Source organism: Sphingomonas sp. SDUR79, from assembly GCF_056821745.1.
Window position 1 is genome coordinate 2,187,309 of the sequence record NZ_JBPDIN010000001.1, and the last position, 109,526, is coordinate 2,296,834.

118 protein-coding genes (2 of these 118 cut by a window edge) are annotated in these 109,526 nt (G+C 66.4%); 74 read left to right on the top strand and 44 right to left on the bottom strand.

The annotated features are described in order from the left end of the window. Positions 1 to 1,799: the 3' portion of an ATP-dependent Clp protease ATP-binding subunit ClpA gene (gene clpA / locus ACRYLO_RS10870; protein WP_482660168.1), read on the top strand. Its footprint begins 514 nt before the window's first position; the window shows 1,799 of its 2,313 coding nt (coding positions 515–2,313); the start codon falls outside the window, past its left edge; it ends in the stop codon at positions 1,797 to 1,799. Positions 1,800 to 2,174: 375 nt separating this feature from the next. Here the strand turns inward: clpA and ACRYLO_RS10875 are convergent, their stop codons facing one another. Together ACRYLO_RS10875 and ACRYLO_RS10880 are read right to left on the bottom strand one after the other, a co-directional pair. After that, entirely contained in the window at positions 2,175 to 2,537 is a 363-nt protein-coding gene (locus tag ACRYLO_RS10875) for a DUF7079 family protein (protein ID WP_482660169.1), read from the bottom strand. 66 nt (positions 2,538 to 2,603) lie between these two features. Then, a complete protein-coding gene (locus ACRYLO_RS10880; RefSeq protein ID WP_482660170.1) occupies positions 2,604 to 2,993 on the bottom strand; it encodes a UrcA family protein in 390 nt (129 codons plus the stop codon). A gap of 184 nt (positions 2,994 to 3,177) precedes the next feature. On the opposite strand from ACRYLO_RS10880, the gene ACRYLO_RS10885 reads away from it, so the two are divergent. From ACRYLO_RS10885 to ACRYLO_RS10900, 4 genes are all read left to right on the top strand, one after another. Then, positions 3,178 to 4,866 carry a GGDEF domain-containing protein gene (locus tag ACRYLO_RS10885; RefSeq protein WP_482660171.1) on the top strand — a complete coding sequence of 563 codons (1,689 nt, stop codon included), beginning with the start codon at positions 3,178 to 3,180 and terminating at the stop codon, positions 4,864 to 4,866. 62 nt (positions 4,867 to 4,928) lie between these two features. Beyond that, positions 4,929 to 5,138, top strand: a complete 210-nt coding sequence (locus tag ACRYLO_RS10890) for a hypothetical protein (protein WP_482660172.1) — start codon at positions 4,929 to 4,931, stop codon at positions 5,136 to 5,138. Positions 5,139 to 5,174: 36 nt separating this feature from the next. Then, positions 5,175 to 6,881, top strand: coding sequence for a long-chain-fatty-acid--CoA ligase (locus tag ACRYLO_RS10895; RefSeq protein WP_482660173.1), 1,707 nt, complete (start codon positions 5,175 to 5,177; stop codon positions 6,879 to 6,881). A 368-nt stretch (positions 6,882 to 7,249) separates the two neighbouring features. After that, positions 7,250 to 7,654: a hypothetical protein gene (locus ACRYLO_RS10900; RefSeq protein ID WP_482660174.1), complete on the top strand. Its 405-nt coding sequence runs from the start codon at positions 7,250 to 7,252 to the stop codon at positions 7,652 to 7,654. A gap of 24 nt (positions 7,655 to 7,678) precedes the next feature. On the opposite strand, the gene ACRYLO_RS10905 is transcribed toward ACRYLO_RS10900, so the two are convergent. After that, on the bottom strand, positions 7,679 to 9,040 hold the full coding sequence (locus tag ACRYLO_RS10905; RefSeq protein WP_482660175.1) for an NAD-dependent succinate-semialdehyde dehydrogenase: 1,362 nt from the start codon (positions 9,038 to 9,040) through the stop codon (positions 7,679 to 7,681). Between the two features lie 232 nt (positions 9,041 to 9,272). Here ACRYLO_RS10905 and ACRYLO_RS10910 point away from each other — a divergent pair, with 232 nt between their 5' ends. From ACRYLO_RS10910 to ACRYLO_RS10950, 9 genes are all read left to right on the top strand, one after another. Beyond that, on the top strand, positions 9,273 to 9,518 hold the full coding sequence (locus ACRYLO_RS10910) for an exodeoxyribonuclease VII small subunit (protein WP_482660176.1): 246 nt from the start codon (positions 9,273 to 9,275) through the stop codon (positions 9,516 to 9,518). Then, a complete protein-coding gene (locus tag ACRYLO_RS10915) occupies positions 9,515 to 10,426 on the top strand; it encodes a polyprenyl synthetase family protein (RefSeq protein WP_482660177.1) in 912 nt (303 codons plus the stop codon). Before ACRYLO_RS10910 ends, ACRYLO_RS10915 begins: the two co-directional genes overlap by 4 nt. Next, on the top strand, positions 10,423 to 10,779 hold the full coding sequence (locus tag ACRYLO_RS10920) for a hypothetical protein (RefSeq protein WP_482660178.1): 357 nt from the start codon (positions 10,423 to 10,425) through the stop codon (positions 10,777 to 10,779). Before ACRYLO_RS10915 ends, ACRYLO_RS10920 begins: the two co-directional genes overlap by 4 nt. Further along, positions 10,776 to 11,282 carry a pantetheine-phosphate adenylyltransferase gene (gene coaD, locus ACRYLO_RS10925; RefSeq protein WP_310037614.1) on the top strand — a complete coding sequence of 169 codons (507 nt, stop codon included), beginning with the start codon at positions 10,776 to 10,778 and terminating at the stop codon, positions 11,280 to 11,282. The genes ACRYLO_RS10920 and coaD overlap by 4 nt, the downstream gene beginning before the upstream one ends. Before the next feature lie 81 nt (positions 11,283 to 11,363). Beyond that, positions 11,364 to 12,008 carry a peptidylprolyl isomerase gene (locus ACRYLO_RS10930; protein WP_482661727.1) on the top strand — a complete coding sequence of 215 codons (645 nt, stop codon included), beginning with the start codon at positions 11,364 to 11,366 and terminating at the stop codon, positions 12,006 to 12,008. A gap of 151 nt (positions 12,009 to 12,159) precedes the next feature. Beyond that, on the top strand, positions 12,160 to 13,197 hold the full coding sequence (gene queA / locus ACRYLO_RS10935) for a tRNA preQ1(34) S-adenosylmethionine ribosyltransferase-isomerase QueA (protein ID WP_482660179.1): 1,038 nt from the start codon (positions 12,160 to 12,162) through the stop codon (positions 13,195 to 13,197). After that, entirely contained in the window at positions 13,194 to 13,721 is a 528-nt protein-coding gene (locus ACRYLO_RS10940; RefSeq protein ID WP_482660180.1) for an EF-hand domain-containing protein, read from the top strand. Before queA ends, ACRYLO_RS10940 begins: the two co-directional genes overlap by 4 nt. Before the next feature lie 45 nt (positions 13,722 to 13,766). Further along, positions 13,767 to 14,720 (top strand): cation diffusion facilitator family transporter, encoded by a 954-nt coding sequence (locus tag ACRYLO_RS10945; protein ID WP_482660181.1) that lies wholly within the window; start codon positions 13,767 to 13,769, stop codon positions 14,718 to 14,720. Continuing rightward, positions 14,713 to 15,381: an HAD hydrolase-like protein gene (locus ACRYLO_RS10950; protein ID WP_482660182.1), complete on the top strand. Its 669-nt coding sequence runs from the start codon at positions 14,713 to 14,715 to the stop codon at positions 15,379 to 15,381. Before ACRYLO_RS10945 ends, ACRYLO_RS10950 begins: the two co-directional genes overlap by 8 nt. On the opposite strand, the gene ACRYLO_RS10955 is transcribed toward ACRYLO_RS10950, so the two are convergent. Continuing rightward, positions 15,355 to 15,969 carry a cupin domain-containing protein gene (locus ACRYLO_RS10955; RefSeq protein ID WP_482660183.1) on the bottom strand — a complete coding sequence of 205 codons (615 nt, stop codon included), beginning with the start codon at positions 15,967 to 15,969 and terminating at the stop codon, positions 15,355 to 15,357. The genes ACRYLO_RS10950 and ACRYLO_RS10955 overlap by 27 nt on opposite strands. 28 nt (positions 15,970 to 15,997) lie before the next feature. On the opposite strand from ACRYLO_RS10955, the gene tgt reads away from it, so the two are divergent. The 5 genes from tgt (at position 15,998) to ACRYLO_RS10980 (ending at position 22,294) form a co-directional block, all read left to right on the top strand. Then, positions 15,998 to 17,119, top strand: a complete 1,122-nt coding sequence (gene tgt / locus ACRYLO_RS10960) for a tRNA guanosine(34) transglycosylase Tgt (protein ID WP_482660184.1) — start codon at positions 15,998 to 16,000, stop codon at positions 17,117 to 17,119. Positions 17,120 to 17,169: 50 nt separating this feature from the next. Further along, positions 17,170 to 17,370 carry a hypothetical protein gene (locus ACRYLO_RS10965; protein ID WP_482660185.1) on the top strand — a complete coding sequence of 67 codons (201 nt, stop codon included), beginning with the start codon at positions 17,170 to 17,172 and terminating at the stop codon, positions 17,368 to 17,370. Positions 17,371 to 17,506: 136 nt separating this feature from the next. Further along, on the top strand, positions 17,507 to 20,347 hold the full coding sequence (locus ACRYLO_RS10970; protein WP_482660186.1) for a M16 family metallopeptidase: 2,841 nt from the start codon (positions 17,507 to 17,509) through the stop codon (positions 20,345 to 20,347). Further along, positions 20,344 to 21,117 (top strand): hypothetical protein, encoded by a 774-nt coding sequence (locus ACRYLO_RS10975; RefSeq protein WP_482660187.1) that lies wholly within the window; start codon positions 20,344 to 20,346, stop codon positions 21,115 to 21,117. The genes ACRYLO_RS10970 and ACRYLO_RS10975 overlap by 4 nt, the downstream gene beginning before the upstream one ends. A gap of 118 nt (positions 21,118 to 21,235) precedes the next feature. Next, positions 21,236 to 22,294, top strand: coding sequence for a cell wall hydrolase (locus ACRYLO_RS10980; RefSeq protein WP_482660188.1), 1,059 nt, complete (start codon positions 21,236 to 21,238; stop codon positions 22,292 to 22,294). A gap of 196 nt (positions 22,295 to 22,490) precedes the next feature. On the opposite strand, the gene ACRYLO_RS10985 is transcribed toward ACRYLO_RS10980, so the two are convergent. Further along, positions 22,491 to 23,075, bottom strand: a complete 585-nt coding sequence (locus ACRYLO_RS10985; protein ID WP_482660189.1) for a hypothetical protein — start codon at positions 23,073 to 23,075, stop codon at positions 22,491 to 22,493. Between the two features lie 195 nt (positions 23,076 to 23,270). Between ACRYLO_RS10985 and ACRYLO_RS10990 the strand changes: the two genes are divergently transcribed. Then, a complete protein-coding gene (locus tag ACRYLO_RS10990; protein ID WP_482660190.1) occupies positions 23,271 to 23,498 on the top strand; it encodes a hypothetical protein in 228 nt (75 codons plus the stop codon). Between the two features lie 43 nt (positions 23,499 to 23,541). Here the strand turns inward: ACRYLO_RS10990 and ACRYLO_RS10995 are convergent, their stop codons facing one another. Both ACRYLO_RS10995 and ACRYLO_RS11000 read right to left on the bottom strand, forming a co-directional pair. Beyond that, positions 23,542 to 24,108 (bottom strand): glycine zipper 2TM domain-containing protein, encoded by a 567-nt coding sequence (locus ACRYLO_RS10995; RefSeq protein ID WP_482660191.1) that lies wholly within the window; start codon positions 24,106 to 24,108, stop codon positions 23,542 to 23,544. 98 nt (positions 24,109 to 24,206) lie between these two features. Then, positions 24,207 to 25,031 carry a class I mannose-6-phosphate isomerase gene (locus ACRYLO_RS11000; RefSeq protein ID WP_482660192.1) on the bottom strand — a complete coding sequence of 275 codons (825 nt, stop codon included), beginning with the start codon at positions 25,029 to 25,031 and terminating at the stop codon, positions 24,207 to 24,209. Between the two features lie 128 nt (positions 25,032 to 25,159). On the opposite strand from ACRYLO_RS11000, the gene ACRYLO_RS11005 reads away from it, so the two are divergent. The 3 genes from ACRYLO_RS11005 to ACRYLO_RS11015 all read left to right on the top strand — a co-directional run bounded on the left by ACRYLO_RS11005 (position 25,160) and on the right by ACRYLO_RS11015 (position 28,504). Next, on the top strand, positions 25,160 to 26,017 hold the full coding sequence (locus ACRYLO_RS11005) for an outer membrane protein assembly factor BamD (RefSeq protein ID WP_482660193.1): 858 nt from the start codon (positions 25,160 to 25,162) through the stop codon (positions 26,015 to 26,017). Between the two features lie 172 nt (positions 26,018 to 26,189). After that, positions 26,190 to 27,851, top strand: a complete 1,662-nt coding sequence (gene recN, locus ACRYLO_RS11010) for a DNA repair protein RecN (RefSeq protein ID WP_482660194.1) — start codon at positions 26,190 to 26,192, stop codon at positions 27,849 to 27,851. A gap of 146 nt (positions 27,852 to 27,997) precedes the next feature. Next, positions 27,998 to 28,504 (top strand): hypothetical protein, encoded by a 507-nt coding sequence (locus tag ACRYLO_RS11015; RefSeq protein WP_482660195.1) that lies wholly within the window; start codon positions 27,998 to 28,000, stop codon positions 28,502 to 28,504. A gap of 50 nt (positions 28,505 to 28,554) precedes the next feature. Here the strand turns inward: ACRYLO_RS11015 and ACRYLO_RS11020 are convergent, their stop codons facing one another. Continuing rightward, positions 28,555 to 29,295: a hypothetical protein gene (locus ACRYLO_RS11020; protein WP_482660196.1), complete on the bottom strand. Its 741-nt coding sequence runs from the start codon at positions 29,293 to 29,295 to the stop codon at positions 28,555 to 28,557. A gap of 225 nt (positions 29,296 to 29,520) precedes the next feature. Continuing rightward, entirely contained in the window at positions 29,521 to 31,365 is a 1,845-nt protein-coding gene (locus ACRYLO_RS11025; protein ID WP_482660197.1) for a DUF885 domain-containing protein, read from the bottom strand. Between the two features lie 138 nt (positions 31,366 to 31,503). On the opposite strand from ACRYLO_RS11025, the gene ACRYLO_RS11030 reads away from it, so the two are divergent. From ACRYLO_RS11030 to ACRYLO_RS11070, 9 genes are all read left to right on the top strand, one after another. Beyond that, complete coding sequence (locus tag ACRYLO_RS11030) at positions 31,504 to 31,797, top strand: winged helix-turn-helix domain-containing protein (RefSeq protein ID WP_482660198.1); 294 nt, start codon at positions 31,504 to 31,506, stop codon at positions 31,795 to 31,797. 80 nt (positions 31,798 to 31,877) lie between these two features. Then, positions 31,878 to 33,194 carry an APC family permease gene (locus ACRYLO_RS11035; RefSeq protein ID WP_482660199.1) on the top strand — a complete coding sequence of 439 codons (1,317 nt, stop codon included), beginning with the start codon at positions 31,878 to 31,880 and terminating at the stop codon, positions 33,192 to 33,194. Then, a complete protein-coding gene (locus tag ACRYLO_RS11040; RefSeq protein WP_482660200.1) occupies positions 33,191 to 33,742 on the top strand; it encodes a class I SAM-dependent methyltransferase in 552 nt (183 codons plus the stop codon). The genes ACRYLO_RS11035 and ACRYLO_RS11040 overlap by 4 nt, the downstream gene beginning before the upstream one ends. 204 nt (positions 33,743 to 33,946) lie before the next feature. Then, complete coding sequence (gene crcB / locus ACRYLO_RS11045; RefSeq protein ID WP_482660201.1) at positions 33,947 to 34,327, top strand: fluoride efflux transporter CrcB; 381 nt, start codon at positions 33,947 to 33,949, stop codon at positions 34,325 to 34,327. Further along, a complete protein-coding gene (locus tag ACRYLO_RS11050) occupies positions 34,324 to 35,511 on the top strand; it encodes an RluA family pseudouridine synthase (protein ID WP_482660202.1) in 1,188 nt (395 codons plus the stop codon). The genes crcB and ACRYLO_RS11050 overlap by 4 nt, the downstream gene beginning before the upstream one ends. 82 nt (positions 35,512 to 35,593) lie before the next feature. Next, positions 35,594 to 36,253 (top strand): HAD-IA family hydrolase, encoded by a 660-nt coding sequence (locus ACRYLO_RS11055; RefSeq protein WP_482660203.1) that lies wholly within the window; start codon positions 35,594 to 35,596, stop codon positions 36,251 to 36,253. Beyond that, entirely contained in the window at positions 36,250 to 36,465 is a 216-nt protein-coding gene (locus ACRYLO_RS11060; RefSeq protein WP_294018391.1) for a hypothetical protein, read from the top strand. Before ACRYLO_RS11055 ends, ACRYLO_RS11060 begins: the two co-directional genes overlap by 4 nt. Before the next feature lie 4 nt (positions 36,466 to 36,469). After that, a complete protein-coding gene (locus ACRYLO_RS11065) occupies positions 36,470 to 37,159 on the top strand; it encodes an ATP12 family chaperone protein (protein ID WP_482660204.1) in 690 nt (229 codons plus the stop codon). A gap of 156 nt (positions 37,160 to 37,315) precedes the next feature. Further along, a complete protein-coding gene (locus ACRYLO_RS11070; protein WP_482661728.1) occupies positions 37,316 to 38,665 on the top strand; it encodes a cation:proton antiporter in 1,350 nt (449 codons plus the stop codon). Between the two features lie 3 nt (positions 38,666 to 38,668). Here ACRYLO_RS11070 and ACRYLO_RS11075 read toward each other — a convergent pair whose 3' ends face one another. The 6 genes from ACRYLO_RS11075 to fumC form a co-directional block, all read right to left on the bottom strand. Further along, entirely contained in the window at positions 38,669 to 39,229 is a 561-nt protein-coding gene (locus ACRYLO_RS11075; RefSeq protein ID WP_482660205.1) for a hypothetical protein, read from the bottom strand. A 117-nt stretch (positions 39,230 to 39,346) separates the two neighbouring features. Further along, positions 39,347 to 40,021 (bottom strand): guanylate kinase, encoded by a 675-nt coding sequence (gene gmk / locus ACRYLO_RS11080; protein ID WP_482660206.1) that lies wholly within the window; start codon positions 40,019 to 40,021, stop codon positions 39,347 to 39,349. A 147-nt stretch (positions 40,022 to 40,168) separates the two neighbouring features. After that, a complete protein-coding gene (locus ACRYLO_RS11085) occupies positions 40,169 to 40,360 on the bottom strand; it encodes a hypothetical protein (RefSeq protein WP_482660207.1) in 192 nt (63 codons plus the stop codon). Next, positions 40,357 to 40,551: a hypothetical protein gene (locus ACRYLO_RS11090; protein WP_294018396.1), complete on the bottom strand. Its 195-nt coding sequence runs from the start codon at positions 40,549 to 40,551 to the stop codon at positions 40,357 to 40,359. Before ACRYLO_RS11090 ends, ACRYLO_RS11085 begins: the two co-directional genes overlap by 4 nt. Next, a complete protein-coding gene (locus ACRYLO_RS11095; protein ID WP_482660208.1) occupies positions 40,548 to 40,682 on the bottom strand; it encodes a hypothetical protein in 135 nt (44 codons plus the stop codon). The genes ACRYLO_RS11090 and ACRYLO_RS11095 overlap by 4 nt, the downstream gene beginning before the upstream one ends. Before the next feature lie 62 nt (positions 40,683 to 40,744). After that, on the bottom strand, positions 40,745 to 42,130 hold the full coding sequence (gene fumC, locus ACRYLO_RS11100) for a class II fumarate hydratase (RefSeq protein ID WP_482660209.1): 1,386 nt from the start codon (positions 42,128 to 42,130) through the stop codon (positions 40,745 to 40,747). A 124-nt stretch (positions 42,131 to 42,254) separates the two neighbouring features. Between fumC and ACRYLO_RS11105 the strand changes: the two genes are divergently transcribed. Next, a complete protein-coding gene (locus tag ACRYLO_RS11105; protein ID WP_482660210.1) occupies positions 42,255 to 43,241 on the top strand; it encodes a class I SAM-dependent methyltransferase in 987 nt (328 codons plus the stop codon). 159 nt (positions 43,242 to 43,400) lie between these two features. On the opposite strand, the gene ACRYLO_RS11110 is transcribed toward ACRYLO_RS11105, so the two are convergent. Next, positions 43,401 to 43,886, bottom strand: coding sequence for an SspB family protein (locus tag ACRYLO_RS11110; protein WP_422056677.1), 486 nt, complete (start codon positions 43,884 to 43,886; stop codon positions 43,401 to 43,403). A 102-nt stretch (positions 43,887 to 43,988) separates the two neighbouring features. On the opposite strand from ACRYLO_RS11110, the gene hisB reads away from it, so the two are divergent. From hisB to ACRYLO_RS11160, 10 genes are all read left to right on the top strand, one after another. Then, complete coding sequence (gene hisB / locus ACRYLO_RS11115; RefSeq protein WP_482660211.1) at positions 43,989 to 44,576, top strand: imidazoleglycerol-phosphate dehydratase HisB; 588 nt, start codon at positions 43,989 to 43,991, stop codon at positions 44,574 to 44,576. Next, positions 44,576 to 44,884 (top strand): YciI family protein, encoded by a 309-nt coding sequence (locus tag ACRYLO_RS11120; RefSeq protein WP_482660212.1) that lies wholly within the window; start codon positions 44,576 to 44,578, stop codon positions 44,882 to 44,884. The genes hisB and ACRYLO_RS11120 overlap by 1 nt, the downstream gene beginning before the upstream one ends. Further along, positions 44,881 to 45,480 carry an imidazole glycerol phosphate synthase subunit HisH gene (gene hisH / locus ACRYLO_RS11125; protein ID WP_482660213.1) on the top strand — a complete coding sequence of 200 codons (600 nt, stop codon included), beginning with the start codon at positions 44,881 to 44,883 and terminating at the stop codon, positions 45,478 to 45,480. The genes ACRYLO_RS11120 and hisH overlap by 4 nt, the downstream gene beginning before the upstream one ends. Further along, positions 45,468 to 46,232 carry a 1-(5-phosphoribosyl)-5-[(5-phosphoribosylamino)methylideneamino]imidazole-4-carboxamide isomerase gene (gene hisA, locus ACRYLO_RS11130; protein ID WP_482660214.1) on the top strand — a complete coding sequence of 255 codons (765 nt, stop codon included), beginning with the start codon at positions 45,468 to 45,470 and terminating at the stop codon, positions 46,230 to 46,232. Before hisH ends, hisA begins: the two co-directional genes overlap by 13 nt. Before the next feature lie 63 nt (positions 46,233 to 46,295). After that, the gene (hisF, locus tag ACRYLO_RS11135) at positions 46,296 to 47,063 is read left to right on the top strand and encodes an imidazole glycerol phosphate synthase subunit HisF (RefSeq protein ID WP_482660215.1); all 768 of its coding nucleotides are present in this window, start codon (positions 46,296 to 46,298) and stop codon (positions 47,061 to 47,063) included. A 124-nt stretch (positions 47,064 to 47,187) separates the two neighbouring features. Continuing rightward, entirely contained in the window at positions 47,188 to 47,421 is a 234-nt protein-coding gene (locus tag ACRYLO_RS11140; RefSeq protein WP_482660216.1) for a PEP-CTERM sorting domain-containing protein, read from the top strand. Between the two features lie 88 nt (positions 47,422 to 47,509). Then, positions 47,510 to 47,695: a hypothetical protein gene (locus ACRYLO_RS11145; protein ID WP_482660217.1), complete on the top strand. Its 186-nt coding sequence runs from the start codon at positions 47,510 to 47,512 to the stop codon at positions 47,693 to 47,695. Positions 47,696 to 47,726: 31 nt separating this feature from the next. Further along, positions 47,727 to 48,047: a phosphoribosyl-ATP diphosphatase gene (locus tag ACRYLO_RS11150; RefSeq protein ID WP_482660218.1), complete on the top strand. Its 321-nt coding sequence runs from the start codon at positions 47,727 to 47,729 to the stop codon at positions 48,045 to 48,047. A gap of 147 nt (positions 48,048 to 48,194) precedes the next feature. Further along, a complete protein-coding gene (locus ACRYLO_RS11155; RefSeq protein WP_482660219.1) occupies positions 48,195 to 48,617 on the top strand; it encodes a histidine triad nucleotide-binding protein in 423 nt (140 codons plus the stop codon). Between the two features lie 132 nt (positions 48,618 to 48,749). Further along, positions 48,750 to 50,327, top strand: a complete 1,578-nt coding sequence (locus ACRYLO_RS11160; protein WP_482660220.1) for an amino acid permease — start codon at positions 48,750 to 48,752, stop codon at positions 50,325 to 50,327. A gap of 199 nt (positions 50,328 to 50,526) precedes the next feature. Here the strand turns inward: ACRYLO_RS11160 and ACRYLO_RS11165 are convergent, their stop codons facing one another. Further along, entirely contained in the window at positions 50,527 to 51,522 is a 996-nt protein-coding gene (locus tag ACRYLO_RS11165) for an adenosine kinase (RefSeq protein WP_482660221.1), read from the bottom strand. A 97-nt stretch (positions 51,523 to 51,619) separates the two neighbouring features. Here ACRYLO_RS11165 and ACRYLO_RS11170 point away from each other — a divergent pair, with 97 nt between their 5' ends. Together ACRYLO_RS11170 and ACRYLO_RS11175 are read left to right on the top strand one after the other, a co-directional pair. Further along, on the top strand, positions 51,620 to 52,303 hold the full coding sequence (locus tag ACRYLO_RS11170) for an EI24 domain-containing protein (protein WP_482660222.1): 684 nt from the start codon (positions 51,620 to 51,622) through the stop codon (positions 52,301 to 52,303). Next, positions 52,300 to 52,677, top strand: coding sequence for a hypothetical protein (locus tag ACRYLO_RS11175; protein ID WP_482660223.1), 378 nt, complete (start codon positions 52,300 to 52,302; stop codon positions 52,675 to 52,677). Before ACRYLO_RS11170 ends, ACRYLO_RS11175 begins: the two co-directional genes overlap by 4 nt. Before the next feature lie 101 nt (positions 52,678 to 52,778). On the opposite strand, the gene queG is transcribed toward ACRYLO_RS11175, so the two are convergent. Beyond that, entirely contained in the window at positions 52,779 to 53,846 is a 1,068-nt protein-coding gene (queG, locus tag ACRYLO_RS11180) for a tRNA epoxyqueuosine(34) reductase QueG (protein ID WP_482660224.1), read from the bottom strand. A 41-nt stretch (positions 53,847 to 53,887) separates the two neighbouring features. Here queG and ACRYLO_RS11185 point away from each other — a divergent pair, with 41 nt between their 5' ends. Together ACRYLO_RS11185 and ACRYLO_RS11190 are read left to right on the top strand one after the other, a co-directional pair. Further along, positions 53,888 to 54,814 carry an ABC transporter ATP-binding protein gene (locus ACRYLO_RS11185; RefSeq protein ID WP_482660225.1) on the top strand — a complete coding sequence of 309 codons (927 nt, stop codon included), beginning with the start codon at positions 53,888 to 53,890 and terminating at the stop codon, positions 54,812 to 54,814. Next, positions 54,811 to 56,055 carry an ABC transporter permease gene (locus tag ACRYLO_RS11190; protein ID WP_482660226.1) on the top strand — a complete coding sequence of 415 codons (1,245 nt, stop codon included), beginning with the start codon at positions 54,811 to 54,813 and terminating at the stop codon, positions 56,053 to 56,055. Before ACRYLO_RS11185 ends, ACRYLO_RS11190 begins: the two co-directional genes overlap by 4 nt. Before the next feature lie 129 nt (positions 56,056 to 56,184). Here the strand turns inward: ACRYLO_RS11190 and ACRYLO_RS11195 are convergent, their stop codons facing one another. After that, positions 56,185 to 57,963 carry an ABC-F family ATP-binding cassette domain-containing protein gene (locus ACRYLO_RS11195; RefSeq protein WP_482660227.1) on the bottom strand — a complete coding sequence of 593 codons (1,779 nt, stop codon included), beginning with the start codon at positions 57,961 to 57,963 and terminating at the stop codon, positions 56,185 to 56,187. 123 nt (positions 57,964 to 58,086) lie between these two features. Here ACRYLO_RS11195 and ACRYLO_RS11200 point away from each other — a divergent pair, with 123 nt between their 5' ends. The 3 genes from ACRYLO_RS11200 to ACRYLO_RS11210 all read left to right on the top strand — a co-directional run bounded on the left by ACRYLO_RS11200 (position 58,087) and on the right by ACRYLO_RS11210 (position 60,551). Then, the gene (locus ACRYLO_RS11200; protein WP_482660228.1) at positions 58,087 to 58,398 is read left to right on the top strand and encodes a PepSY domain-containing protein; all 312 of its coding nucleotides are present in this window, start codon (positions 58,087 to 58,089) and stop codon (positions 58,396 to 58,398) included. 25 nt (positions 58,399 to 58,423) lie between these two features. Then, positions 58,424 to 59,098, top strand: a complete 675-nt coding sequence (locus ACRYLO_RS11205; RefSeq protein WP_294018422.1) for a response regulator transcription factor — start codon at positions 58,424 to 58,426, stop codon at positions 59,096 to 59,098. Positions 59,099 to 59,243: 145 nt separating this feature from the next. Further along, positions 59,244 to 60,551: a sensor histidine kinase gene (locus tag ACRYLO_RS11210; RefSeq protein WP_482661729.1), complete on the top strand. Its 1,308-nt coding sequence runs from the start codon at positions 59,244 to 59,246 to the stop codon at positions 60,549 to 60,551. Positions 60,552 to 60,723: 172 nt separating this feature from the next. On the opposite strand, the gene ACRYLO_RS11215 is transcribed toward ACRYLO_RS11210, so the two are convergent. Both ACRYLO_RS11215 and ACRYLO_RS11220 read right to left on the bottom strand, forming a co-directional pair. Next, positions 60,724 to 60,903: a hypothetical protein gene (locus ACRYLO_RS11215; RefSeq protein ID WP_482660229.1), complete on the bottom strand. Its 180-nt coding sequence runs from the start codon at positions 60,901 to 60,903 to the stop codon at positions 60,724 to 60,726. Positions 60,904 to 60,963: 60 nt separating this feature from the next. Further along, on the bottom strand, positions 60,964 to 61,959 hold the full coding sequence (locus tag ACRYLO_RS11220) for an LLM class flavin-dependent oxidoreductase (RefSeq protein WP_482660230.1): 996 nt from the start codon (positions 61,957 to 61,959) through the stop codon (positions 60,964 to 60,966). A 321-nt stretch (positions 61,960 to 62,280) separates the two neighbouring features. On the opposite strand from ACRYLO_RS11220, the gene ACRYLO_RS11225 reads away from it, so the two are divergent. Next, complete coding sequence (locus ACRYLO_RS11225) at positions 62,281 to 62,946, top strand: pyrimidine 5'-nucleotidase (protein WP_482660231.1); 666 nt, start codon at positions 62,281 to 62,283, stop codon at positions 62,944 to 62,946. Beyond that, positions 62,943 to 63,746, top strand: a complete 804-nt coding sequence (dapD, locus tag ACRYLO_RS11230; RefSeq protein ID WP_482660232.1) for a 2,3,4,5-tetrahydropyridine-2,6-dicarboxylate N-succinyltransferase — start codon at positions 62,943 to 62,945, stop codon at positions 63,744 to 63,746. Before ACRYLO_RS11225 ends, dapD begins: the two co-directional genes overlap by 4 nt. A gap of 4 nt (positions 63,747 to 63,750) precedes the next feature. Here the strand turns inward: dapD and ACRYLO_RS11235 are convergent, their stop codons facing one another. Further along, a complete protein-coding gene (locus ACRYLO_RS11235) occupies positions 63,751 to 64,569 on the bottom strand; it encodes a hypothetical protein (RefSeq protein WP_482660233.1) in 819 nt (272 codons plus the stop codon). Positions 64,570 to 64,777: 208 nt separating this feature from the next. Between ACRYLO_RS11235 and ACRYLO_RS11240 the strand changes: the two genes are divergently transcribed. Both ACRYLO_RS11240 and ACRYLO_RS11245 read left to right on the top strand, forming a co-directional pair. Next, positions 64,778 to 65,542: a tryptophan 2,3-dioxygenase gene (locus ACRYLO_RS11240; protein ID WP_482660234.1), complete on the top strand. Its 765-nt coding sequence runs from the start codon at positions 64,778 to 64,780 to the stop codon at positions 65,540 to 65,542. Next, entirely contained in the window at positions 65,539 to 66,693 is a 1,155-nt protein-coding gene (locus ACRYLO_RS11245; protein ID WP_482660235.1) for an aminotransferase class V-fold PLP-dependent enzyme, read from the top strand. The genes ACRYLO_RS11240 and ACRYLO_RS11245 overlap by 4 nt, the downstream gene beginning before the upstream one ends. On the opposite strand, the gene ACRYLO_RS11250 is transcribed toward ACRYLO_RS11245, so the two are convergent. Both ACRYLO_RS11250 and ACRYLO_RS11255 read right to left on the bottom strand, forming a co-directional pair. Further along, positions 66,658 to 67,098 (bottom strand): CoA-binding protein, encoded by a 441-nt coding sequence (locus ACRYLO_RS11250; protein WP_482660236.1) that lies wholly within the window; start codon positions 67,096 to 67,098, stop codon positions 66,658 to 66,660. The two genes, ACRYLO_RS11245 and ACRYLO_RS11250, sit on opposite strands and share 36 nt — an antisense overlap. Before the next feature lie 3 nt (positions 67,099 to 67,101). Next, on the bottom strand, positions 67,102 to 68,064 hold the full coding sequence (locus tag ACRYLO_RS11255; RefSeq protein WP_482660237.1) for an Mrp/NBP35 family ATP-binding protein: 963 nt from the start codon (positions 68,062 to 68,064) through the stop codon (positions 67,102 to 67,104). Positions 68,065 to 68,135: 71 nt separating this feature from the next. On the opposite strand from ACRYLO_RS11255, the gene hflK reads away from it, so the two are divergent. The 4 genes from hflK (at position 68,136) to ACRYLO_RS11275 (ending at position 73,563) form a co-directional block, all read left to right on the top strand. Next, a complete protein-coding gene (gene hflK / locus ACRYLO_RS11260) occupies positions 68,136 to 69,305 on the top strand; it encodes a protease modulator HflK (protein WP_482660238.1) in 1,170 nt (389 codons plus the stop codon). Beyond that, a complete protein-coding gene (hflC, locus tag ACRYLO_RS11265; RefSeq protein WP_482660239.1) occupies positions 69,302 to 70,159 on the top strand; it encodes a protease modulator HflC in 858 nt (285 codons plus the stop codon). The genes hflK and hflC overlap by 4 nt, the downstream gene beginning before the upstream one ends. A gap of 165 nt (positions 70,160 to 70,324) precedes the next feature. Then, complete coding sequence (locus tag ACRYLO_RS11270) at positions 70,325 to 71,839, top strand: Do family serine endopeptidase (protein ID WP_482661730.1); 1,515 nt, start codon at positions 70,325 to 70,327, stop codon at positions 71,837 to 71,839. 62 nt (positions 71,840 to 71,901) lie between these two features. Continuing rightward, positions 71,902 to 73,563, top strand: coding sequence for a helicase HerA-like domain-containing protein (locus ACRYLO_RS11275; protein WP_482660240.1), 1,662 nt, complete (start codon positions 71,902 to 71,904; stop codon positions 73,561 to 73,563). Between the two features lie 9 nt (positions 73,564 to 73,572). Here the strand turns inward: ACRYLO_RS11275 and ACRYLO_RS11280 are convergent, their stop codons facing one another. From ACRYLO_RS11280 to queF, 3 genes are all read right to left on the bottom strand, one after another. Next, positions 73,573 to 74,853 carry a glycoside hydrolase family 130 protein gene (locus tag ACRYLO_RS11280; RefSeq protein ID WP_482660241.1) on the bottom strand — a complete coding sequence of 427 codons (1,281 nt, stop codon included), beginning with the start codon at positions 74,851 to 74,853 and terminating at the stop codon, positions 73,573 to 73,575. A 41-nt stretch (positions 74,854 to 74,894) separates the two neighbouring features. Then, positions 74,895 to 77,171, bottom strand: a complete 2,277-nt coding sequence (locus ACRYLO_RS11285; RefSeq protein WP_482660242.1) for a glycosyltransferase family 4 protein — start codon at positions 77,169 to 77,171, stop codon at positions 74,895 to 74,897. A gap of 121 nt (positions 77,172 to 77,292) precedes the next feature. Beyond that, positions 77,293 to 77,739, bottom strand: coding sequence for a preQ(1) synthase (queF, locus tag ACRYLO_RS11290; RefSeq protein ID WP_482660243.1), 447 nt, complete (start codon positions 77,737 to 77,739; stop codon positions 77,293 to 77,295). A gap of 30 nt (positions 77,740 to 77,769) precedes the next feature. Here queF and ACRYLO_RS11295 point away from each other — a divergent pair, with 30 nt between their 5' ends. The 5 genes from ACRYLO_RS11295 to ACRYLO_RS11315 are packed head-to-tail and all read left to right on the top strand — an operon-like array spanning position 77,770 to position 83,848. Then, entirely contained in the window at positions 77,770 to 79,314 is a 1,545-nt protein-coding gene (locus tag ACRYLO_RS11295) for a cryptochrome/photolyase family protein (RefSeq protein ID WP_482660244.1), read from the top strand. Positions 79,315 to 79,323: 9 nt separating this feature from the next. Continuing rightward, positions 79,324 to 80,160 (top strand): 3-mercaptopyruvate sulfurtransferase, encoded by an 837-nt coding sequence (sseA, locus tag ACRYLO_RS11300; RefSeq protein ID WP_482660245.1) that lies wholly within the window; start codon positions 79,324 to 79,326, stop codon positions 80,158 to 80,160. Continuing rightward, complete coding sequence (metC, locus tag ACRYLO_RS11305; RefSeq protein WP_482660246.1) at positions 80,157 to 81,350, top strand: cystathionine beta-lyase; 1,194 nt, start codon at positions 80,157 to 80,159, stop codon at positions 81,348 to 81,350. The genes sseA and metC overlap by 4 nt, the downstream gene beginning before the upstream one ends. Continuing rightward, positions 81,347 to 82,702, top strand: a complete 1,356-nt coding sequence (locus ACRYLO_RS11310) for a mechanosensitive ion channel family protein (RefSeq protein WP_482660247.1) — start codon at positions 81,347 to 81,349, stop codon at positions 82,700 to 82,702. The genes metC and ACRYLO_RS11310 overlap by 4 nt, the downstream gene beginning before the upstream one ends. Positions 82,703 to 82,711: 9 nt before the next feature. After that, a complete protein-coding gene (locus ACRYLO_RS11315; RefSeq protein WP_482660248.1) occupies positions 82,712 to 83,848 on the top strand; it encodes a GNAT family N-acetyltransferase in 1,137 nt (378 codons plus the stop codon). On the opposite strand, the gene ACRYLO_RS11320 is transcribed toward ACRYLO_RS11315, so the two are convergent. Genes ACRYLO_RS11320 through ACRYLO_RS11330 form a run of 3 tightly spaced genes read right to left on the bottom strand, consistent with a single transcriptional unit; the run spans position 83,845 to position 88,770 of the window. Continuing rightward, on the bottom strand, positions 83,845 to 85,551 hold the full coding sequence (locus ACRYLO_RS11320; protein ID WP_482660249.1) for a hypothetical protein: 1,707 nt from the start codon (positions 85,549 to 85,551) through the stop codon (positions 83,845 to 83,847). The two genes, ACRYLO_RS11315 and ACRYLO_RS11320, sit on opposite strands and share 4 nt — an antisense overlap. 10 nt (positions 85,552 to 85,561) lie before the next feature. Continuing rightward, entirely contained in the window at positions 85,562 to 87,094 is a 1,533-nt protein-coding gene (locus ACRYLO_RS11325; protein WP_482660250.1) for a hypothetical protein, read from the bottom strand. Next, positions 87,091 to 88,770 (bottom strand): hypothetical protein, encoded by a 1,680-nt coding sequence (locus tag ACRYLO_RS11330; protein ID WP_482660251.1) that lies wholly within the window; start codon positions 88,768 to 88,770, stop codon positions 87,091 to 87,093. The genes ACRYLO_RS11325 and ACRYLO_RS11330 overlap by 4 nt, the downstream gene beginning before the upstream one ends. 77 nt (positions 88,771 to 88,847) lie before the next feature. Between ACRYLO_RS11330 and ACRYLO_RS11335 the strand changes: the two genes are divergently transcribed. Further along, entirely contained in the window at positions 88,848 to 89,696 is an 849-nt protein-coding gene (locus tag ACRYLO_RS11335) for a metallophosphoesterase (protein ID WP_482660252.1), read from the top strand. On the opposite strand, the gene ACRYLO_RS11340 is transcribed toward ACRYLO_RS11335, so the two are convergent. Together ACRYLO_RS11340 and ACRYLO_RS11345 are read right to left on the bottom strand one after the other, a co-directional pair. Continuing rightward, entirely contained in the window at positions 89,653 to 90,870 is a 1,218-nt protein-coding gene (locus tag ACRYLO_RS11340; protein WP_482660253.1) for an argininosuccinate synthase, read from the bottom strand. The genes ACRYLO_RS11335 and ACRYLO_RS11340 overlap by 44 nt on opposite strands. Positions 90,871 to 90,903: 33 nt before the next feature. Continuing rightward, positions 90,904 to 92,232, bottom strand: coding sequence for an MATE family efflux transporter (locus ACRYLO_RS11345; RefSeq protein ID WP_482660254.1), 1,329 nt, complete (start codon positions 92,230 to 92,232; stop codon positions 90,904 to 90,906). Positions 92,233 to 92,280: 48 nt separating this feature from the next. Between ACRYLO_RS11345 and ACRYLO_RS11350 the strand changes: the two genes are divergently transcribed. From ACRYLO_RS11350 to ACRYLO_RS11360, 3 genes are all read left to right on the top strand, one after another. Next, positions 92,281 to 92,703: a DUF1801 domain-containing protein gene (locus ACRYLO_RS11350; RefSeq protein WP_482660255.1), complete on the top strand. Its 423-nt coding sequence runs from the start codon at positions 92,281 to 92,283 to the stop codon at positions 92,701 to 92,703. 88 nt (positions 92,704 to 92,791) lie between these two features. Beyond that, positions 92,792 to 93,472, top strand: a complete 681-nt coding sequence (locus ACRYLO_RS11355; RefSeq protein ID WP_482660256.1) for a CDP-alcohol phosphatidyltransferase family protein — start codon at positions 92,792 to 92,794, stop codon at positions 93,470 to 93,472. Between the two features lie 45 nt (positions 93,473 to 93,517). Continuing rightward, complete coding sequence (locus tag ACRYLO_RS11360) at positions 93,518 to 93,895, top strand: EF-hand domain-containing protein (RefSeq protein ID WP_482660257.1); 378 nt, start codon at positions 93,518 to 93,520, stop codon at positions 93,893 to 93,895. An 89-nt stretch (positions 93,896 to 93,984) separates the two neighbouring features. On the opposite strand, the gene ACRYLO_RS11365 is transcribed toward ACRYLO_RS11360, so the two are convergent. The 4 genes from ACRYLO_RS11365 to ACRYLO_RS11380 form a co-directional block, all read right to left on the bottom strand. After that, positions 93,985 to 95,214, bottom strand: a complete 1,230-nt coding sequence (locus ACRYLO_RS11365; RefSeq protein ID WP_482660258.1) for a class I SAM-dependent methyltransferase — start codon at positions 95,212 to 95,214, stop codon at positions 93,985 to 93,987. 184 nt (positions 95,215 to 95,398) lie between these two features. Further along, entirely contained in the window at positions 95,399 to 96,148 is a 750-nt protein-coding gene (locus tag ACRYLO_RS11370) for a molybdopterin-binding protein (protein WP_482660259.1), read from the bottom strand. Next, the gene (locus ACRYLO_RS11375) at positions 96,145 to 96,879 is read right to left on the bottom strand and encodes a cytochrome b/b6 domain-containing protein (protein WP_482660260.1); all 735 of its coding nucleotides are present in this window, start codon (positions 96,877 to 96,879) and stop codon (positions 96,145 to 96,147) included. The genes ACRYLO_RS11370 and ACRYLO_RS11375 overlap by 4 nt, the downstream gene beginning before the upstream one ends. 31 nt (positions 96,880 to 96,910) lie before the next feature. Next, positions 96,911 to 97,660, bottom strand: coding sequence for a sulfite exporter TauE/SafE family protein (locus tag ACRYLO_RS11380; RefSeq protein ID WP_482660261.1), 750 nt, complete (start codon positions 97,658 to 97,660; stop codon positions 96,911 to 96,913). Between the two features lie 48 nt (positions 97,661 to 97,708). Here ACRYLO_RS11380 and ACRYLO_RS11385 point away from each other — a divergent pair, with 48 nt between their 5' ends. Next, positions 97,709 to 98,560, top strand: a complete 852-nt coding sequence (locus ACRYLO_RS11385; RefSeq protein WP_482660262.1) for a PhzF family phenazine biosynthesis protein — start codon at positions 97,709 to 97,711, stop codon at positions 98,558 to 98,560. Positions 98,561 to 98,617: 57 nt separating this feature from the next. Here the strand turns inward: ACRYLO_RS11385 and ACRYLO_RS11390 are convergent, their stop codons facing one another. Both ACRYLO_RS11390 and rlmN read right to left on the bottom strand, forming a co-directional pair. Beyond that, complete coding sequence (locus tag ACRYLO_RS11390) at positions 98,618 to 99,082, bottom strand: outer membrane protein (protein WP_482660263.1); 465 nt, start codon at positions 99,080 to 99,082, stop codon at positions 98,618 to 98,620. A gap of 153 nt (positions 99,083 to 99,235) precedes the next feature. Beyond that, positions 99,236 to 100,444, bottom strand: coding sequence for a dual-specificity RNA methyltransferase RlmN (gene rlmN / locus ACRYLO_RS11395; protein ID WP_482660264.1), 1,209 nt, complete (start codon positions 100,442 to 100,444; stop codon positions 99,236 to 99,238). Positions 100,445 to 100,604: 160 nt separating this feature from the next. Here rlmN and ACRYLO_RS11400 point away from each other — a divergent pair, with 160 nt between their 5' ends. After that, positions 100,605 to 101,000, top strand: a complete 396-nt coding sequence (locus ACRYLO_RS11400; RefSeq protein ID WP_482660265.1) for a DUF4168 domain-containing protein — start codon at positions 100,605 to 100,607, stop codon at positions 100,998 to 101,000. 22 nt (positions 101,001 to 101,022) lie between these two features. Here the strand turns inward: ACRYLO_RS11400 and ACRYLO_RS11405 are convergent, their stop codons facing one another. Both ACRYLO_RS11405 and ACRYLO_RS11410 read right to left on the bottom strand, forming a co-directional pair. Then, positions 101,023 to 101,466, bottom strand: coding sequence for a hypothetical protein (locus ACRYLO_RS11405; RefSeq protein ID WP_482661731.1), 444 nt, complete (start codon positions 101,464 to 101,466; stop codon positions 101,023 to 101,025). A gap of 17 nt (positions 101,467 to 101,483) precedes the next feature. After that, the gene (locus tag ACRYLO_RS11410) at positions 101,484 to 102,110 is read right to left on the bottom strand and encodes a histidine phosphatase family protein (protein WP_482660266.1); all 627 of its coding nucleotides are present in this window, start codon (positions 102,108 to 102,110) and stop codon (positions 101,484 to 101,486) included. Between the two features lie 133 nt (positions 102,111 to 102,243). Here ACRYLO_RS11410 and ACRYLO_RS11415 point away from each other — a divergent pair, with 133 nt between their 5' ends. Then, positions 102,244 to 102,900 (top strand): outer membrane protein, encoded by a 657-nt coding sequence (locus ACRYLO_RS11415; RefSeq protein WP_482660267.1) that lies wholly within the window; start codon positions 102,244 to 102,246, stop codon positions 102,898 to 102,900. A 147-nt stretch (positions 102,901 to 103,047) separates the two neighbouring features. Continuing rightward, positions 103,048 to 104,151: a DNA polymerase III subunit beta gene (dnaN, locus tag ACRYLO_RS11420; protein WP_482660268.1), complete on the top strand. Its 1,104-nt coding sequence runs from the start codon at positions 103,048 to 103,050 to the stop codon at positions 104,149 to 104,151. Between the two features lie 43 nt (positions 104,152 to 104,194). Here the strand turns inward: dnaN and ACRYLO_RS11425 are convergent, their stop codons facing one another. From ACRYLO_RS11425 to ACRYLO_RS11435, 3 genes are read right to left on the bottom strand one after another with little or no spacing between them, the layout of a single operon-like run. Continuing rightward, positions 104,195 to 104,686, bottom strand: a complete 492-nt coding sequence (locus tag ACRYLO_RS11425) for a hypothetical protein (protein WP_482660269.1) — start codon at positions 104,684 to 104,686, stop codon at positions 104,195 to 104,197. 36 nt (positions 104,687 to 104,722) lie between these two features. Then, complete coding sequence (locus ACRYLO_RS11430; protein WP_482660270.1) at positions 104,723 to 104,851, bottom strand: hypothetical protein; 129 nt, start codon at positions 104,849 to 104,851, stop codon at positions 104,723 to 104,725. Then, positions 104,844 to 105,056 (bottom strand): helix-turn-helix transcriptional regulator, encoded by a 213-nt coding sequence (locus ACRYLO_RS11435; protein WP_294015146.1) that lies wholly within the window; start codon positions 105,054 to 105,056, stop codon positions 104,844 to 104,846. Before ACRYLO_RS11435 ends, ACRYLO_RS11430 begins: the two co-directional genes overlap by 8 nt. Positions 105,057 to 105,191: 135 nt before the next feature. Here ACRYLO_RS11435 and ACRYLO_RS11440 point away from each other — a divergent pair, with 135 nt between their 5' ends. Beyond that, positions 105,192 to 105,941, top strand: a complete 750-nt coding sequence (locus tag ACRYLO_RS11440; protein ID WP_482660271.1) for a Coq4 family protein — start codon at positions 105,192 to 105,194, stop codon at positions 105,939 to 105,941. Here ACRYLO_RS11440 and ACRYLO_RS11445 read toward each other — a convergent pair. Beyond that, complete coding sequence (locus tag ACRYLO_RS11445) at positions 105,938 to 106,825, bottom strand: hypothetical protein (protein ID WP_482660272.1); 888 nt, start codon at positions 106,823 to 106,825, stop codon at positions 105,938 to 105,940. The genes ACRYLO_RS11440 and ACRYLO_RS11445 overlap by 4 nt on opposite strands. 68 nt (positions 106,826 to 106,893) lie before the next feature. On the opposite strand from ACRYLO_RS11445, the gene ACRYLO_RS11450 reads away from it, so the two are divergent. Next, a complete protein-coding gene (locus ACRYLO_RS11450; RefSeq protein WP_482661732.1) occupies positions 106,894 to 108,066 on the top strand; it encodes a DNA replication/repair protein RecF in 1,173 nt (390 codons plus the stop codon). A 47-nt stretch (positions 108,067 to 108,113) separates the two neighbouring features. Continuing rightward, positions 108,114 to 109,526, top strand: partial view of a DNA topoisomerase (ATP-hydrolyzing) subunit B gene (gyrB, locus tag ACRYLO_RS11455; protein WP_482660273.1) — the 5' portion only. Its footprint extends 1,122 nt past the window's final position; the window shows 1,413 of its 2,535 coding nt (coding positions 1–1,413); the start codon lies at positions 108,114 to 108,116; its stop codon lies beyond the right edge, outside the window.

The window sequence follows — 109,526 nt, forward strand, 5'->3', positions numbered from 1 at the left end:
AGAGCGCGCTCAAGCAATTCACCGTCAACCTTAATGAAAAGGCCAAGACCGGCAAGATCGATCCGCTGATCGGCCGCGGGCCGGAGGTCGATCGCACCGTCCAGATCCTGTGCCGCCGCAGCAAGAACAACCCGCTCTATGTCGGCGATCCCGGCGTCGGCAAGACCGCGATCGCGGAAGGCCTGGCGCGCAAGATCATCGAGGGCGACGTTCCCGAAGTGCTCAAGGAAGCGGTGATCTACTCGCTCGACATGGGCGCGCTGCTCGCCGGCACCCGCTATCGCGGCGATTTCGAGGAGCGGCTGAAGCAGGTCGTGTCGGAGCTGGAAAAGCTGCCCCATGCGGTGCTGTTCATCGACGAGATCCACACCGTGATCGGCGCCGGTGCCACCAGCGGCGGCGCGATGGACGCGTCCAACCTGCTGAAGCCCGCGCTGTCGGGCGGTTCGATCCGCTGCATCGGTTCGACCACCTACAAGGAATTCCGCAATCACTTCGAAAAGGACCGCGCGTTGCTGCGCCGGTTCCAGAAGATCGACGTCAACGAACCGACGATCGAGGATACGATCAAGATCCTCGCCGGCCTGCGCTCGGCGTTCGAGGATCACCACAATGTCAAATACACCCCCGACGCGATCAAGTCGGCGGTGGAGCTGAGCTCGCGCTACATCAACGACCGGAAATTGCCCGACAAGGCGATCGACGTGATCGACGAGGTCGGCGCGATGCAGATGCTGGTGCCCCCGTCCAAGCGCAAGAAGACGATCACCCCCAAGGAGATCGAACAGGTCATCGCGACCATGGCGCGCATCCCGCCGAAAACGGTGTCGAGCGACGATACCAAGGTGCTGGCGAACATCGAAACCGACCTGAAGCGCGTCGTGTTCGGCCAGGACAAGGCGATCGAGGTGCTGTCGAGCGCGATCAAGCTCAGCCGCGCCGGCCTGCGCGATCCGGAAAAGCCGATCGGCAACTATCTGTTCAGCGGCCCGACCGGCGTCGGCAAGACCGAAGTGACCAAGCAGCTCGCCGAATTGCTCGGCATCCCGCTGCAGCGCTTCGACATGTCCGAATATATGGAGCGCCACTCGGTCAGCCGCCTGATCGGCGCGCCTCCGGGCTATGTCGGCTATGATCAGGGCGGCCTGCTCACCGACGCGATCGATCAGAACCCGCATTGCGTGCTGCTGCTCGACGAAATCGAAAAGGCGCATCCGGACCTGTTCAACATCCTGCTGCAGGTGATGGACAACGGCAAGCTGACCGACCACCACGGCAAGACGGTCGATTTCCGCAACGTCATCCTGATCATGACGACCAATGCCGGCGCGTCCGACATGGCGCGGGAGAGCATCGGTTTCGGCGAAATCAGCCGTGACGATGTTCAGGAAGACGCGGTGAAGAAGCTCTTCACCCCCGAATTCCGCAACCGCCTCGATGCGATCGTGCCGTTCGACTATCTCCCGACCAAGGTGGTCGAGCGGGTGGTGGAGAAGTTCATCCTCCAGCTCGAACTCCAGCTCGCCGACCGCAACGTCCATATCAGCCTGGACGATGAGGCCAAGGCGTGGCTCACCGAACGCGGCTATGACAAGCTCTACGGCGCGCGCCCGATGGGCCGCCTGATCCAGGAAAAGATCAAGCAGCCGCTGGCCGAGGAACTGCTGTTCGGCAAACTCGTCCATGGCGGCGAGGTCGAGGTGAAGCTGAAGGACAAAGCGCTGACCTTCGCGATCACGCCCGCGGCGCCCAAGGGATCGAAGAAGGGCGGCAAGAAGGCTCCGGCCAAGGCAAAGTAACCCGCCGCGGCAACGCGAACCACGAAACCGCCCCGGTGAAAGCCGGGGCGATTTTGCTTTGGGGACACCTCACAACATCGGCGTCCCGGGCTTGACCCCTGACCGGGCTGCCTTGATCGACAGGAAGCCCAGCCCCGGCTCAAGGCCGGGGTGACGAGGAGGCTGCGATAGGGCAACGCGCCCCTCCCCCATCGTTATGCTGAACTCGTTTCAGCATCCACAGCGCAACAGGCGACTGAGCCGCTGGCGGAGACGTGGATCCTGAAACAAGTTCAGGATGACGGATCGCCAAAATACATCGCTCATTGCCCGTATGCCAACCGCGTGTCGAAGTCGCGAGATCACCGAAAACGGGCACGAAGCGGACATTCGCATCTAAAGACGCGGGACAATTTTCTCCCACTGCGCCCGGACAAACCGACGATACATCCGTTTCTTCAGCCACCACATGGGCGGAAGCCCGCGGCCCTGTCGAAGCGAGCGAACCATAATCTCCCGTACCTCGTCCTCGCTCCAGCTGGTCCATTCGCCGGCGACATCAAGCAAATTGGCGACGAAAGCTGGCGAGACCTCATCTTCGAAGATTTCTCGCAGCTTCCCGTGGGAATAATCGGAGTTGCGAAGCACGACGGCGATCCGGTTGTAATCCTCGTCCAGCAACTGTGTGTCGAGGAAGACATCGGACAAAGCGTGCCACACGGGCAACCGTTTCTCGATCTCGGCATCGGAAAGCACCATGTTGGGAATTTGCCCGACCGATGAACTGTCCGCAATGGGTCGTAAGCCTACGGCGAGACCGACACTTCAATTCCGCACCACCACCACTGTAACCCGCGTCGGCGCCGACGGCGCACCCCACGCCGCCGGCCGCGCGCACCGATCCCGGCATGCCCGCAGCTGCGCCGCACGCTCGTCCGCCAGCCGTCGCCACGCCCGCGCCTCGCGGATCAGCCGGTCGACCTGCCACTCGGTGCTTTCCCACGCTCCCTCGGCGCACGCGCGGTCGCGCCCGCAGATCCGTTTCACCGCATGGTCGATCCGCGCTGCCAGAATATCGATCCCCGCCGCGGTCGACAGGTCCAGCCCCGCCGCCGGAACCGCGATCCGGCGCGTCTCGAACCGCTCGCCGGCGCTCGCCGAACCGGTGAGGATCATCGCCGCCGCCGCAGCGGCGATCAGGTGCATCATTGTCATCGCAAACCTCGCTGCACGGCACATTACCGAAATGCGTAGCCCCCGTTAACCAGCCAGTCGCACATCGCGTCCCGTCATCGGACAGGCATCCCATGCAGTTGCGTCGTCAACGGGTCGCGCAACCGATTGTAACGAACGCGCTCTGTTAACCGCTTCTTCGGGTTCGTCGGGCTAGGCCGCTGGCATGACACGGGGGATCGCAGCGCTGATCGCACTGGCAGTCGCGTTCGCCGCGATGCTCGCCACCCCCGCCGACGCCCGCCCGCCCGGCTGGAGCGCCGGCACCACCGGCCGTCCGCTCGCCACCTGCATCCGCCGCGCCGCGCCCGGCGACGACCCGCGCGCGATCGCCCGCGACCTTGCCGGATTCGATTGCATCACGCCCCAGAAACAGTTGGGCAGCGGCGATTTCTGGGTCATCTCCGAACCCGTTGGCGAACGCTCGCGCTCGCGCCGCCCGCTCAATGCGCGCATGCTCAGCCTGTGGCAGGAACGCCTGACGCTGCACGTCCTCTACGCCGATGGCCGCATCGAAAGCATGTCCGACGACACGGTAGGGCTGACCAAACGCATTCAGCTCGGCGCCATCGTCGAATATCCGATTCCCCGGCTGCGCGCGCCGGTCGACCGGCTGCTGTGGAAGGTCGAAAGGTCGAGCAATCTCTACGCCGTGGTCCGCAATCCACGCATCGCGACTGAGGCGGAGAGCAACCGCGCCAACCTGTTCATGGCCGCGCTCTATGCCGCGTTCGGCGGGCTGTGCATCGCATTGCTGACCTATAATCTCGCTCTGTGGACCACGCTGCGTTACCGGTTTCAGCTGGCCTATGCGGCGATGGTCACCGCGCTGATGGCCTATGCCTTTACCTCATCGGGCGCGCTTGCCTGGCTGGTACCGGACATCGCCAATACTTTCCGCCTGCGGCTGAACTATCTGTTGCTGATGTTGACCGCCGCGTCGGCAATCTGGTTTGCGCGCACCTTTTTCGAAGAGCATGTGTTCGGCCCGCGGATGCGGATGATGCTGCGCGCCAGCATCGGCACGCTGATCGTTGCGGGCGTCGGCTTTGCCGTGTTTGCCCCGCTCGCGCCAAACCTGGCACATACGCTCTACAATTGGGTGTTCGTCAGCATGTTGCTGCCGATCGTCGCGATCGTGGTGTCGGCGTGGCGCAACCGCTCGAACTTCCTGTGGCTATTCGGCATCGCCTGGGCCGCGCCGATCGTCGCAGGGTGCCTGCGCGTCCTGTCCAGCCTTGGCGTGATGCCGTGGAGCTTTTGGCTCGACAATTCGACGCTGATCTCGATGTCGGCGGAGGCGTTGCTGTCATCGATCGCGATCACCTACCGCATCCGCCTGCTCAGCCGCGAGCGTGACGCCGCGATCGCCGCCGAGACGGTCGCGCGTCGCCTCGCCGATCTCGATCCGCTCACCGGGTTGCTCAACCGCCGCGCCTTTCTTGGTCATGCCATCGGGCGGCCGGGGCCACAGACGCTGCTGATCCTCGACCTCGACCGGTTCAAGCAGGTCAACGACACGATCGGCCATGACGGCGGGGACGAAGTGCTGCGCACCGTGGCGCGGACCTTGCGCGGGCTGGTTCCGGCGGGTGCGATGATCGCCCGGATCGGGGGCGAGGAGTTCGCGGTGCTGAGCGGTTCGGCGGAACCGGTCGATCCCGACCGAATCCTCACCCGGCTGCGCGCCACGCGCATGCCCTATGATTTGCGCGTCACCGCCAGCATCGGCAGCGCACAGGGTCCGATCGCCGACGAGCGCGACTGGAAATCGCTCTACCGCGCCGCCGATCAGGCATTGTTCGACGCCAAATCGGCCGGTCGCGACCGCGCGCGGACCGCCATCGCCGCCTGACCGGCAATTCAGCTTTCGTTCAGCCCGCTTCTGCCCTAAAGCGCGCCCATCGGGAGGGCATGATGGACCAGTTGAACAAACGCAGGATCGCTCTGGCCGCCGGTGCCGCCGCGCTGCTGCTCACTGCCACGACGGTTCATCCGACGGCCGAGTTCGAAATCCTCACCCACGAGATCACCGACAAGACCCCCCGCAAGTTCGCGGCGGCGTTCGATACCGGCATCCTCGCCGTTTCGGTCCTCTATACCTGGACCGAGCGCACACTGCGCTAGCTTGCGTTTCCGATGCGCTTGCTTACACTCGTGTAAATGAGCGATCCCGAGTACGCCTGGCGCAATAGCTATCGCCACCCCGGTCCGTGGGACCAGACCCTGCCCCCGCTCTCCATGGTCGATGCGTTCGAGGAATCGGCGCGGCGCAAGGGCAATGCCCCCCTCCTCGACTTTCTCGGCCGCCATTACAGCTTTGCCGAAACGCTCGACGGCGCGAACCGCGTCGCCTGTGGCCTCAAGGCGCTCGGCTATGGCCCGGGCGACCGCATCGGCCTGTTCCTGCCCAACGTGCCGCATTATGTCGCTGCCTATTACGGCATCCTCAAGCTGGGTGCGACGGTGGTCAATTTCTCGCCGCTCTACAGCGTCGATGAGCTCGCCGCGCAGGTCGCCGACAGCGGCACGCGCCTGCTGTTCACGCTCAGCGCCACCGCCCTGCTCCCGACCGCGCTCAAGGTGCTGGACAAGAGCGGCCTCGAACGCCTGATCGTCGGATCGGTCGCCGGGGCGCTGCCCCCCACCAAGTCGATCCTCTACCGCCTGTTCAAGGGCAAGGAGGTCGCGGCCAAGCCCAATGACCCGCGCGTCACCGCCTTCTCGCAACTCATCGCCAATGACGGCGCGTGCGTCGCGCCGCAGATCGATCCACAAACCCATCTCGCGCTGATCCAATATACCGGCGGCACCACCGGCGTGCCCAAGGGCGCGATGCTGACGCACCAGAACCTGTCCGCCAATGCGCGACAGGTGGCCAAGCTCGACCCCGATCTCGGCTCCAGCCTCGACCGTGTGCTCGGCGTCCTGCCCTTCTTCCACGTCTTCGCCAACACCTGCGTCCTCAACCGCACCGTGCTGACCGGCGGCGAGATCGTGATGCTCCCGCGCTTCGACGCGGCCCAGGCGCTGGCGGCAATCAACCGCACCAAGCCGACCGCGCTGCCCGGCGTGCCGACCATGTTCCAGGCGCTGATCGACCACCCGCATTCGAAATCGACCGACTGGTCGAGCCTCAAATACTGCATCTCAGGCGGCGCGCCCCTGCCCGCCGAGCTCAAGAAGCGCTTCGAGGCCGAAACCGGCGCGACGCTGATCGAGGGCTATGGCCTGTCCGAAAGCTCGGGCGTCGTCTCCGCCAACCCCTATCGCGGCGAAGGCAAGTCCGGCACCATTGGCCAGCCGATCGTCGCCACCCGCGTCCGGCTGGTCGACAAGGAAGACCCCTCACGCGACGCGCCCGAAGGCGAACCGGGCGAGATCACCATCACCGGCCCACAGATCATGGCCGGCTATTGGGACCGCCCCGAAACCGACGACACCACCTTCTGCCACGACGCCGCCGGCACCCGCTGGCTGCGCACCGGCGATGTCGGCCAGATCGACGCAGACGGTTTCATCCGCATCGTCGACCGGCTCAAGGACATGATCGCGGTCGGCGGGTTCAAGGTCTTCCCCAAGCACGTCGAGGACGTCCTCTACCGCCACCCCGCGATCAAGGAAGTACTGGTCGTCGGCATGCCCGACCCCCGCATGGGCGAAGTCCCCCGCGCGTATGTCGCGCTGAACGAGGATGCAGAGCCAGTGACCGGCGACGACCTGCGCGCGTGGCTCAACCCGCAAGTCGGCAAACACGAACGCGTGGACGCGGTGGTGGTGCGGGACAAGCTGCCCAAGACGATGATCGGCAAGCTGAGCCGCAAGGATTTGCTCTTGGAAATCGCGGCGGAGGCGGCGGGCGCTTCCTGAGCCCTCCCACTTCTTCTTAAGCCCCTCCCGCCTTCGCGGGAGGGGTTGGGGAGGGTCTTCTTCTTTTTGAGGCACGCCAAACACCCGTTTGTGCTGAGCTTGTCGAAGCTCGATTCCCGATTTCACCGAACGCACGCTGCGGCCCTTCGACAAGCTCAGGGCAAACGGCCGGTGGTATGCCCCACCATCGCCGCCACCCCTTCGTCACCCCGGCCCTGTGCCGGGGTCCACCCCACCCCACGCCCAGCGCCAGAGCCGCGCGCGCCGCGCCAGCCTCCAGGTGGACCCCGGCACAAAGCCGGGGTGACGGATGGGGCTTAAGCGGATGGAAGTGGACGTTGCGCCCGATCCGTTTTCGACATTAGGTCATGACGATGAGCAAGCCCCAACGCATCTATGTCCGGTTTGTTTGCTACCGACTGGTTGAAGGCCAAAGGCAAAGGCTTGGTCTCTTTCAAGCCTTGGAAGAAGCAAGGGATTGCGCCTTTGCTCCCGCATGGGCGCTGCGTCAGATCGGCGAACTCTATGGCTGGTTTAAGCAAAACCTTGCCGTCCCAAGCCGGTTTGAACGAAGCTATGGCGGGCAAGGACGGCCCGGCCTGTCATGGTTCAAACCCGTCGCCGCAGACCATGTGCGACAGATGCATCAGCTAAAGGTGGCCGTTGAGGAATGTGGGGTGCATGTTGCAATTCTCACGACGAGAGATCCCGGCACAATAATCTGGCAGGATGAGCACCAAGTGGTGGCCGACCCGGGCAACAGAAAATTCTAGATCCGAGAATGCCTGACGCCCCCCTCAATCCCCCCGCATCTCAGCCTTCAAATTCATAAACTCATGCAGCCCCCACGGCCCCAGCTCGCGGCCATGGCCGGACAGCTTCACCCCGCCGAACGGCGCGCCCGGCACCGACGCCAGCATCTGGTTCACTGCGGTCATCCCCGCCGCAATGTCGCGCACCAGCCGCGCCTGCTCCTCGGCGTCCTGCGTCCACACGCTAGACCCCAGCCCATAGGGGACGTCGTTCGCCAGCCGGATCGCGTCCTCCAGCGACTCCGCCCGGAACAGCATCGCGACGGGTCCGAAAATCTCCTCCTTCGCAAAGTCCGCTTCGGGGTCGACATCGGTCAGCACGCCCGCACGCATCCACGCGCCGTCGCGCTCGATCTTCTCGCCGCCATGCAGCACCGCGCCCGCCGCCACGGCTCGCTCCAGCTGCTCCAGCACAGTATCGCGTTGCTCGACGCTCGACAGCGGCCCCATCTCGATCCCGTGCTCCATCGGATCGCCGATCTTCACCGCCTCCATCGCCGCAACGAACTTCTCGGCGAATGCGTCATACACATCGGCATGCACGATCATCCGCTTGGCACAGATGCAGCTTTGCCCGGCATTCTGGATGCGCGCCTTCACCGCCGTCGTCACCGCCGCGTCCAGATCGGCCGAGGGCATGACGACGAACGGGTCAGACCCGCCGAGTTCCAGCACGACCTTTTTCAGCGCGCGCCCGGCGGCTTCGGCCACCTTGGCCCCCGCCCCCTCGCTCCCGGTCAGCGTCACCGCGACCACGCGCTTGTCGGCGATGATCCGCGACACCTTGTCCGACTTGATCGGAAGATTCTGGAACAGCCCGTCCGGCGCCCCTGCCGCCTGCACCATTTGCTGGATCAGCGCCGCGCACCCTTGGGTCAGCGACGCATGTTTCAGCAACCCGACATTCCCCGCCAGGATCGTCGGCGCCAGCCAGCGCACCGCCTGCCAGTAAGGAAAATTCCACGGCATGATCGCTAGGATCGGCCCGAGCGGCAACCAGTGCGTCACCACCCGCCCGGCCGGCAGCGCGATTTCCTCGCCCTTCAGAAAGTCCGGCCCATGCTCGGCATAGTAGCGGAACCCCGCGACGCATTTCTCGACCTCGGCCACCGCCGACGCCAGCGTCTTGCCCATCTCGCGCACCGCAGTTTCGGCAAGGTGGTCCTTCCCCGCCTCGAACCGGTCGGCAATCGCGTTCAGCAACGCCACCCGCTGCTCGACCGGACTGACCCGCCACGACGCAAACGCCGCATCCGCGCGCACCAGCGCCGCCTCGACGCCATCGCCGTCCAGTTCGGCAAAGCTCTCACCCGGTTCGCCCGTCGCCGGATTGATGCTGGTAAACATGCGCGCTCCTCGCAATCGGTGTGCTGGCCGTAGCCCCATCATATCCTCCCCCGCCAGGGGGAGGTGTCGCCGCAGGCGACGGAGGGGGAGGACGGCTGTGTCCTTTCGGATCTACCGACGCCCCTTCCTCCCCCTCCGTCAGCTTCGCTGCCACCTCCCCCTGGCGGGGGAGGATTAAGGAAGCCAATCGCGGGAGGTTGAATTGGTTCCGCCGCCATCGCATAGCATCGCCATGACCGACCAGATCGACATCGCCGCCTTGTCCTTTGAGGACGCCCTTCGCGAACTTGAGCGGATCGTCGGGCAGCTCGAAACCGGCGATGTTCCGCTCGATCAGGCGATCAACCTCTACGAAACCGGCGACAAGCTGCGCCGCCAGTGCCAGGCGCGGCTCGACGCGGCGCAGGCGCGGATCGAACAGGTGCGCGCCGACGCCAGCGGCAACGTCACCGGTACCACCCCCTTCGCAGCAGGATGAGCGCGGACGTGGCCGACGCCAGCCAGACCCTCGAAACCGCGCTGCGCGATGTCGCGGCAGAGATCGACCGTCAGTTCGACCATTTCCTCGCCGTCCCCGCCGACCCGCGCGCAAAGCTCTATGAAGCGATGCGCCACGCCGCGATCGGCGGCGGCAAGCGGCTGCGCCCGCTGCTCACCTTCGCAACGGCACAGCTGTTCGCGGTCGACCGCCGCTGCACTGCGCGTGTCGCCACCGCGATCGAGGCGATCCATGTCTATTCGCTGATCCATGACGATCTGCCCGCGATGGACGATGACGATATGCGCCGCGGCAAGCCGACGGTGCACCGCGCGTTCGATGAGGCGACCGCGATCCTCGCCGGCGACTGCCTCCACGCGCTCGCGTTCGAAATCCTCGCCGATCCCGCCACCCATCCCGACCCGTTCGTCCGCGCCGAGCTGATCGCCGATCTGGCGCAGGCGTCCGGCCCGTCGGGCATGGCGGGCGGGCAGATGATGGATCTGGTCGCGGAAAACACCAGCTTCGACCTCGCCACCGTGACCCGCTGTCAGGCGCTCAAGACCGGCGCGCTGATCGCCTGCTCGGTCGAGGCCGGCGCGATCCTCGGCCGCCTTCCGCCCGAGGGCCGCACCGGCCTGCGCGGCTATGCCCGCGACATCGGCCTCGCCTTCCAGATCGCCGACGACATTCTTGACGTCGAGGGCGATCAGGACGCGGTCGGCAAGCAACTGCGCAAGGACGAAGCGGCGGGCAAGGAAACCTTCCTCTCGCTGCTCGGCATCGACCGCGCGCGCGAACAGGCGCGCATGCTGGTCGATCAGGCGATCGAGCACCTCCACAGCTACGGCCCCGAAGCCGACCTCCTCCGCGCCATCGCCCGCTTCGTGCTGGAACGCGATCGGTGAGATTTCAGGTCGCCGTCGTGGCGCTCGCATTGGCAGGCTGCGGCGGACGTCCGGCGGACAATGACACATTGCTTGCGTATGTGCCGGAGGCACGCTGCGCAGACGCCAAGTTCGACATGATCGAGCAGTCAGACTCGATTCAGGACTGGCGTCATGTGGTCCGGATTTCGGGTTCGCCTGACTGCGTCACCTCGCTTCGACAGTCACTCGACGCCAAGGGCGCGACAGCGAGCGACATTCCCCTTATTACGGGCCTTCTACTGCCCGGACACACAAATTCCGAACAGGAAGCCGTTGCCTTCGACTTTGAAGAAGAGCCGGGCGCGGTCATTTGGACGAGGGACAAAACATGACCACCCGCACCGGCGTCTATCCCGGCACCTTCGATCCGATCACGCTCGGCCATATGGACATCATCCGGCGCGGCGCGAAGCTGGTCGACCGGCTCGTCATAGGCGTGACCACCAATCCGTCGAAAAACCCCATGTTCACGGTCGAGGAGCGGATGGACATGGTCCGGCGCGAGGTCGCCGACCTCGACGGCGAGATTCACGTGGTCAGCTTCGATTCGCTGCTGATGGACTTTGCCGAGCGTGAAGGCGCGAGCATGATCGTCCGCGGCCTGCGCGCTGTCGCCGACTTCGAATATGAGTATCAGATGGCGGGGATGAACCAGCAGTTGAACGGCCGGATCGAAACCGTCTTCCTGATGGCCGATGTCTCGCTCCAGCCGATCGCCAGCCGCCTGGTCAAGGAAATCGCGCTGTTCGGCGGCGAGATCGGCAAGTTCGTTCCCCCCACCGTCCGCGACGAGGTGGTCGCGCGGGTCGAAAAGATCGGCCGCAAGGGCAGCTGATCCCCGCCGCCGCATTCACTTTGCTGCAAGCGGCGATTTGCTCTAAGCCGCTCCAGTTTTGTAAGTCCGGTGGGGATGTCGATGCGTCTTGTTGCCCTGTTTCTTGCTCTGCTGACGTCGCTGTTCGCGATGCCGGCGACCGCCCAGCATGTTCCGCCGCCGCCCGGCCGGGCCGCCCCGCCGGCCACGACCGACAAGGAGAATCTGTGGGTTCTCGACCTGTCCACCGGTGGCCGCGTCACCATCTGGCTGCGTCCCGATGTCGCGCCCAAGGCGGTCGAGCGGATCAAGGAGCTGACCCGCAAGCGCTTCTATGACGGCCTGATTTTCCACCGCGTGATCGATGGCTTCATGGCACAGGGCGGCGATCCCAAGGGCGACGGCACCGGCGGCAGCGACCTGCCCGACCTGCCCAAGGAGTTCAACTACCTCCCCCATGTGCGCGGCGCAGTCGCTGCGGCGCGTGCGGAGGACGAGAATAGCGCGAACAGCCAGTTCTTCATCATGCTGAGCCCGCGTCTTCAGCTCGACCAGAAATACACCGTGTTCGGTCGCGTGCTTGAAGGCATGCAGTGGGTCGACGCGATCCCGCGCGGCGAGCCGCCCGCAAACCCGGCCCGCGTCGTCCGCGCCTATATTGCGGCGGACAATCCCCCGCCGTTTACTGCTGCGCCAGCGACCCCGGTCGAGGAGCCTGCAGCACTTCCGGCCGGCCCCGCCAAGTGAACCCAAATCCTCCCCGGAACGGGGAGGGGGACCGCCGCGAAGCGGTGGTGGAGGGGCCCCGAGGCAAAGGAATCGCTTCGAGGAGGGCCCCCTCCGTCAGCGCTGCGCGCTGCCACCTCCCCGTGCCGGGGAGGATTGTGAGACTTTCCGAATGAACGTCGACCTGTTCGATTTCGACCTGCCGCCCGAGCGGATTGCGCTGCGCCCGGCAAGTCCCCGCGATTCGGCACGCCTCCTCCTGCTCGACGGCGACGAGACCGAAGACCGCATCGTCACCGATCTCCCCGCTTTGCTCCGCGCTGGCGACATGCTGGTGTTCAACGATACCCGCGTCATTCCCGCCCAGCTGGAAGGCATGCGGGGCGAGGCCAGGATCGGTGCGACGCTGCACAAGCGCGAAGGGCCGCGCCACTGGATCGCCTTCATCCGCAATGCCAAAAGGCTGAAGGTCGGCGACAGCATCGACTTCGGCAACGCCGTCACCGCGCTGGCAGAGGCGCGGCACGACGATGGCAGCTTCACCTTGTTCTTTCCCGGCGACGAACCGGTCGAATTGCTGCTGGAGCGCGCCGGGCGCATGCCGCTGCCGCCTTATATCGCCGCCAAGCGCCCGACCGACGCCCGCGACGCCGATGATTATCAGACGATGTTCGCCAACGAACCCGGCGCCGTCGCTGCCCCCACCGCCGCTCTGCACTTCACGCCGGGCCTGATGGCTGCGCTCGATGCCGCCGGGATCGGCCACACCACGCTGACGCTGCATGTCGGCGCTGGCACGTTCCTGCCGGTCAAGGCCGACGATACCGACAACCACAAGATGCACGCCGAATGGGGCCGCATCGACGCCGCCACCGCCGACCGCCTCAACGCCGTCCGCGCCGCCGGAGGCCGGGTGATCGCCGTCGGCACCACCAGCCTGCGCCTGATCGAAAGCGCCGCAGGTGAGGACAATGTGATCCGCCCGTTCGAAGGCGACACCGCGATCTTCATCACCCCCGGCTACCGCTTTCGCGGCATCGACGGGCTGGTGACGAACTTCCACCTGCCGCGCTCGACGCTCTTCATGCTCGTATCGGCGCTGATGGGGCTCGATCGGATGCAGGCCGCCTATGCCCATGCGATTGCGACGGGCTATCGTTTCTACAGCTATGGCGATTCGAGCCTGCTGCTGCCGGAGTCTCGCCCATGATCACCGCCCTCGCCCTGCTCGCCGCACTGCAACCGCCGCCGCAGGACATACCGAACCGGACGCGCGTGCCGATCCCCGTCGACTTGCGTGGACAGCAACAGCCAACGACCGCCCCCGCCCCGATCCCGCTGATGATCGCTGAGCCGGTGGCGATGGCCATCGCCACCTTCGACACCGATCAGGACGGCATCGTCACCCGCGCCGAATTCGACGCCGGGGTGCGCCGCAGTTTCGAGCTGAGCGCCAAGGGTCAGCCCGCGCTCGGCTATATCGCATTTGGCGACTGGTCGGAACGCTGGCTGGGCAACCGCAACGCCCTGCCCAGTCCCTTCGAGGTCGACGCCGATGGCGACAACCGCATCACGCTGACCGAGCTGCAGGCGCGGTTCGACCTGTTCTTCACCCGGTTCGATGCCGACAAGGACGGATCGTTGCGGCGCAGCGAACTGCTGACGGTGCGCACCCTGCCGACGCCCGGCGGCCGGCCTGAAGAGCGAGACCAGCGCCGCCAGCGCGACCGCTGAGGATGTCCTAGCATCTCCTGCCGCACTGCGGCTAAGATCAGCGCGATGCACGGCTCGCACCATCACCACGGCCCCGCCGGGCACAGCCATTCGGGCCACGGCCACAGCCACGCGCCGCAGGATTTTGGTCGCGCCTTCGCGATCGGCACCGTCCTCAATCTTGGCTTCGTGCTGGTCGAGGGGCTGGCGGGGATCGCCACCGGATCGATGGCGCTGCTCGCCGATGCCGGGCACAATCTCTCCGACGTTCTCGGCCTGCTGATTGCCTGGGGCGGCGCGTCGTTGGCCAAGCGCCCGGCATCGCGTCGCTTCACTTATGGGTTGAGCAGTTCGACCATCCTCGGCGCGCTCGCCAATGCCGTGCTGCTGCTGTTTGCGGTCGGTGCGATCGCGTTGGAGGCGGTCCAGCGGCTCGGCTCCCCCGCTCCGGTCCCCGGCGCGACGGTGATGATCGTCGCTGCGATCGGCATCGTCATCAACACCGCCACCGCCCTGCTGTTCATGCGCGGGAGCAAGCGTGATCTCAACATCCGCGGCGCCTATCTCCATATGGCCGCCGACGCCGCCGTGTCTGCCGCCGTGGTCGTCGGCGGCGCGCTGATCCTGTTTACCGGCAAGGCGTGGATCGACCCCGCGCTCAGCCTGTTGATCGTGGCGGTGATCCTGTGGAGCACCTGGGGCCTGCTGCGCGATTCGGTGGTGATGGCGCTGCACGCGGTGCCGCCTGGGATCGATGCGCAGAAGGTGGAGGAGACGCTCACGACCCTGCCCGGCGTGGCGCGCGTGCACGACCTGCATATCTGGCCGATGAGCACGACCCAGGTCGCGCTGACCGCGCATCTTCAGATGCCCGGCGGCCATCCCGGCGACGCGTTCCTCAACGATGTCCAGCACCGGCTCGCGCATGATTTCGGCATCCAGCACATGACGCTGCAGATCGAGATCGGCGACGGCGACCCGTGCCGGTTGCACACCGGCCATGGAGGCACGCATGACTGAAACCGCTCAGCCCCTGCGCCTCGTGATCTTCGATTTCGACGGGACGCTATCCGACAGCGGCAACTGGTTCCTGTCGATCGTCGACCACCTCTCCGACCGCTACGGCTTCCGCAAGGTCGCGCCCGACGAGATCGAACCGTTGCGCAAGATGACGTCACGCGACGTGATCAGCCATCTGCGCATCCCGCGGTGGAAACTGCCGTTCATCGCCCGCTATGTCCGCAAACTGTTCGGTCGCAACACCGACAAGGTGCACCTGTTCGCCGGCGTCACCGACATGCTCGCCGCCATCGAGGCGATGGGCATCCCGCTCGCCCTCGTCACATCGAACAGCGAGGCGAACGCCCGCGCCGTGCTCGGCCCGGAGAATGCTGCGCGGTTCAGCTGGTGGGCCTGCGGCGCATCCTTGTTCGGCAAGGCACCCAAATTCCGTTCGGTCCTGCGCCAAAGCGGCGTCCCCGTCGCGCAGATCGTCTCGCTCGGCGACGAAACCCGCGACATCGACGCCGCGCGCGCCGTCGGCATCCGCGCCGGCGCGGTGCTGTGGGGCTATGCCGAGCCCGAGGCGTTCGCGCACCTCAACCCCGATCTGGCGTTTTCCACCCCCGATCAGGTGGTCGCCTTCGTGCGCGCCTCAGCCCAGATGGACCGCCAGCCATAGGGTCGGCCCATCCGGATCGGTCCGCGTCACCCAGTGCCGCGTCCCGCCGGGGATCAGCAGATAATCGCCCGGCTCCAGCGGCGTCTCGGCGCTGTCCTCGAACCGGATCGCGGCGCTTCCCTGCAGGAGCATCACCCACTCGTCCTCACGCTGCACCATCGGCACGTCCTCCGGCGTGGCCTGCCCCAGCGACACGATCCGCTCGATCCGCACCTTGGGCCGTGCGAGCAGATCGGTGAACACCTCCCCGCGCTTTGCCGAGGGCAATCGCGCGAACAGGTTATCGAGCTTCAGCTTGCGCAAGCGCGGCTTCGGCGCGGGCTTGGGCGGCGGCGGGGCCTTGCGCCTGGGCAGGCCCTTTGCCGCCTCCTGCCAGTCGCTGCGCATCGCACCGCGCAGGTAGGTCGCGATATCCTCCGCGCTCGCGATCAGCCCGTCCGGGCCGAACCCGAGCAGTTTCTTCCCCGCCGCATCGGTCAGCCCGAACTTGCCGAAATCGCCGCCCGGCTTGCGCCGCCGCGATCTGACCAGCTTCAGGCCCCGGTGACGCGCGGATTCGCGCAGTGCGTCGTCAGCTTCGCTTGCCATTATCCCCTCAACGCAGCATCGGACGCCTATGTCCCGTTTCACCTTCACCATCCACGCCACCGACGGCAAGGCGCGCACCGGTACCATCGCGATGCAGCGCGGCGAAATCCGCACCCCCGCCTTCATGCCGGTCGGCACCGCCGCCACGGTCAAGGCGATGAAGCCACAGGATGTGCGCGCGTCCGGCGCGGACATCATCCTTGGCAACACCTATCACCTCATGCTCCGCCCCAGCGCCGAGCGGATCGACCGCCTCGGCGGACTGCACAAATTCATGGGCTGGGACCGCCCGATCCTCACCGACAGCGGCGGCTATCAGGTGATGAGCCTGTCCGAGCTGACCAAGCGCAGCGAGGAAGGCATCGTCTTCAAATCGCATCTCGACGGCACCCGCCACATGCTCAGCCCCGAACGCTCGATGGAAATCCAGCGCCTGCTGGGCTCGAACATCGTCATGGCGTTCGACGAACTGGTCCCGACCACCTCGACGCGGGAGGTTCAGGCGGCGGCCATGGAACGCTCGATGCGCTGGGCGAAGCGGTCGCGCGACGCGTTCGACGCGGGCGGCGATCATGCCGCCAACAACGCACTGTTCGGCATCCAGCAGGGCGCGCTCGACGAAGCGCTGCGCAAGGCCAGCGCCGACGCCCTGCTCGACATCGGCTTCGACGGCTATGCGGTCGGCGGCCTCGCGGTTGGTGAGGGGCAGGAGGCGATGTTCGGCTGCCTCGATTACGCCCCCGGCCAGCTCGACCCCGCCAAGCCGCGCTACCTGATGGGCGTCGGCAAGCCCGACGACATCGTTGGCGCGGTCGAACGCGGGATCGACATGTTCGACTGCGTCCTCCCCACCCGCTCGGGCCGCACCGGTCAGGCGTTCACCCGCACCGGCCCGATCAACATCCGCAACGCGAAGTTCGCCGAGGATCAGAGCCCGCTCGACCCCGATTCGCCCGTCGCCGGGTGGAGCAAGGCGTATCTCCACCACCTCGTCCGTTCGGGCGAGATTCTCGGCGCGATGCTGATGACCGAGCATAATCTGTGGTTCTATCAGCGGCTGATGGCCGACCTGCGCGCCGCAATTGCTGCGGGGCAGCTGACCGCCTTCGCCAATGATTTCCGCGCCGCATATTATGGCGGTCGCGACTGATTGCACCCGCTCCGCCGCTGTCCTACTCCTGTGCCACCAAGGAGTATCCAGTGACCGACAAGACCGACGAGACCGCCAACGAGATCACCGCTGCAGCCCGCCAGGCGCGCGAGATTGCCGAGCGCGCGGAAGGCACGCCCAAGCCCGGCGATGCCAAGAAATGGCCGCTGACCAAGATCGGCATCGGCATCGGCTCCGCCGCCCTCGCCGCCGCCGTGATCTACGCCGCGCGCAGCCGCAAGAAAGACTGACCTTCATGTCCCCCTCCCGCTCGCGGGAGGGGTTAGGGGAGGGCCTGTCCTCCTCGACACGGTTTGAGACAGGCCCTCCCCCTGCCCCTCCCGCAAGCGGGAGGGGAGCTTGAAGTCCAAAGACCAGGAGACCCAAATGCGCCTGACCCGCACCGCGCTGTATCTCAGCGCCGCCCTGCTCCCCTTCGCCGCGCAGGCGCAACAGGCGGCTCCCGCCCCCGCCGCGGAGCAGCAGATCGCCGTCGCCCCGCTCAACTTTACCGAGCGGACCTTGCCCAATGGCCTCAAAGTCTATGCGATCCGCGACACCAGCACCGCCAACGTCTCGGTGCAGGTCTGGTACGATGTCGGCAGCAAGGACGATCCGGCGGGCAAGTCGGGCTTTGCGCACATGTTCGAACATCTGATGTTCAAGGGCACGAAAAACCTGGTCGACGAACAGATGGACCGGCTGACCGAGGATGTCGGCGGCTACAACAACGCCTCGACCGCATCGGACTATACCAATTATTTCGAGGTCGTCCCCGCCAACCACCTCGAACGCCTGCTGTTCGCCGAGGCTGACCGCATGGCGAGCCTGGTGGTCGACGAAAAGGTGTTCGCGTCCGAACGCGATGTGGTGAAGGAAGAGCTGCGCAGCCGCGTGCTCGCCTCGCCCTATGGCAAGCTCTTTTACATCTACTTCCCGAACATCAGCTATTCGGTGCACCCCTATGCCCGCCCCGGCATCGGCAGCATCGAAGACCTCGACGCCGCGACGATCGGCGATATCCGCGCTTTCCACGCTACCTATTACCGCCCCGACAACGCCGTGCTCGTCGTGGCGGGCAATTTCGACCCGGCCCAGCTCGACAAATGGGTAGACAATTACTTCGCGCCGATCGCGAAGCCCGACCGCCCGATCCCGCGCGTCACGGTTGCCGAACCGCCGCGTGCGACCGCAGTGCGCAAGACCGTCTATGAAGCCAACACCCCGCTGCCGGCAGTGCTGCTCAGCTATCAGCTGCCGCCCGACAATCATCCCGATCTGCCTGCGCTGACGGTGCTCGACGGCATTCTGTCCGGGGGCGAGAATTCGCGGCTCTACCGCAACCTCGTCTATCGCGATCAGCTGGCGGCGCAGGCCGGCACGTTCCTCGACACGCGCCAGTCGACCGGTGCCTATGCGATGTACGCGATCCTCGCCGGCGGAAAGGCGGCTGACGCCGGCGAGGCGGCGATGCGGCGCGAGATCGCCGAACTGCGCGACACGCCGGTCAGCGCCGCCGAACTGGCCGAGGCAAAGAACGAAATCCTGACCAGCGCGCTCAAGAGCCGCGAGACGGCAGAGGGCAAGGCATCGACCCTCGCCGCGTCGATCATCGTCAGCCGCGATCCCAAGGCGGCGGACCGGCAGCTCGCCGCCATCGCCCGCGTTACCGCCGCCGATGTCCAGCGCGTCGCGCGCCAATATCTCGGCGACAACCAATCGGCGGCGCTCACCTACCTCCCCGATGCGATGGCGCAGGGGGCGAAGGGCGACAGCGTCGGCATCGCCGACACGGTCAAGGTCGCGGCTCTGGTCGCACCCAAGGACATCGTGATCCACACCCAAGCCAGCCCCGAAACCCGCGTCGCCGTCCCCGCGCCCGGCGCGCCGGTCTCACCGACCATTCCCACTGCGTCGGAAAGCAAGCTCGCCAACGGCATGCGCCTGATCGTGGTCGAAAAGCGCGACCTGCCGATCGTGACCGCCACGGTCGTCGCGCCGGCAGGCGGCACACGCGATCCGGCGGGCAAGGCCGGCACCGCCGCGCTTGCCGCAGCGCTGCTGACCAAGGGCACCACCACCCGATCGGCCGAACAGATTGCGCAGCAGATCGAATCGCTCGGCGGATCGATCGGTGCCGGGGCCGACTGGGACGCCGCCTTCGCGACCGTCACGGTCAAGGCCGATCAGGTCGAACCCGCGCTCACCGTCCTCGCCGATGTCGCGCGCAACCCGGCCTTCGCGCAGGAAGAGCTCGACCGCGCGCGCAAGCAGACCGTCGATGGCGTCACCGTCCAGCTCAAGGATCCCGCTGCCCTCGCCGGCATCGCCGCCAGCCGCGCGGTGTTCGGCAACCGCGCCTATGGCAATCTGCTGTCCGGCACCCCGACCTCGCTGCCGCGCATCACCCGCGATGACGTCGCCAGCGCCTATGCCCGCGCGTGGAGCCCCGACCAGTCGGCGCTGGTCGTGGTCGGCGACATCGCCGCCAAGGACGCGACCGCACTGGCGCAAAAGCTGTTCGGCGACTGGAAGCCAGGCAATGTCACCTATATCGCCGCACCGGTCACGGCGGCGCCCAAGCCGCGCGTGATCGTCGTCGACCTGCCCGAAGCGGGGCAGGCCGGGGTCGTCGTCGCGCGTCCGGGCATCGCGCGCAGCGACAAGGTTTTCTACGCGGCACAGGTCGCCAACGCCACGCTCGGCGTCGGCTTCACCTCGCGCCTCAACCGCGAAATCCGCATCAAGCGCGGCCTGGCATATGGCGCAGGCAGCAGCGTCGATGCACGCCGGTCACCCGGCATCGTCTCCGCCTCGACCCAGACCAAGAACCCCTCCGCGCCGGAAGTGGTCAAGCTGATCGCCGAAGAGATGACCAAACTCGGCGCCGCCCCGGTCCCCGCTGCCGAACTCGATTCGCGCAAGGCGGTGCTGGTCGGCAGCTTCGGCCGCCGCATCGAACGCACCGACGGCATCGCCGGCGCGCTCGCCGACTATGTCGCCGACGGCGTCCCGCTCGGCACACTGCAAAGCTACATCCCGGCGATCCAGAGTGTCGATCCGGCGGCGGTACAGGCCGCAGCCAAGCGCGTGCTCGATCCCGCCAGCGCCAGCATCGTCGTGGTCGGCGACGCCAAGACGTTCGTTGACGAACTGCGCAAGACCTACCCCCAGCTGGAGGTCATCCCGGCAAAAGCGCTCAACCTCGACAGCGCGACGTTGAAGTGATCGGCGCGGCGGTCCTGCTCGGCCTTGCCGGACAGGCCGCCGCTCCCCCGGTGGCCGCGCCGCCGGCGGGTTGGCGCGAGGCGATGGTCCGGCACGACACCGCGCGCCGGATCGCCGCCGACCTTCCATCTGAGCCGCACCGCTTTCGGTTTCAGTGCAGCGTCGCGCAGGTCCTCCGCCGCCCCTATCGGTGGGTCCCGCCGAAATGCATTGCGGCGCGGGAGCGTCCGGTCACCGATCCCAAGCGCTTCGCCGAGCTGGCCCGGGCGGAGGCTGCCGCGCCCGACGTGACTGCCGACGACCGGTTACGCCGCACCGCGTGGCTGCGCACGATGCTGCTGCACGCACCGGTCGAACCCGTGAGCGAGCGGTTCAAGACATTCTTTGTCGATGAGGCGGTGGCCAGCACTGACCTGTTACCCGTGCCGCAGTCGCGCGGTAAGGCGTTAGCCTCCGACATGGTGTTTACCGTCAGGCCCAGAATGATCGAATATCCGCGACAGGCCTTGCGCACGTTCACTCAGGGTCAGGTCGATCTTCGATGCACCGTGATTGGCGAAGGACGGCTGCACTGCGAAAGCATGACGCCCTATCTGCCCGACCCGCTCGTGCGTCCCGACGGCGGCCTTGGCCCACAGGATCAGTTCCACCTGGTTTCTGCCGCGATGCGCTCCGCCCTTTCCGGCGTCGTGGCACCGCTCACCCTTGATGGGCGGCCGAGTGCGGGCCTGAGCTTCACCTTCTCGGTCAGCTTTCGCATCAACGACTGATCCCTAAAATTACTTTAACTATCAACCGTTTCAGCCCGGGACGCGCCCAAAACGGCAGCAGAATTTAAACCTCCGCCGCGCTATGGCGCAGGCTCGGGATTCTCCCGGTGGGACGGGCATGCTGCGGCGGATGACACGGGTACAGCTTAGGGGCCTTGCGGCGGCGCTGATCGCGTCGCTGATCGGCGCCGGCTTTTCCGCGCATGCCGGGCTGACCGCGCTCCACGCCTCGCAACAGGGCGCACAGCGCGCCGGGCCGGAGCCGACGGGCTATGAGGCTGACGATCATTTCCCCGGTGCGGCCTTTTACCAGCTCGCCGATGACGATGCCGCCGTCCCTTCGGCCCAAGGCGCGACCGGCACCGTCGCGTTGCCCGACGCGCCTGTCCCCGACGGTGCGGTGATCGACCCGACCATCCGCCCCGCCCCACCGTTCGAGCTGCGCGGATCGGCGCAGGACAAGGCGCGCGCGCTGCAATGCCTGACCACCGCCATCTATTACGAAGCCGCGACCGAACCCGATGACGGCCAGCGTGCGGTGGCACAGGTGATCCTCAACCGCGCGCGCCACCCGACCTTCCCCGCCACGGTGTGCGGCGTCATCTATCAGGGGTCGGAGAAATCCGGCTGCCAGTTCAGCTTTGCCTGTGACGGGTCGATGGCGCGCAAGCCGTCGCGCCAATATTGGGACCGCGCCGCGCGCGTCGCATCTGCGGCGCTGGCGGGCGAAGTCTTTGCGCCGGTCGGCATGGCGACGCATTACCACACCCACGCCGTCACCCCGCGCTGGAACACCTCGCTGGTGATGACCGGGGTGTTCGGCGCGCATTTCTTCCACCGCTGGAAGGGCTATTGGGGCACCGGCGCGGCCTTCACACGGCGCTATCGCGGCGGTGAGCCGGTTCCCGGCCCCAAGGTTCAGGTCGCGGCCGCCACGCCCGCCCCAGATGCCGCCAAACCCGTGCCACAGCCGACCCCCGTCGCGGCGGTCGGCGCGGTCCAGCGCCCGGGCAACCCCTTGCTCCGTCCGACACCCTCGGTGCCGATGCCGCGCACCGAACGCCCCGCCCCGCGCCGCACCGAGGCCGAGAGCGGCGACGTCCTCCCCCGCTATGCCGAGCCTGCGGAATCGCAGGTGCTGGATCGCTGGAAGGACAGCGGCAAGCCGATCCGGTAAGCAACTGATCCTCCCCCGCCAGGGGGAGGTGTCAGCGCAGCTGACGGAGGGGGAGGAAGCACGAAGGTCGAGGTCACTCCCGTCCTCCCCCTCCGTCGCCTTCGGCGCCACCTTCCCCTGGCGGGGGAGGATCGATGAAAACGGCCCCCGCACCTGGGGTGCGAGGGCCGTCATCGTTACAGGTTAACGCCGCAGCTTAGCGACGATTCTGCCAGTCGCGACGCTCCCAGCGGATCTTGCGCGCCAGCACATCGAAGCGCCGGTCGAGATCGGCCCGCTCTGCGACCGTCAGGCCCGGAGCGGTGCGGCGATAGCGCGCCTCGAGCGCCACAATCCCGCGGAACTCGGCCCGCAGACGAACCGCCTCGGCGCGGGTCAGCTGGCCGCTGCGCACGCCCTGGTCGATCCGACGGTCAAGCTGCGCCTGGCGCTGGTTGATGTTCCACCAGCCATTGCCGGCACCCTGATTGTCCTGACGCTCGGCGCGGATCTTGCGCGACAGCGCGTCGAAGCGGCGGTCAAGGTCGCGGCGCTCGGCCATCGTCAGGCCAGGTGCCGAACGGCGATAGCGGATTTCAAGGTCGGCGATACCGCGGAACTCGGCGCGCAGGCGGAGCGCTTCGCCACGGGTCAGCTGGCCGGTGCGCACGCCCTGGTCGATCCGCTGATCGAGCTGTGCCTGGCGCTGGTTGATATTCTGCCAGCCCGCCTGTGCGGTGGCGGCGGGAACGGTGGCGGCGGCGATGCCGATACCGGCAATCATCAGTGCGAACTTCTTCATCGAACGTCTCCTCTTCAAATTCGTCGCCGCATCGGCGGCTGTCTTCGTTATGATGTGCGTGTGTCGCAGCGATTTGGCGGGAATGTCGTTATTGTGTCGCGGCGTGTCGCACCGGCGACGGCTCCGTTCATATTGGTTAACACCACCCCAGTGTGCTATCTTGCCAAAACACCTTGAAGGAGCCATGTTGACGTCATGCTGAACATTCTCTCGCTCATCACCGGTGCCGTTGCGCTCTTCATCGCGCTGATCGGCATCCTACCCATCCCGTTCCTGCCGCTGGTCAATTGGTTCGCCTTCCCGATCGCAGTGGTCGGGTTGGTCTTCGGCCTGTTGTCGCGCGGCACGGCCGGGCGGAACCTCAACATCGTCGTGTTGGTGATCAGCGGGCTGCGCCTGATGCTGACAGGCGGATGGATCTGATCGACGGCTGGCGGGGCCCGGTTTCCCGGACCCCGCCGCTGGCTTAACGACAGCGCACGCTGCCGCGATCGATCGACGCGCCCAGTGCCGCGCCACCGGCTGCACCCAGCAACGTGCCGAGCACGTTCGACCGTCCGTTCGACAGCGCATTGCCCAGGAACCCGCCGGCGATACCGCCAACGATCAGGCCAGTCGTGCCGTCATTGCGGCGGCAATAGTAACGCCCGTCACGCCCGCGATAGATGCGGTCCTGCCGCGTCAGGCGGCGTTCGCGATAATAGCGGCCGTCGCGATAATAATCGTCGGCATAATAGGCCCGCTGGCCACGCGCCGGGCGGTTCCAGTCATAGTTGCGATACTCGCGCCAGTCGCGACGGTCGGCGCGGCGATCGCGACGCGCATCGCGCACCTCACGCTCATATTCCCGCTGGGCCGCGCGGCGCTCAGCCGGCGTATCGGCGCGGCGCATATCGCGGCGATAGTCACGCTGCGCATCGCGGACTTCCTCACGATATTCGCGGTTCGTTTCGCGCGGCGTCTGCTGGGCCATGGCCGGAACCGGGGCCAGGGCCACCGATGCCAATATGGCAGCGATCAGAGGGGTACGCATGCAATTTCTCCTGCCTCTTGAATACCGGGCTAAACGGCCCAGGCCAGCGGGAGGTTGCGTGAACCGAAAACTACCCCGCGTTCATCGCGGGGCCAGCTTCACATGCGCGTCTCGCCGGGATAGGCAAAGAGCAGGTCGGCGTCGCTCGACGCGGTCAGCACCGCGCTCCCGCTGACGCTCAGGCAATCTCCCGCCCGCCATGCCACGCCGTCGACCTCACCCGTCCCGCGCACCGGCACCAGCCACCCGGTCTCCCCGTACGGCAGCCGAATCATGCGGTCGCCGCCGATCCAGCGTTCCAGCACGAATTTCGGCCCCTCGACCAGGATCGTGCGGCCATGTTCGACGATCCCCGGCCCGACATGCGGCACCCACGGCTCCAGCACCGCGACATCGACCCCGTCGTCCAGATGCAGCTCGCGCGGGCGACCATAGTCGAACAGGCGATAGGTCGTCTCGCTATTCTGCTGCACCTCGATCAGCGTGATCCCCGCGCCGATCGCATGCACCGTCCCCGATGACGCATAGAAGAAATCGCCCGCCCGCACCGGCTTCCAGTCGAGCAGCTCGACGATCGACCCGTCCAGCGCCGCCGCGCGCAGCGTGTCGGCATCCAGCGGTTCACGCGGCCCGATCGCAATCGTCGAATCGGGCTCGGCATCCAGGATCAGCCAGCATTCGTCCTTGCCACGCGGCAACCCCCGCGCCTGCGCCGCCGCGTCATCGGGATGCACCTGCACCGACAGCTTCTCGCTGGTGAACAGATATTTGATCAGCAGGTCCGGTGCGGCATCGCCCGGCGACTGAAACCACACCTCGCCCACCGGTTCACCACTGGGCGACGGATCGTCAAAGCCGGGCCACAGCCGATGGCGGCCCCATGGCTTTTCGACTCGGTGCATGGCGAGAAGTTGCGCGGGCATCGGTGTTCCTGAATGAGAATGTCGGCGTCTCGCGTCAACGCCCGGATTCTGGCGGTCGATCCCGTTCGCCGCAACCACCCCGAAAAAACATTTCGCCAGACCGCAAGGCTCGGCTAAGAACCGGCGCGATGCGTATGCTTTCCACCCGCTCGCTCGCGCTTGCCGCTGTTGCCATCGCCCTTCCGCTCGCCGGCTGCGCCAGTGGCGCGGGCAAGCGCGCCGACCTGCCCTATGTCGCGCGCGACGTTGGCACGCTCTACACCACGGCAAAGGACCGGCTCGACCGCGGCCAGTACAAGCTTGCCGCGGCGTTGTTCGACGAGGTCGAGCGCCAGCACCCCTATTCGGTCTGGGCCCGCCGTGCGCAGCTGATGGGTGCCTTCGCTTATTATCTCGACAAGAATTACACCCAGTCGATTCAGTCGGCACAGCGCTTCCTCGCGGTGCACCCGGGCAACCGCGACGCGCCCTATGCCTATTATCTGATCGCGCTCAGCTATTATGAGCAGGTCAGCGACGTGACCCGCGATCAGAAGATCACGCAGCAGGCGCTCGATTCGCTGGGCGAGCTCAACCGCCGCTATCCCAACACCCGCTATGCCGCCGACGCACGGCTCAAGATCGACCTGGTTCGCGACCATCTCGCGGGCAAGGAGATGGAGGTCGGGCGCTATTATCAGGTGCGCGGCCAGTGGCTCGCTTCGGTCATCCGCTTCCGCACCGTGATCGACCAGTATCAGACTACGACCCACACGCCCGAGGCGCTGATGCGCCTGACCGAAAGCTATCTGGCACTGGGCTTGAAGGACGAGGCGAAGAAGGCTGCCGCAGTGCTGGGGGCAAATTACCCCGGCACCGAATGGTATGAGCGTTCCTATGAGCTGGTGCAGAAGCATGGCGAGGCGGTTCCGGTTCCCGCGCTGCTGACGCCTGCTGCTCCGCCAGCGCGTGACGAAACGCCAACCCCCGCGCCCGCGACCAACTGAGCGTTCGTGTGATGCCGTGCGCCAACGCACGGTGCGGCACCGGCCCGCTCCCCCACCCGGCCACCCAACGCCAGTATCCTATGGGTGGCCGGGTGGGGGAGCAGGCCGGTGCCATTCTCACACAAACACATCCCCTCTCCCAAGGCGGAACAAAAAGGGGTAATGCGGGCGCATGTTGACCGCGCTTTCCATTCGCGACGTGGTGCTGATCGAGGCGCTCGACCTCGATTTCGGTGCCGGCCTTGGCGTGCTCACCGGCGAAACCGGCGCGGGCAAGTCGATCCTGCTCGACTCGCTCGGCCTCGCGCTCGGCGCACGCGCCGATAGCGGGCTGGTGCGGCAGGGCGCGGCGCAGGCCGTCGTGACCGCCAGCTTCGAACCCGCCGACCTCGCCCCGATTGCCGCGCTGCTCGGCGAGAGCGGGCTCGACCATGACCCGTCCGAACCGCTGACGATCCGCCGCCTGGTCAAGGCCGATGGCGGCAGCCGTGCCTATGTCAACGACCAGCCCGCCTCAGCAGGATTGCTGCGCGAACTCGGCGCACTGCTGGTCGAGATTCATGGCCAGCATGATGATCGCGGCCTGCTCAACCCGCGCGGCCATCGCGCCTTGCTCGACAGTTTCGCCCGCGCCGACACCGGCGCCGTCGCCACGGCCCATCGCGCGCTGCGCGACGCCGAAGAAGCCCTCGCCGCCGCCCATGCCGAACAGGAAAGCGCCGCGCGCGACCGCGAATGGCTCGAACATGCCGTCGCAGAACTCACCAAACTCGCCCCCGAACCCGGCGAAGAAGCCGTGCTCGCCGAACGCCGCGCGACGATGCAGCGCGGCGAGAAGATCGCGGGCGAGCTTCAGGCGATCGCCGAACTCATCGACGGGTCCGACGGCGCGCTCACCCGGCTGCGTCAGGCCGCGCGCATCCTGGAGCGAATCGCCGAGGACCACCCCGCGCTGACCGAAGCCCTCGCCGCGCTCGACCGCGCGTTGAACGAAGGTAGCGCGACGCAGGAAGGCATCGACACCGCAGCCGAAGCGCTCGCCTTCGACCCCGCCGCGCTGGAGGCGGACGAGGCACGGCTGTTCGAACTACGCGGCCTTGCCCGCAAGCACCGCGTCCAGCCCGACGACCTCGCCGGGCTGACCGAAACGCTCGCGACCCGGCTTGAACGGATCGAGGGCGGGGAAGGTCTGATCACGCGCCTCACCGCCAATCTGACCGCCGCCGAAAAGGCCTATGTCGCGGCAGCGGAAACACTCTCGGCAACCCGCACCGCCGCCGCCGCGCGGCTCGACGCAGCGGTCGCCGCCGAACTCGCCCCGCTCAAGCTGGACGCCGCCCGCTTCCGCACCACCGTCGAACCGCTGCCGCGCGACCAATGGTCGGCATCGGGCCGCGACCGCGTGGAGTTCGAGGTTTCGACCAACCCCGGCGCCCCCTTCGCGCCGCTGATCAAGATCGCCTCAGGTGGCGAGCTGTCGCGCTTCATCCTCGCGCTGAAGGTTGCGCTGGCGGAGGAAGGCGGCGCGCGCACGCTGATCTTCGACGAAATCGACCGCGGCGTCGGCGGCGCGGTGGCGAGCGCGATCGGCGAACGCCTCGCGCGGCTGTCGACCGGCGCGCAATTGCTCGTCGTCACCCACAGCCCGCAGGTCGCAGCCCGCGGCGCGGCGCACCTGCTGATCGCCAAGAGCCACGACGGCCTCGTCACCCGCACCGGTGTGCGGCAACTCAGCGAAGACGAGCGCCGCGAGGAGATCGCGCGGATGCTGTCCGGGGCACAGGTTACGGACGAGGCACGAGCGCAGGCTGGGAGGCTGCTTGAGGCGGCGTAGGTCGTAAAAGCATAGCGACCGCCTTCGAAACAATGGCTGAAACGCCGACTATGGGTGCGAAGCTGCCATTGATGCCCTCTGGCGGACTGCTAACATATCCATGTAGGATAAGCGGCTCGCCTCGCTCTTCGAATGGAGGACACACGGTGCTTGTAGGCGCAATTTTGCTGATCGTTGGGATCGCGCAAGACCCCTCCTCCACGGCGGCGCCAACACGCGAGCAGCTTGCGGAACGCTTTGTTGCTGCAGCGACGCCAGAGGCGGCACCGTTATTCGATAGCGGGAACGACCCAATGGAACAGGAACTCTTACGAGCCAATCCGGGCCGCGGAGCCGATGTGCGGCGCATCGCCCGCGAGATGTCCAACTGCTTTGACCGCGATGGAAATGCCGCGATGCGCCAAGCTGCGATCGAAGCAGCTCTGGCTTTCGAAAGTGAGCAGCTTGAGCGCCTTATCTCATTTGTCGAAATGCAAAAGTCGACACTGAAAGACGGCGCGTCGAGCCGAACACCACCCGATTGGGAAGCGACAAGAAGGGATTATGGACGCTGGATGTACAGCATCGGGGGGCAACCCTCGGCGTTGGCGCTGGCTAAACGATGTGAGGACGCAATGACCGCGAGCATGACCGCTGCCGGATTGCGTTTCTGAACGTCAGCAACGGGCTCGCTTCCCAAGCGCCGCTTTCAGGAAGCTACGCCCTAATTCCCCCGGTTCGCGATCAGATCGATCTCCGTCCCGCCATCGCCGCGCGCCGACAGGAACACGACATAGGCCGAATCGTCCTTCGCTCGCGTGCCGCCCAGCACATGCTGGCCGTCCTTCAGCTGATGCTCGGCCGAATAGCCGCCACGGACGGCGCGGGTGTAGTACCAGTCGATCATCGTCTGCAGCGGTTGCGGGGTCGAGAAGCTGACGACGCGCAGGCCGCACTCGCCGCCTTCTGCACCCGCTGCTTCGGTTACCCTCGCTTGGGGATGCAGCGGCATGTCGGCGGGCAGGCGCGCCGCCCAACCGGCGGAGTAGCTCAACTTTGCGGCGCAGTCGGCGGTGCGGCGGTCCTTCTGGCCTGCCGCCAGCCCGCCTAGCGTCACCGACTTGTCCTGCGCGTCGCACGCGTCGCACTTGCCCTCGACCGGGGCGGGGGCCTTGAGCAACTCGCCCTCGGCCGGCATCGCGGCCTTGGCTGCGGCAACGGTGTCCGACGGGATCGGCGCCGAATAGGGCTGGCCGGGCGGGCGGATCGCGTCCTTGTTCGATTGCTGGGCCAGCTGCGGATCGACCATGATCTGGTCCTGCAGCGCGCCCATCAGCGCCGGATCGGTGGAATTGCCGCCAATCTCATTGTCGAGCGCATCGACATTGCCCGTCTCGCCCCCGCCACAGGCGGCGAGCGCCAGCGGCAGCAACAGGACGGCAAAACCATTGGCCCGACGGCTCATCATCACGCTCCGCATCCCCGCACAGGCTGCGGGATTTGGGGCAAAGGGATGACAGGCCAGGGTTAAGGAAGCGTTTGCCGGACTTCCCCCCAATCCTCCCCGGCACGGGGAGGGGGACCATCCGAAGGATGGTGGAGGGGGCCCGAGGCACCGGATTCCCTTGCCTCGGGCCCCCTCCGTCAGCGCTGCGCGCTGCCACCTCCCCGTTCCGGGGAGGATTGTAGATCACTTCACCCGCGCCTTCTCCGCCGCAATGAACGTGTCGATCTGGGCATCCAGCACATCGAGCGGCACCGCGCCCTGCTCCAGCACCGCGTCGTGGAAGCGCTTCACATCGAACTCGACCCCCAGCGCCTTTTCCGCCCGCGCGCGCAGTTCGCGGATCTTGATCTCGCCCAGCTTGTAGCCCAGCGCCTGCCCCGGCCAGCTGATATAGCGGTTCACCTCGGCATCGATATTCGCCGCCGACAGCGCGGTGTTGTCGAGCATGAACTGGACCGCCTGTTCCTTGGTCCAGCCCTTGGCATGGATGCCGGTATCGACCACCAGCCGACACGCGCGCCACATCTCGTAGGACAGCCGCCCCAATTCCTTTTCGGGCGTGTCGTAAATGCCCATCTCGATCCCGATCCGCTCGGAATACAGCCCCCACCCTTCCGTAAAGGCGGTGAAATTGGCGAGGTAGCGGCGGAATTTGGACGTCTCCAGCTCCTGCTGCAGCGCGATCTGGTGGTGATGCCCCGGCACCGCCTCATGCGCGGTCAGCGCGGGCAGCTCGTACAGCGGCCGCTGGTCGAGCTTCGAGGTGTTGACGTAATAATGCCCCGCCAGCCCCAGCTCGGGATTGCCCGGGCCGTAATAGGCGGTCGTCGTCCCCTCCGCCGTCTCCGCCGGAATGCGCTTGAGGCCATAGGGCAGCCGCGCCATGCGGTTGAAGAAACCCGGCATCTTGCCGTCGATCTCCTTGGCCTGCACTGCGGCGGCGGCCATCAGCTCCTCGGGCGTCTTGGCGTAATATTTGGGGTTGGTGCGCAGCTCGGCGACGAATGCCTCGCGCGTCGCGAACCCCGCCTTCTTGGCCACTGCCTCCATCTCGGCGCGGATGCGCGCGACCTCGTCCAGCCCGATCTTGTGGATCTGCTCGGCGCTCAGGTCGGTGGTGGTCAGCTGACGGATACGGAATGCATAATAGCGCGCGCCATCGGGCTGCGCGGACACGCCCACTGCCTTGGCGCATTTGGGGGCATAGCTGGTGCGGTAGAACGCCGCCGCCTTGGCATAGGCGGGGTTGATCACCTCAGTCACCGTCTTCTTCGCCCGCGCCTGCAGCGCGGCCCATTCGGCGTCGGTCGCATCGACCGGCTTTTTACGGGCAAAGGGCGCATAGAAGCGCGACTTGGTTGCATCCTGCTGGATCACACCGGTGATCGTCTGTTCGAACCCGACCAGGCTGACGCACGGCTGGATATAGCCGCCCTTTACTGCCTGAGCGGTGATCGCGATCAGCGTGTCGTTGGTCTTGGGAAACTGATCCAGCCGATCGAGATAATGGCCATAGTCGGCCTTGCGCCGGAACGCGGTGCGCTCGCCCTGCCCCGCCGCGCCCTGCCACGGGTTTGAGTAGCTGGTGAACAGGATGGTGCGCTGCCCAAAGCCGTTGCCCTCGATGCTTTCCGCCAGCAGGCGGCGCAGGATCGCCTTGTCGGTGCGTTGCGCCGGGGTGAGGCCGGAATCGGGGATGGCATCGAGCCGTTTCAGGAACACCGCCTCGGATGCGGCGCGGCGATCTTCGGCCGCGAGGCTGACATCGCCGACCGCGATCGGATCGATGTCCACGCCGACCGAGCGGGCGAAGCCCGGATTCTCCTTGAGTACCCAGTCGAAATGTTCGGCGAGAAGGGTGCGGAAGTCATCCTGCGGTCCGGCGACAGCGGGCGCAGCGGCGAGCGCGGCGGCAAACGCAGCCCCGACAAACGCGCCCCGGACAGCGAAGCTTACAGTTTTGGCCCCGTGTACGGGGGCATGTGCGGAGCGGCGAGCGCGCCGCTGCGTGATACCGAAAATTGCCATTTGGGGAGGCAAGCAGAGGAAATCCAACATTGCAAGCAGGCTGTGCGGCACCCAAACGAACATCCGCAAATCGGTTCGCACCGTAAACTTGTTTTCAGATAGCCAGTGCCTAGATTTGCGTGTTCAGGGAGGTTTGCGATGAAGGATTTCGACATTGGCCAGATCGACGATGTGATCCACGCCCGCATGCGGCTTGGCATCATGGCTTATCTTGCCGATGCCGAATTTGCCGATTTTAACGCGTTGAAGACGCTGCTCCGGGCGACGCAGGGCAATTTGTCGGTGCATCTGCGCAAGCTGGAAGACGCCGGATATATCGCGATCGACAAGGGGTTTTCGGGCCGCAAGCCGCTGACCCGCGTGCGCATGACGCCGACCGGGCGCAAGGCGTTTGCGGCCTATATTGAAGCACTGGTCAAACTGATCGCATAAGGAACCTTGCCTCCCGGCGGTCCGTTGCATCCGCAATCGACAGCCCGCTTCTCTCCGGAGACCTGCCCGATGCCGATCTCGTGACCCCTGCCACCGCCCCGCGCCGCACGCTCCGCGCGGTCGATGTGTTCGCGCTGACCGTCGGCATCGTGATCGGCGCCGGCATCTTCCGCACCCCGGCGCTGGTCGCGGGGGTGGCGGGGGACGCCACGACGATGATCCTCGCTTGGGTGGCGGGGGGTGTGCTCTCGATCATCGGCGCGCTGTGCTATGCCGAGATGGCGGCGGCCTGGCCGCATATGGGCGGCGATTATCACTTTATCGGGCGCGCGTTCGGACAGCGGATCGCGTTCCTCTACGCCTGGGCGCGGTTGGCGGTGATCCAGACCGGATCGCTCGCGTTGCTGGCGTTCATCGTCGGCGATTATCTTCAGATTCTGCTCCCGCTCGGCCCCGCCGGACCGGCAATCTGGGCAGGGATCGCGGTGGTCGCGGTGAGCGCGATCAACTGGCTCGGCGTGCGCTGGGGGACTCACGCGCAGCGCTGGCTGACGCTCGCGGAGGTTATCGGGCTGGTCGCAATCATCGCGGCGGGTTTCTCGCTCGCGCCACCCGATGCCGTGCCTGATCCGGCGGGCGGCGGCGCGCTGGGATTGGTGATGGTGTTCGTCCTGCTGTCCTATGGCGGGTGGAGCGAGGCGGTCTATGTTTCGGCGGAGATGAAAGACCCGCCGCGCCGGATCGCCGCGATCCTGTGTGCGGCGCTGGCACTGGTCACCGCGCTGTATGTGCTGGTCAATCTGGCGCTGCTCAACGGGCTGGGAATGGCCGGGATGGCCGGCAATGACGCGGTCGCGGCCGAAGTCATGCGCCGCGCCTTCGGGCCAGCCGGCGCGGCGGCGATCAGCGCGGCGGTGGCGGTGGCGGCGCTGACCAGCGCCAACGCGACCGCGATCGTCGGCGGGCGCACCGCCTGTGCCCTGGGACAGCGCGTCCGGCCGCTGCGCTGGCTCGGCCGCTGGGATGAACGCCGCGACACGCCCGGCAACGGATTGATCGCGCAATGCGCGGTCGCGCTGCTGCTGGTCGTGCTGGGCGGATTTGCGCGCGACGGGTTTCGCGTCGCGGTCGAGTATACCGCGCCGGTCTTCTGGCTGTTCCTGCTACTCGCGGGCCTGTCGCTGTTCGTGCTGCGGCGGACCGAGCCGGACACGCCCCGCCCCTTTCGCGTACCGCTTTATCCCGTCCTTCCCGGGATCTTCTGCGCCACCACCGCGTATCTGCTATGGTCGAGCCTTGCCTATACCGGATGGGGCGCGCTGGCCGGCGTCGCCATTCTCGGCGTCGGCGCATTGATGCTGTTGGTTATCACCCCTGAAGCGGAGATCGAACCATGAAGCTGTTGCTCCTCGCCGCCGCCACGTTGGTCGCCGGAAGCGCGGTGACGCCGCCGCCGCCGGCACCCGCGCCAGTCGCGCAAAGCCGGACCCCGGACGTCATCTATGTCCCCACCCCGCCCGCAGTGGTCGAGGCGATGCTGGACATGGTAAAGCTGCGCGACGGCGATGTCCTCTATGACCTCGGCTCGGGCGACGGGCGCATCCCGATCGCCGCCGCCAAGCGCAAACAGGTCCGCGCGGTCGGCATCGACATCGATCCCGCGCGGATCAAGGAGGCGAACGCCAACGCCAAGGCAGCGGGCGTCACCGGCGAGGTGTCGTTCAAGCAGGCGGACCTGTTCACCAGCGACTTCAGCGACGCGACCGTCGTCACCCTCTATCTGCTCGACACGCTGAACGAGAAATTGCGCCCGAAACTGCTCGCCGAATTGAAGCCGGGGACGCGGATCGTCAGCCATGCCTTCCGCATGGGCGATTGGGAGCCGGAGAAGGAAGAGACGATCGACGGGCGGACGATCTACTACTGGACCGTGCCGGAACGGTAGCTGGCGGGCCATGCCAATCCTCCCCCGCCAGGGGGAGGTGGCGCCGAAGGCGACGGAGGGGGAGGACGGCTGTGTCCTCTAGCCTCTCGCGATACCCCTTCCTCCCCCTCCGTCAGCTATGCTGACACCTCCCCCTTGCGGGAGAGGATTAGGGAACAATCCTCAGGAATCGACCGCGCGCGCTTTCCGCGCTAGGGCGGCGATATGCATCATCTGTTTCTCGTCATGCTGGGCGGCGCGATTGGCGCCGGCGCGCGGCATCTGGTTGGGCGCGCGGCGCTCGCACTTTGGGGGCCGGGGTTTCCGGTCGGCACGCTCGCGGTCAATGTGATCGGCGGGCTGGCCATGGGGCTGCTCGCGGGCTGGCTCGCGACGCGGGCGAGCGGGGATGAGGCGCTGCGCTACCTGCTCGGCGTCGGCGTACTCGGCGGCTTCACCACCTTTTCGGCCTTTTCGCTCGAGACCGTGCTGATGATCGAGCGCGGCGAGCTGACGACCGCAGTGTTCTACATCCTCGCCTCGGTCGTTCTGTCGGTCGGCGCCCTGTTCGCAGGGCTGCAGGTCAGCCGGATGGTGGCGGCATGAGCACCGAGAATGTCCGCCAGTTCACCGTCGCGCTCGACGATGACGGCATCCGGCTGGATCGCTGGTTCAAGCGGCATCTGCCCGACACCAGCTTCAACATCGTCTCACGCTGGGCGCGCACCGGGCAGCTGCGCGTCGATGGCGCGCGTGCGACGCCGGGCGACCGCATTCAGGCGGGTCAGGTGATCCGCGTCCCCCCCGCCGACGCGGCGCAGGCGGCGGCGGTCGCGGCAAAGCCCAAGAAGGCCCGCCCGCAGCTGTCGCCCGAGCAAATGGAATTCGCCGAATCGATGGTGATCCATCGCGATGCGCAGGCGATGGTGATCAATAAGCCGCCGGGCCTCGCGACGCAGGGCGGCACCAAGACGCATGATCATGTCGATCAGCTGCTCGACGGGCTCTACTACGAACTCGATGTGCGACCCAAGCTGGTCCACCGGCTCGACAAGGATACTTCGGGCGCACTGGTGCTGGCGCGGACGGCGCGCGCGGCGGCCTATTTCTCGAAGAGCTTTTCGGGCCGCACCGCGCGCAAGACCTATTGGGCCGTCGTGGTCGGCGTGCCGAGCATCGAGGACGGGTTCATCGAGCTCCCGATCGGCAAGCAGCCGGGCACCGGCGGCGAGAAGATGCAGGTCGACGAGAAGGACGGACAGCCCGCACGCACCCGCTATCGCGTGATCGACCGCGCCGGCAACCGCGCCGCCTGGGTCGAGCTGCAGCCGCACACCGGGCGCACCCACCAGTTGCGCGTGCACATGGCGGCGATCGGCCACCCGATCGTCGGCGACGGCAAATATGGCATGGCCGAAGCGTTCCTGTCGGGCAGCATCAGCCGCAAGATGCACCTGCACGCGCGCCGCATCCGCATCGACCATCCCGATGGCGGCAAGCTGGACGTAAAGGCGGACCTGCCGACGCATTTCGCCGAGACGTTGGTCCAGCTCGGCTTCAACCTCGAGGATGGCGACAATCTGCCCTCTGACGAAAAGGCGCCGCCGACCAAGGAGCAGGAAAAGGCCTGGGCCAAGGCGCATGCCAAGACGTTCCGCAAGGAGCGGCGCGGCGAGCGGCAGGGTCGGCGGGATACGACTGTGAAGAAGGCCAAGCCGGTGAATAAGGACGACAAGAAGGTCGACAAGAAGGCGGACAAGAAGCCCGCGCGGAAGCCGGTGAAGAAGTGAGGGACGACCCAACGCCCGTTTGTGCTGAGCTTGTCGAAGCATTGCGGCCCTTCGACAAGCTCAGGGCAAACGGAGGCCAGGGGTGATCCGGCTTGCCGTGTTCGACTGCGACGGGACCTTGGTCGATTCGCAGGCCAATATCTGCCGTGCGATGGAGGCGTGTTTCGTCCAGCATCGGCTGGAGCCGCCGACGCGCGAGGATATCCGGCGGATCGTCGGCCTCAGCCTTATCCCCGCGATCGCGCAACTGTTGCCCCAAGCCGAGCCCGCGATGCATGCCGCCATGGCCGAAGCGTATAAGAGCGCGTTCCACGCAATGCGCATGGACGCGGCGCTCGATCCCGAGCCGCTGTTCGATGGCGTGGCTGAGGCGATCGAGGCATTGCGCGACGCCGGGTGGCTGCTGGGCGTGGCGACCGGCAAGTCGGATCGCGGCCTGGCGCTGATCCTGGAGCATCACGGGCTGACCGACCGCTTCGTCACGCTGCAGACCGCCGACCGGCATCCGTCCAAGCCGCATCCGGCGATGCTGCAGGCCGCGATTGCCGAGGCGGGCGGCGATCCGCTGCGCACCGCGATGATCGGCGACACCAGCTATGACATCGCCATGGCGGTGAGCGCTGGTACGCACGCGGTCGGGGTTGCGTGGGGCTATCACGAGGCGCATGAATTGCACGCCGCCGGGGCGCATCATGTGACGACGCATGCGCGCGACCTGCCGGCGCTGCTGGAGGCATTATGACCGAGGATCAGGCCCGCAACCGCTATTTCGCGATGGTGTTCGCGCAGATGATCGCGGTCGCCGGCGCGGTGTTCGGCCTGATCATCATGGGCCGCGCCGAGGATATGGTAATGCGCCTGCTGGGCGCGGCGATCCTGTTGTCGGGCCTCTATTGCATCGCCGTCGTGCCGCGCGCCCTTGCCCGGCGCTGGCGCACCCCGCCCACGGACTGAAGTCATGCGACGCTTCTGGAAGGAGGTCGCGCTGGTCGCGGCCGATGGCGGGCATGACGTGCATCTCGACGGCAAGCCGGTGCGCACGCCGGGCCGCGCACCGCTGACGCTGCCCAACCCGGCACTGGCGGACGCAGTGGCGGAGGAGTGGCGTGGCGTTGCTGAGACGATCGATCCGCGCGCGATGCCGCTCACCGGCCTTGCCAATGCGGCGATCGACCGGATCGCGCCCGACCCCGCCGCCTTTGCCGCCGGCCTTGCCAAATATGGCGAGAGCGATCTGCTCTGCTACCGCGCGGACCATCCGTTGGAGTTGCAGCTGCGGCAGTCGGCAAGCTGGGACCCGCTGCTCGGCTGGGCACAGCAACGCTATGGCGCGGCGCTGACCCCGACCACCGGCATCGTCCACGTCGCACAGCCGCCCGAGGCAGTGACTGCGTTGGCCGTGGCGGTTGCGGCGCGTTCGCCGTTCGAGCTGGCGGGGCTGTCGCCGATCGTCACCATCACCGGGTCGCTGGTCGCCGCGCTGGCGCTGCTCGAACAGGCTGCCACATCCGAAGACATCTGGTCCGCCGCCAACCTCGACGAGGATTGGCAGGCCGAACATTGGGGCGACGACCCGCTCGCGCTCAAGGCGCGCGAAGCGCGGCGGGCGGACTATGCAGGGGCGGTTAAGTTCCTGAGCTTGCTTTGATCTCCCATAATGGTAGCGATCCCAATCGGGGGCGATTTTTCCGCATTTCGGGTCACGAATCCGGCACATAAAGCGGGCTGATCGATCGACCAAAGGGGGAGCGAGAGGGTGTTCGAGGATCTGCTGGCCGATACGCTCCGCGCGCTGGGCGACATCATGGGCGCGCACGGGCCGGCGGTGAATGCTGCGGCGAGCTTTACCCCGACCGACTACAGCATCCATTTCTTCCTGCAGCTCGCCCTCATCATCCTCGCCGCGCGTGTGGTGGGATGGCTGGGGCAGAAGTTCCTGGGCCAGCCACAGGTGGTGGGCGAGATGATCGCAGGCGTGGTGCTCGGCCCGTCGCTGTTCGGGCTGTTCTTCCCCGAGCTGCAGGCGGCAATTTTCCCCAAGGAAACCAAGAACGTCCTGTATGTCGGCGCACAGTTCGGCGTGGGCCTCTACATGTTCCTGGTCGGCTGCACGCTGCATCTCGACCATTTCAAGACCAAGGCGAAGAGCGCGGCCAGCGTCTCGATCGCGGGCATCGCGACACCATTTCTGATGGCAGCGCTGATCACGCCGCTGCTGCTGACCGTGCCTGGGCTGTTCGCTGCGGGGATCAGCCAGTGGAGCGCGACGCTGTTTATGGGCGCGTGCATCGCGCTCACCGCCTTTCCGATGCTGGCGCGGATCATCAACGAACGCGGCCTCGCCAAGACCTCGCTCGGCACCTTGTCGCTGACCGCCGGGGCGTTTGACGACGCCGTGTCGTGGTGCGTGCTGGCGATCGTGCTGGCGACGTTCGGCGGCGGCCCCGGCATTGCGGTGATCGCGATCGTCGGGGGCGTCAGCTACGCGATCTTCATGGCGTTGTTCGGCAAGCGCCTGCTCGCGCCGCTGGGCCGCGCGGTCGAGGCGCGGGGCGAGATGAGCAACACCGTGCTCGCGATCACGCTGATCCTGTTCTGCCTGTCCGCATTTCTGATGGACGCGATCGGCATCCATGCGGTGTTCGGCGGCTTCCTGCTCGGCGCGTTCATGCCGCGCGGGCTGTTCGTCGAAGAGCTCAAGCGCAAGGTCGAGCCCCTGGCGGTGGTGATGCTGCTGCCGATGTTCTTCACCTATTCGGGGCTCAACACCCGGATGGACATGGTCAACAGCCTGCCGCTGCTCGCCATTGCGCTGGGCATTCTGGCGGTGTCGGTCCTGGCCAAGTTCGGCGCATGCTGGGCCGCCGCCCGCCTGTCGGGCGAGGACAATCGCACCGCGCTCGGTATCGGCGCGCTGATGAACTCGCGCGGGCTGATGGAGCTGATCATCATCAACATCGGCCTGCAAAAGGGGATTATCGGGCCGACGCTGTTTTCGATGATGGTGCTGATGGCGATCGTCACGACGATGATGGCAGGGCCGCTGTTCGAAGCGGTCTATGGCCGGCGCGCGCGGGCGAGCGGCGAGCTGGATGCCCTGCGCGGAGAAGATGGCGACGCACAGGGTGCCGCCATCGCTCCGCGTCCGGCCTGAGCTTCAGACCGGTGGAGCAGCAGGCTTGGGCAGCAGCCAGGCGATGACCGCCCCCGCAGCGATCCAGCCGGCGACTTCGCTGATCCACAGATAGATGAAATAGCCCCAGGGCGCGTGGTTGAACACCGGCTGTCCCAGCTGGCTATAGGCGGTGAAGGCGACGGCAAACAGGCCGACGGCAGTCAGCCGCTGCGCAAAGCCCATCCCGGTGGTCAGCCGCGCCAGCGCGACGGCGAGCAGCAGCGCACAGAGGATGCCGAGGATCAGCCCGCCGACCAGTGCCGCGGTATCGGGCAGCGCAAAGCCGTTCGTATTGAACAGCACCAAAGCCGTCGGCCCCTCGCCATAGGCCTGAGTACCCAGCGGTGTGCCGGGCCAGGGGATCGGATAGGCCCCGCTTCCGTTCGGGCCGAGATGCTGGGCCAGGACAGACTGGATGGCGACGCTCGCGCTGTCACCGGCATTGCTGGTCGCCAGCATCGACAGCGGCGTGCCCCAGAAGATGAACCCGACGATCCACATCGCGACCCCGCCCAGCAGGCCGCCCAGCAAGACTCTTGGCATTTGCGCTCTCCCCAGTGTTTCGCCGCAGTTTAGTGCAGCCGTAACAATCGGGCGACGGCAAAGTTCAGTTGTTGGTTTCGGCTCCGCCGAAGCGGCACCGGCCCGCTGCAAGCAAACCTACCGCGTGGCGAGGCCCATTTCGATCGCCTCTTCCGCGCGTTCGCGGATGAAGCCGATCAGGCCGGGCTTGCGCGAACGCTTTTCGCGCTCAGCCTTCAGGATCGTGTGGACCTTTTCGAAGCACGCATCGAGATCGTCGTTGACGACGACATAGTCATAGCCGTCCCAGTGCGAGAGCTCACGCTCGGCGCGCTTCATGCGATATTGGATCACATCCTCGCTGTCGGTCGCGCGGGCGCGGAGCCGCTTTTCGAGTTCGGCGAGCGAGGGCGGCACGATGAAGATGCGGACGACGTCGCCGCCCTCGAGCTGGAACAGCTGCTGCGCACCCTGCCAGTCGACATCGAACAGCACGTCCTGTCCGTCGGCGAGCATCCGCTTAACCGGTTCGCGCGGGGTGCCGTAGCGATAGTTGAAGACATGCGCCCATTCGAGAAACTCGTGCCGCGCGGCGCGCGCCTTGAACTCGTCGGTGTTGAGGAAATGATATTCGCGGCCGTCTTCCTCGCCCGCGCGGATCGGGCGGGTGGTCGCGGAGACCGAGACGCCCATGCCGGGCTCCCGTTCGAGCAGCTTGCGCGCGATGGTCGACTTGCCCGCGCCCGAGGGGGATGACAGGACGAAGAGAACGCCCCTGCGGTCGAACTCATATTTGGAATCGCGATGCGCCATGCGCGCCATTGGCGCGCGTGGGGCGGTTCCGTCAAGGTGACCAGAGCGATTCCCGTCCTCCGTTTGCCCTGAGCTTGTCGAAGGGCCGAGTACGGCGGTCATCGAACGCGGGCTGCGGCGCTTCGACAAGCTCAGCGCAAACGGATTTCAGTATCGCCGTTTTCTGCCGGTCATAAACGACCACAGCAAGATCAGCCCGCCGACCACCCAGCCGAACGGACCCATGCGCGTCAACGCACGCTGGCCCATCGCGCCGATGATCGCGCCCTGCATCCCGCCGCGGCCATCGCGACGGTCGATCGCGCGACCGAGCAAAGCCGCGAATAGCGTGCGGATCATGCCGCGGTCCGCATGCGACGGCGCAGATAGCGGTATCCGAACGCCGCTGCACCGATCACGATTGCAGCAGGTACCACCGTCTTGCCGACGCGCCATGCCGCGATGCCCGCGATCGTGCCGAGCGTACCGCCCTCGCCATCGCTCTCATCGATCCGCTTGCCGATATAGCCCGCCACCAGATCACCGATCATCGTCCAAACTCCTTGTTTCCGGTGGCTAGGTCGAACACCTCACCCACGCCGCGCAGGCCGGTCCAGACGGCCGCGCCCGCAAATGCCAAGGCAATGCCGCCGAGCAGCGCCCCGATGATCGATCCGTCCATTAACCAAATCCTCCGTTGGGGAAGGAAAAGCGCGAGCGCGCAATGGGTTCCGCTTCGGTGGGTCAGACCATCGTTTCGGGGCGGACGAGCCGGTCGAAGGTCGCTGCGTCGACCAGCCCGAGCGCAAGGCCGGCCTCACGCAGCGTCGTCCCCTGCTCATGCGCGGTCTTGGCGATCTTGGCGGCATTGTCATAGCCGATCTCGGGCGCGAGCGCGGTGACGAGCATCAGCGATCGCTCGACCAATTCGGCGATGCGGTCCTCATTCGCGGTCATGCCGTCGATGCAGCGTTCGGCGAAACTCTCCATCCCGACGCTGAGCAGATGGATCGAGCGCAGCACATTCGCGCCGATCAGCGGCTTGAATACGTTGAGTTCGAGATGGCCCTGCATGCCGCCCACGGTGACCGCCATATGGTTGCCGATCACCTGTCCCGCGACCATCGTCAGCATCTCGCACTGGGTCGGGTTGACCTTGCCCGGCATGATCGAGCTGCCCGGTTCATTGGCGGGCAGCTCGAGTTCGCCAAGGCCCGAGCGCGGGCCGGAGCCGAGCAGGCGGATGTCATTGGCGATCTTGGTCAGCGAGACGGCAAGCGTATTGAACGTGCCCGACAGGTGGACCAGCGGATCGTTGGAAGCGAGCGCTTCGAACGCGTTCTCCGCAGGCATGAAGGGGTGACCGGTAATCTCGCCCAGCGCGGCACAGAATTCGCCCGCGAAATTTTCAGGCGCATTGAGGCCGGTGCCGACCGCCGTCCCGCCCTGCGCCAGCCGGTTGGTGCCCGCGACCACCCCCGGCTCGATCCGGCGCAGCGCGCGATAGACCTGATTCGCCCAGCCCGACGCCTCCTGCCCGAGGGTGAGCGGCGTTGCGTCCTGGAGGTGCGTGCGGCCGATCTTGACGATGTCTGCCCAAGCCGCTGCCTTCACCTCCAGCGCGTTCTGGAGCCGCTGTCCTGCGGGGATCAGGTCGCGGGTCACCGCAAGGCTGGCGGCGATGTGGAGCGCGGTCGGGAAGCTGTCGTTGGACGACTGGCTCATATTGACGTGGTCATTGGGGTGCACCGGCGACTTGCCGCCGCGCGTACCGGCCAGCATCTCGTTGGCGCGGCCCGCGATCACCTCGTTCACGTTCATGTTCGACTGGGTGCCGCTGCCGGTCTGCCAGATCACCAGCGGGAACTGCTCGTCATGCTGCCCCGCCGCGACCTCCGCCGCCGCCGCCTCGATCGCGTCGGCCAGCGCTCCGTCGAGGCCGTGGTTGCGGTTCACCCGCGCCGCCGCCTGCTTCACCAGCGCCAGCGCGTGAATGATGCCGATCGGCATCCGCTCGGTCGGGCCGAACGGGAAGTTCTCGATGCTCCGCTGGGTCTGTGCGCCCCAATAGGCGGTGGCGGGCACCTCGATCGCGCCGATCGAGTCGGTTTCGGTGCGCGTGGCGGTCATGTTAGTCTCCTGCAGCGGCTGTAGCCGAGATGGCGGTCGCACCGGCACCGGACAAGCCGCGCGCGCGATTGATTTCGTAACGATAACGCAACTAGGCTGCACCACCGCCGTCACGGGAGCCATCATGCCGCAGCCGATCACCGCCGACGCCTGCGCCGCGATGCGCGACCAGTTCCGCGACGCGCGGCTGATGATCGCCAACGAGTTTCGCGGGCTCGACCCGCACGACCAATATTACAACGCCTTTGCGCGTGCGCTGAAGCGCGATCCGCTGGAGCGGGTGGCGATGCTGGGGACCGACCAGCGCGACCAGTTCGTGCCCGTGCTGCGCAGCCTGATCGCGGAGGGCGGCAACGCGCCGCGCCGCATCCTCGATGTGGGATGCGGCGATGGCCAGACCTTTGCGCTGATCGCGGACACGGTGCCGGCTGGATCGACGATCGACCTGATCGATCCGAACGCGGACTATGTCAGCGCCTATGCCGATCGCGTCGCGGCGATGCCCAATCTGACGCTGGGCAACGCGCATGCCCTGCCCTTCATCCCCGATGCGGATGACAGCTTCTACAGCCCCGCACTTGAGCGCGGCTATGACCTGATCCTCGCGATCCACGCGCTGTATTTCTTTGCCGATCTCGACGCCTGCCTTGCCGATCTCGGCGCGCGGCTGGCACCCGGCGGCACCGCGATCATCGTGTTCGCCGACGAGTCGGTTTCTTACACGGGCCTTGGCTATCGCGCGTTTTTGCGGAGCGGCGGGGAGCATGCACTGGCCCAGGCGCATGCCGATCTGTGTCAGCAGCGGCTGGCGCTGCTGTGCGGATCGCCGGGCGCGCCGCCGGCGGTGGCTGCGCTGTGGCAAGGGGATGCCAGCGTGCATCCCCAGCCGACCCGCCTCTACGGCCACACGCTTGCTGACCTGATCGCGCTCGGCAACATCGCCGGGCTCAGCCTGTTCGAACATCCGGCCAAGTTCGAAGTGATCGCCGACCTGCTCGAACACGCGCCCAGCGACGTGGATTTGCGGATCGAAACCGAGCCGGGCCCGCGTCAGGGAATGCTGAGCGTCACCCAGCCGCAGATTGTATGCGCGATCACCAAGCCGGGCTGAACCCTGTACATCCTCTCCCGTCAAGGGGAAGTGGCGCCGAAGGCGACGCAAGGGGAGGACGGGGGTGTCCTCTCGACGGTCGTGCTTACTCCCCCTCCGTCACGCTCCGCGTGCCACCTCCCCCTTGCGGGGGAGGATTGAGGAGAATTTCACCCGCCCTTACTTCTTCCGCTTGAAGTCCACCGCGACGACGTTCGACCCGTCCTCGACCGGGGTCGCGACGGGGGGTTCGTCATTTTCCGCCTCGTCATGCGGCTCGGGACCGTCGGGGTCTTCGGCCGCCTGAAAGCGCAGCTCGAAATTGACTGCAGGATCGTGGAAACCGGTGATCGCGGCAAACGGAATCGTCAGGATCGACGGGATCTGGTTGAAGCTGAGGCCGACCGAGAAACGGTGGTCGTCGACCTTCAGGTCCCAGAATCGGTGCTGAAGGACGATCGTCATCTCGTCCGGGAAACGCTCGATCAGCCGGTCGGGGATGTCCACGCCGGGCGCGCGCGTCTTGAACGTGATGTAGAAATGGTGCGCGCCGGGCAGCGCGCCGGTCGCAGCGACCTGGTCCAGCACCCGGCCGACGACCGCGCGCAGGGCCTCCTGCACGATCTCGTCATAGGGAATCAAACTGTCGGGTACATTGCCGGTCATGCCCCTGACCTAGCGACGCCAGCGGAGCGGTCAAGATTTGTTGCCATTCGCGAAAGCGCAGCGACGATTGCACCCGCCCGCGCAACCGCTATGGGAAGCGCCATGCGTACCGCCACGATCAGCCGCAAGACCAGCGAGACATCGGTCGATGTGACCGTGAACCTCGATGGCACCGGCACTTACGCGATCTCCACCGGGATCGGCTTTTTCGACCATATGCTCGAGCAGCTGTCGCGCCATTCGCTGATCGACCTTGACGTAAAGACGGTCGGCGACCTGCATATCGACCAGCACCACACGGTCGAGGACACCGGCCTCGCGATTGGCGAAGCGGTGGCCAAGGCGCTCGGCGACAAGCGCGGCATCCGCCGTTACGCCGATGCACTGAGCCCGATGGACGAGACGCTGACCCGCGTCGCGCTCGACATTTCGGGGCGACCCTTCCTCGTGTGGAAAACCGAGTTCAGCCAGAAGCGCCTCGGCGAAATGGACACCGAGATGTTCGAACACTGGTTCCACAGCTTTGCCCAGACCGCCGGCCTGACGCTGCATGTCGAGACGCTCTACGGCAGCAACAACCACCATATCGCCGAAGCCGCGTTCAAGGGCCTCGCGCGCGCGCTGCGCGAGGCGGTGGAGATCGACCCGCGCAAGGCGGACACGATCCCGAGCACCAAGGGGACGCTGTAATGGCCCGCCTGTCCGCCGCGCCGGTCTGTGTCATCACCCTGACCTATGTCGCGCCGATCGAGCAGGTCGACGCGCAGATGGCGGCACATGTCGGCTGGCTGGAAGCCGGGTTCGACGCGGGCCTGCTGCTGATCGCCGGGCGTCAGGTGCCGCGCACCGGCGGCATCATCCTGTGCCGGGGCCATCGCGCCGAGGTGGAAGCCTTTGCCGCGACCGACCCGTTCGTGACCTCGGGCGTCGCGACGGCGGTCGTGACCGAGATCGCCGCGAGCTTCGCCGCTGACGCGCTGGCGCCGCTGCTAGCATGACCATCGCCCTGATCGATTACGGCGCGGGCAATCTGCATTCGGTCCACAATGCGCTGAAGGCCGCCGGAGCGGTGGGCGTCGCGGTTACCGCCGATCCCGATGCGGTGGCGCGGGCCGATCGCATCGTCCTGCCCGGAGTCGGCGCGTTCGGCGCTTGCGCGGCGGGCTTGCGTGCGATCCCCGGCATGGTCGAGGCGATGGAGCGCCGCGTGCTCGAACAGGGCGCACCGTTCCTGGGCGTGTGCGTCGGCATGCAGCTGCTCGCAACGCGCGGCGAGGAACATGGCAGCCATGATGGCCTTGGCTGGATGGATGGCGTGGTGCGCGAACTTCCGGCCGGGGACGTCCATGTCCCGCACATGGGCTGGAACGACGTAACCCCGCTCGCCCCGCATGCGCTGATCGAGCCGGGCGAAGCCTATTTCCTGCACAGCTTTGCCTATTCGGGCAGCGGCGTGCTGGCGATCACCCAGCATGGCGGGCCGGTGACCGCCGCGATCGGCCGCGACAATATCCTCGGGGTGCAGTTCCACCCCGAAAAGAGCCAGCGTTACGGGCTGGCGCTCCTCCAGCGTTTTCTAGGATGGAAGCCGTGATCGTTTTCCCCGCCATCGACCTCAAATCCGGGCAGGTCGTCCGTCTTGCCGAAGGCGATATGGCGCGCGCCACCGTCTATGGCGACGACCCCGCCGCGCAGGCGACGCTGTTCGCGCAGGCCGGGGCCGAGTGGCTGCACGTCGTCGATCTCGACGGGGCCTTCGCCGGTGAATCGATCAACGGCGTCGCAGTCGCGGCGATCGTCGACCGCTTTCCGGGCAAGGTCCAGCTGGGCGGCGGCATCCGCAACCGCGCGTCGGTCGAGCGCTGGCTCGATCTCGGCGTAACCCGCGTGGTGATCGGCACGGCGGCGCTGGAGGACCCCGATTTCGTGCGCGAGACGGCGGCGGCGCATCCCGGCCGCGTGGTGGTGGCGGTGGATGCGCGCGACGGCTTCGTCGCGACCAAGGGCTGGGCGGATGTATCGAGCGTGTCGATCGCCGAACTCGGCCACCGCTTCGAGGACGCCGGGGTTGCGGCATTGCTGTTCACCGATGTCGGCCGCGACGGGCTGCTCAAGGGCTGCAATGTCGAGGCAACGGTGGCGCTCGCCGCCGAGGTGTCGATCCCGGTGATCGCCAGCGGCGGTGTCGCGGGGATCGAGGACATTCATGCGCTGGTCGGCAAGCCCGGCATCGAGGGCGTGATCACCGGGCGGGCGTTGTATGACGGGCGGCTGGATCTCGCGGAAGCATTGGCGGTGGCCAATCTCCCCTCCCGCTTGCGGGAGGGGTCGGGGGAGGGCCAGTAAGATGACAGCATTCCTCCGTCGGACAGGCCCTCCCCTAACCCCTCCCGCAAGCGGGAGGGGGATTTGACCGTCCGCGCGCGCGTCATTCCCTGCCTCGACGTCGCCGGGGGCCGCGTCGTCAAAGGCGTGAACTTCGTCGATCTGGTCGATGCCGGCGATCCGGTCGAGCAGGCACGCGCCTATGACGCCGCCGGGGCGGACGAATTGTGCTTCCTCGACATCACCGCCAGCCATGAGGCGCGCGGCACGATCCTCGATGTCGTGCGCCGCACCGCCGAGGTGTGTTTCATGCCGCTGACCGTCGGCGGCGGGGTGCGCAGCGTCGAGGATGCCCGCGCACTGCTGCTAGCCGGCGCGGACAAGGTCGCGGTCAACAGTGCGGCGGTCGCGCGGCCCGAGCTGGTCGCGGACATCGCCGAAAAGATGGGCAGCCAGTGCGTCGTCGCCTCGGTCGATGCGCGTCAGGTGGAGCCGGGCCGGTGGGAAGTCTTCACCCATGGCGGGCGCAAGCCGACCGGCATCGACGCGGTCGAGCATGCGCTCAACCTTGCGCGGCTGGGCGCGGGCGAGTTGCTCGTCACCTCGATGGACCGCGACGGGACCCGCGACGGCTATGACCTCGCGCTGATCCGCACGATCGCCGATCAGGTGCGGGTGCCGGTGGTGGCATCGGGCGGCGTCGGCGGGCTCGCCGATCTGGTCGCCGGCATTGTCGAGGGGCATGCCAGCGCCGTGCTCGCCGCGTCGATCTTCCATTTTGGGCAAGCGAGCATTGCCGACGCGCATGCCGCGCTGGCCGGTGCGGGAATCCCGGTCCGCACCGTCGGTTAACTTGACAGTTACCGGTTGTGGTGGCGCGGCGTTAACCCTCGACCGCCGCAGCTTCCGTGCGTTCGTGCCCGCTGGCAGGCTTCTTGCTCTTCTCCCGGCTAACCAACGGGAACGGGAGAACCCCATGATTCGCACCAGCCTTCGCCTCGCCGCGCTTGCCGCCGCCTTCGCCGCCGCGCCCGCGCTTGCCTATGACAAGCCGCCAAGCTCGACCCCGCCCGGATCGTCGTCCGGCGGCGGCACCGGATCGTCGGGCGGCAGCCCCACCTCGATCCCCGAGCCGGCCGCGATCGGCCTGTTTGCGCTGGGTATTGCTGGCGCGGCGATCATGCGCCGCCGTCGCAAGCCCGAGGATTGATCATTCGCTGAAACGGCACCGGCCCGGTGCCGCCAGGCTGAAATCGCGCCTCAACCTTTTGGCAGGGGTCGCGGATTATGGTCGCACCATGATCCGCACCCTGCCCCTGCTCCTGCTGACGACCGCTCCGGCACTCGCCGCGCATAGCGGCGCGATCAGCCGGCGGACGATGCCCGAGCTGTCGGACCTCGCACTCGCCGCCATGGCTGCGGGCGGGCTGTGGCTCGCCCAGCGCGCGATGCGCCGCCGCGCCCGTGCGCGCCGTAAGGATTGACAGCGCGGCAGACCTGACCGACTGCGCGCCAATGGCCGACGACATCCTCGCGACGCTCGAAACCGTGATCCGCGACCGCCGCATGGGCGATCCGGCGTCATCCTATGTCGCGAAACTGACCGCCAAGGGCCGCGCCAAGATCGCGCAAAAGCTGGGCGAGGAAGCGGTCGAGGCCGCGATCGCCGCAGTGCAGGACGACCGCGCCGGGCTGACCGGCGAAGCGGCGGACCTGATCTTCCATCTGCTCGTCCTGCTCGCCGACATGGAGCTGTCGCTGGATGACGTCCGCGCTGAACTGGCGCGGCGCGAAGGGGTGTCGGGGATTGAGGAAAAGGCGAACCGCAACGTCTGACTTCATCGCCACCCCCGCGAAAGCGGGGGGCCATCTCCTGCGCTGGCCACATTCAAATCCGGACCGTTTGGTGGATAGTCCGGGAGATGGGCCCCCGCTTTCGCGGGGGTGACGGGCTGGCTATGACATGCGGAAAAGGAGACCCAGATGCCCGTCGACGCGACCCAGCCCTATGACCACAGCAACATCTTCGCGAAGATCCTGCGCGGGGAGATTCCGGCAAAGCGCATCTATGAGGACGATTACGCCCTCGCCTTCCCCGACATCGCGCCAGTCGCGCCGACCCATATCCTGGTGATCCCCAAAGGCGTCTATGTCAGCTGGGACGATTTCAGCGCGCGGGCGAGCGACGCGGAGATTGCAGGGTTCGTGCGCGCGGTGGGCAAGGTGGCGCGCGAGGCCGGACTGGTCGCGCCGGGATATCGCCTGCTCGCCAATGCCGGGCCGGACGCACATCAGACGGTGGGGCATCTGCACGTCCACCTTTTTGCCGGGCGCAAGCTGGGACCGATGCTGGTCGATTCCGCAACGGTCGATGCCATGCTCGGGCGCGGCGATGCAATTGGCTAAGTCCGCCCGGTATCATTTGTAACAAAGCTGCAATTCGGGGATTGCGTGCGACTGATTTGCGGCTAGGCTCGACCGGCTTTCGTATCCGCGTCGACCGGGCACACCGGCGTCGCCAAGGGGGAAACCTTCATCATGATATTTGGTCGCGTTAAGCCACTCGGCGCGATCCTGGCGACGGCGGAGAAGAAATCGCTCCATCGCTCGCTGGGATGGTTCCAGCTCACCTTGTTCGGCATCGGTTGCGTCATCGGCACGGGCATTTTCGTGTTGACCGCAGCGGGCGCGCAAAAGGCCGGTCCCGGCCTCATGCTTGCCTTCGCCATCGCCGGCCTGATCTGCATCGTCGCGGCGCTCTGCTATGCCGAGATCGCCGCGATGATCCCGGTCGCGGGTTCCGCCTATACCTACACCTATGCGACGATGGGCGAAGTGCTCGCCTGGACGGTCGGCTGGGCGCTGGTCCTCGAATATGCGGTGGCGGCCAGCGCCGTGTCGGTCGGGTGGTCCGGCTATTTCACAGGGACGATCTTGAACGAGTTCCTGGGGATACAGCTGCCCGCCTTTCTCGCCGGCGCGCCGTTGGCGCTGGGCGGCGTCGAGGGTGGGTTCATCAACTTGCCCGCGGTCGTGATCGCCCTGCTCGTGACCTGGCTGCTGATGATCGGCACCACCGAGAGCGCGCGCGTCAACGCCATTCTCGTCGCGATCAAGGTCACCGCGCTGACCGCCTTCATCATCCTGACCCTGCCCAGCGAATATTTCTCGATGGACAAGTTCAACCCGTTCCTGCCGGCCGGCGTGTTCGGCGGCTTCGGATCGGGGCTTGGCGCGGTTGGCGCTGCGGCGACGATCTTCTTCGCCTATGTCGGCTTCGACGCGGTTTCGACCGCCGCTGAAGAGACCAAGAACCCGCAGCGCAACGTGCCGATCGGCCTGATCGGATCGCTGCTGTTCTGCACCGTCTTCTACATCCTCGTCGCGGCCGGCGCAGTCGGCACCGTCGGCGGCCAGCCGATCATGGGTCCCAATGGCGTCCCCTTCCCCGCCGGTTCGGAAGAACTGGCGCGGCAGTGCGCCACCTATGCCGCCGACGCGCTCCCGCTCGTCTGCTCCAACGAAGCGCTGGCGCATGTGCTGCGTCAGATCGGCTGGTCGGGCGTGGGTAACATGCTGGGCATCGCGGCGTTCGTCGCGCTGCCGTCGGTGATCCTGATCCTGCTGTTCGGCCAGACCCGCGTCGCGTTCGTGATGAGCCGCGATGGCCTGCTCCCCGAATCGTGGAGCAAGGTGCATCCGAAGTGGAAGACCCCGCACATCATCACCGCCATCACCGGCGGCGCGGTGGCGGTTGCAGCGGCATTCCTGCCGGTCGGCAAGCTTGCCGACATCGCCAATGCCGGCACGCTCTATGCGTTCATGATGGTCGCCATCGCGGTGATGATCCTGCGCAAGACCGCCGCCGACACGCCGCGCAAGTTCAAGACGCCGATGCTGTGGCTGATCGGCCCGGCGACGATTGCGGGGACGATCTTCCTGTTCCTCAACCTGCCGCTCGAAGCGATGCTGGTGCTGCCGATCTGGGCGGCCGTCGGTCTAGTGATCTACTTCCTCTACAGCCGCAACCGCAGCCATCTGGGCAAGGGCATCGTGGAGAGCCACGAGGTCGAGGCGGTGACGGAAATCGAACCGCACACCCCCGGCACGCACTAAGCGCCGGGGCGACTGCCCAAAGCAAAAGGGCCGGGGTTTCCCCCGGCCCTTTTTTTGTTCTTTCAATCCTCCCCCGCCAGGGGGAGGTGTCAGCGCAGCTGACGGAGGGGGCGGAAGCACTAGGATCGAGAGGACATTGCCGTCCTCCCCCTCCGTCGCCTTCGGCGCCACCTCCCCCTTGCGGGGGAGGATTGTCCGTTCAGCCGAACTTCGCGGCAACCTCCTTAAGGTCGGCCTCGGGCCGCGCGCCATAGTGCGAGATGATCTCCGCCGCGCACGCCGCGCCGAGCTTCAGCGACTTCTCGACGTCCCAGCCCTGCGCCTGGCCGTGCAGGAAGCCGGCGGCGAACAGGTCGCCCGCGCCGGTGGTGTCGACCACCCGCTCGATCGGCTCGGCCGCGACCGCGACGCGTGCGCCGCCCTGGACCGCAATCGCGCCATTCTCACTGCGCGTGACGACGAGCGTGGGCACCTGTGCCGCAACCTGCTCCACCGCCGCGTCGAAATCCTCGACTTGCGCGAGGGCGAGCAGCTCATTCTCGTTCGCGAACAGAATGTCGATCAGCCCTTCGGCGATCAGCGCACGGAAATCGTCGCCATGGCGGCTGATGCAGAACACGTCCGACAGCGTGAAGGCAACCTTGCGGCCTGCGTCGCGCGCGATACCGATCGCGGCGCGCATCGCCTGGCGCGGTTCTTCGGGATCCCACAGATAGCCTTCGAGATACAGGATCGCGCCGCCCGCGATCAGGTCCCGGTCGAGCGCTGCTTCGGGCAGGAACTGCGACGCGCCGAGGAAGGTGTTCATCGTGCGCTGGCCGTCCGGCGTCACGAAGATCAGGCAGCGTGCCGTGGTCGGCTGGCCCGGGCGAACCGCAGTGCCGAAATCGACGCCGGCGGCGCGCAGGTCATGGCCGAACACCTGACCCAGCTGATCGTCGGCGACCTGACCGATGAACGCCGTGCGGCTGCCGAGTGCGGCCATGCCGGCGACGGTGTTCGCCGCCGACCCGCCCGAAACCTCACGGCCCGGCCCCATTTTACCGTAGAGGGCGTCGGCCTCTTCGGGCGAAAACATGAGCTGCATCGAGCCCTTGGCGACGCCGATTTCTTCGATGAAGCTGTCTTCGGCCTGGGCGAGAATGTCGACAATGGCGTTGCCGATCGCGACGACGTCGTGGGTGGGTGTGGTCACTTGTGTCTCCGGGAAGTATATTCCGCGCGCCTATAGCGCCATCCGGCCCGGCGCAACTGCGTTGACTTGGGGGACATCGCCCCGCATCGATGTCCCCATGGTCCAGGCGCTGCTTCTTTCGATCGGCCAGCTGTTCGACAAGCGCATCGTCGCGGTGTTCGCCAAGTCGATGCTGGTGACGCTCGCGATCTTTGGCGCGCTGGGCGCGGCGCTGTGGTTCGGGATCGAGTATCTCGTTGCCACCTATTTTTCCGCCAGCCAGAGCATCGCTAGCCTGGCCGCCGCCACCGCGATTCTGATCGCGCTGCTCGGGGCGTGGCTGTTGTTCCGCGTGGTGGCCATCGCGGTTATCGGCGTGTTTGCGGACGAGGTCGTCCATGCGGTCGAGGCCAAGCATTATCCCGAACGCTTCGCCGCCGCGCGGGACGTCAGCTTTGCGCGCTCGGCGGCGATGGGCGTCAAGTCGGCCGGGCGGGCGATCCTCGCCAATATCGTGTTTTCGCCGGTATATCTGTTGCTGATGGTTACCGGAATCGGGACTCCGATCGCCTTTTTCGTGGTCAACAGCTGGCTGCTCGGCCGTGACCTCGGCGACATGGTCGCGGTGCGGCACATGCCCGCGCAGGACCTGCAGCGCTGGCGGGCGAGCACGCGGCTGGCGCGTTTTGCCACCGGTGCGGCGGGAACCGGGTTGTTCTTCATCCCGTTCGCCAATCTGATCGCGCCGATCGTTGGCGCGGCGATGGCGACGCACATGTTCCACCGGAGAAAAGCCAAGTGAAAGCGATCGCGGCACTGTCCGCCCTGATCCTGCTGTCCGCCTGTGGTGGCGGGGGCGTCATCCCGCCGCCGGGCCGTGCCGCGCCGGTGCCCGTGCCACAGCCGGGCATGGCCGCGCTGACCAGCGTGATCGGGGCGAGCGCGAACGCGCTGACCGCGCAGTTCGGCCGGCCGCTGCTGGACGTAACCGAAGGCAGCGCGCGCAAGTTGCAGTTCGGCAACGGCACCTGTGTGCTCGACGCCTATCTCTACCCGCCCAAGTCCGGGCGCGGGGAGCCGGTAGTGACCTTTGCCGAGACGCGGCAGCGTGACGGGTCGCCGATCGATCAGGCGAGCTGCGCGGCGGCGATCCGGGCGAGCCGTACCGGGCGGTGAATCAATCCTCCCCGGAACGGGGAGGGGGACCGCGCCCGCAGGGCGTGGTGGAGGGGGCCCGAGGCAAGGGGATCCGGTGCCTCGGGCCCCCTCCACCATCGCTATGCGATGGTCCCCCTCCCCGTTCCGGGGAGGATTTTTCGGTACGCCCACTCCGCAGCGTCGCGCACCGCTTCGTCGGGATCTTCCAGCAGCGTTTCGACCGCACCCAGCAACCGCGCATCCCCGCTGTTCCCTGCCGCGATCAGGCAGTTTCGCACCATGCGGTCGCGCCCGATGCGCTTGATCGGGGAGCCGGAGAAGACTTCGCGGAACCCGGTATCGTCGAGCGCGAGCAGGTCGGCGAGTTCGGGCGCGGTCAGCTCGGCGCGCGGGGCGAAGGCGATGTTGCGCGCCGCGGCCTGCGCGAACTTGTTCCACGGGCACACCGCCAGGCAATCGTCGCAGCCATAGATGCGGTTGCCGATCCCTTCGCGAAATTCCTCCGGGATCGGCCCCTTATGCTCGATCGTCAGGTATGAAATGCAGCGCCGGGCATCGAGCGTATAGGGCGAGGGGAACGCGTCGGTCGGACAGGCGCGCTGGCACGCATCGCACGACCCGCAACGGTCGCGGCCGGGCGTGTCGGGGACCAGCTCCAGCGTCGTGTAGATCGCGCCCAAGAACAGCCAGCTGCCATGCTGACGGCTCACCAGATTGGTGTGCTTGCCCTGCCAGCCCAGCCCCGCAGCCTCCGACAGCGGCTTTTCCATCACCGGAGCGGTGTCGACGAACACCTTGAGATCGCAGCCTGCCTCCTGCGCCAGCCAGCGGCCGAGTGCCTTCAGCGCCTTCTTCACGACGTCGTGATAGTCCGCGCCCTGCGCATAGACCGAGATGCGCCCCCGATCCCCCTCCCCCGCCAGCGCGAGCGGGTCGAGCGCGGGGGCGTAGCTCATGCCGAGCGCGATCACGCTGCGCACCTGTGGCCACAGCCCGGCGGGGCTTTCGCGGTGGTGCGCGCGCTCCTCCATCCAGATCATGTCGCCATGGCGGCCCTGTTCCAGCCATTCGCGCAGACGCCTTCCAGCGAGCGGCGCGGCGTCGGCAGACGCGAAGCCACAGGCAGCGAAACCGAGTTCCGTCGCCTTTTCGCGGATAAGGAGTTCGAGTGGCTTGCCTTGCTGCATCACCCCCCGCTACCACGGTAAGCCAAGCGAGGGGATTCCAGTTGCATCACGAATTGGCGGTCACCGCCCAAGGCCTCGTCAAACGCTTCGGCGACCGCCGCGTCGTCGATGGTGTCGATATCGCGGTGCCCAAGGGCATGATCTATGGCGTGCTCGGCCCCAATGGCGCGGGCAAGACCACGACGCTGCGCATGCTGTTGGGTATCATCGAACCCGATGAGGGCGAGCGCACCATGCTGGGCAGCGACCGCCCGCGCGAGATGAGCGACCGGGTCGGATACCTGCCCGAAGAACGCGGCCTGTACCCCAGCATGAAGGCGACGCACGCGATTGCGTTCATGGGCGCGCTGCGCGGGCTCGACTGGAAGACCGGGCGCAAGCGCGCGGTGGAGTTGATGGAGGCGGCGGGACTGGGCCATGCCACCGACCAGAAGATCCGCAAATTGTCCAAGGGCATGGCGCAGCTCGTCCAGCTGCTGGGATCGGTGGTGCATCAGCCTGATCTGCTGGTGCTCGACGAACCCTTTTCCGGCCTCGACCCGGTCAATCAGGAGCGGCTGGAGAAGCTGATTCTGGCCGAGCGCGATCGCGGCGCGACGATCCTGTTTTCCACGCACGTCATGGCGCATGCCGAGCGGCTGTGCGACCGGCTGACGATCATCGCGGGTGGCAAGGTGCGGTTCGAAGGCAGCATGGCCGACGCGCGCGGCACATTGCCGCACAAGGCGCATTATGTGCCGCACCATAATGATGCCGGTATCGCCGCGCTGCTTCCTGCCGACGCTGTTTCCGATAACGCGGGCGGCTGGCGCTTTACCCTGCCCGACGAGGGGATCGAGACGTTGCTGGTCCGGCTGATCGACGCGGGATACGGCATTTCGGGCCTCTCGATCGAGCGCCCGTCGCTGCACGATGTATTCGTCAAGATCGTCGGCGCACAGGCACTGGAAGAGGCAGCAGCGGCATGAACGGATTTTCCCGACTGGTGCGCCAGACGATGACCATCGCGCGCCGCGACTTCGTGGCGACGGTGTTCACCCCCACTTTCCTGCTGTTCCTGCTTGCGCCGCTGATGATGCTGGCATTCGGCACGGTCGGCGGGCTGGGCGCGGCGACGATGGCCAAGAGCGGCGATTCGAAATCGCGCATCGTGTTCATCGCCAGCGGCGAACAGGCGCGGACCGTGGTCGCGATGGACAAGCAGTTGCGCCGCATGTTTTCGGTCGCGACCCAACCCGCCGACCTGATCGTCGAAGCGCCGAGCGCCAATCCGCGCGCGCAGGCCAGGGCGCTGATCGATCGCAAGGGCATCGATACCTATGCGGTGCTCTACGGTCCGCTCGAGCGGCCACAGATCCTGCATGTCGAAAACGGCCCGCGATCGGCCGAATATCTCGCCGAACTGGCAAGCCAGGTGCTGCGCGCCGAGCGTGCGGGGACCAACGCACCGCTGAGCGAAGCGACCAAGACAGTGGTGTCGCGCACCACCACCTCATCGAGTGGCCAGGGTCAGGCGGCGTTCTTCTCCGTGTTCGCGCTGTTCATCGTCTCGCTGATGCTCGCCGGACAGGTCGTCGGCACGATGGCGGAGGAACGGTCGAACAAGGTGATCGAGATCCTTGCCGCCGCCGTGCCGCTGGAAAGCGTGTTCTTTGGCAAGCTGCTCGGCATGTTCGGCGTGGCGCTGCTGTTCCTGCTGTTCTGGGGAACGGTGGTGATCAACCTCGGCGCGAACGCCGCCAGCGTGCTGCCGCCGCGGCTGGCCGCCGGGCTTTCGGATATCGGCCCTGCGGTCGGCCTCGTCCCCTATGGCCTGTTGTTCCTCGCCTATTTTGTGATGGCATATATGCTGCTGGGCGCGGTGTTTCTGGGCCTTGGCGCGCAGGCGAGCACGCAGCGCGAGCTGCAGATGATGTCGCTGCCGATCACGATTTTCCAGGTCGCGATGTTCGGTTTTGCGGCGGTTGCGGCGACGAGCCCGGACAGCTGGGTCGCGACCGCGGCGGAGCTGTTCCCGTTCAGCTCGCCCTTTGCGATGGCGGCGCGCGCGGCCAATTCGCCCGAATTATGGCGGCATTTCGCGGCGCTGGCGTGGCAGGCCTTGTGGGTGGTGATCACCGTGACGATCGCCGCGCGGCTGTTCCGGCGCGGGGTGCTGCAATCGGGGAGCCCGAAGATCCGGCGCAGGAAGGCGGCGGTGGCTGCTTAGAGTCGTTTTCAACAAAGCTGGATCGGCACCGGCCCGCTCCCCCACCCGGCCACCCATAGAATACACTGTCGTTGGATGGCCGGGTGGGGGAGCGGGCCGGTGCCGCCTAACTGAATACGGACTCTAAATTCACCCCAACCCCTCGGCCATCTCCGCCAGCTCCAGCCAGCGCAGCTCTGCCGCGTCCTTTTCGTCGCGCGCCTTGGCGATCGCCGCCATCAGCGCGTCGAACTTCTTCGGGTGCTTCGCATACAGCTCCGGGTCGGCCAGCGCCGCTTCATCGCGCGCAATGGCCGCGTCCAGCTCCTCGATCCGCTTGGGCAGCAGATCGTAATCGCGCTGGTCCTTGTAGGTCAGCTTGGTCCGCGCCTTGGGCGCTTCCGCCACCGGCGCGGTCTTGAGCGCGGCCTTTTTCGACTCGGTCCGCACCTTGCGCTTGGCTTCCCAGTCGGCATAGCCGCCGACCACCATGTCGACCGTGCCCGACCCATCGAGCCCGATCGTCATCGTCACCGTGCGGTCGAGAAAGTCGCGGTCGTGGCTGACGATCAGCACCGTGCCGTCATAATCCGCGATCACTTCCTGCAACAGGTCGAGCGTTTCGAGATCGAGGTCGTTGGTCGGTTCGTCCAGCACCATCAGGTTCGACGGCCGCGCGAATTCGCGCGCAAGCAGCAAGCGCGAGCGCTCGCCCCCGGAGAGCGTCCCGACCTTGGCCTCGACCATCTCCGGCGCGAACAGGAACTCCTTCAGATAGCCATGGATATGCTTGCGCACGCCCAGCACATCGACCCATTCGCCGCCATCGGCGACGACTTCGCGCACCGTCTTGTCGGGCTGCATCCGGCTGCGCTGCTGGTCGATGATGACCGGATCGATCGTCTTTGCCTGCGTCACGGTCCCGGTGTCGGGCGCGATCTCGCCCGTCAGCAGCTTGAGCAGGGTCGACTTGCCCGCGCCATTCTTGCCGACGATGCCGATCCGGTCCTTGCGCGTGATGCGCAGCGTCAGGTCGCGGATGATGGTGCGGTCGCCATAGGCCTTGGACGCGCCCTTGGCGTCGATCACCACCTTGGTCTTCGAATCATCCGCCGCCGTGGTCAGGTTCGCCGCGCCCTGCGGCCCGGTCATCGCCGCACGCTCGGCGCGCATCTCCAGCAGCTTGGTCAGCCGCCCCTGGTTGCGTCGCCGTCGCCCGGTCACACCGCGCTGCAGCCAATGCTCCTCCAGCTTGAGCCTGGCGTCGAGCTTCTCCGCCGCGCGCTGCTCCTCGGCATAGACCTGGTCGGTCCACGCCTCGAACCCGCCGAACCCGACTTCGGCGCGCCGCATCGACCCGCGATCGAGCCACAGGGTCTGCTTCGTCAGCCGTGTCAGGAAGGTGCGGTCGTGGCTGATCACCACGAACGCGCCGCGATAGCGGGTCAGCCATTCCTCCAGCCATTCGATCGCATGGATGTCGAGATGGTTGGTCGGCTCGTCGAGCAGCAGCACGTCCGGGTCCATCGCCAGCGCGCGGGCAATTGCCGCGCGCCGCCGCTCGCCGCCACTCGCGGTCGCCGCCTCGCGCGTCAGGTCGATGCCCAGCTGGTCGGCGATCGCCTCCGCCTCATGCTGCGCCGGCGCGTCGTCGCCCGAGAGGACATAGTCCATCAGCGTGACGCAGCCGGCCATGCGCGGCTCCTGCTCCAGCATCACGACGCGCGTGCCCGGCTGGATCGTCCGGCGGCCCTCGTCGGCATCGACTTGCCCGGCGATCAGCTTGAGCAGGGTCGTCTTGCCCGCGCCGTTGCGCCCGATCAGCGCCAGCCGGTCGCGCGCGCCGATATGGATGTCGAGTTCGCGGAACAACCAGCCCGATCCCTGGATCAGGCCGAGCTTTTCATAGGAGAGGACGGGAGCAGCCATGGCGGGGGCAGGTAGGGCCGCACGCGCCATCGGGCAAGCACGGACCGGTCGGGCAATGCTTACAGCCGCCTTTCGGCCGCATTCACGGGCTGTTCAACGCGGCGGGCCTATGCCATCCCCGTCATGAAGATGTTTGGTGTCCTTTGTCTCGGCGCGTGTCTCGCCGCCGCTGTCCCGGTTCACGCCGCGCCACAGGATCGGCGCAGCGACCAGGAGGCTGCGCGCGAGGGGCGCTTGCAGGGCAAGCTGCTACCGCTGCGCACGATCGAGGCGCGGGTGGTGCCGCAGATGGAGCGCCAGGGCGCGCGTTATCTCGGCTTTGACTTCGATTCGGGAACCGGCATTTACACGCTGAAGTTCCTGCGCAATGGAAATGTCATCTGGATCGATGTCGACGGCCGCACCGGTCAGGTGATGAGCCGTTCGGGCGGCTGACCCGGCGCTAAAGAGGGAAACACCGATGCGCGTTCTGATCGTCGAGGACGAACCCAATCTCCGCAACCAGCTCCAGTCCACGCTCGAAGGCGCGGGCTATGCGGTCGATACCGCCAGCGATGGCGAGGAAGGCCATTATCTCGGCTCGACCGAAGCCTATGACGCGATCGTGCTCGACCTCGGCCTGCCCGAGGTGGACGGGCTGACCGTGCTGGACCGCTGGCGCAAGGAGGGCAAGGTGACGCCCGTCCTGGTGCTCACCGCGCGCGACAGCTGGTCGGACAAGGTCGCCGGGCTCGACGCGGGCGCGGATGATTATGTTGCCAAGCCCTTCCAGTCGGAAGAGCTGATCGCCCGCCTGCGCGCCCTCATCCGTCGTGCATCGGGCAATGCCAGCGCCGAGCTGATCGCGGGCGACATCCGCCTCGACACGCGCTCGGGCAAGGTGACCAAGGCGGGCGAGCCGGTGAAGCTGACCGCACAGGAATATAAGCTGCTGTCCTATCTCCTTCACCACAAGGGCAAGGTGGTCAGCCGTACCGAGCTGATCGAACATATTTACGATCAGGATTTCGATCGCGACTCGAACACGATCGAGGTGTTCGTGACGCGCATCCGCAAGAAACTGGGTGCCGACGTCATCACCACCATCCGTGGCCTTGGCTACAGCCTCGAAGAACCGGCGGAGGCCGGTGCCTGAGACCGCATTTGGCCTGACGCTGTCGCGATCCTTTCCGTTCGTGCGTCGCACGCCGGTGGAGGACGTGGCGGCGCCGGTCGAGACGCGCCCGGGCGACCCCGCGCCGCGCAGCTACACGCCCAGTACCGGATCTCTCAGCCGCCGCATGATCCTGATCGCGGCGGCGTGGATATCCCTGCTGCTGGTGGGCGGCGGCTTTGCGCTCGATCGGGTGTTGACCGGCGCGGTCACCCGCAATTTCGACGACGGCCTCGAATATCTGCTCGACGCGCTGATCGTCTCGGCCGAGCTGGATGCGGAGGGCAAGGTCGCGTTCAACCGCCAGCTTTCGGACCAGCGCTTCCTCGAACCCTATTCAGGGCTCTACTGGCAGGTGTCGGGGCCCGGCTTTGAGCCATTCCCGTCACGTTCGCTATGGGACCGTCGCCTCGCCACCGGACAGCCGCACGACGACCTCGACCTGCATTCCTATGATTCAACCCAAATGGATCAGAAGTTGCGCGTGGTGGAACGCGACGTGCGCCTTCCCGGATCGCAGGTCCGCTGGCGGTTCCAGGTCGCGCAGACCCGCGACGTGCTCGATGCGCAGATCGCGGCATTGCGCAAGACCCTCGTGCGCAGCTTTCTCCTCCTCGCCGCCGGGCTGATCGCGATGGCGGCGCTGCAAACCTGGTACGGCCTGCTCCCGCTGCGCAAGCTGCGCATCGCCATCCAGAAGCTGCGCACCGGGGAGACGCCCCGGATCGACGGCGCGATGCCCGCCGAAGTCGCGCCGTTGGTGGAGGAATTGAACGGTCTCGTCGCGCATAATGACCGCCAGGCCGAGGAAGCGCGCCGCCATGCCGGCAACCTTGCCCATGCGCTCAAGACGCCGCTGACCGTCATTATGAACGCCGCGACCGCACAATCCGACGACCTGCCCACCACCGTGGTGCGCGAGGCGCGGACGATGCGTCGTCAGGTCGACCATCACCTCGCCCGCGCCCGCGCGGTCGGGCGGCGTGGCAGCGCACACAGCCGCGCGCCCGTCTGGCCCAGCGTCGAATCGGTCGAGCGCGCGGTCGCCCGCCTCTACCCCCATGTCCGCATCGACACCGACGGGCCCAAGGACCTGGTCGCGCATATCGAGCGTCAGGACCTTGACGAGATCATGGGCAACCTCGTCGAAAACGCCGCCAAATATGGCGGAGGCAGCGTGTTCATCACCGTGCGGATCGAGGCGGGATTCGTCGAAATTCTGGTCGAGGACGACGGCACCGGCATTCCCGAACCCGACCGCATCCGCATCTTCGACCGCGGCGTCCGGCTCGATACCGGCAAGCCCGGCACTGGCCTTGGCCTCGCCATCGTCCGCGACGTGGCAGAGATTTACGACGGTACGGTCACGCTCGAGGAAAGCGAAGATCTGGGCGGGCTGATGGTGCGCCTGCGGCTGCCAGCGGCGGCGGCATAGCCCTATCCTCCCCCGCCAGGGGGAGGTGGCATGCGCAGCATGACGGAGGGGGAGGAAGCACGACGGTCGAGAGGGCACTGCCGTCCTCCCCCTCCGTCGCCTTCGGCGACACCTCCCCCTGGCGGGGGAGGATATGAACAGGTCGCGCAGCTACTAGGAATAGCGAGCCGCCCTACCCCATAACTCCGGAAAACCGCCATCGCCCGGTGACCGGGCTCAGCACCAGATCGCATCCGCAATCCCGGCACTGGGTCTCGAACTCGCCCCGGCCGGGGCGGTCGCGGCGGCGCGGGCGGTGGATGCCGAGATGGCACCGGACGCCGGGACGCGCGGACGGGGTTGACGCGGTCATCGTCAGTCTCCTGTTCCGGCCCCTGTCAGTCGCCGTCCTGACCATCAATTCAGGCGGGATTCAGGCGGCGAGATGGCGCATCGCGGCGGCCGCAATCGACAGGCTTTTCCGGCGTGCCGCCGGGTCGAAGATCGAGCTGGTCAGCATCACTTCATCCACGCCGGTCCGCGCGACAAACCGCTCAAGACCGGCCCGGATCGCGTCCGGCCCACCGATCGCGGTGCACTCCAGCACATGGTCGAGCATCGCCCGCGCCTGGGGCGGCAGGCTGTCGCGATAGCCCGGCACCGGCGGCGGCAGCGGCACGCCCGTGCCGGTGGTGCGCAAGGCGACAAAGGCCTGCTGCATCGAACTGGCGAGCAGCTCTGCCTCGGCATCGTCATCGGCCGCAAACACATTGAACCCGGCCATCGCATAGGGCTGGTCGAGCACCGCCGAGGGGCGGAACTGTCGCCGATACACCTCCAGCGCCTCGTCCAGCGCGCCGGGCGCGAAGTGCGAGGCAAAGGCATAGGGCAGTCCCAGCGCGGCGGCGAGCTGCGCGCCATACAGGCTCGACCCGAGGATCCACAACTCCGGCTTCGCACCACCGCCCGGCACCGCGCGAATGCCGGTCTGGCCATCATCGGCGAAATAGCTTTGCAGCTCCATCACATCGCGGGGAAACCCGTCCGGGCTGCTCTCCAGCGTGCGCCGCAATGCCCGCGCCACCGTCATGTCGCTTCCCGGCGCACGCCCCAGCCCCAGGTCGATCCGCCCCGGAAACAGCGCGTCGAGCGTGCCGAACTGTTCGGCGATCACCAGTGGCGCATGGTTGGGCAACATGATCCCGCCCGCGCCGATACGGATGGTCGATGTCGCCGCACCGACATGCGCGATGACCACCGCCGTCGCCGCGCTGGCGATCCCCGCCATGCCATGATGTTCGGCCACCCAATAGCGCGAAAACCCTTCGGCCTCGGCATGCCGCGCCAGATCGGCGGCGTTGGCAAAGGACTGGCTGGCGGTTCCGCCCTCAAGGATCGGGACGAGGTCGAGCAGGGAATAGGCTGTCATGGCCGGAAGATGGGAAGGCCGGTTGCGTTTTGCTACTCAAGATGGACTACCCGTCCGCCAACAATTCCTCCCCTGCGCAGCAGGGGAGGGGGACCGCGCGCGAAGCGAGTGGTGGAGGGGCGGCTGCGCAGACAGCCGTAAGCAGCTCGGCAAAATTCCGCCCTCTGCGGGGCGGCCCCTCCGTCATCGCTGCGCGATGCCACCTCCCCCAGCGAGCTGGGGGAGGGATAAGCCGCACGGCCCTTCGCGCCTTCGTGCCTTTGTGCGAACCCAACTTTCTCCTTCTTCCCCTCCGCCCCCATCCCCCCTAAACGCCCCGCCATGCGCTCCGACCTTGCCCATATCGACGCCTGGTTGTTCGACCTCGACAACACGCTCTATCCGGGCAGCGCCGACCTGTTTCCGCAGATGAATGCGCGCATCGGCGCCTATGTCGCGCGGCTGCTGAACCTCGATCCCGACGCCGCGCATCGGGTGCAGAAGGACTATTTCATCAGCCACGGCACCACGCTCGCCGGGCTGATGGCCGATCATGGCGTCGATCCGTACGAATATCTCGCGGACGTCCATGACATCGAAATCGACATCCTCGAGCACAACGCCCCGCTCGCCGCCGCAATCGCAAAGCTGCCGGGGCGAAAGCTCGTCTTCACCAACGCCGACGCGCCCTATGCCGAGAAGGTGCTCGACCGGCTCGGCGTCCGTGAACATTTCGAGGCGATCCACGACGTCCATGCCAGCAGCTACCACCCCAAGCCGCACCCGCACGCCTATGCCAGCGTGTGCGAGGCGTATCGCATCGACCCGAAGCGCGCGCTGTTCGTCGAAGACATGGCGCGCAACCTCGCCCCGGCCAAGGCGATCGGCATGACCACCGTCTGGGTCGACAATGGCTCCGAACAGGCCCCCGATGCCGATCGCAGCTTCATCGACCATATCACCCACGACATTTGCCACTGGCTCGAAACCATTCAGGAGCATCCATGACCGACCTCGCCGCCACGATCGACGCCGCCTGGGAAGACCGCGCCAACATCTCGCTCGCCACGACCGGCGCAGTGCGGGAGGCAGTGGCCGAGGCGCTGAACCTGCTCGACAGCGGCGCCGCGCGCGTTGCCGAGCCGGTCGACGGCGGCTGGCAGGTCAACCAATGGCTCAAGAAGGCGGTTCTCCTCTCCTTCCGCCTTAACGACAATGCGGTCGGCCATGGCGGCTTCGACAAGGTGCCGCTCAAGACCGCCGGCTGGGACGATGCCGCCTTTCGCGCCGCGGGCTTCCGCCAGGTGCCGGGCAGCGTCGTGCGTCACGGCGCGCATATCGGGCGCAACGTCGTGCTGATGCCGAGCTTCGTGAACATCGGCGCGTATGTCGGTGAGGGCACGATGGTCGACACCTGGGCCACCGTCGGCAGCTGCGCGCAGATCGGCAAGAACGTCCATCTCTCGGGCGGCGTCGGCATCGGCGGCGTGCTCGAACCGCTTCAGGCCGATCCGGTGATCATCGGCGACGGCGCCTTCATCGGCGCCCGCGCCGAAGTGGCCGAAGGCGTCCGCGTCGGCGAGGGCGCGGTCCTCTCGATGGGCGTCTATTTGGGCGCGAGCACCAAGATCGTCGACCGCGCCACCGGCCACATCTACCGCGGCGAAGTGCCCCCCTATGCCGTCGTCGTCCCCGGCACCCTTCCCGGCACGGACGGCGGCCCCGGCCTCTATTGCGCGGTCATCGTCAAGACGGTCGACGCCCAGACCCGCAGCAAGACCGGGATCAACGAACTGCTGCGCGACTAGAGGACTACTCCCCCTTCCCGCGCCGAAACGAGGTCGGGTGGTGGAAGCCATGCTTGGCGATCTTCACCCGATCATCGCCGATCTCGACCGTCTTGGGACCAGCGGCGGCCAGCACGCCGCCTACCCACATCGCGATCTCCTGATGGGCAGTGAACGGGTCGATCGCCTTTGCAAATTCCATTGCTGAAAGCGACGGCTGATCGACCGCCCAGTCCAGATGCTCCTGTTCCGGGCCGGGGATATAGGGCGCATCGGGATTTTGACTGGCGATCGTGACACCGGCCGCCACCACCGCCTCGCGCACGGTGCCCGTCAGCGGCTCCGGATCGAACCATCGGCTCAGCGGGATCATGCGGTCGGGATAATTGATGGTCTGGCGCCGGATATTGCTCGTCTCGCGTCGCTCGCGCTCGGACTCCTCGCCTTGGTGAAGCGCCAAACCGTGTTTGTGCGCAAACGCGGTGATCGCGTCGTATGTCCAGAACCAGCGCGCATCCTCGGTGGGGCGGCCGCGCGCCAGCCGGATACCGTGGTATAGCGCACCACAGAATAGTACGCGCGCCGCGTCCTGAACATGCCGCGCGCCGTCGATCTCGACATCGCTGAGCGGACGATATCGGGTCAGCGCCCGCTGGCGCGCCGCCGCCGTGTCCGGTTCTGCGGGGACCAGCCCGCCCGCGCACGATCTGAGCGGCACGCGCAGCGCTCCGTGGATCTCGGCACTGGCCAGCCCGCGCGTGCCGTTGCGCATGAAGGTGACCGAGTCGTCCTGTCCCCAGGCTGCGCCTGCGTCATAATAGTCCTTGCCGCCGACAATCCGCATCGCGCGATCTTCGCGTTTGGGGCGGTCAGGTCAACCCGGCTCACCTGACGCTTTCCGACGCGCGATTTCAAAGGCCATTTCCTACAGACCCTCGCCTGGGGTAGTCGTTTCCCATGCAACCAACCCCCGCCCCCGCACCGGCTGACACCGCCCTTACACACGCATTTTTTGTCAGCATTGTCGTCAGTTTTGCCGCAGGGTCACCGGCATGACCGAACCGATGACCTATGGGCGCTACCTCGCGCTCGACCAGCTGCTGACCGCGCAGCATCCGATTTCGGAGGAGCATGACGAGCTGCTGTTCATCGTCATCCACCAGACCAAGGAACTCTGGCTCAAGCAGATGATCGCCGAGCTGGAGGTCGCGCTCGACCTTGTTCGCGGCGATCGGCTGGTTGAGGCGTATAAGGGCCTTGCGCGGGTCAGCCGGATTCAGGCGGTGATGACGCTGTCGTGGGAAATCCTGACCACGATGACGCCGAGCGATTATACCCGCTTCCGCGACGTGCTGGGGACGAGCAGCGGGTTCCAGTCGGACCAGTTTCGCGCCGTCGAAACGATGCTGGGGCTGCGCGGCGGCGGGGTTCCGGGGCCGCTGACCGAGCTTTATGGCGCCGCGCCGAGCCTGTGGGACGAGGCAAATGCCGCGCTCGCCCGCGCCGGGTTCGACCTGCCCGAGACGGCGCTAAACCGCGACTGGGCCAAGCCTTATGAGGCCGACCCGCAGGTCGAGGCGGCGTGGACGCAAGTCTATCGTGCGCCGGGCACGCATTGGGAGCTGTACCAGCTCGCCGAGAAACTGGTCGATATTGACGACGCGCTGGCGACGTGGCGGCACAAGCATGTGCTGACCGTCACCCGCGTCATCGGCATGAAGCCGGGCACCGGCGGCACCCCCGGCGCGTCCTACCTTCAGTCCACCCTGACCAAGCGCGCCTTCCCGGAACTCTGGACGCTGCGGACGTTGCTGTGACCTCTTACAAGCATCTCTTCCAGCGCTCGCTTGCCGCAGCGCCGGACCGGCTCCACTTCGCCGCGCACAGCCACCATCTGTGGCCCGACGCATCGTTCGTCGGCCATCAGGCGGGATGGCAGGACGCCGCGCGGCTCGCCGACCGCAAATGGGATCGGGTGATGGGCGAGATCTGGCCCGCCGCGCAGGCGCATGTCGCTGCCGAACTCAGGCTGCCCGACCCGTCGTCGGTGACCTTCGCAGGCAACACCCACGACCTGATCCTGCGCATCGTCTCTGCCCGCAGCGAACGCCCCCTGCGTGTCCTCGCCAGCGACGGCGAGTTTCATAGTTTCCGCCGTCAGGCCCAGCGCTGGATCGAAAGCGGCCGGATCACGCTCGACACGGTGGCGCGCGGGCCCGATTTCGACGCCCGCTTCCTCGCGGCCGCGCGCAGCGGCACCCACGACCTGATCTTCGTCAGCCAGGTGATGTTCGAAACCGGCGCGGTGTTCGGCGCAATCGCCGATCTCGCCGCGCTCGCCGCGCCCAACGGCCCGTGGGTCGTCGTCGACGGCTATCACGGCTTCATGGCGATGGAGACCGACCTGTCGGCAGTCGCCGACCGCATCTTCTACACCGCTGGCGGCTATAAATATGCGATGGCGGGCGAAGGCGTCGCCTTTCTCCACTGCCCGCCGGGCTTCGGGCCGCGCCCCGAAATCACCGGCTGGTATGCCGAATTCGCCGATCTCGAAGCCCCGCCGCCGGGCCGGATCGGCTATGCCGCCGATGCGATGCGGTTCATGGGTTCGACCTTCGACCCCAGCGGCCTCTACCGGTTCGTCGCCATCCGCGACATGCTGGCCGAGGAGGGGCTGACCACCGCCGCGATCAACGCACATATCGCGCCGTTGCGCGAACAGCTCCTCGCCAGCCTGGACGGGACGCCACTCGCTGAAGCCGAACTGCTCAACCCCGGCAGCGATCCGCGCGCGCGGTTCCTTGCGCTGCGTTCACCGCACGCACCGGCATGGAAAGAGAAGCTGATGGAGCAGGACATCATCACCGATGTGCGCGGCGTTGTGCTGCGGATCGGCTTCGGGCTCTATCACGACGCCCGCGACGTCGATCGACTAGTCGCCACCCTGCGCGATCTTGGCGACGCCTAGCCGGGGAATCTCGATCGCCGGGCAGCGGTCCATCACCACCGTCAGCCCCGCCGCCTCGGCCCGCGCGGCGGCCTCTTCGTTGATCACGCCAAGCTGCATCCACACCGCCTTGGCCCCGACCGCAATCGCCTCATCCACCGCCTCGCCAGCGGCCAGCGGGCGCCGGAAGATATCGACGATGTCGATCGGCTCGCCGATCTGGGCCAGCTCGCGGAACACGAACTCGCCGTGCAGATGCTCGCCGGTGATCTGCGGATTGATCGGGATGACGCGATAGCCATGCTCCTGCAGCATCGCCATCACGCGGTAGCTCGGACGATCCGGCCGGTCGCTCGCCCCGACCAGAGCAATGGTCCGCGCCCCTTCGAGCAGCGCCTTGATATCGGCATCATCGGTCAACGGCATGGCTCAGCCTTTCTGGGTGTCGAGCCAGGCAAACACCTTCCCGGCCACCTCAGCAAACGCCGCGCCCTCGCCCCCGTTCCCGGCAGCCGGGGGCGTGCCTGCATCCGACGCCGTGCGAATCGCAATGTCGAGCGGGATGCGCCCAAGGAACGGCACACCCAGCCGCTCCGCCGCCGCCTCCGCCCCGCCGCGTCCGAACGGGTCCGACACCTCGCCGCAATGCGGGCAGGCATAGCCCGCCATATTCTCGACGATCCCGATCACCGGGATGCCCGCCTTGGCGAACAGGTCGATCGCCCGCGTCGCGTCGATCAGCGCCAGATCCTGCGGGGTCGAAACGATCACCGCGCCGGTCGGGCGATGCTTCTGGATCATCGTCAGCTGCACGTCTCCGGTACCGGGCGGCAGGTCGAGCACCAGCGTATCCGCCGCGCCCCAGTTCGCATCGACCAGCTGGGTCAGCGCGCCGGCCGCCATCGGCCCGCGCCAGGCAATCGCCTGCCCCTCCTCGACCAACCCGCCCATCGACAGCATCGGCACGCCATAGGCGGTGGCGAGCGGGACAAGCTTCTTGTCATGCGCGACCGGCTTGCGCCCCTCGACGCCCATCAGCTTGGGCTGCGAGGGACCATAAATATCGGCATCGACCAGCCCGACCTTCCGCCCCGCCCGCGCCAGCGCGATGGCGAGATTGGCCGAGACGGTGGATTTCCCCACCCCGCCCTTCCCGCTCGCCACCGCGATCAGGCGGCGGGTCACCCGCTGTGCCGTTCGCGCGATTCGCACCTCGTCGATTCCCGGCACGCTCGCCGCCGCACGCAGATCGGCTTCGAGCGCGTCCTGCGCCCCCTCCGGCAATCCGGTCACGTCGAGGATGATGCTGGCACGCGCGCCCTCCACCCGCACGGTGGCGCGCCCGGCGGCGATGGGTGCAAGGATGGCCTGGAGTTCGCTCTGATCGATCATGCCGCGCGACATAGGACGGGTTTCGACCAGTGCCACTGTAAATCCGCCGCGCGGTCCCTATAAAGGCTGATATGGCGAGACTGAATGGCTGGATTGCACGCGTAACCGGAATCGGCGGCGTGCTGTGGAATGAGAACAAGGGCCCCTGGGGCGGCGGGAGCGGAGGCGACGACAAGGGCGGCGCTGACGGCGGCAATGGCGGCGGCCCGCGCAACCCCTGGGCGTTTCCGCCCGAGGGCAAACGCGGCGGCAAATCCAATGTCAGCAGCCTCGACGATTTCCTGAAGCGCGCGCGCAAGGGCGGTGGCGGCGGAAGCGGCGGCGGTGGCGGTCGCGGCGGCCTGCCCACCGGCATGCCGAGCCGCCCCGTGGTGCTGGTCGCGACCGGCCTGCTCGTGCTTGCCTGGATCGCGTTTACCAGCGTCCATGTCATCACCCCCGAACAGCGCGGCGTGGTGAAGCTGCTCGGCCGTTATTCCTACACGATGGACCCGGGCATCGGCATGACCATGCCCGCCCCGATCGCGACCGTGGAAAAGGTCAACGTCCAGAAGATCACCAATGAGGATTTCCCGCAGGGCAATGGCGAGAATCTGATGCTGACCCAGGATCAGAACATCGTCGATCTGGCCTATGCGGTCCGCTGGGACATCGCCAATCCGGAGGACTTCGTCTTCCAGATCGCCGAGCCGACCACGACCGTGCGCGCGACCGCGGAAAGCGCGATGCGCGCGGCCGTGGCCAGTGTCACGCTCAATCAGGCGATCGGCCCGGGCCGCACCGTGATCGAGGCGCGCGTGCAGCAGACGATGCAGGCGATCCTCGACGAATATAATTCGGGCGTCCGCGTGCGCGGCGTTTCGATCAAGAACGCATCGGCCCCGGCGGCCGTCGACGAGGCCTTCAAGCAGGTCACCGCGGCGCAACAGGCGGCCGAGGGCGACCGCAACCAGGCGCGCGCCTATGCCCAGCAGACGCTCGCACGCGCGCAGGGCGCCGCGACCGAGTTCGACAAAATCTACGAGCAGTACAGGCTCGCCCCCGAAGTCACCCGCCGCCGTATCTATTATGAAACCATGGAGGCGGTGCTGGCCAAGTCCAACAAGACCGTGATCGAGACGCGCGGCGTGACGCCCTATCTTCCGCTTCCGGTGGCACGCGGCAATCCCGCTCAGCCACAGGTTCAGCAAGGTCAGGCACAACCTGCCCAGCAAGCCCAGCAGCAGGGAGGCGCACAGTGAACGCCATCGTCAACCGCCCCATCCTGTTCGGCGGGCTCGCCCTCGCGCTGCTGTTCGTGCTCCTCAACACCGTGTTCGTGGTGGACGAGACCAAGCAGGCGGTGATCCTGCAGCTGGAACAGCCGATCCGCACGATCAACAAATATCAGCCGGGCGAACAGTTCGGCCGCAACACCGGTGCCGGGATCAAGGTCAAAGTGCCGTTCATCCAACGCGTCGTGTGGGTCGACAAGCGCGTGCTCGACATCGAGCTGGAGAACCAACCGGTGCTGTCGACCGATCAGCTGCGGCTGGAGGTCGATGCCTTTGCCCGCTTCCGCGTCGTCGATCCGCTGCGCATGGTGGTGACGGCCGGAACCGAACGGCGCGTCGCCGATCAGCTTCAGCCGCTGTTCGGGTCGGCCCTGCGCGCCGAGCTCGGCAAGCGCACCTTTGCCTCGCTGCTCACGCCTGAGCGGACCGCAGTCATGGACAATATCCAGGCCGGTCTGCAGCGCTATGCCAGCCAGTATGGCGTCGAGATCGTCGACGTCCGCATCAAGCAGGCCAATTTGCCCGAAGGCAGCCCGCTGCAATCGGCGCTCAACCGCATGGCCACTGCGCGTCAGCAGGAGGCAACGACGATCCGTGCCAACGGTCAGAAGGACGCCACCGTGATCCGCGCGGAGGCCGACGCGCGGGCCGCGCAAATCTATGCTGCAGCGTTCAACAAAGACCCGCAATTCTATGATTTCTGGCGCGCGATGCAGTCGTACAAGACGACCTTCCTCAGCTCGGACGCTACGGGCGAAACGTCGATCATCCTGTCGCCGGACAATGATTATCTGCGCGAGTTCCGGGGCCAGAGCCGATAGGCTCTGGTCGCGAAGTGTCAGAAACGATCCGGACCCCAACGGCTGTCGGTTCGTTCATATTCAATCGCCGTTCAGCTCTTTCAGGCGAGTAATATACCGATGACCGACACGCTGCCCGGCAAGGGCCTCAACTCCAAGGGCCAGATGACCAAAGGAACCACCCCCGTGCGCTATGCCTATGCGATCACTTCCGCGCTCCTGATCGGCGGTGCGAGCGCCGCGCTGGTGATGCAGAATCCGGCCGGCGCGCAGACCGCGCAGAACGAACCCGGTGCGATCCAGGCCGCAGCGCCGCGTGCCGGCGCGCCGATGAGCTTTGCCGACATGGTCGCGAAGCTTCAGCCCGCCGTCGTCAACATCTCGACGACGCAACGCGTGCAGGTCCAGACGAACCCGTTCGCCGGCACGCCGTTCGGCGACCTGTTCGGTGGGCAGCAGGGCGGTGGTGGCCGTCCGGTCACCCGTCAGGCCGAATCGCTCGGCTCAGGCTTCCTGATCTCGGCCGATGGCTATGTCGTCACGAACAATCACGTGATTTCGGCGGGGCAGCGCGGCGCAGTGGTCGAATCGATCAAGGTGACGCTGGCCGACCGCCGCGAATATACCGCCAAGCTGATTGGCCGCGATCCCGCGACCGACCTGGCCGTGCTCAAGATCGAAGGGACCAACCTGCCCTTCGTCCGGCTGGGCGATTCGAACCAGTCGCGCGTCGGCGACTGGGTGATCGCGATCGGCAACCCCTATGGGCTGGGCGGCTCGGTTACCGCCGGGATCATCTCGGCACTCAGCCGCGCGACCGGACAGGGCGGCCCGCTGGACCGGTTCATTCAGACCGATGCGTCGATCAACCGCGGCAATTCCGGCGGCCCGTTGTTCGACCTCAGCGGCAACGTCATCGGCATCAATTCGCAGATTCTGTCGCCGACCGGCGGCAATGTCGGCATCGGCTTTGCCATTCCGTCGTCGGAAGCCAAGCCGATCATCGACACGTTGATGAAGGGCAGCAGCGTCGAGCGCGGCTATCTCGGCGTCGGCATCCAGCCGCTGACCGACGATCTGGCCAAGTCGTTCGGCGTGCCCAAGGGCAAGGGCGAACTGATCAGCCGCGTCGAACCGGGTGAAGCCGCAGCCAAGGGCGGGATCAAGCAGGGCGACGTCATCGTCAAGATCGATGGCAAGGACGTGACCCCCGATCAGACGCTGTCCTACCTGGCTGCACGCGTGGCCCCCGGCACGCGCATCCCGATCGAGCTGATCCGCGATGGCAAGCCTCTGACGGTCCAGGTCACGGTCGGCAAGCGTCCGCCCGAAGAGCAGATCGGCGGATTCGATCCCGATGCGGACGAAGGGGCGCCGAGCGGCGATGAGGCGGCGCAGGGTCCTGCTTCGCTCGGCATCAGCGTCACCGCCCTCACGCCTCAGATCGCCCGCACCATCGGCGTCGATCCGGCGACCAAGGGCGTGGTGATCGTCGGCGTCGATCCGGCGAGCGATGCAGCGCAGAAGCAGCTGACCCGCGGTCTCGTCATTACCTCGGTCAACCGTCAGCCGATCGAGACGCCGGCCGACTTTGCCCGCCTGGTCAATGCGGCCAAGGCGTCGGGTGCTGAATCGGTCGTGCTCTACATCATGGCACGCGGCGGTGTCGGCACCTTCCGCTCGGTCGATTTCGCCCGCTGATAGGGGCTGGCCTGACGCAATATTCTCCCTAATGCTGCGCTCCTGACCATTGGGAGCGCAGCATGTCGGGTGAAGTCGATCTGTTCCTTGGCCTGGGCGGTGGCGAGCGGCAGGCGCTCGTGCTCAAGCGGGCCAATCGTCACGGCCTGATCGCCGGCGCGACCGGTACCGGCAAGACCGTGACGCTGCAGGGCCTTGCCGAAAGCTTCAGCCGTGCCGGCGTCCCGGTCTTTGCCGCCGATGTGAAGGGCGATCTGTCGGGCATGGCGATGCCCGGATCGCCGACGGCCAAGACCCACGAACTGTTCAGCAAGCGCGCCGCCGAGATCGGCGAAACCGACTGGCAATATGCCGCAGCGCCGGTGCAATTCTGGGACCTGTTCGCAGAGCAGGGCCACCCGGTGCGCACGACCGTGTCGGAGATGGGCCCACTGCTGCTCGCGCGGCTGTTAGGGCTGAACGACACGCAGGAAGGCGTGCTGACCATCGCCTTCCACGTCGCCGACGACGACGGCCTGCTGCTGCTCGACCTCGACGACCTTCAGGCGATGCTGGCCGCGTGCAGTGAACGCGCCGACGAGCTGAGCGCGCGCTACGGCAATGTCGCCAAGACCAGCGTCGGCGCGATCCAGCGGCAATTGCTCCAGCTGCGCAGCCAGGGCGGCGAGCATTTCTTCGGCGAACCGGCGCTGTCGATTCAGGATTTCATCAAGACCGACGACAATGGTCATGGCGTCGTCAACATCCTCGCCGCCGACAAGCTGATGGCCTCGCCCCGGCTCTACGCCACCTTCCTGCTGTGGCTGTTGTCCGAGCTGTTCGAATCGCTCCCCGAAGTCGGCGACCCGGACAAGCCCAAGCTCGTGTTCTTTTTCGATGAGGCACATCTGCTGTTCGAAGAAGCACCCAGGGCGCTGCTCGACAAGGTCGAACAGGTCGTCCGCCTCATCCGCTCAAAGGGCGTCGGCGTCTATTTCGTGACCCAGAACCCGATCGACATCCCCGAGGATGTCGCGGGGCAACTTGGCAACCGCGTCCAGCACGCGCTGCGCGCCTTCACCCCGCGCGAGCAGAAGGCGATCAAGGCGGCGGCGGAAACCTTCCGCGCCAATCCCGATCTGAATGTCGAAACCGCGATCACCGAGTTGAAGGTCGGCGAGGCGTTGGTGTCGGTACTGATGGCCGATGGCGCGCCGTCTCCGGTCCAGCGCACGCTGATCAAGCCGCCGCGCGGGCGCGTCGGTCCAGTGACGCCCGAGGAACGCAAGATCCTGATCGAGACCGATCTGGTCGGGTCGAAGTATGACGCGCGGGTCGATCGCGAATCCGCCGAGGAACTGCTGTCCGCCAAGGCGACCGAGGCGTCCGCCGCAGCCGCCGAATCCAAGGCGCAGGACGAAGCCGAAAAGGCCGCGCTCGCCCAGGCCAAGGACGACGCCCGCGCCGCCAAGGAGGCCGAGCGCCAGCGGCTCGCGGAGCAGCGCGAAGCCGACCGTCAGGCGCGCCTTGAGGAACAGGCCCGCCGCAAGGCCGAGCGCGAGGCGGCGAACAACCCGTGGAACCGCGCGGTCAAATCGGCGACCCAGTCCGCCTCCTCCGCCGCCGGCCGCGCGGTCGCGGGCGAAGTGTCCAAGGCGATCTTCGGCAAGAAATCCGGCGTCGGTGCCAGCGTCGTCGGCGGGATCGTGCGCGGTATCCTGGGCGGGCTGTTCAAGGGGCGGTGACGCCGCCCCTTACATCACCGCCAGCAACGACTTGATGGACACGAAGGCGAACGCAACCGAGCTGTCAGCGACGCCATAGGGGATGAAGATCGAGTCCCCATGGCGGATCGCGCCGCACGAATAGACGACGTTCGGGACGTACCCCTCACGATCCTCACTCACCGCCGCCAGGATCGGCGCGCTCGTGCGTCCGATCACCTTCGACGGATCATCCTTGTCGAGCAGCGCCGCGCCGATCGAATATTTGCGCATCGCGCCGACGCCATGGGTCAGCATCAGCCAGCCTTCGTCCAGCTCGATCGGCGGGCCGCAATTACCCATCTGCACCAGCTCCCACGGGAATTTGGGGGTGATCAGCTTCACCCCCTCGTCCCAGTGGGTCAGGCGGTCGGATTCGATCAGGAAGATATTCTCACCGTCCTGCCGCCCGATCATCATATACTTGCCGTTCACCTTGCGCGGGAACAGGCCCATGCCCTTGTTGCGCGCGGCACTGCCGCTCATCGGCACCAGGTCGAATGCGCGCCAGTCGCGGGTACGCAGCATCTCCGACTGAATCTGCGACCCGTTGTAGGCGGTGTAGGTGCCCAGCCACTCCTCGCTGCCATCGTCATGGCGGAAGTGCGTCAGGCGCATATCCTCCAGCCCGTTGGACTGGGCGCGGGTGATCGGAAACAGCAACGTGCCCGACAGCGTCGAATCGCGGTGGCGATGCACCGTGACCTTGCCCTCTGGCACATCGTCCTCGTCCCCGAACGTGTCCGCTGCCGTGGCGAAGGGCGGCTCGGGCGCGAGCGTCAGGTCGTTGGTGTCGGAGATGATCCCCTCACGGAACGCGACCGAGGAGATATGCCCCTCCCCTACCGCGCGCAGGCTCATCAGGATGCGCAAAGACCCCTTGGGCATGCCGGACTGGTCGTAATGCGGCACCGCGCTGGGGTTCATCAACGCTGCCGCCGCATAGCTATATTCGTGACAGAAATAAGCACCGATCAACTGGCGCTTCTCGTCCCCGATATTCGCACCGTCGAGGCCCATCTGCGCCTCGATCTCGTCATAGCGGGTCATGAACACGCGCCGCGTCTGCCAGTGGCGCGCCTCGAAATCCTTGAGCACCGCGTCGAGCTGTCCCCGCGCCTCGCCCGGTGACATGTCGAGCACCGCGCGCACCAGCCGCTCCATCCGCGAGGGGGCGCCATTCATCGATTGCCAGGCGATATGAAATGGCCGGACCACCACGCGCGACGGATCGGCGCGCAAGCGCAAGGGATGGTGGTAAAGATCGATCATGCGTCCCCCGGGGCCGAGCTACATTTTGCCGTCCGGTTACCCTAAGCGACGGCTTGCGCCCAACCTGCCATGTTTTGCGTGCGCTGCAACAGAGAGGACATGGCGCAATTCGCCAATTGTAGCGCCAAGATCGATTCGGCCCCCTGATTCCGGTTCAGCCCGTGCGGCGTCAAGCCATCGAAACACCCGCCATCGCCGGTGCTGGCGAGCGGCAAGTCGAGGTCGTTCTGCCCCAGATACCAGCGATAGGCCCGATGCGCCTCATCGACCCAGCGCGCTTCGCCCGTTGCGTGAAAGGCAGCGGCGCAGGCGTCGATCGTCGCCTGTGCCTCCAGCGGCTGCTGGTCGAACGGCATCGGGTCGGCATAGGCGCGACCGAAGCTTTCGGTCCCGATTGCGCGGAACCGCCCCTCGGGCGAGGTTTGCTGGTCCACGATCCAGCCCAGCGTCGACAGGCCGCATGCAATGAAGTCCGACCGGTCGAGCGCCCGCCCGGCGCGGATCAGCGCTTCGGGCAGCCGGGCGTTGTCATAGGCGAGAACGATTTCGAACCATTCCCATTCCGGTCGTCGCGCTTCATCCAGCAGCGCGACCAGTTCTTCCCCGAAACGTTCCAGCAACGTCCGCGACAGTGCGTGTCCCGGATGCGCGTCCAGCATTGCGGCTGCACCCAGCATGGCGAAAGCGCGCGCACGCGGGCTGCCGAAGTCGAACGCGATCGACGCGGTCTGGTCGAACAGGATGCGACCCCAGTCGCGATATTTGGAATCGCGCGCCTCGGCCGCAGTCACGCCGAGCGCCCACAAGGCACGCCCGTTCGAATCCTCCGACCCTTCATCCTCGCACCAGCTGCGGTCGAAGCGCATGAAATTGCGGAAGCGGCGCGTATCCGGGTTCCACGCGAACTGGACGAACGCCGCGAACACGCTGGTCCAGCGGTCGCGCTCGCTGTCGCCGATCGCGTCGATGCGGTGCATCAGGATCAGCGCGCGGGCATTGTCGTCGATGCAGTATCCGTGACGCCGGTCGGGCACGGCATAGATCGAGTGCTGAAACATGCCCGTCGAATCGCTCATCCGATCGACGCCCCGAAAATCGGTCGGCAGAACTGTCACACGTTGCGCTGGCCCCGGAATGATGCGCGGCGGCCGCGTATCGCGCACCATGCCGAGCAGCTCGGTCACCGCTTCGGCGATCCGCGGCCAAATCATCGTGCGCCCGCGCTGATAGGCACGCTGCGCCATCGCGGCGCGCGCAGCATCATCGTCGAGCAGCGCCCCGATCGCCTGCGCGAATGCACCACTGTCGCCGAACGGCACCAGCACCCCATGCTCATCCGCCAGGATCTCGGTCGCGTGGACATAGGGGGTGGACACCACCGGCTTCCCCATCGCCACGGCGTAGGACAAGGTGCCGGACGTGATCTGCGCCGGATTGGGATAAGGGGTCGCGTAGATATCGGCCGCCTGCAGATAGTCGAGCAGTTCGTGCTGTTCGACAAAGGCGTTCACGAAGGCGATGTGCCGCTCCACTCCAAGCTGCGCCGCGAGCGCGTGCAGCCGATCGCGATACGCCTCCCCCTCATGCGCGACGAGATTGGGGTGGGTCGCACCCAAAACCACATACAGCGCATCGGGATGCTTCTCGACAATCGCGGGCAACGCCTCGATCACCGTTTCGATTCCCTTGCTCGGCGCGAGCAGGCCAAAGGTCAGGATCACCTGCCGCCCATCCCAGCCGAACCGGCCCTTCATGCTGTCCGGCGCGACATAGGCGCGGTCGGGGACGCCATGCGGGATCACCACCACTTTGCGCGGGTCAACACCATGCGCGCGGCGCAGGATGTCGCGGCCCTGTTCCGCCATGACGATCACCCGGGCGGCGCGGCGCAACAAAGCCTCCATCACGCGGCGCTCGTCAGGGTTGGGTGCCTCCAATACCGTGTGCAGCGTCGCGATCACCGGCAGGCCGCTGCGGTCGAGCAGCGCCAGCAGATGATCGCCGGCCGCGCCACCGTAAATGCCATATTCGTGCTGCACCCAGATCACCTGCGCGCCCGAAGCATCGATGGCGCGCGCCGCGTCGAGATAGGCGGCGCGGTCATCCTGCGGGATCGTTGCGGTCACCGCGCTCGGGAAGTCGTAGCTGCCCGGGCGGTCGTCCATTGCATAGACATCGACCCGGATGTCGGGGAAGCGGCTGCGCATCGCCTGAAAACTGTCGGTCGTGAAGGTCGCCAGTCCGCATTTGCGGGGCAGGAAATTACCGATCAGGGCGATGTGATCGACCCGGTCCGATAACGGCGACGTTCGCGTCATCCCGAATTCCTTCGCAACAGCAACATGGATTAGCCCGGAAGTCGGGCGTGCAATCTCCAAACGTTATCGTGACAATATGGTTGCATCGATGCTGCATTGCAACATCGCTAAATCATTCAAATCAGCCGCGTCCGCGATAACCTGGAACGTCCTGCGCGGGAATCCACACGCCCGCAGGCTGCTCTCCCGATTGCCAGAACACATCGATCGGAATGCCGCCGCGCGGATACCAATAGCCGCCGATGCGCAGCCATTTGGGCTTCATTTCCTCGAACAATCGCTGGCCGATCCCGACGGTGCAATCCTCATGATACGCGCCATGGTTGCGAAAGCTGCCGAGAAAGAGTTTGAGCGACTTGGATTCGACGATCGTGTCGCCCGGCACATAATCGATCACCAGATGCGCGAAGTCCGGCGCCGCAGTGATCGGGCAGAGCGAGGTGAACTCGGGCGATACGAACCGAACGAGATAATCGCTTCCAGGACGCGGGTTGGGAACATAATCGAGCACCGCCTCTTCGGGCGATGCGGGGAGCGCGCTGGTCTGGCCTAGGAATTTGGGTGTCATGCCGCGCGATGTAGGAAAGGCGTTGCGGAAATGAAACGGGGGATCGACACGCTGATACCGGTCTTGGGCGACCAGCTCTCGTCCGGCCTGTCCGCACTGCGCGATGCCGACCCGGATACCAGCGTGATCCTGATGATGGAGGTCGCGGAGGAAGCGACCTATGTCCGCCATCACAAGAAGAAGATCGCCTTCCTGTTCGCCGCGATGCGCCACCATGCTCAGGCGTTGCGCGAGGCCGGATGGCGGGTCGATTATGTCCGCCTGGATGACCCTGACAACAGCGGCAGCCTGACCGGCGAAGTCGCCCGCGCCATCGAACGCCACCGCCCCGCGCGCATCGTCGCGACCGAGGCCGGCGAGTGGCGCGTCCGCCATGCGATGGAGCATTGGGCAGACAAGTTCGACGTACCCGTGGAAATCCGCGAAGACGACCGCTTCATCGCCAGTCATGCCGAGTTCGACGCCTGGGCCGAGGGTCGCAAGCAGCTACGCATGGAGTTTTTCTACCGCGAGATGCGGCGCAAGACCGGCCTGTTGCTCACCGAACGCGGCGAGCCGGAGGGCGGCCAGTGGAATTTCGACAAGGAAAACCGCAAGCCGGCTGCGCGTGACCTGACCATGCCGCAACCGCTGTCGTTCACGCCCGACGATCTGACGCAGGAGATGATCGCGCTGGTCGCCGATCGCTTCGCCGATCATCCCGGGACGCTCGACGGATTCGACTTCGCAGTCACCATGCAGGATGCCGAGCGGCAGCGCGCGCATTTCCTGCGCTATGCCCTGCCGCAATTCGGCGATTATCAGGACGCGATGCTGACCGATGTGCCGTTCCTGTGGCACTCGATCCTGTCGCCCTACATCAATTGCGGGCTGCTCGATCCGCTCGACCTGTGCCGTCGGGTCGAGGCGTCGTACCGCGCCGGCCACACCCCGCTCAACGCCGCCGAGGGCTTTATCCGCCAGATCATCGGCTGGCGCGAATATGTGCGCGGCATCTATTGGCGCGAGGGACCGGAATACACCGCGCGCAACTTCCTCGATGCGCGGCGGCCCCTCCCCGGCTTCTACTGGACCGGCCAGACCGACATGCACTGTATGGCGCAGGCGATCGGGCAGACGCTGCAGAACGCCTATGCCCACCATATCCAGCGGCTGATGGTAACCGGCAATTTCGCGCTGCTGATCGGCGCCGATCCGGCGGACGTCCAACGCTGGTATCTCGAAGTCTATGCCGATGCCTATGAATGGGTCGAGGCACCGAACACGCTGGGGATGAGCCAGTTTGGCGATGGCGGATTGCTGGGGTCAAAACCCTATGCGTCGTCGGGCGCCTATATCGACCGCATGTCCGATTATTGCGGGCATTGCCGCTATGACGTGAAGGCGCACACCGGCCCCAAGGCATGCCCGTTCAACGCGCTCTATTGGGACTTCCTCGTGCGCAATCGTGAGAAGCTGGGCAGCAACCAGCGGCTCGCCATGCCGTACCGCAACTGGGACCGGATGGACGCGGACACGCAACGCGCGCTGCGCGCACAGGCGAAAGCGTTTCTCGCCGGGCTGGATGAGGGCTAGGGTCGCGCGATGGACTCACTCGTTTCGACGCAATGGCTTGCCGATCATCTCGGCGACGCGGATCTTCGCATCCTCGACGCCACCTGGTTCCTGCCGGGCGAGCCACGCGACGCGGTGACGGAGTTTGCGGCGGCTCATATCCCTGGCGCAGCGTTCTTCGACATCAACGCCATCGCCGACCGCGCCAGCCCGCTGCCGACGATGCTGCCATCAGCCGAGCAATTCGCGGCGCAGGTCGGCGCACTGGGTGTGGGCGATGGCAACCGGATCGTCCTCTACGACAATGCACCGCACCACACGGCGGCGCGCGCATGGTGGATGTTCCGCAGCTTCGGCATCTCCGTCGCGCTGCTCGACGGCGGGTTCGCCAAATGGCGGGCCGAGGGGCATGCCATCGAAACCGGCTCCGTAGCTCCCGCGCCACGCACCCTGACCGCTCGCCTCGACCCCGCCGGGGCCCGCAGCATCGATCAGGTCCGCGCCAACCTCGATAGCCACGCCGAGCAGCTGGTCGACGCGCGTTCGGCGACGCGCTTTGCCGGCAGCGAGCCCGAACCGCGCCCGGGCGTCGAGCCCGGCCATATCCCCGGCAGCGCCAACCTGCCCTATTCCGAGTTCTTCAACGCCGACGGCACGTGGAAGCATGTCGCCACGCTGCGCGCCCTGTTCGAGGCGGAAGGGATTGAGGTCGAACGCCCGGTAATCACCACCTGCGGATCGGGGATCACGGCGGCGGTACCGGCGTTCGCGCTGCATCTGCTCGGACATCGCGCCGCGCTGTATGACGGAAGCTGGAGCGAATGGGGCGCAGACCCCGCTACACCCAAGGCAAAGGGAGCTGCATGAGCGGCACGGACGACAGTAAGGGTAATGGGACGAAGGTTGTCGGGGCGGGACGCCGGCCTGAGTGGACGCAGGGAATCGTCAGCCCGCCGGTGTGGCGCGCCTCGACCATTCTATATGACAGCGTCGCGCAGATGCGTGCGGCGGGCGGGCGCGATACCCACCACCGGCTCTTCTATGGCCGTCGCGGCACACCGACCCAGTGGAGCCTCGCCGACGCGCTCACCAACCTTGAGCCCGGCGCAGAGGCTACCTTCCTCTATCCCTCGGGCGTCGCCGCAGTCTCCGCCGCGCTGCTGAGCGCGCTGTCACCCGGCGACGAGCTGTTGCTCCCCGACAGCGCCTATGATCCGACGCGCAGCTTCGCGACTGGCTTTCTCGCGCGCTTTGGGGTGACGACGCGCTTTTACGATCCGATGATCGGCGGCGGCATTGCGGAGCTGATCGGCGACAAGACGCGCGCGATCCTGATGGAAAGCCCCGGCAGCCTGACCTTCGAGGTGCAGGACGTCCCCGCGATCGTTGCCGCCGCCAAAGCGCGCGGGGTGACCACCCTCATCGACAATACCTGGGCAACGCCGTTGCTGTTCCCGGTGATCGCGCTGGGTGTCGACCTGTCGATCCTGGCCTGCACCAAATATATCGTCGGCCATAGCGACGTGATGCTCGGCAGCGTCACCGCCGCGCCATCGCACTGGACCCAGCTCCGCGACACCAGCTTTGCGCTCGGCCAGACCGCCAGCCCCGACGATGCCTGGCTCGGCGCGCGGGGCCTGCGCACCATGGCGGTGCGGCTCAAGCATCACGGTGCGGCGGCGCTGGAGATCGCGCGCTGGCTGGAAACCCGGCCCGAGGTTGCCCGCGTCCTCCACCCCGCCTTGCCCTCCTGCCCCGGCCATGACCTGTTCGTGCGCGACTTCAAGGGCGCATCGGGACTGTTCAGCTTTGTCCTGCACGGCGGGACCGAAGCCGCGCGCGCCGCCTTGATCGACGGGCTGGAGCTGTTCGGCATCGGCTATAGCTGGGGCGGGTTCGAGAGCCTGGCGATCCCGATCGACCCGCAGCGGCATCGCAGCGTCACCCAATGGGAGGCTGAAGGGCTGGCGGTACGGCTGCAGATCGGGCTGGAGGATCCCGCCGACCTGATCGCCGATCTCGCCGCCGGGCTCGACCGCTTCCGGGCCGCGTCGTGACCCTGCCCAACCTCATCCCGCCCGCACTGGCGCAGTGGCTGACCGCCAACGGCATCCACGCTCCCACCCCGCCACAGCTGGTCGAGGGCGCGATTGCGGGCAGCCTCGCAATCGCCGCGCTGGCGATTGGCTGGCTCGCCGGGCGCAAGCTGGGGCCGCTCTTGACTGCATTCTGGGAGCGGCGCGTCGGCAATCATGTCGAGGGGCTGGCGCCGCGCATGCACAATGTCGTGCGACACGGCAGCGCGGCGCTGTTGCTGGCGATCATCGCCAATGCCTGGCCGTGGACGACGCTGGCGGCGATGCTGCTGGGCATCGCGCTCGGCGCGGCGACCGCGATGACGGTGATGACGGTGATGCGCGGACTGCACATGCCGCGCTGGAGCGCCTGGGCGGTCTCAGCGATCGTCTTCGTCGCGATCCTGAGCCATGCGCTCGGCGGGTTCAACGTCATCACCGACACGCTCGACCGGATCGGCGTCGATGTCGGCTCGCGCCGCCTGTCGCTGTTGGCCGCTGTCACGGTGCTGGTCACCGCCGTTGCGCTCTATGCCGGGGCGCGGCTGGTCAACCGGGTGATCGCCCATTCGATCCGCGAGGCACGCGGGTTCGACGCGACGCAAAAGCTGCTGATCCAGAAGCTCGCCAGCATCGCGGTGATCATCGTCGTCTTCCTGTTCGGAATGGACCTGCTCGGCATCGACCTGACCAGCCTTGCCGTCTTCTCGGGCGCGATGGGCCTCGCGGTCGGCTTTGGCCTGCAGAAGACCGTCGGCAATCTGATCGCCGGGATCATCCTGTTGATGGACCGCTCGATCAAGCCGGGCGACGTGATCGTGGTCGGCGACAGCTTTGGCTGGGTCAACAAGATCGGCGTGCGCGCGGTCAGCGTGATCACGCGCGACGGCAAGGAACATCTGATTCCGAACGAGAATCTGATGACGCAGGAGGTGGAGAACTGGTCCTTTTCCGACCGCAATGTCCGCGTCCGCATCCCGGTCGGCATCGCCTATGAGTCAGACGTCAAGCTGGCGCAGCAGCTGATGCTGGACGCCGCGATGGAAAGCCCGCGCGTGCTCGATTCGCCGCGGCCCAATGTCTGGCTCACCTCGTTCGGCGACTATGCGCTGGAGCACGAGATCCTCGCCTGGATCAGCGATCCCGAAGGCGGCGTCGGCAATGTAAAGAGCGACGTGCTCAACCGCCTGTGGGTCAAGTTTCAGGAACACGGCATCGAAATCCCCTTCCCGCAACAGGTGCTCCACTTCCGCAGCAGCAAGGGCGACCGCATCGGCAGCGTCGCCGGCGTGCGCAGCGAAACGCCGGTTGGCGGACTAGAGGATGCTCCCTAGATACAGCGCGTGCCGGAACCCATTTCAGCCCGCATCGCCGAAGGAGTCGCGTCGATCCCGGCGGCGCAGTGGGATGCGTGCGCGGGCGACGGTAATCCGTTCCTCAGCCACGCATTTCTCTCCGCGCTGGAAGCATCGGGATCGGTCGGACCGGCAACCGGGTGGCAATCGCTGCCCGTCGTGATCGAGGATGCAGACGGCGTCCCCGCCGCGATCGCCCCGGCCTATGCCAAGAGCCACAGCCAAGGCGAATATGTGTTCGATCACGCCTGGGCCGACGCCTATGAGCGTGCGGGCGGCCGCTATTACCCCAAGATTCAGCTGGCAGCCCCCTTCACCCCCGTCCCCGGCCCGCGCCTGCTGCTGCGCGATCCGGCGCTGGCTCCGGCGCTGATCGCGGGGATCGAGGCGCTGACCGACACCAACCGCCTGTCATCGGCGCATGCGACCTTTGTCGACGAAGACCAGCTGCCGTTGTTCGAGCAGGCCGGCTGGCTGGTGCGCGCGGGAACGCAATTCCACTGGCACAATCGCGATTATGCCGATTTCGACGCCTTCCTGTCCGACCTGTCCTCCCGCAAGCGCAAGGCGATCCGCAAGGAGCGCGCGCGCGCGGTCGAGGGGTTGACGATCCGGCACCTCACTGGCGCGGAGATTACCGAGGCGCATTGGGACGCCTTCTGGGTCTTCTATCAGGACACCGGCAGCCGCAAATGGGGGCGGCCCTATCTCACGCGCAGCTTCTTCTCGCTGCTCGGCGAAACGATGGGCGATCGCGTGCTGCTGATGCTGGCCGAGCGTGACGGTCGTCCGATCGCGGGCGCGCTCAACCTGATCGGCGCGGATACGCTCTATGGTCGCTATTGGGGCTGCGTCGAGGACGTGCCCTATCTGCATTTCGAGCTGTGCTATTATCAGGCGATCGACGCGGCGATCGCGCGCGGCCTGGCGCGGGTCGAGGCGGGCGCGCAGGGGGAGCACAAGCTGGCGCGCGGCTATGCGCCCGTCACCACCTGGTCGGCGCATTACATCCCTGATCCGGGCTTTCGCCGCGCCATCGCCGATTATCTGGCGCATGAGCGCGAAGCCGTGGCGCAGGAACAGGACTATCTGGGCGAACTCGCCCCGTTCCGACGCGGCGCCTAAGCCTTTTTCTGCGCCGCCTTCCAGGCTTCCATCTGCTTCTTCTTGTCGCGCTCCAGAAACTCGCGAATGTTCTGGATCTGCTTGCGATAGGGGCCAAGATCCTCGGCGTTCAGCTCTGCCGCCGGCTGGCCATGGTCGATCTTGAACAGCGCGCTGTTGCCGTCGCGCCACACCGGGATCAGCCCCGCCTCAAGCCGCTTGTCGTACGGCGGCGGGCTGATCACCCACAGATAGTCATAGGCATGGCGCGGGAAACGCGCGAGGCTGACCGCCACCGGCCGCCACCATTCGCGCGGGCATTTGGTGTCGGTGACGATCTGTGACGGATCATGGCTGAACCCACGCGCCTGTTTGTAGCGGACGGTTAGCAGCTGCCCCCCGGCCATCGACCATTGGTCGTTGGTATAGGCCAGCTTCCGCACCATCGCCATGCCGGGCAGATGTTGCAGCCGGGTCATCGTCCATTCGTTGTAGCAGGTCTCCCCGACAAAGCTCAGCAGCCGCGCCCCCTCCGGCACATGCTCCAGCGCCGCAAGTTCGCGGTCATAGGATTTGTCGTAGAGATAGTTGCTGTACGTCGTCGTCCCCATGCGGACGAGGAAGAAGGCGAGCCCCGCCATCGCCAGCACGCTCGCGCCCCGGATCGTCATGCCGGGCCTGGGCCGCAGCGCGATCACCGCAATCGCGATCATGTAGGGCGCGAGCCGCATATCGGCATAGGCCGATCCGAACACGACGCGCGGCAACAGGATGAACACCACGATCAGAAACAGCGCCGAAATGCCCAGGTGCCGCGAATATTCGATATTGGGGTCGCGCAGCCCCTTGAGCAGCACCAGGAACAGCACGCCGACACAGGCAATGTCGAACAGCTGCCACCGGTCGCGCAGCACCATCATCACCCACCAGATCTTGGCGCGCCAGTTGAACCAGTCGCCAGTCTGGCCACTGACATCGCCCGCGCTGCGCCACATCAGCATCAGCACGGCGGCGGGTACCAGCGACAGGCAGTGGATGCCCGCCATGAACCACGGCACGACCCAGCTCTGTACGAAATTCTCGCGCCAGTTTCCGGAGGACGGCCGACGCAAGTCATGTTGGCGGATCAGCTCGGCGGCGAAGCACATCACGCCCAGCGTGCCCCAGCCAAAGGTATGCGTGACCCAGATCAGCATGCCGATCGGCACGAAGAGCACCGCGCGCAGCCGCACCTTGCCCAGACGTGCCAGCCGCAGCCACAGCGCAAAGGCGTTGAGCGCCAGCGCCATCGACAGCGCGAAATTGGCAAAACCGAAATGGAACGCGTAATTATAGGCGAGCGGCAGCGCGAACAATGCGGTCGCGGGGATGCGCCCATGCACCTCGCGCGCGATCCACAGCAAGCCGGTGACGGTCAGCACCGGAATGGTGATCACGATCAGCTTGACCGCCAGTTCCAGCCCGAAAATCGGTTCCAGCGGAATGATCAGCAGGTCGAGCCCGAGATTGCCGATCAGACTCCATTCGAAATTGTACCAGTCCTTCAGCCACGGCACCGCCTCATGGCTCAGCTGGACGCGATACCGCGCCATATGGCCGGGCAGGTCGACCTGTGGCGGAATGTCCGGCCACAGCAACGGGATCGCCGCCGCCAGCGCCGCGAACAGCACGAACCAGCGCGTCTGCCACCAGTGCAGCGTTTCGGTCTGAAATCCCCCTTGCATCCAACTGCCTTTACTGCGGCGCAGCGGCTGCGGGCAAGCGGCTTGCCGAACGATCGATCGCATAGAGCGCCGAACCATCCTGTTTCCAGACAAGGTTCAGGCCGCGCAGCGATTGCGGAGCCGTCGGCGCGTCGATCAGCCAGACATGGGTGAACGCGTCACGCGGGAATGCCGCCAGCGCGCGGTCGCGAGGGAGGAGGTTGGGATCGTGCGGACAGGCGGTCTCGACCGAAATCTGCGAGGGATCATGCGCGAAATAGCCGAGCGGAAGCGTCACGCGCAGCAGCGGTGCGCCCTCCATCCGCCACTGATCATTGGCAAAGGCGGCGCGGCGTGCGGTGGCAAAGGCGGGAAGGTGCGTGCGGCGGCTATGCGCCCAGGGCTGATCGCAGCCATCGCCGACCAGCGCGAACACGCGCGCGCCGCGCGGCAAGGCATCGAGCGCAATCAGCTCGCGCCGCCAATCGGCATCGTAGAGCGCGAAGCTGGCGGTGGTGGCAATCGTCCGGATCAGGAAAAAGGCGAGGCCGACCAGCGCGATCATCCGGATCGGCGCGCCGTCCCGCGGCACCAGCCCGGCAAGCGCAACGGCAAAGGCAAAGGGCAGCAACCGCAGATCGGCATAGGCCGACCCGAGCAGCGTGAACGGCAGCAGCAGAAAGGCGAGCAGGGTCAATCCAGCGGCGGTCGCAGCCTGCGACGTGAACCGCCCCGCCTGTCCCCGGATCCCAGCATAGACCGCCATCACGATCACCAGCAACGCGGGCAGGTCTAGCCACATCCACCGATCGCGCAACACGCTGCCCAGCCCCTTGAGCTTGGCGATCAGGTCAAAGAAGCGCCCAGTGTCGGCTGGCGCTCCCCCGCCCCGCCAGACGAGCATCGCGAGAACTGGCGGTGCAAGCGGAAGCGATGCGATGGCGGCGTCGAATGCAGCGCGCAGGATCGTCCGGTCCTTGGCCCGCGCGGCCCATTCGCCCGCAAAGACGAACAGGCCCAGCATCGCCCAACCCATCGCATGGCACGTCCACACCATCAGCCCGAACGGCACGAAGATCGCGGCGCGCAGTCCGATCCGGTTCAGCCTGCCCAGCCTGAGCCAGAGCGCCCAGCCGCCGAGCGCGAGCGCCATGGCGAGGCAATAGTTCACGAACCCGAACTGGAACGGATAGCTATATGCCAGCGGTAGCGCGAACGGGGCCCACGGACTCACCCGCCCAGTCAGCTCGCGGCTGAGCCAGAGGAGCGCGCCGGTGGTCAGCGCCGGTATCGCGATCACCACCAGCTTCACTGCGGGTTCGAGGCCCAGGACAGGGCCGAGCGCGGCGACCAGCAGGTCGATACCCAGATTGCCAACCAGCCGCCATTCGAAGCTGTAATAACGATCGAGAAGGGCCGCCTCGTCCCCCAGCATCACGCGATACCGCCCGATATGCCCGGGCAGGTCGGTCAGCGGCGGCACGGCGGGCCACAGCAATGGCAGCGCCGCGAGCAACATCGCGGCGGCCATGAACCAGCGGCTTTCCCACCAACGTCCGCTCATGGCTCCGCCCGATAGACGGTCGCGCCCGGCGCAACCGGGGACAGCCACTCCGGCGGCGTCCCCGCACGCAATGCGGCGCGCAGCGATCCAGCGGGCGGGGCACCCAGCTCATCCCACGCCCCGCCGCAATCGGCGATCAGGTCGACCCGCGACTCTCCTGCCGCGACCCGCGCCGCGCCAACCGGCAGGTCCACCAGCCGATAGACCGCGAGATTGCCCTGCGCATTCCGATGATAGGGCGCGGCGAGGATGTTGTGCCGCGTCTCGACCAGTGCATAGGCGCCCAGATCGATCGGCGCGGCAACCGTCCCGGCGGGTTGCGCGCGAAGCTGCGCCAGCACCCCTGCGCCATCGCAGGTGGCGGCGGGTGCGGGCGGCGCGACAAGACTGCCCAGCGCCGGGTAGAGGAACCCCGCCGACGCGATCCACGTCGCCGCCAGCGCCAGCGGCCCGCGCTCGCGTGCATGGGCGATCAGCGCCGCCAATCCCGGAGCGGCGAGCAGCGTCCCGGCATAGATGCCACGTAACTGCACCAGCGCGAGCGCAAGCGCCGCCAGCTGGAACCCCGCCAGCACCGCCCAGCCCGTGTCGCGCGTCCGCCGCCACTGCCACGCTGTCGCGGCCAGCCCGGCCAGCGCCAGTCCGACATAGCCGATCGCATGATCCAGCGGCGCGGCGAACAGCGGCTGCGCCTCCGCCACCCGCGCCAGCCACAGCCGCTCGAGCAATGGATCGACCGCGCCATAGGGCGATAGGCACGCGGGCGAGAGGGTGAGCGCAACAGCGAGCATCACGCCGCCCAGTATGACAGCGGCGCCCAGCCTTAACCGGGGCGCGTCAAGCCAGCGCCCCGCAAGCGCAAGTCCGACCGGAACCAGCGCGGCGACCTGCGCCGCCCGCCACAACAGCGCGGCAAAGGCGTCGCAGCTGGCCACATCCCAGCCGCTCGTGCGGAACAACAACGCGGCCAGCGCGAGGCCAAGAGCCAGCGCAACGCCGTAGCCCAGCATCCGGGGCCGCTCACCTTCGCCCTCGAAGGCCCAGCGCAAAACCAGCACCCCGCCGCCCAGCGCCAGGAACGGCGCAGTCTCCATCCCCACCACCAGCGATGCGACGCTCGCCGCGCCCGCCGCAACGCCGGTACGCCACCCGCCGGGGCCGATCACGGCGCGGACGAGGATCAGCAGCAACACCAGCTGCAACCCATGATGATCGATCCGCCCGGGCAGGAACAGCGCACTCGCCGGATAGGCCAGCGCGGCGACAATCACCGCCACCGATGCCGAAACCATGAGCTTCCGCGCAATTGCCGCGACGAGCATCAATGCGGCGGCGAACAACAACAACGGCCACAGGATCACCGCGACCAGCTCCGCTACATGTGCGCCGGTCATCGGGGTCAGCAGCGCAATGACCGCCCCGGGCACCAGATCGGGCAGCCGCGACCAATGCATCTCCAGCCCCGCCGCGCCCAGCCGATGCTGCGCCAGATCGCCAAACCCCTGGCCACCCAGCCAGTCGCGGATCTGCTGTAACCGCATCACATCATCGGTATCGGGCAGCCGCAGCGCCGACAGCGCCGCCCAGTCCCGCCACGCCCAGGCGGCAGCAAGCAGCAGCGCCAGCGCCGCCGCAACTGCATTATCGCGCCAGACTGTGGATCGCCCCGCCCCCATGGGCACTCGCTATCCCATTCCGGTTAACGTTCGTCGAGCGCCATTGCGAACCCCGCCCGTGCGGTTAGGCTTGGCGAATGAAGCGCATCATCCTGATCTGCCTGTTCCTCGGCCTTGCGCTGACCGGCTATGGCTATTGGGGTGCCCTGCGCGACCCGACCGTGCGAACGGCAACGATCGAAATGACGGATTGGCGGGAAGGGCAGGCACCACTGCGTGTCGCACTTCTCAGCGACTTGCATGTCGCCGGTCCCGACATGCCACCCGAACGACTGGCGCGGATCGTGACACAGGTGAACGCGCTCAAGCCCGATCTGGTGCTGATCGCGGGAGATCTGGTCAGCGACAAGCGGGTGTCGACGCACCGTTACAGCGAAGATGAGGCCGTCGCCCCGCTCGGCGCACTGCGTGCGCCGCAGGGCGTCGTCGCGGTGCTCGGCAATCACGATCATTGGCGCAACACCGCCGGGATGCTTCGCGCGCTGGAAGCGAACCGGGTCATCGTGTTGCGCAACAGCGTCATCGCGCGCGCCGGGGTAATCCTTGCCGGGGCGGATGACGACTTTACCGGCCGCGCCGATCCGGCGGCGCTGATCCGCGCAGTAGCTCCGCTCAAGGGGCCGGTGGTGACGCTCAGCCATTCGCCCGATATCGTGCCGGAACTACCCCAGCGCTTCGGGCTGGTGCTCGCCGGGCACACGCATTGTGGCCAGATCGCGCTGCCGCTGATCGGGCGGCCCGCCAGCATGTCGCGCTATGGCGACCGGTTCGCCTGCGGCCTGATCCGCGAAGGCGACCGCACCATCGTGGTCAGCGCGGGGCTGGGCACCAGCGTGCTGCCGGTCCGTATTGGCGCCCCGCCCGACCTGTGGCTCCTGGAGCTTAAGCCCCGCGCCGCCCCAGCAACCGCAGCCGCAGCGCGTTGAGCTTGATGAACCCCGCTGCGTCGCGCTGGTCGTACGCGCCCTGGTCGTCTTCGAACGTCACGACCTTTTCGCTGTACAGCGAATAGGGCGACTTACGGCCGACCACATACACCCCGCCCTTGTACAGTTTCAGCCGCACGGTCCCGGCGACCTTCGCTTGCGAATAGTCGATCGCCGCCTGCATCATCTCGCGCTCGGGCGCGAACCAGAAGCCGTTATAGATCATCTCGGCATAGCGCGGCGCCCATTCGTCCTTCAGGTGCGCGGCGCCGCGGTCGAGCGTGATGCTCTCGATCCCGCGATGCGCGAGGTGATAGATCGTGCCGCCCGGCGTCTCGTACATGCCACGCGACTTCATGCCGACAAAGCGGTTCTCGACCAGATCGAGCCGGCCGATACCATGCTTGCGGCCAAGATCGTTGAGCGCCGCCAGCAGCGTCGCGGGCGACATCGCCACGCCGTTCAGCGCGATGCCATCGCCCTTCTCGAAATCGATCGTGATATATTCGGGCGTGTCCGGCGCATCCTCCGGGTTGACCGTGCGCGAATAGACATAGTCGGGCGTCTCGTCCCACGGATCCTCGAGCACCTTGCCCTCCGACGAGGTGTGCAACAGGTTCGCGTCGGTCGAGAACGGCGCTTCGCCGCGCTTGTCCTTGCTCACCTGGATCTGGTGCTGTTCGGCAAATTCGATCAGCTTGGTGCGGCTGGTCAAATCCCATTCGCGCCACGGCGCGATCACCTTGATGTCCGGGTTCAGCGCATAGGCCGACAGTTCGAAACGGACCTGGTCATTGCCCTTGCCGGTCGCGCCATGGCTGACCGCATCGGCATTCACTTCCTTGGCGATCTCGATCAGCCGCTTGGAGATCAGCGGCCGCGCGATCGACGTGCCGAGCAGGTACAGCCCCTCATACAGCGCATTGGCGCGCATCATCGGGAACACGAAATCGCGGACGAACTCCTCACGCAGGTCGTCGATATAGATGTGCTCGGGCTTCACCCCGGCGTTCAGCGCCTTTTGCCGCGCAGGCTCCAGCTCCTCGCCCTGCCCCAGATCGGCGGTGAAGGTCACCACCTCGCACTGATATTCCTGCTGCAGCCATTTCAGGATCACGCTGGTGTCGAGACCGCCCGAATAGGCAAGCACCACGCGATTGATCTTGTCGGCCATGTCTTCAGCTCCTGAACGCAATTTGCGGGCGCTCTACGTCCGGGGGGACGGTTCCGCAACACCGGCGAACAGCCGGGGCAAATGGATGGCGAGCAACCCCGCGCGAAACCCATAGCTCGCCAGCAGCGCCAGCCAGAGTCCCGTGGCACCGAACGGGCGGAGCAGCAGGTCGGTCGCGATGTACAGCGCCGTCGCCAATATCGCGGCATTGCGCAGCGCCCGCCCTTGTGTCGCGCCGATGAACACCCCGTCGAGCAGCCAGGCCGGAACGCCAACAATCGCGGCCAGCGCGGCGAGCGGCAGCACCGCGCGTGCCGCCTCCCGCACCGCTGCGTTGGTCGTGAGCAGATCGATCAGCGCCCCGCCAAGGACCAACGCCGCCAGTGTGGCGAGCAATCCGAAGCCGATGGAGAACTCCCCCGTCAGCCGGATCGCGCGCCTCAATTCGCCCCGCGAGCCCTTCCCTACCGCCTGCCCCACGCGCGACTCGGCGGTGAAGGCGAAGCCATCGAGGACAAAGGCAAAGATGCTGACCAGCTGCATCAGCACATGGTTGGCAGCGAGTTGGACGGTGCCCAGCCGCGCCCCGGCATTGGCCAGCCACAGGAACAGCGCCAGCAACGCAATGGTGCGCACCATGATGTCGGCATTGACCGCGAACAGTCGCCGCCACGCCGCGCGCTCAAAGAACCCGGCGCGCTGCCCCAGCAACGCGCGCGGCCCCGCGATGCGGACCACCAACACCAGTCCCGCGACCAGCCCGACCCATTCGGCAATCGCGGTGCCCAACCCAATGCCGCGCGCACCCATGCCGAACTGCCATACGAACAGCATGTCCAAACCAGCATTGACCAGGTTCACAAGGATTTGCAGTGCCAGCGTTTCGCGCGTCCGACCCAGACCGAACAGCCAGCCATTGATCGCATAAAAGCCGAGCGCGGCTGGGGCGCCGAGGAACCGCGCCGTGACGAACTCCCGCGCCGCCGCATCGAGCGCACCGCCTCCTGCGAGCAACGCGAAGGCGAGCGGGACGATCATGATCTGCAGCGCCACCAGCACCGCACCGATCCCCAGCCCCGCCGCCACTCCGCGCAGCAGCAGCCCGTCGACCTCTTCGCGCGCGCCCCGGCCATGCGCCTGCGCGGTCAGCCCGGTCATGCCCATGCGCAGAAAGCCGAACGCCCAGAAGATGAAACTGATGATCGCCGTCCCCAGCGCCACCCCGGCCAGCGCGGCGGCATCGCCGGTCCAGCCGATCACTGCGGTGTCGACCAGCCCGACCAACGGCACCGTCGTCTGCCCCAGCATGATCGGCCAGGCTTGCGCCAGGATCGAATGACGGGTGAGCGGGGCCAATTGCATCGCCGCCCTGTGCGGCTAGACTTGCGGAAAATCCAGCGAGGTCGTGCCATGGCAGAGATCAAGACCAAGCCCACCCCGGTCAGTGTCGCCGCATTTATCGACGCGGTCGAAAACCCGGTTCGCCGCGACGATGCTAAGGCGGTCTGCGCGATGCTGGAGCGGATTACCGGCGAACCGCCCAAGATGTGGGGGCCGTCGATCGTCGGCTTTGGCAGCTACCATTATAAATATGACAGCGGTCGCGAAGGCGATATGTGCCGCCTCGGCTTTTCGCCGCGCAAGGCTGAGCTGGTTCTCTACATTCTGACCGGCGAACCCGATGAAGCGGAAAAGCTCGCGCGTCTGGGCAAGCACAGGACCGGACAGTCATGCCTCTACATCAAGAAGCTGGCAGAAGTGGACATGACGGTGCTGGAGGACATCGCGCGCGACACGCTATCCCATATGAACCGCAAATATCCGCAGAACTGAGCGCCGTATCGCTCGGACCGGCTGAATCGGGACGCACTCCGTCGATTCACGCCATTGCCCCGCGCCCACGCATGGGCGATAGGGAATTATGACAGATCTGCGACAGGCACCCCCTGCACTCGATCGGATTCAGCAAAATTGGCTGGCCGCAGGCGAACGCCGCATTCTCAACTGGCTGTGCGCCCATATGCCCCGTGCGATCACGCCCGATATCCTGACCGCGACCGGGATGATCGGCGCGGTGATGGTGTTCGTCGGTTATGTCGCCAGCAATTGGGGCGTGGCCTGGCTCACCGTTTCGCTCGTCGGCTATGCAGTGCAATGGTTCGGCGACTCGCTCGACGGCAGCCTCGCGCGCTGGCGGCGGATCGAGCGCCCATCCTATGGCTATTTCATCGACCATAGCTGCGACGGGCTCGCCAATCTGCTGATCGTCGCGGGCATCGGGCTCAGCCCGTTCGTGACGATGGACGTCGCGATGATCGCGCTGGCAGGCTACCTGCTGATGTCGATCCACGCATTCCTGTCGGCGCGGGTCGTCGGCGAATTGCGCCTGTCCTACCTTGCCGCAGGCCCTACCGAATTGCGGCTGATGCTGATCGGCATGACCGTGATGATGATGGTGCTGGGGCCGGATCGCGGGCTGTTCGGCGTCATCTCGGGCTTCGACCTGTTCGTCGGGGGCATCGGCGCGATCCTGATCCTGTTGTTCCTGGGACAGACGATCGCGACCGGACGGCGGCTCGCAGCGCTGGAACGTCGGCCGTAAGCACGGTTCACACCTGGCTCATGCTGCGATACTCATAGCGACGCCATGCTGATTGCACTTTCGCTCATCGCCCTTCAGGCCCAGCCGCTCCACGTGGCCCCGGGACCGTTGCCCAAAGCCGAAGCCGAGCGTCGCGTGGCCGAACGCTTCGCCGATCTCGATCTCAACGAGGATGGCGTGATCGAACGCGACGAGGTGCGTGCCCGGTTCGATTTCGAGGCCAGTGCCGAGGCGACCTACGCCGCCGCGCGCCAGTCGAAAAAGGCGAGCGCACCGCGCCCGTTGGTCAGCTCCCCACGCACCGACTGGGCCAGGGCAGATGCGTGGTTCGCAGCGGCTGACAAGGACAGCGATGGCAAGGTGACGCGCGCCGAGCTGGACGCGCATCTGGGCGCGGATGTCGAGCAGCTCGGCGTCCAATAACCCGCCTCCGTTTGCCCTGAGCCTGTCGAAGGGCCGAAGCGAAACGCCTGTGGTCCGCCGCGCTTCGACAAGCTCAGCGCAAACGGGGTTCAGGGCTGACGCAGCCGCGCTTCTTCTTCGGCCATATAATCCCGTGTGATCGGGAGCGCGGTGCGCGAGCGGCTGTACTGCAGCTGGTAGTTGACCAGCCCGCCATTTTCGAAGCTGACCAGCGACCCCGCAAGATAATAGGTCCACATGTTGAAGAAGCGCTGGTCGTACAGGGCGACGATCTGGTCGCGCGCGGCCATGGCGCGATCGTACCAATGCTGCAGCGTATGGCCATAATGCAGGCGCAGCACCTCGACATCGGTGAGGAAGAAGCGCAGCCCTTCATGCCCGCGCAGGATTTCGGACAGCGCCGGGATATAGCCGCCGGGGAAGATGTACTTGGCAGTAAACGCGTCGGTCACCCCCGGCCCGCCCGCGCGACCGATGGTGTGGAGCAGCATCACACCGTCCGGCGTCAGCAGCTCGCGACATTTGGCAAAGAAGGTGCGGTAGTGCGCCGGACCGACATGTTCGAACATCCCGACCGACACGATCCGGTCGAATTGTCCCGTGACATGGCGATAATCGATCAGCTCGAACCGCACCTTGCCCGCAACTCCGGCCGCCTCCGCCCGCTCGCGTGCGACCTTCAGCTGTTCCTCGCTCAGCGTCACGCCCAGCACATCGGCGCCGGTCTTTTCGTGCAGATACAGCGCCATTCCGCCCCAGCCGCAGCCGATGTCCAGCACCGTCATGCCCGGCTTCAGCGCCAGCTTGGCGGCGATGTGCGCCTTCTTGTCCAGCTGAGCCTGTTCCAGGCTGTTCGCCGGGTCGGCGAAATACGCCATCGAATATTGCCGGTCGGCGTCGAGGAACAGGTCGTAGAGACGCGCCGACAGGTCGTAGTGATGCGCGACATTGCGCTTCGACCGCCGCGCCATGTTGATGCGGTCGAGCCGGAAGCGGACGCTGTCGAAAGCGCGCTTGAATGCACCCGGCGTCAGGTTGCCGGTCGCATCCTCCCATTTGTTGTTCGCGGTGACCAGGCGCAGCAGCGCGAGGATGTCGCCCCGCTCGATCACCAGCCGCCCGTCCATGAAGCTTTCGGCCGCACCCAGCGCCGGATCGGTCAGGATGCGCCGGGCGACCGACGGATCGGTGAAGCGGATCGTGACCGGCGTCAGCGCCGCGTCGGGCGACCCGAAACTGCGCGCACTGCCATCCGCATGGATGACGGTGAGCTCGCCGCGCTTCACCGCGCGGGTGAAGAAATGATCGATCAGCGCCATGGGGTAAGGCTAGCGATTGAGGTTCATTTCGCAAGTGCGAAGGTCGCAGGAATGCGTTCTAAAGCCGTATTCAGCAAAGCTGAATCAGTACCGGCCCGCTCCCCCTCCCGGCCACCCATAGAATACACTGTCGTTGGTTGGCCGGGTGGGGGAGCGGGCTGGTACCGCTTAACTAAAAACGGCTTTAAATCCCGGCATACCATTCGTAATCCGCGACATCCTCCCAATAGCCGCCCTTGCCGCGCCCGATGCCGTCGAGCGATGCCACCGCCTCGACCCGCATGACATATTTGGCGTGCTTGTAGCCAAGCTGCCGCTCGACCCGCAGCCGCACCGGCGCGCCGTGCGCCACTGGCAGGATGCGGTCATTCATCGCCCATGCGAGGATCGTTTGCGGGTGGAAGGCATCGATCAGGTCGACCGACTCATAATAGGCCCCGCCACGCAGACTGTCGGCGCAATGGAACACCAGATAGCGCGCACTGTCACGCAGCCCCGCCGCGTCCAAAATCCCCGACAGCTTCGGCCCCTGCCATTTGCCGATCGCGCTCCACCCTTCGACACAGTCATGCCGGGTGATCTGCGCGCGCTGCGGCATGGCGCGAAGGTCGGCGAGCGACAGGCTCAGCGGTCGCGCAACCAGCCCGTCGACGCGCAGCCGCCAGTCGGCAAAGCGGTTCGCCGCCAACGCCATATAGGCGGGCGTGCCGGGGTTGCGTGTTCCGTTCGACCGGAAGCGCGGCGACATGTCCTCGGGCGAGAATTCACGCGCCAGCGCATTGCGGTTGGTAATGACGCGCTGCAGGCTGCGATGCACCGCCTCGGCCTTGAACAGGATATCGCGACCGGTCTCGCTGCTGGCGACGCGGTCGCATCCGGCGAGCAACCCGCCCGCTCCCGCGACGATCAGGTTGCGGCGGGTGATCAGCGTCATGCCCCCTCCTCCGGCGGCACGCGCCATTTTCCGGTCAGCATCGACCGTACCTCGTTCAGCGGCCCGGAAAGGATGACCAGCGCCAGGTGGACGATGATGAACCCCGCCAGCAGCATCGCGACGATGAAATGGACCGATCGCGCGCTCTGCCGCCCGCCAAAAATGTCGAGCAGCCACGGCCAAGCCGCGTTCATTCCCGGCGACATCGCGAGGCCGGTAAAGATCACCAGCGGCAGCAGGACGAAGATGACGCCGGCATAGCTGATCTTCTGGAAGATATTGTATGCGCGCGGATTTTCCGGATCGTGGAACTCTAGTGCCAAATGCGACTTGAAATCCGCGATCAAATGCCCCCGCGACAGCTCGCTCCTCCGGATGCGCAGGTCATTCTGGAAATGCCGGTTGATCAGGCTGACGATCATGTACGCCAGCAACGCGAACCCCAGCACCAGCGCGAAAAACAGGTGCCAGCGCCGCGCCAGGGCGAGATTGTAGCTCGACGGAATGGTCAGCCATCCCGGCACGCGCGCAGTGTCGAAGAACCAGATCAGCTTGAACCAGGGCTGGTCGAAATTGGCGCCATATTCGCCCCAATAGAGCTGTCCGTGGGCATTAAGGATCATCAGCCCGCTGCCGAGCAGGATGATCACGCTGACGGCGGTCGTCCAATGCCACAGTCGCGTTGCCAGCGTGTGCCGGCGGATGACATTGGGAACTTCCGGTTCGCTCATATCCACCACTTCGCTGGAAGCATCGAAAAGGTTACAGCCGGGCGAAGAACAGGATCGTCGTTCCCGCCGTGACAAGCAAGGTCCAAATCCGCACGACCCGTGCCGACAGGCGCTTGCCGATCGCCGCGCCGCCAAAACCGCCGATGATCGCCCCCGCCAGCATTGGCAGGCACGCGCGCCACTCCACCATGGCAAAGCCGATGAACACGAACGCCGCGGCTAGGTTGGCGACCGCCAGCATCAGCGTGCGGATCGCGAACAACGCACGCGGCTCGATATTGGCGAGCAGACCGTAGGTGGCGGTGGTCATCAGCCCCACGCCGCCGCCGAAATAGCCGCCATAAATACCCAGCAACCCCTGCGCCCCGATCAGCGTGCGCCGGCCGATCGTCACCCGCGCGTGCAGCCAGTCGGCTGCGCTCCGCCCGAACGCCATCACGACAAAGGCGAACAGCAACAGCCACGGGATGATGACATCGAACGTATCGGTCGGGGTCAGCACCAGCAACAGGCTGCCGCCCAGCCCCGCGACAAAGGTGATCGTCGCGAGCAGCAGCACCGACAGTCCCGCCACCGGCCCCAGCTCGTCGCGAAACCCCCATGCGCTCGCCGCCGCCCCCGGCAACAACGCAACATTCGACGTCGCATTGGCGATATTGGCGGGGAGACCGAGCGCGATCAGCGCGGGCAAGGTTGCGAAGGTGCCGCCCCCCGCCAGCCCGTTCATCACGCCGCCGACGATTCCAGCCCCGGCGGCGAGCAGAAGTGCGGCGATGTCCATCCCCACCCCCTTGCGTCACGCCAGGCGATGTCACAAGCCCCAGCACAAATGGGAGATACGCAGATGAAGCTCGATCTGGTCGATGTGTTCGGGGCGGACGGAAACACCGGCAATCCGCTGGCCGTAGTGCATGACGCGCAGGCAATGGACGCCGACGCGATGCTCGCGCTCACCCGTTGGCTCGGCTTTTCGGAAACCACCTTCCTGATCCCCGCGACCGATCCGGCGGCGGACTATCAGGTGCGCATCTTCTACCCGGCGGGCGAGCTGCCCTTTGCCGGCCACCCGACGCTCGGCACCTGCCACGCCTGGCTGGAGGCGGGCGGCGTGCCGCGCGATCCCAACCGCATCGTCCAGCAATGCGGCGTCGGGCTGGTCCCGATCGCGCACAAAGGCGATCTCTTGTCGTTCCGCGCGCCGCCGCTGGTCCGCTCCGGCGCGCTCAGCGACACCGAACGCGCCGAGGCAGCGCGGCTCGCCAATGTCCCGGCGGAGGCGATCGTCGATGCGGTTCACGCCAATAACGGCCCCGGCTGGCAGCTGCTGCGGTTGCGCTCGGCCGCCGACGTGCTCGCGGTCGACCCGCCCGCGCGCGCACCGCTCGGCACCGATATCGGGCTGGTCGGCCCACACCCCGAAGGCAGCGCAATCGCGTTCGAAGTCCGCGCCTTTTTCACCGACGGCAATGGCCGGCTGGTCGAGGACCCGGTGACCGGCAGCCTCAATGCTGCCACCGCCCAATATCTGTTCGGCACGGGGCTGGCGACGGACAGCTACACCGCGGCACAGGGTCGCATGACCGGCTGTGACGGTCGGGTAGAGGCGCGGATCGACGCCGACGGCCATGTCTGGATCGGCGGACGCACAGCAACCGTTGCACGCGGCGCGGAACTCGCCTGAATCAAAAAGGGCGACCCGTAAGGGCCGCCCTTTTCATTAGTCACTTCGATCGAAAGATCAGAAGCGGAAGCCGACGCCGAGGCCGGCGAAGTTCACGTCCGGACCTTCGACGAGGGTGCGGCGATACTCGACCTTGGCGAAGACCTTCTCGCCCAGGTTGTGCTGGTAGCCGGCACCAGCGAACGCGCCGTCGTCGCCGTCGGCGAAGCCGTAGCCGCCGAGCACATAGGCGCGGCCGGCATCGCCGACCTTGGCGCCAACGCGACCACCGATGGTCCAGAACACGTCGGCACCTTCGGTCAGGACCTTGTCGGCCCCACCTTCGACGCCGATGAACGCGGTGTCGCCCAGATCGAAGTCATAGCCAACTGCAACGCCAGCGAACGCTTCTTCAGCGCCCCCGGCCCATGCGATACCGCCGCGCACTTCGACGCGGCCTTCACCCGATGCGGCGTCCTGAGCGAACGCAGGCGAAGCGACGGTGGCGGCAGCAAGCGCCGCAAGAATAGCGATCTTACGCATAACAGATTCCCCAAGCTGGATGTTGTTTTGGTTTACGCAACATTTCGTTGCGGACCCAGAATTAGGACCGGCTCTCGTGCATTACAAGAGTAACACGGTTCAATTTTGCAACATTGTAGAAATACCGTGATATTTCGGTCACACTCGCGAATTTTAGCCCAGTGCCGCCTGCTTCTCTTCCGCCAGCCGGTCGAGCTCCGCGCGGCTCTTTTTCTCGCTTGCCGTCTTGAGCTGACCGCATGCGGCATCGATGTCGCGGCCGCGCGGCGTGCGTGCCGGGGCAGAGATGCCCGCGCCAAACACGATCTCCTGAAACGCCCGGATCCGCTCGGGCGTCGAGCATTCGTACGGCGCGCCGGGCCAGGGATTGAACGGGATCAGATTGACCTTGGCGGGCAGCTTATACTGCTTGATCAGCCGCACCAGCTCGCGCGCGTCGTCATCGCTGTCGTTCTTGTCCTTCAGCATCACATATTCGAACGTGATGCGGCGGGCGTTGTTCGCGCCGGGATAGTCGGCGCACGCCTGCAGCAGCTCCTCGATCCCGAATTTGCGGTTGAGCGGCACGATCTCGTCGCGCACTTCCTTGGTCACGGCATGAAGCGAAACGGCAAGGTTGACGCCAATCTCCTCGCCCGCGCGCGCCATCATCGGCACGACACCGCTGGTGGACAACGTGATGCGCCGCTTGCTCAGCGCCAGCCCGTCGCCGTCCATGACGATCTTCAGCGAATCGCGGACATTGTCGAAATTATAGAGCGGCTCGCCCATCCCCATCATCACGATGTTGGTCAGCATCCGCCCCTCCGGCGTGCTCGGCCATTCGCCCAGCGCGTCGCGCGCCAGCATCACCTGTCCGACGATCTCGCCGGGCTCGAGGTTGCGGACCAGCCGCATCGTGCCGGTGTGGCAGAAGCGGCAATTGAGCGTGCAACCGACCTGACTTGAGACGCACAAGGTGCCCCGATCGGCGTCGGGGATGAACACCATCTCGTAATCCTGCCCGTCGTCGGACCGCAGCAGCCATTTGCGCGTGCCGTCGGTCGATACCTGCGCCTCGACCACCTGTGGGCGCGAGATCACGAAGCGTTGCGCCAGCCAGGGCTGCATCGCCTTTGAGATATCGGTCATCAGGCTGAAATCGGTGACGCCGCGGTTATAGATCCAGTGCCACAGCTGCTTGGCGCGCAATTTCGCCTGTTTCGGCTCCAGCTGCGCGGTTTCCAGCGCCATGCGCAGATCGGCCTTGGACAGGCCGAGCAGGTCGATCCGCCCATCGGCGCGCGGCTTCAGGCTGCGCGGAACGGGCACGGGATCGATGTGCCCGGGAATGGGCATCAGGGGCGACGAGACTGACTGCATTGCGCGCATATAGCGGAAGTGCCGACACATTTCCATGCCCCGCCCGTCCCGGCCGAGCCACGGCCCGCCGAGGAAGGGTTGCGATCGGCTGCCGCGGTCGGGAACCCTTTGGCGTGCGCGTCGCTGACGCCTGTATATTCAACGATCCTGGAGTTTTGTTTTGACCTATTTGACCCGCGCGGCGCTGACCGCTGGTTTCCTGTTCGCCGCACCTGCCCTTGCCCAGACCGCCGCGCCTGCGCCCCAGGCCGAAGCGGCCGCACCCGCCCCGATCACCGACGCCGAGGTGACGATGTTTGCCAAGGCTGCCCTCGCCTCTGACGCGGTGTCGAAAGATCCGGCGATCCCGGCCGCAGACAAGGCCGCCAAGATGACCGAGGCCGTGACTGCTGCCGGTCTCGAAACGGCCCGTTTCAACGAAATCGCCCAACTCGCCCAGACCGACGCGGCGGTGCGCGACAAGGTTCAGGCGGCGATCATCGCGGTGCGCGACGGTCCCGAGGCTGCGGCACCGGCACCCGCTCCGTCGGCTAGCCCGGCACCCGGCCAGCAATAATCCGGTGCATGGGCTGTGCGCGCTATCGACGCGCGCAGCCCATTGCGGCTGCGTCGATCGCGGTCGCCGCACCCTTGAGCGCATAGACATCGGCGAACGCGCCTCCGCTGCGTGCCACGCTCTCGACGCTCATCGATCGGCTGGAGCGGATCGCGGCGACGATCGCGCGATCGGTGCGTGCGTCCGGAGCCCAGGCGTCGCTCGCCCCGGCGATCAGCTCGAACCGCCGTTCGCCGATCGCAAGCGTCACCTTGGCACGGGGATCGCGTGCGCGGCTGAGCCGGATATGGATTTGACCCCGCGCGCCCGATCGCGGCCAGTTGGCGATGCTCGCAAACGCACCCGCGCGGCCCCGTACGGGCTGACCGATCGCGTAGCAGCGCGCGGGAGCGGCATCGCGAAACGCGCCCCAGGCATCGAATACGCCAAGCGATTCGCGCCCCTGCCCCTGCGCGGCGAGCGCCATTGCGAGCAGCAGCGCCGTCACGCCGGTGCCCGTCCGCTGCCCAGATGCAAGACCGTTTCGCGGCCCTGCTCCACCATCACGACCGATCCCTGGGGCAGCCCCCCGGCAACCGGGGTCGCGAAGTCCGGGTGCACGTCACACCCGGTCATCACGCCCCGCAGCACGCGACTGGAGATGCCGTGCATGATGATCAACCGGTCGCCGGGATCGTCGTCGGTATCCTTCAGCCACGCTGACACGCGCGCTGCAATCTCGGCATAGGTTTCACCATCGGGTGCCGGGTGCAGCAGGCCGGTCGCGGCAATGACCGGCAGATCGCCCGCCATCAGCTCCGCATAATAGCGCCCGCCCCAACTGCCCATGCCGATTTCGGTCAGGCGCGGATCATGGCGTGCACTGTGCCAGTCGAGGCCGAGATGCTCGGTAATCACCGCCAGCGTCTGCAGCGCGCGGCCGGTGTCGGATGCCCATAAGGTCAATGCCGGCGTCGGGCCGAGCAGGTCCGCAAGCGCCTGCCCCATCTCATCCGCCTGGGCAAAGCCGGCGCGGGTCAGCGGCGTATGCAGATGGTCCCCCTGCAATCGCCGGGCGGCGTTGAACACCGTTTCGCCATGCCGGGCGATGAAGTCGCGTCCTTTCCGCATGGCCAAACTGAATGGGTGCCCTGTGGCAGAAAAGCAACGGTTTTCCGTGTTTATCGGGCGTTCATGCAACTTGTGCGGCGCAGCGTCATTAGAGCCCCCGACCCGTGAACGGGTTGAGTTAAGGAGTTTCAGTATGCGTATCGCACTTGCCGCCGCTTTGGCTGCGTCGACCATGATGGCCGCCCCGGCCTTTGCCCAGGACACCGATCCGACCTTCACCGGCTTCCGCGCCGGCGTCGTCGGCGGCTATGATATCCTGCGTCCGGGCAGCACCGAGGACAGCGACATCGATGGCGACGACCAGAATGTCGACGGTTTCCTTTATGGTGTCGAACTCGGCTATGACATCGGCGTCGGTGGCGCGGTGGTCGGCGTCGAGGCCGAGCTGTCGGATTCGACCGGAAAGGTCGAGTCGCGTTCGACCGATCCCAACTTCTTCGGCTTTGGTGAAGTCGGTGCCGGCCGCGACATCTATGTCGGCGTGCGCGCCGGTGTCCTCGCTTCGCCGACCACGCTGGTCTACGCCAAGGGCGGCTACACCAACGCCCGCCTGAACGTACTCGCCAGCGACGGCACGACCGAGCTGCGTCAGAACTTCGAGCTGGACGGCTGGCGGATCGGTGCAGGTGTCGAGAAGGCGATCGGCACCAATACTTATGCCAAGCTCGAGTATCGCTACTCGAACTATTCGAACGCGAATTTCGAGTACAGCAACGGCGCGATCACCGAGGATTTCGACATCGACACCGACCGTCATCAGGTCGCGGTTGGCGTCGGCTTCCGCTTCTGAGCGGACTGCCGTCCACAAATGAATGAGGGGAAGGGCTGGAGCGGCTTGCTCCAGCCCTTTTTCACGTTAAGGATATCTCGAACTTCCGACGGCAATTCGGGCGCCGTCAGTTGATTATGGGCGTCCGCCCGGGGGTTTGGAATACACATGAAAGCGACGATCGAACGCGCCACGCTCCTTCGGGGCCTCAGCCACGTCCAGTCGGTGGTCGAGCGGCGCAATACCATCCCCATCCTGTCCAACGTGCTGATCGAGGCATCGCTGGACGGATCGCTTCGCCTGATGGCGACCGATCTCGACCTGCAGATCGACGAAACCGTCCCGGCGGCGGTGGATCAGGCAGGGGCGATCACCGTGCCCGCGCACACCCTGTTCGACATCGCGCGCAAGCTGCCCGAAGGCTCGCAGGTCGAGCTGACCGCGGCAGAGGGCAAGATCAAGGTCAATGCCGGCCGCGCCAAGTTCGAGCTCGGAACGCTGCCGCGCGACGATTTCCCGGTGATCGCGGAAGGCGAACTGCCCACCGTGTTCGAGCTGCCCGCTGAAACGCTCAAGCAGATCATCGACAAGACCCGATTCGCGATCTCGACCGAAGAGACGCGCTATTATCTCAACGGCATCTTCCTGCACGTCGCCGACGACATGCTGAAGGCCGCCGCGACCGACGGCCACCGCCTCGCCCGCGTCACCGTGCCGCGTCCGGAAGGCGCCGAGGCGATGCCCGACGTGATCGTCCCGCGTAAGTGCGTGGCCGAGCTGCGCAAGCTGCTCGACGAGGTCGACGGGTCGGTCGGCGTGTCGCTGTCGGGATCGAAGATTCGCTTCGACCTCGGTGCCGCGATCCTGACCTCGAAGCTGATCGACGGCACCTTCCCCGATTATTCGCGCGTCATCCCGACCGGGAACGACAAGATCCTGAAGATTGACCCGCGCAGCTTCATGCAGGGCGTCGACCGCGTCTCGACCATCGCAACCGAAAAGACCCGCGCGGTGAAGATGGCGCTCGACCGTGATCGGATCACCCTGTCGGTCACCAGCCCCGACAATGGCACGGCCGCCGAAGAAGTTCCCGGCGACTATGCCGCGCAGCCGTTCGAGATCGGGTTCAACTCGCGCTATCTGATGGACATCCTCGGCCAGATCGAAAGCGATCTGGTCGAAGTGCATCTCGCCGACGCCGCCGCGCCGACGCTGATCCGTGAGAATGATAAGTCGCCGGCGCTCTATGTGCTGATGCCGATGCGCGTCTGACCGGACCGGGAAGGCGCGCCGCGCGCCTTCCCGCCCGCATCGATCACAGCTGGCCGAGCCCGCGCCGAAAGCCGATCCAGGTCGATACGACCAGATACACCGCCATCACCAGCGTCAGCAGCGTCCAGCTGTCGACATCGGCGACAAGACCCAGCTTGGCCAGCGTGGCCCAGATGAACAGCACCAGCTGCGCACCCCAGAAGCACACCGCGCCGGCCAGGATCGTCACCTGCCGCATCAGCTCGTCGCTCGTGCGATAAAGCCGCCAGTTCAACCAGGTTTGCACCGCGAGCGCCGCCAGCACGCCCGCCGCGCCGATTGCCCGGCCGCTGTCACCCAGACCGAGGTGCGCCAGCACCGGCGGCGCGGCGAGAATGGGCCCGGCCAACGCGATGATCAGGCCCTGACGCCGAATTGCCAGCATCGAGTCGCGGTCCGGCGGCTCGCCTCCCGGCTGGCGGAACGCGACCAAGCGTCGCCAGCGCTGCTCTGAAGCGGTCATCACCAGCACGAAACCGCCCATGAACAGCAGCATGAATGCGATGCCGATCGAGGCAAGTTCGGCGATGGTTCAGCGTTCGAATCCGGTTACATCGACAAATTTGGCGATACCAAAACCGAACCCGGCCCCGATCACGCCGCCGATCAGCGCTTCGACTGTGTGACGACGCCAGCGTTGTGCGCGGGTGAATTCAGTCACGGGCGGGTGCGATCCAGTCATCGAGGAAGATTTCATCGACTGCCACTCCAAAGATTTTCGCCATCCGCAGCGCCAGCGGCAGGCTTGGGTCATATTTGTCCGTCTCGACCGCATTCACGGTCTGGCGCGAAACGCCGAGCAGGCGGGCGAGGTCGCCCTGACTGAGGCCCGCCTCTGCCCGCAAGATACGCAACCGGTTGTTCACCGGAACTGTCCAGAAGTCTTGTCCATATGACAAGAGCTCTTGTCATGATTCGCGACGCCCTGTCAAGAGCTCTTGTCACCTTGCATAATTGCGGCTAATCACTTATTGACACATTTGTCAGTAACGGTGGTTCCCATGGCAACTCAGGCGATCGACTGGAGCAAACCGCGCAAGCGCGAATGGGGGACGGCGCTGACTGCGCTGCGCCGTCTGCTCGCCAATGGCGACGATACGGTGCAGGTGTTCCGGATCATGCGTGCGCTGAATGGCGACACGGTGGGCAAGAATTATCGTCGGCTGCTGATGACGCCGGATGGCGGCCGGATCGCTTATCGCCGGACCGAACTGGCGGAGAAATTTTCCGACCGGTCCTGGATCGATTCGCTGCCCGAGGGCAGCGTCGGGGCCGCCTATCGTGCCTTTCTCGACCGCACCGGCTATTCGGCCCAGGGCCTGGCCGATGTGAGCTACGCCGACGCCGATGTCGAACGCGGGATCGAACATCCGCACGCCTGGTACGGCCGGCGCGAGCGCGACATTCATGACATCTGGCACGTCATCACCGGCTATCAGGCCGACGAACCGCTAGGCGAGGCGTGCCTCGTCGCCTTTTCCTATGCGCAGACCGGCGGTCTTGGCTGGGCGTTCATCGCCTTGGGCGCCGCGCTCAAAAGCCTGCGCGTCACCGGATCGCGCAGCTTCGCCAAGGCGGTGCGCGAAGGCTATCGCCACGGCAAGGCCGCGCGCTGGCTCTCGGGTGAGGATTACGAGTTGCTGCTCGCCGAACCGATCGACGCCGTGCGCGCGCGGCTCAACATCGGCGACCCGGCGCTCTACCGCGCGGCGCAGGCGGAGTTGCGCGAAAAGGGCCTGATCGGGATTTAACGCTGCATCCCGCGCATCGGGCTGTCGTCCTCCACCGGTGTCAACACCTTCAGATCGTCGCGCAGCGTCTTGCGGTCGCGCACAGTCGCGGGAAGCTGGAGGACCGCGCCGCGGAAGCTCGCCGGGCCGAAACGCTGCAGGCGATATAGCTCCATCGTCTGCCCCGCCTCACCCCGCACCGACAGCCGCAGCAATGTGCCTTTGCCGAACAATTCCGCCGCCGCCTTGGCCAGGTTGCGGCGTGTCCCCTCGGGCTCCAGCGCGGCGACATCGGCGGGCGCCATGTGCATGCGGATCAGCCGCCCGACCTGCGCCAATTCCGGATCGCTCGACATCACGGCTTCCAGTCCGTTGGGGCGCGGGTCGCCCACCGCGCTCAACCGCCAGACCTTGCCGCTGCGGCCACCCACTTCTTCGGTGCCTACGGGGACGACCTGAAACATGACCACCGGCGGGGGCGTGATCAGCATTTCCCGCCCATCGTACAAGCGCACGACCCGGGTGCCATCCGGGCGCAATTCACCCGACGCCTTCGCCGCCGCCTCTGCCTGCTCGACGCGCTTGCGTTGCGCATCCGCCAGCGCGGACAGCGCCGCCATCACGTCGCCGCGCAATGCCGCGACCGGCTCCATCTTGTATTTGGTCTTGTCGATCGCGACGCGACGCTCGTTCATCAGATAGTCCTGGCCGTCGCGCACGATGATGCCGCGCCGCTTTCCGGCCCACAGCCGCGCATTGCCATCGTCATCGAAATTGATCGTGATCGCGTCGAGCCGACCTTCCTTGCTGTAGCTCGCCTCAAGCCCGTCGATCACCCTTGTAGCTGGATCGCCCCCGCAACCCGTGGTGCCGAGCAGAACCGCCGCCAGAATCAGTCGCTTCATACGTCCCCCCGGCGACATTGGTTGCGCAAATGCTGGTCGGCAGCAAGCGGGAAGGCTACAGCCCGGCAATGGCCCTGACCCGCCTCGTCCTCACCGATTTCCGCAACCATCGCGACACGGTACTTTCCCTTGGCCTGACCCCGGGCCCAGGCTTTGTCGTGCTGGCGGGCGACAATGGCGCGGGAAAGACGAACGTGCTTGAGGCGGTCTCGCTGCTCGCCCCCGGTCGTGGCCTGCGCCGCGCGCCGCTGACCGAAATGGCGCGGCAGGGTGGCAGCGGCGGGTTCGGGGTGGCCGCCGACTTGTCCCCCTCCCGCTTGCGGGAGGGGTTAGGGGAGGGCCTGTCAACACTCAACGAAGCCGGTCGACGAGGACAGGCCCTCCCCCGGCCCCTCCCGCAAGCGGGAGGGGAGATTACAATCGGTACCGGCACCCAGCCGTCCGCGCCCGAACGCCGCATCGTCCGCGTCAACGGCGCCACCGCTGCGGCAACGTCGCTGGGCGAGTGGCTGACCGTGCTTTGGCTCACGCCCGCGATGGACCGGCTGTTCGCCGAACCGGCGAGCGAGCGGCGGCGCTTCCTCGACCGGCTGGCCCTCGCACTCGTCCCCGCCCATGCGCACCACAGCGCGCGGTACGAAGCCGCGATGCGTGAGCGCAATCGGCTGCTGGGCGCAGAGGAGCCTGCCGATCCCGACTGGCTTACCGCGGTGGAGGCGCGCATGGCCGACCATGGCGCAGCGATCGACGCGGCGCGCCGCACCACCGTGACTCAACTCGCCGAGCGCCTCTCAGCACAACCCGAAGGGCCGTTCGCGCGTGCGGGCTTGGGACTACAAGGCGATGACGCCGCCGATCTTGCCGCGCGCCTCCGCGCAGGCCGCAGCCGCGACGCGGCGGCCGGTCGCACCCTTGTCGGCCCGCATCGTCAGGGCCTCGCGGTCACCCATCTCGGCAAGGGCCAGGCCGCGCATCTCTGTTCGACCGGCGAGCAAAAGGCGCTGCTGCTCGCAATCGTGCTCGCCCATGCCGAACTGGTCGCCGACCGCACCGGCCGCGCCCCGATCCTGCTGCTCGACGAGGTCGCCGCGCATCTCGATCCCGCGCGCCGAGCGGCGCTGTTCGAACGCCTTGCCGGGCGCGGACAGGTGTGGATGACCGGCACCGAGCCTGCGCTGTTCGCCGAGGCGGGAGCTGCCACCCGGCTCAGCGTTCGGGACGGCGCGATCCACCCCGCATAACGCCCATTTCGCTTCCGTTTTGTGACGGTCGACCCTATATGCTGGGCATGGCATCAGACGACAACAACACCACCGATTCCGCCCCCAACTCCAACGCCTACGGCGCCGACAGCATCAAGGTCCTCAAGGGCCTCGACGCGGTGCGCAAGCGGCCGGGCATGTATATCGGCGACACCGATGACGGATCGGGCCTCCACCACATGGTGTTCGAGGTTTCGGACAATGCGATCGACGAAGCGCTGGCCGGCCATTGCGACAAGATCATCATCCAGCTGAACCCCGATGGCTCGGTTTCGGTCGAGGATAATGGTCGCGGCATCCCGACCGGGATCCACTCCGAAGAGGGCGTATCGGCGGCCGAAGTCATCATGACCCAGCTGCACGCCGGCGGTAAGTTCGAAAATACGTCGGACGACAATGCCTACAAGGTTTCGGGCGGTCTGCACGGCGTCGGCGTGTCGGTGGTCAATGCGCTGTCGGAATGGCTCGATCTCAACATCTGGCGCGATGGCGAGGAGCATTACATGCGCTTTGCCTATGGCGACGCCGTCGCCCCGCTCAAGGTGATCGGCCCGGCGAACGGGAAGAAGGGCACGCGCGTGACCTTCCTCGCCTCGACCGAAAAGACGCCGGGCGACGGTGGCACGTTCAAGAACCAGATCGAATATGATTTCGACAAGCTCGAGCATCGCTATCGCGAACTGGCGTTCCTGAACTCGGGCGTGCGCCTGTTCCTGCGCGATGCGCGGCACGAAGAGGTCAAGGAAGTCGAACTGTTCTACGAAGGCGGGATCGCTGCGTTCGTGAAGTGGCTCGATCGCAACAAGTCGCCTTTGTTCCCCGAGCCGATCTCGGTCACCGGGCAGCGCGACGATATCGGAATCGACGTCGCGCTGGAGTGGAACGACAGCTATTACGAGAATGTCCTCTGCTTCACCAACAACATCCCGCAGCGTGACGGCGGCACGCACCTGGCCGCGTTCCGCGCCGCGCTGACCCGCACGATCAACAATTATGCCGACAAGTCGGGCCTGTTGAAGAAGGAAAAGGTCACGCTGACCGGCGATGACATGCGCGAAGGTCTGACCGCGATCGTCAGCGTCAAGCTGCCTGACCCCAAGTTCAGCAGCCAGACCAAGGACAAGCTGGTCAGCAGCGAAGTCCGCCAGCCGCTCGAAGCGCTGATGGCGGACAAGATGTCCGACTGGCTCGAGGAAAACCCCGCGCTCGCCCGCGCGATCATCCAGAAGGTGATCGACGCCGCCGCCGCGCGTGAGGCGGCGAAGAAGGCGCGCGAACTGACCCGGCGCAAGGGCGTGATGGACATCGCCTCGCTCCCCGGCAAGCTCGCCGATTGTCAGGAGCGCGATCCGGCCAAGTCCGAACTGTTCCTGGTCGAGGGTGACTCGGCCGGCGGCTCGGCGAAACAGGGCCGCGACCGCCATTTCCAGGCGATCCTG

Bases quoted from the DNA above. Each gene is read 5' to 3' on its own strand.
- ACRYLO_RS11415 (WP_482660267.1), top strand. From the start codon at position 102,244: ATGCGTATCGCACTTGCCGCCGCTTTGGCTGCGTCGACCATGATGGCC.
- ACRYLO_RS10890 (WP_482660172.1), top strand. From the start codon at position 4,929: ATGGACCAGTTGAACAAACGCAGGATCGCTCTGGCCGCCGGTGCCGCC.
- ACRYLO_RS11215 (WP_482660229.1), bottom strand. From the start codon at position 60,903: ATGACCGCGTCAACCCCGTCCGCGCGTCCCGGCGTCCGGTGCCATCTC.
- ACRYLO_RS11250 (WP_482660236.1), bottom strand. From the start codon at position 67,098: ATGCCGTTGACCGATGATGCCGATATCAAGGCGCTGCTCGAAGGGGCG.
- ACRYLO_RS11340 (WP_482660253.1), bottom strand. From the start codon at position 90,870: ATGGCCGACAAGATCAATCGCGTGGTGCTTGCCTATTCGGGCGGTCTC.
- ACRYLO_RS11385 (WP_482660262.1), top strand. From the start codon at position 97,709: ATGGGAGATACGCAGATGAAGCTCGATCTGGTCGATGTGTTCGGGGCG.
- ACRYLO_RS10970 (WP_482660186.1), top strand. From the start codon at position 17,507: ATGCGCCTGACCCGCACCGCGCTGTATCTCAGCGCCGCCCTGCTCCCC.
- ACRYLO_RS11335 (WP_482660252.1), top strand. From the start codon at position 88,848: ATGAAGCGCATCATCCTGATCTGCCTGTTCCTCGGCCTTGCGCTGACC.
- ACRYLO_RS11020 (WP_482660196.1), bottom strand. From the start codon at position 29,295: ATGAGCCGTCGGGCCAATGGTTTTGCCGTCCTGTTGCTGCCGCTGGCG.
- ACRYLO_RS11150 (WP_482660218.1), top strand. From the start codon at position 47,727: ATGGCCGACGACATCCTCGCGACGCTCGAAACCGTGATCCGCGACCGC.
- hisB (WP_482660211.1), top strand. From the start codon at position 43,989: ATGCGTACCGCCACGATCAGCCGCAAGACCAGCGAGACATCGGTCGAT.
- ACRYLO_RS10895 (WP_482660173.1), top strand. From the start codon at position 5,175: ATGAGCGATCCCGAGTACGCCTGGCGCAATAGCTATCGCCACCCCGGT.
- ACRYLO_RS11410 (WP_482660266.1), bottom strand. From the start codon at position 102,110: ATGCGGAAAGGACGCGACTTCATCGCCCGGCATGGCGAAACGGTGTTC.
- ACRYLO_RS11210 (WP_482661729.1), top strand. From the start codon at position 59,244: ATGATCCTGATCGCGGCGGCGTGGATATCCCTGCTGCTGGTGGGCGGC.
- ACRYLO_RS11060 (WP_294018391.1), top strand. From the start codon at position 36,250: ATGACCGAGGATCAGGCCCGCAACCGCTATTTCGCGATGGTGTTCGCG.
- ACRYLO_RS11240 (WP_482660234.1), top strand. From the start codon at position 64,778: ATGACCGAACCGATGACCTATGGGCGCTACCTCGCGCTCGACCAGCTG.
- ACRYLO_RS10900 (WP_482660174.1), top strand. From the start codon at position 7,250: ATGACGATGAGCAAGCCCCAACGCATCTATGTCCGGTTTGTTTGCTAC.
- ACRYLO_RS11330 (WP_482660251.1), bottom strand. From the start codon at position 88,770: ATGGGGGCGGGGCGATCCACAGTCTGGCGCGATAATGCAGTTGCGGCG.
- ACRYLO_RS11255 (WP_482660237.1), bottom strand. From the start codon at position 68,064: ATGATCGATCAGAGCGAACTCCAGGCCATCCTTGCACCCATCGCCGCC.
- queG (WP_482660224.1), bottom strand. From the start codon at position 53,846: ATGCAGCAAGGCAAGCCACTCGAACTCCTTATCCGCGAAAAGGCGACG.
- sseA (WP_482660245.1), top strand. From the start codon at position 79,324: ATGGACTCACTCGTTTCGACGCAATGGCTTGCCGATCATCTCGGCGAC.
- ACRYLO_RS11120 (WP_482660212.1), top strand. From the start codon at position 44,576: ATGGCCCGCCTGTCCGCCGCGCCGGTCTGTGTCATCACCCTGACCTAT.
- ACRYLO_RS10940 (WP_482660180.1), top strand. From the start codon at position 13,194: ATGATCACCGCCCTCGCCCTGCTCGCCGCACTGCAACCGCCGCCGCAG.
- ACRYLO_RS11220 (WP_482660230.1), bottom strand. From the start codon at position 61,959: ATGACAGCCTATTCCCTGCTCGACCTCGTCCCGATCCTTGAGGGCGGA.
- ACRYLO_RS11190 (WP_482660226.1), top strand. From the start codon at position 54,811: ATGAACGGATTTTCCCGACTGGTGCGCCAGACGATGACCATCGCGCGC.
- ACRYLO_RS11275 (WP_482660240.1), top strand. From the start codon at position 71,902: ATGTCGGGTGAAGTCGATCTGTTCCTTGGCCTGGGCGGTGGCGAGCGG.
- ACRYLO_RS11280 (WP_482660241.1), bottom strand. From the start codon at position 74,853: ATGATCGATCTTTACCACCATCCCTTGCGCTTGCGCGCCGATCCGTCG.
- recN (WP_482660194.1), top strand. From the start codon at position 26,190: ATGTTGACCGCGCTTTCCATTCGCGACGTGGTGCTGATCGAGGCGCTC.
- coaD (WP_310037614.1), top strand. From the start codon at position 10,776: ATGACCACCCGCACCGGCGTCTATCCCGGCACCTTCGATCCGATCACG.
- ACRYLO_RS11075 (WP_482660205.1), bottom strand. From the start codon at position 39,229: ATGCCAAGAGTCTTGCTGGGCGGCCTGCTGGGCGGGGTCGCGATGTGG.
- ACRYLO_RS11355 (WP_482660256.1), top strand. From the start codon at position 92,792: ATGACAGATCTGCGACAGGCACCCCCTGCACTCGATCGGATTCAGCAA.
- ACRYLO_RS10905 (WP_482660175.1), bottom strand. From the start codon at position 9,040: ATGTTTACCAGCATCAATCCGGCGACGGGCGAACCGGGTGAGAGCTTT.
- ACRYLO_RS11390 (WP_482660263.1), bottom strand. From the start codon at position 99,082: ATGCGTAAGATCGCTATTCTTGCGGCGCTTGCTGCCGCCACCGTCGCT.
- ACRYLO_RS10990 (WP_482660190.1), top strand. From the start codon at position 23,271: ATGCTGAACATTCTCTCGCTCATCACCGGTGCCGTTGCGCTCTTCATC.
- tgt (WP_482660184.1), top strand. From the start codon at position 15,998: ATGTCCCGTTTCACCTTCACCATCCACGCCACCGACGGCAAGGCGCGC.
- ACRYLO_RS11145 (WP_482660217.1), top strand. From the start codon at position 47,510: ATGATCCGCACCCTGCCCCTGCTCCTGCTGACGACCGCTCCGGCACTC.
- ACRYLO_RS11450 (WP_482661732.1), top strand. From the start codon at position 106,894: ATGGCCCTGACCCGCCTCGTCCTCACCGATTTCCGCAACCATCGCGAC.
- ACRYLO_RS10910 (WP_482660176.1), top strand. From the start codon at position 9,273: ATGACCGACCAGATCGACATCGCCGCCTTGTCCTTTGAGGACGCCCTT.
- ACRYLO_RS11140 (WP_482660216.1), top strand. From the start codon at position 47,188: ATGATTCGCACCAGCCTTCGCCTCGCCGCGCTTGCCGCCGCCTTCGCC.
- ACRYLO_RS11170 (WP_482660222.1), top strand. From the start codon at position 51,620: ATGGTCCAGGCGCTGCTTCTTTCGATCGGCCAGCTGTTCGACAAGCGC.
- ACRYLO_RS11320 (WP_482660249.1), bottom strand. From the start codon at position 85,551: ATGCAAGGGGGATTTCAGACCGAAACGCTGCACTGGTGGCAGACGCGC.
- ACRYLO_RS11160 (WP_482660220.1), top strand. From the start codon at position 48,750: ATGATATTTGGTCGCGTTAAGCCACTCGGCGCGATCCTGGCGACGGCG.
- hisH (WP_482660213.1), top strand. From the start codon at position 44,881: ATGACCATCGCCCTGATCGATTACGGCGCGGGCAATCTGCATTCGGTC.
- ACRYLO_RS11025 (WP_482660197.1), bottom strand. From the start codon at position 31,365: ATGGCAATTTTCGGTATCACGCAGCGGCGCGCTCGCCGCTCCGCACAT.
- ACRYLO_RS10875 (WP_482660169.1), bottom strand. From the start codon at position 2,537: ATGGTGCTTTCCGATGCCGAGATCGAGAAACGGTTGCCCGTGTGGCAC.
- hisA (WP_482660214.1), top strand. From the start codon at position 45,468: ATGGAAGCCGTGATCGTTTTCCCCGCCATCGACCTCAAATCCGGGCAG.
- ACRYLO_RS11235 (WP_482660233.1), bottom strand. From the start codon at position 64,569: ATGCGGATTGTCGGCGGCAAGGACTATTATGACGCAGGCGCAGCCTGG.
- ACRYLO_RS11105 (WP_482660210.1), top strand. From the start codon at position 42,255: ATGCCGCAGCCGATCACCGCCGACGCCTGCGCCGCGATGCGCGACCAG.
- ACRYLO_RS11440 (WP_482660271.1), top strand. From the start codon at position 105,192: ATGGCAACTCAGGCGATCGACTGGAGCAAACCGCGCAAGCGCGAATGG.
- ACRYLO_RS10885 (WP_482660171.1), top strand. From the start codon at position 3,178: ATGACACGGGGGATCGCAGCGCTGATCGCACTGGCAGTCGCGTTCGCC.
- queA (WP_482660179.1), top strand. From the start codon at position 12,160: ATGAACGTCGACCTGTTCGATTTCGACCTGCCGCCCGAGCGGATTGCG.
- ACRYLO_RS10985 (WP_482660189.1), bottom strand. From the start codon at position 23,075: ATGAAGAAGTTCGCACTGATGATTGCCGGTATCGGCATCGCCGCCGCC.
- hflK (WP_482660238.1), top strand. From the start codon at position 68,136: ATGGCGAGACTGAATGGCTGGATTGCACGCGTAACCGGAATCGGCGGC.
- gmk (WP_482660206.1), bottom strand. From the start codon at position 40,021: ATGGCGCATCGCGATTCCAAATATGAGTTCGACCGCAGGGGCGTTCTC.
- ACRYLO_RS11285 (WP_482660242.1), bottom strand. From the start codon at position 77,171: ATGACGCGAACGTCGCCGTTATCGGACCGGGTCGATCACATCGCCCTG.
- ACRYLO_RS11005 (WP_482660193.1), top strand. From the start codon at position 25,160: ATGCGTATGCTTTCCACCCGCTCGCTCGCGCTTGCCGCTGTTGCCATC.
- fumC (WP_482660209.1), bottom strand. From the start codon at position 42,130: ATGACCGCCACGCGCACCGAAACCGACTCGATCGGCGCGATCGAGGTG.
- ACRYLO_RS11345 (WP_482660254.1), bottom strand. From the start codon at position 92,232: ATGCAATTGGCCCCGCTCACCCGTCATTCGATCCTGGCGCAAGCCTGG.
- crcB (WP_482660201.1), top strand. From the start codon at position 33,947: ATGCATCATCTGTTTCTCGTCATGCTGGGCGGCGCGATTGGCGCCGGC.
- ACRYLO_RS11225 (WP_482660231.1), top strand. From the start codon at position 62,281: ATGCGCTCCGACCTTGCCCATATCGACGCCTGGTTGTTCGACCTCGAC.
- rlmN (WP_482660264.1), bottom strand. From the start codon at position 100,444: ATGCAGTCAGTCTCGTCGCCCCTGATGCCCATTCCCGGGCACATCGAT.
- ACRYLO_RS11065 (WP_482660204.1), top strand. From the start codon at position 36,470: ATGCGACGCTTCTGGAAGGAGGTCGCGCTGGTCGCGGCCGATGGCGGG.
- ACRYLO_RS11040 (WP_482660200.1), top strand. From the start codon at position 33,191: ATGAAGCTGTTGCTCCTCGCCGCCGCCACGTTGGTCGCCGGAAGCGCG.
- ACRYLO_RS10995 (WP_482660191.1), bottom strand. From the start codon at position 24,108: ATGCGTACCCCTCTGATCGCTGCCATATTGGCATCGGTGGCCCTGGCC.
- ACRYLO_RS10950 (WP_482660182.1), top strand. From the start codon at position 14,713: ATGACTGAAACCGCTCAGCCCCTGCGCCTCGTGATCTTCGATTTCGAC.
- ACRYLO_RS11370 (WP_482660259.1), bottom strand. From the start codon at position 96,148: ATGACGCTGATCACCCGCCGCAACCTGATCGTCGCGGGAGCGGGCGGG.
- ACRYLO_RS11050 (WP_482660202.1), top strand. From the start codon at position 34,324: ATGAGCACCGAGAATGTCCGCCAGTTCACCGTCGCGCTCGACGATGAC.
- ACRYLO_RS11155 (WP_482660219.1), top strand. From the start codon at position 48,195: ATGCCCGTCGACGCGACCCAGCCCTATGACCACAGCAACATCTTCGCG.
- queF (WP_482660243.1), bottom strand. From the start codon at position 77,739: ATGACACCCAAATTCCTAGGCCAGACCAGCGCGCTCCCCGCATCGCCC.
- ACRYLO_RS11425 (WP_482660269.1), bottom strand. From the start codon at position 104,686: ATGCTGCTGTTCATGGGCGGTTTCGTGCTGGTGATGACCGCTTCAGAG.
- ACRYLO_RS10980 (WP_482660188.1), top strand. From the start codon at position 21,236: ATGCTGCGGCGGATGACACGGGTACAGCTTAGGGGCCTTGCGGCGGCG.
- ACRYLO_RS10930 (WP_482661727.1), top strand. From the start codon at position 11,364: ATGCGTCTTGTTGCCCTGTTTCTTGCTCTGCTGACGTCGCTGTTCGCG.
- ACRYLO_RS11090 (WP_294018396.1), bottom strand. From the start codon at position 40,551: ATGATCGGTGATCTGGTGGCGGGCTATATCGGCAAGCGGATCGATGAG.
- ACRYLO_RS11445 (WP_482660272.1), bottom strand. From the start codon at position 106,825: ATGAAGCGACTGATTCTGGCGGCGGTTCTGCTCGGCACCACGGGTTGC.
- ACRYLO_RS11000 (WP_482660192.1), bottom strand. From the start codon at position 25,031: ATGCCCGCGCAACTTCTCGCCATGCACCGAGTCGAAAAGCCATGGGGC.
- ACRYLO_RS11085 (WP_482660207.1), bottom strand. From the start codon at position 40,360: ATGATCCGCACGCTATTCGCGGCTTTGCTCGGTCGCGCGATCGACCGT.
- ACRYLO_RS11095 (WP_482660208.1), bottom strand. From the start codon at position 40,682: ATGGACGGATCGATCATCGGGGCGCTGCTCGGCGGCATTGCCTTGGCA.
- ACRYLO_RS11350 (WP_482660255.1), top strand. From the start codon at position 92,281: ATGGCAGAGATCAAGACCAAGCCCACCCCGGTCAGTGTCGCCGCATTT.
- ACRYLO_RS11110 (WP_422056677.1), bottom strand. From the start codon at position 43,886: ATGACCGGCAATGTACCCGACAGTTTGATTCCCTATGACGAGATCGTG.
- ACRYLO_RS10955 (WP_482660183.1), bottom strand. From the start codon at position 15,969: ATGGCAAGCGAAGCTGACGACGCACTGCGCGAATCCGCGCGTCACCGG.
- ACRYLO_RS11205 (WP_294018422.1), top strand. From the start codon at position 58,424: ATGCGCGTTCTGATCGTCGAGGACGAACCCAATCTCCGCAACCAGCTC.
- ACRYLO_RS11405 (WP_482661731.1), bottom strand. From the start codon at position 101,466: ATGGCGCTCGCCGCGCAGGGGCAGGGGCGCGAATCGCTTGGCGTATTC.
- dapD (WP_482660232.1), top strand. From the start codon at position 62,943: ATGACCGACCTCGCCGCCACGATCGACGCCGCCTGGGAAGACCGCGCC.
- ACRYLO_RS11375 (WP_482660260.1), bottom strand. From the start codon at position 96,879: ATGAGCGAACCGGAAGTTCCCAATGTCATCCGCCGGCACACGCTGGCA.
- dnaN (WP_482660268.1), top strand. From the start codon at position 103,048: ATGAAAGCGACGATCGAACGCGCCACGCTCCTTCGGGGCCTCAGCCAC.
- ACRYLO_RS11365 (WP_482660258.1), bottom strand. From the start codon at position 95,214: ATGGCGCTGATCGATCATTTCTTCACCCGCGCGGTGAAGCGCGGCGAG.
- ACRYLO_RS11195 (WP_482660227.1), bottom strand. From the start codon at position 57,963: ATGGCTGCTCCCGTCCTCTCCTATGAAAAGCTCGGCCTGATCCAGGGA.
- ACRYLO_RS11070 (WP_482661728.1), top strand. From the start codon at position 37,316: ATGGGCGCGCACGGGCCGGCGGTGAATGCTGCGGCGAGCTTTACCCCG.
- ACRYLO_RS10880 (WP_482660170.1), bottom strand. From the start codon at position 2,993: ATGACAATGATGCACCTGATCGCCGCTGCGGCGGCGGCGATGATCCTC.
- ACRYLO_RS11325 (WP_482660250.1), bottom strand. From the start codon at position 87,094: ATGAGCGGACGTTGGTGGGAAAGCCGCTGGTTCATGGCCGCCGCGATG.
- ACRYLO_RS10915 (WP_482660177.1), top strand. From the start codon at position 9,515: ATGAGCGCGGACGTGGCCGACGCCAGCCAGACCCTCGAAACCGCGCTG.
- metC (WP_482660246.1), top strand. From the start codon at position 80,157: ATGAGCGGCACGGACGACAGTAAGGGTAATGGGACGAAGGTTGTCGGG.
- ACRYLO_RS11380 (WP_482660261.1), bottom strand. From the start codon at position 97,660: ATGGACATCGCCGCACTTCTGCTCGCCGCCGGGGCTGGAATCGTCGGC.
- ACRYLO_RS11360 (WP_482660257.1), top strand. From the start codon at position 93,518: ATGCTGATTGCACTTTCGCTCATCGCCCTTCAGGCCCAGCCGCTCCAC.
- ACRYLO_RS11200 (WP_482660228.1), top strand. From the start codon at position 58,087: ATGAAGATGTTTGGTGTCCTTTGTCTCGGCGCGTGTCTCGCCGCCGCT.
- ACRYLO_RS11030 (WP_482660198.1), top strand. From the start codon at position 31,504: ATGAAGGATTTCGACATTGGCCAGATCGACGATGTGATCCACGCCCGC.
- ACRYLO_RS11295 (WP_482660244.1), top strand. From the start codon at position 77,770: ATGAAACGGGGGATCGACACGCTGATACCGGTCTTGGGCGACCAGCTC.
- ACRYLO_RS10945 (WP_482660181.1), top strand. From the start codon at position 13,767: ATGCACGGCTCGCACCATCACCACGGCCCCGCCGGGCACAGCCATTCG.